The sequence below is a fragment of the Nocardioides campestrisoli genome (assembly GCF_013624435.2).
GTDB lineage: Bacteria > Actinomycetota > Actinomycetes > Propionibacteriales > Nocardioidaceae > Nocardioides > Nocardioides campestrisoli.
In genome coordinates this window covers 2344828-2458912 of the sequence record NZ_CP061768.1, presented here as the reverse complement: position 1 = coordinate 2458912, position 114085 = coordinate 2344828, and the positions used below count along the sequence as shown (strand labels likewise).

Sequence of the window (114085 nt, the reverse complement as noted above, 5' to 3'; positions counted from 1 at the left end):
GTCCGCGGGTCAAGGTGGTCGTGAAGGCCAACAACGAGGGCAAGGTCGCCGGGCGGGTCAAGGTGGTCATCCAGGGCAAGGGCGTCAAGCGCAAGGCCTTCGGCGAGCTCACCAAGGTCAAGGGCAAGCCGCGCAGCAAGGTCAACGTGCGCCTGCCCCGACTGCCCAAGCCGGGCGCCTACACGGTGCGGGTGAAGTACCTGGGCAACAACAAGTACAACCCGCAGAAGAAGAACTACAACCTCCGCGTCACCAGGCGCTGACCCCGGGGGAGCTCCGTACGCGGAGCCTCCAGGGACGAGGGGCTCGGGCACTGCGCCCGGGCCCCTCGTGGCGTCCGGACGCGTCTGCTGCCGTCCGGCGCCAGAGGCGTGTGCCAGGCCTCGTGCCAGGCCTCGTGCCAGGCCCCGTGCCAGGATGGGGAGATGGACAGCGATCCCCGCGCCGCCCGCCTCCTGAGCCGCCTGACCCGGCGCGGAGAGACCCTGGCGGTCGCCGAGTCCGTCACCGGCGGGCGGGTGGCCGCGAAGCTCACCGCCGTGCCCGGCGCCTCGGTGGTCCTGCTGGGGGCGGTGGTCTCCTACGCCACGGAGGTGAAGGTCTCGGTGCTGGGCGTCCCCCAGGAGGTCGTGGCCAGTCACGGGGTGGTCTCCGCGGAGTGCGCCGAGGCGATGGCGCGCGGGGTCCGGCGGCTCATGGGCAGCACCTGGGGAGTGGCCACCACCGGCGTGGCCGGCCCCGGGCGGCAGGACGACCAGCCCCCGGGCACGGTCTACGTGAGCGTCGCCGGTCCGGGGGACGAGGTGCGCGTGCACCGGCTCGACCTGTCCGGGACCCGGCACGAGATCCAGGCGGGCACCGCGCGTCAGGCGATCCAGCTGCTGCTCGACACGGCCGGGCCCCTGGGGTGAGCACGCGAGTTGCGGGCTTCCGGTAGCGTGGGCTCACGGTTCACTCTCAGGAAGGACTTCCCGCATGGTGCTGTTTCGTCGGTCCCTGGGCGACGTCCTCCGTCGCAAGCGGATGGAGCTGGGCATGACCCTGCGGGAGGTCTCCGCGGAGGCCCGGGTCAGCCTCGGCTACATCTCCGAGATCGAGCGTGGCCAGAAGGAGGCTTCCTCCGAGCTGCTGGCCTCGTTGTGCGCCGCGCTGGACGTGCCGCTCTCGCTGGTGCTGCGTGAGGCCAGCACCGCCGTGGCCCGGGAAGAGGCGCTCGCCGCCAGGACCGTGCTCGAGGTCGCGCGTCCCGCTCCGACCGGCGACGTGGTGGCCTCCGCAGCCTGAGGCCCCTCGCGCGGCTTCCCCAGCCCGTCCGCCCAGCGCCCTCGGTCGAGTGTGGCGGCCGAGCGCATCTGCTCAGCCTGGCTGGCAGCTGGGGCACCAGTAGGTGGCCCGCTCGCGCCCCTCAGGGCCCGACTGCTCGACCAGGACCGCCGTCCCGCAGCGCAGGCACTCCGGCTGCCGGTAGACCCAGGTACGCCGACCGCGGCGTAGGTCGCCGGTGGTCGACTGCTCCGCACGCTGCTTGTTGTGGCTGAGCATCAGCCGGGCCCGCCGCACCAATCGCGGCAGGTCGCCCACCTGGCCGATCGGGGTGGTGGGCCGGACACCGCTGGTGAAGCAGAGCTCGGCGGCGTACATGTTGCCGATCCCCGCGAGCCGGGTCTGGTCGAGCAGCGCGTGCACCAGCGGGCGCTGCGGGTCCTCGGTCAGCCGACGCAGCGCCTCCTCCTCGTCCCAGTCCGACCCGAGCAGGTCGGGGCCAAGGTGGCCGACGGCCAGGTGCTCGTCCTCGCGCCTGAGCAGCTCGACGATGCCGAGCGAGAAGCCGACCGCCACCCGCTGGGGGGTCGTCAGCACCACCCGGGCGGTGTGCACCGGGCGGCGCCACCGCTGACCGTGCGTGTAGGCCTGCCAGGCCCCCTCCATCTTCAGGTGGGTGTGCAGCGTCCACGGCGCCTGGGCGTCGATCCGGGTGAGCAGGTGCTTGCCCCGGCTGACCGTGCCGCGCACCAGCGCCCCGGTGAAGTCGTGGGTGGCGAGGCCGGGGACCCGGAAGTCGCTGGCGGTCAGCCGTTGCCCGGCCAGGGCCCGGTCCAGCAACCGGGCGGCCCGCCAGACGGTGTCTCCCTCAGGCACGGATCCTCAGTCCCTTCGGTGTGGCGACGAAGCCGGCCTCGCGCAACGCGACCCGCAGGGGGGTCTCGCCCGAGCCGAGCAGCTGGGAGCCGTCCACCCGTTCGACGGTGAGCCGTCCGAGTGCGCCGCGGCGTACGGCGTCGGCGAGCGCCCGGGCCGCCGGCCCCAGCTGCTCGGGCTCCTCGGACCAGGTGAGCAGGGTGCGCCCGCCCCGTTCGACGTAGAGCACGAGGTGCCCCTCGACCAGGACCACGAGCGCGCCTGCCTTGCGGCCAGGACGGTGCCCGGTGGCCTCGGGCCAGGCCAGGGCCGCACCGTAGGGGTTGGCCGGGTCGGTGGCGGCCAGCGCGACCGCCTCCGGGGGCTCCGGGCCGGTCGGCGGCTCGCTGAAGGTGCGCAGCCGGTCGATCGCGCCCGCGGTGCCGAACTGGGCGGCGCCGAGTCCCTCGACGAAGTAGCCGCGTCGGCAGCGTCCGGAGTCCTCGAAGGCGGCGAGCACCTTGTAGACGGCCGCGAAGCCGCCGGGTACACGTTCGGACACGACCGCACCCCGGGTGACCACCCCGTGCCGCTCGAGCAGGTGCTCGGCGGTCGCGTGGGCGCGGCGGGTCGGGTCCCGGTCACGGTCCGGCAGGAGGGACCACCGCCCGGCGGTCTCCGGCGGGCCGGTGCGCACCGGCATCCGGCCGGCGCGCGGCGGGGGGCGACGGGTGCGGTGGCTCGCTGTACCGCTGCGGACCAGGCTGCGCAGCGGGACCAGGGTGTCGTTGCTGACGTAGCCGGACCAGACGAGGTCCCACAGGGCGACCGAGAGGGTCGGGTCCGAGACCGAGCCGACCTGGTCGGCGAGCTGGCGGAAGAAGAACGCCCCGCCGGGGCGCAGGGCCTCCAGCACGCGGAGCTGGAGCTCGTCGAGCTCCTTGTCCACCGGCTCCGGGAGGGTGAGGTGCGCCTGGTCCGCCAGGTGCAGGCTCACCCAGCCGTCGCTGCCGGGCAGGCTCCCGTGGCCGGCCCAGAGCACCTCGCCCGAGGCGGTGAGCTCGTCGAGGAATGCGGGCTGGTAGTCGCGCACCCGGGCCGCGAGCACCAGTGGCTCGAGCGCGCTGGCCGGTACCGCGCAGCCGGCGAGCTGGTCCAGGGCGGAGACCACCCCGTCGACACCGCGCAGGGCGCCCCGGGTGGTGGTCACCTTCTGCCAGGCGGGGAGGAAGCGGGCCAGCGTCTCGGGGGTGACCGGTTCGACCTCCTGGCGCAGCCGGGCCAGGGAGCGCCGACGCAGCCGCCGCAGCACCTGGGCGTCGCACCACTCGGTCCCGGTGCCGGAGGGACGGAACTCGCCGTCCAGGACCCGCCCGCGCGAGGCGAGCCGCTCCAGCGTGTGCCGTACGACCGCCTCGCCGAGCCCGAACCGGGCGGCGACCGACTCGGCGGTGAACGGACCGTGGGTACGCGCCCAGCGGGCCACGAGGTCGCCCACCGGGTCCTCCTGGGGCTCGGTGAAGGCCACCGGGGTGCCCGGAGGCACCGGCACGCCGAGGCCGTCCCGCAGCCGCGCGACCTCCTCCACCGTGCACCAGACCGCCTGCCCGGCCATCCGCACCTCGACCACCCGGCGGGCCGCGCGCAGCCCCTCCAGCCACTCGGCGACGGGGGAGCCGGGCCGGCTCCGGGCCTCGACCTCGGCCTCGGAGAGGGGTCCGAGCAGTCGCAGCATGTCGGCGACGCCCTCGGCGTCGCGGGCCCGGCGGTCCTCGCTGAGCCACTGCAGGTCGGCCTCCACCTCGGCGAGCACGTCGGGGTCGAGCAGCTCGCGCAGCTCGGCCCGGCCCAGCAGCTCGGCGAGCAGCGACTGGTCCAGGGAGAGCGCCGCGGCCCGGCGCTCCGCGATGGGGGAGTCGCCCTCGTAGAGGAACTGCGCGACGTACCCGAAGAGCAGCGTGCGGGCGAACGGCGAGGGCTGGGTCGTGGCCACCTCGACCACGCTCACCTCCCGTCGCTGCACCGCGCCGAGCAGCCTGACCAGGGCGGGCAGGTCGTAGACGTCCTGGAGGACCTCGCGCACGGCCTCCAGCACGATCGGGAAGGTCGGGTACTGCACGGCGACCTCGAGCAGCTGGGCGCTGCGCTGCCGCTGCTGCCACAGCGGGCTGCGGCGGCCCGGGTCGCGCCGGGGCAGCAGCAGCGCGCGGGCGGCGCACTCGCGGAACCGGCTGGCGAACAGCGCCGAGCCGCCCACCTCGTCGGTGACCAGCTGCTCGATCTCCTCGGGCTCGAAGACCACCACGTCGGCGCCGGGCGGCTCCTGGTCGCTGTCGGGGATGCGGATGACGATGCCGTCGTCGGAGGCCATCGCCTGGCCGTCGACGCCGTACCGCTCGCGCAGGCGCGAGTTGACCGCCAGCGCCCAGGGGGCGTGCACCGCCATCCCGTACGGCGAGTGGAGCACCATCCGCCAGTCGCCCAGCTCGTCGCGGAACCGCTCGACCACGAGCTGCCGGTCGTGGGGGACCAGGTTGGTGGCCTCGCGCTGCTCGTCCAGGTAGCGCACCAGGTTGGTCGCGGCGTAGGTGTCCAGGCCGTGCTGCTGCACCTGCGCGACCGCCTCGGCGACCGGGAGGGCGGACAGCTCGCGGGTCAGCTCCCCGATGGCCGCGCCGAGCTCGGCCGGGCGGCCCAGGCCGTCGCCCTTCCAGAACGGCAGCCGCCCGGGGATGCCGGGGGCGGGGGTGACCAGCACGCGGTCGTGGGTGATGTCCTCGATCCGCCAGCTCGTGGCGCCCAGGGCGAAGACGTCGCCCACGCGGGACTCGTAGACCATCTCCTCGTCGAGCTCACCGACCCGGCGGCCGGTGCCCTGGCCGACCAGGTAGACCCCGAACAGACCGCGGTCCGGGATGGTGCCCCCGCTGGTCACCGCCAGCCGCTGGGCGCCGGGTCGTCCCTGGAGCCGGCCGTTGACCCGGTCCCAGACGACCCGTGGCCGCAGCTCGGCGAACTCCTCGCTCGGGTAGCGGCCGCTGAGCAGGTCCAGCGTGGCCTCGTACGCGGCCCGGGGGAGCGTGCTGAACGGAGCCGCCCGCCGGACCCACGTGTAGAGCTCCTCCACGTCCCACTCGTCCACCGCGGTGGCGGCCACGATCTGCTGTGCCAGCACGTCCAGCGGGTTGGCGGGGATGGAGAGGCTCTCGATCTGGCCGGTGCGCATCCGCGCGACGGCCACGGCGGTCTGTGCGAGGTCGCCGCGGTGCTTGGGGAAGAGCACGCCGCGACTGGTCTCGCCCACCTGGTGCCCCGCGCGGCCCACGCGTTGGAGCGCGCTCGCCACGCTGGGTGGCGACTCGATCTGGATGACCAGGTCGACGGCCCCCATGTCGATGCCCAGCTCCAGGCTGCTGGTGGCCACCACGCAGGGCAGCCGGCCCTGCTTGAGGTCGTCCTCGATCAGGGCCCGCTGCTCCTTGGAGACCGAGCCGTGGTGGGCGCGGGCCAGCACCGGTGCGGCGCCCTGGCTCGCCCCGGCCTGGCCCATCGCCTCGGCCGGCGGACCCCACGCGCTGCCGTCCTTCGGCTCCTGCCCGTCCTGCTCCTGAGGCTGCGTCGCCTCCGCTCGCTCCGCCGCGATCTCGTTGAGCCGGGCGGTCAGTCGCTCCGCGAGCCGACGGGAGTTGGCGAAGACGATCGTGGACCGGTGCGCCTGGACCAGGTCGGCGACCCGCTCCTCGACGTGCGGCCACATCGACTGGCTCCGCTTCGGGTCGCCCTCCTCCTCGTCGTACTCCTCGGGGGCGGTCATGTCCTCGACCGGGACCACGACCTCCAGGTCCCACTTCTTCTCGCTGGGCGGGGCGACGATGTCGACGGGGCGACCGCCGCCCAGGAACCGGGCCACCTCCTCGAGCGGGCGCACCGTGGCGCTCAGCCCGACCCGTTGCGCGGGCTTGGGGAGCAGCTCGTCGAGCCGCTCCAGCGAGAGCGCCAGGTGGGCGCCGCGCTTGCTGCCCGCGACCGCGTGCACCTCGTCCAGGATGACCGTCTCCACCCCGCGCAGCGACTCGCGGGCCTGGCTGGTCAGCATGAGGAAGAGGGACTCCGGCGTGGTGATCAGGATGTCCGGCGGGGAGGTGCTGAGCCGGCGCCGCTCGTTGGCCGGGGTGTCCCCGGACCGGATCCCGACCCGGAGCTCGGGGAGCTCGGCCCCGAGCCGGGTCGCGGTGTGCCTGATCCCGGTCAGCGGTGCGCGCAGGTTGCGCTCGACGTCGACGGCGAGGGCCTTGAGCGGGGAGACGTAGAGCACCCGGAGACGGCGGGCCGGCTCGGGCGGCTCCTCGGTGAGCAGCCGGTCGATCCCGGCCAGGAACGCGCTCAGCGTCTTGCCGGAGCCGGTGGGCGCGACCACCAGTGCGTGCCGGCCCTGGGCGATCGCCTCCCAGGCGCCCTCCTGCGCCGGCGTGGGCGCGGCGAACGCGGCGCGGAACCACTCGCGGGTGGGTTCGCTGAACGCGTCGAGGGCGGGCACCCCGTCATCTTGACACTCGGCTCCCACAGCAGGCCCCGGCTCAGCCGGGGGCTCGGTCTCACCGGCGGTGAGCGACGTGGTGGGTGACGTGGTGGGTGACATGGTGTCGGCGGGAGTTTGTACTCTCAGCCGGTGACCGAGTCCATGATCTCCGCCCGCGGGCTGCGCAAGTCGTTCGGCGACTTCGAGGCCGTCCGCGGCATCGACGTCGAGGTACGCCGAGGCGAGGCCTTCGGCTTCCTCGGCCCCAACGGGGCCGGCAAGTCCAGCACCATGCGGATGATCGCCGCGGTCAGCCCGGTGAGCGGGGGAGACCTGCGGATCCTCGGCATGGACCCCGCGGTCGACGGGCCCGCGATCCGCGCCCGCCTGGGGGTCTGCCCGCAGGAGGACACCCTCGACAACGAGCTGAACGTCTTCGACAACCTCTACATCTACGGCCGGTACTTCGGCATCCCGCGCGCGCAGGTCCGGGAGCGGGCCGAGGAGCTGCTGGAGTTCGTCCAGCTCACCGAGAAGCGCAAGGCGCGGGTGGAGGACCTCTCCGGTGGCATGAAGCGACGGCTGACCATCGCGCGCAGCCTGATCAGCTCGCCCGAGCTGCTCCTGCTCGACGAGCCGACCACGGGCCTGGACCCGCAGGCGCGGCACGTCCTGTGGGACCAGCTGTACCGGCTCAAGCACGCCGGGGTCACCCTGGTGCTGACCACCCACTACATGGACGAGGCCGAGCAGCTCTGCGACCGGCTGGTCGTGATGGACAAGGGGGTCGTGGCGGCCGAGGGGAGCCCTCGCGCGCTGATCGAGACGCACGCCACCCGCGAGGTGGCCGAGCTGCGGTTCGGCATCGGGGAGAACGAGCGGGCCGCGGAGAAGGTCGCCGACCTCGGCACCCGGATCGAGGCGCTGCCGGACCGGCTCCTGGTCTACGCCGACGACGGGGAGGAGGTCGTGGCCAAGGTGGTCGAGCGCGGCCTGTCCCCGCTGGCGGTGCTGGTGCGCCGGACCACCCTCGAGGACGTCTTCCTGGCCCTCACCGGCCGATCGCTGGTCGACTGATGACGACCCGGCAGCTCAGTGCCCGCGAGGGTCTGCTCCGCCAGCTGGACTACTGGTGGACGGTCTTCAGACGGACCTGGCGCGGTGGGTTCATCGCCAGCTTCGTCGCACCCCTCTTCTACGTGGTGGCGATGGGCGTCCTGCTGGGTGGCTTCATCCAGGCCGACCCGGACCGGTTGGAGGGGGCGACCTCCTACCTGGCGTTCGTGGTCCCCGGCCTGGTCGCCGCGCACGCCATGCAGGTGGCGGTCGACGAGACCACCTACCCGGTGATGGGCGGAATCAAGTGGGGGAAGACCTACTGGGCCCAGCTGGCCACACCCCTGCAGGTGCGCGACATCGTCAACGCGCACCTGGCGTTCGCGATCACCAGGGTGGCCCTGGCCTGTGCCGTCTTCATGCTGGTGCTCGCGCCGTTCGGGGTCTTCGCCTCGTGGTGGGGACCGTTCGCCGCGTGGGGCGGGCAGGTGCTGGTCGGCGCTGCCTTCGCCTGCGCGGTGATGGCGTTCAGCGTCCGGCTCCGCTCCGACCAGGGCTTCGGCGTGCTCTACCGGATCGGGGTCGTGCCGCTCACCCTCTTCTCCGGGGCGTTCTTCCCGATCGCCAACCTGGGCGTGGTCCTGGAGTGGGTCGCCCGGGCCACCCCGCTGTGGCACGGCGTCAGTCTCTCCCGGATGTTCAGCCTCGACCACGTCGACTGGCTGCTGGTGGTGGTGCACCTGCTCTACCTCGGCACGGTGTGCGTGGTCGGCTGGCGGCTGGCGGTCCGCGGGCTCGAGCAGCGGCTGGAGGTCTGAGGTGGCGACGTACGACGCGTCCACGGACGGCACGAGCGGGGGCACCGGGCGCACCGGGGGCACGGGCCGGGCGGCTCCCCGCCCGTCCGGCGGGGCGGCGCAGGCCGCGGGGATCATCGTGCTGCGCAACTACCTCACCTACCGCTCCGCCTGGAAGCTCTTCCTCACCGGCTTCCTCGAGCCCGTCTTCTACCTCTTCTCCATCGGGATCGGCGTCGGCGCGCTGGTCGAGGGCTTCGAGCTCAACGGCGAGCCGATCTCCTACGCCGCGTTCGTGGCACCCGGCATGCTCGCCGCCTCGGCGTTCAACGGCGCGCTGATGGACTCGACGTACAACGTGTTCTTCAAGCTCAAGTACGACCGGCTCTACGACCAGATGCTCGCGACCCCGCTGACACCGGCGGACGTGGCACGCGGCGAGATCGCCTGGGGGCTGATCCGGGGCTCGACGTACTCGGCCGCGTTCCTGCTGGTGATGACGGCGATGGGGCTGGTGGAGTCCTGGTGGGCGGTGCTGGCACTGCCGGCGGCGATCCTCATCGCCTTCGCCTTCTCGGCGGTCTGCATGGCGCTGACCACCTGGATGAAGTCCTTCCAGGACTTCGACAAGATCACCCTCGCCCAGCTGCCGCTCTTCCTGTTCTCGGCGACGTTCTTCCCGGTCAGCTCCTACGGCGACGGGGTGCTGCGCTGGGTCGTGGAGGCGACGCCGCTCTACCGGGGCGTGGTGCTGTGCCGGGAGCTGACCACCGGCCAGCTCTCCTGGGCCTCGGGGGTGAGCGTGCTCTACCTGGTCGCGATGGGTCTGGTCGGACTGGTGGTCGTCCGCCGCCGGCTGGCGACCCTGCTGCTCACCTGAGCGGCCGGGCGCCGGTCAGTCGAGCGTCACCAGCATCTTCTGGTACCAGGCGACGTCGATCCACTGGTCGAACTTGAAGCCGATCTCCTTCATCATCCCCACGCGCTCGAACCCCGCGGCGAGGTGCAGCGCCTCGCTCGCGGGGTTGGGCAGCGCGACGAGGGCGACGGCGGAGTGCACGCCGGAGATCGCCATCGTCTCCAGCAGCGCCGGGTAGAGCATGCGGCCCACGCCCAGCCCCCGCACCTTGCTGTCGAGGTAGATGGACGTCTCCCGGGTGGTCTCGTAGGCCGGCCGGGGCCGGAACGACCAGGAGTAGGCGTAGCCCACCGCGCGGTCGTCCTCGTCGACGGCGACCAGGAGGTGGTCGCCCGGGTGCTGGCCGTCCAGGCGCGCGCGCCAGTAGTCCAGGTCCGGCGGCTCGAGGTCGAAGGTGGACCTGGAGTGCTCCACCGCGTGGGTGTAGATGTCGGAGATGACGGCGAGATCGCTCTCGGTGGCGGACCGGGTGGAGAACGTGGGCATGGGGCGGATTCTCTCAGGTGCTGCTGGTTCAATGAGCGAGTGCCCGAGCCCACCGAGATCGCGCCCGACACCAAGGACTGGACCTGGGTGCTCGACCGGCCCTGCACCGAGTGCGGGCTGTCGGCCGCCGACCTGGCGCTCGGCGACCTGCCCGACCTCCTCCGCACCACCGCCCTGGCGTACGGGGATGCGCTGCGCGACCGGGCGGCCGTGCGACGCCGTCCCGACCCGGGCACCTGGTCGCCGTTGGAGTACGCGTGCCACGTGCGCGACGTGCACCGGGTCTTCGCCGAGCGGCTGACCCGGATGCTCGACGAGGACGAGCCGACCTTTCCGAACTGGGACCAGGACGCAGCGGCCGTCGAGGGGCGCTACGCCGAGCAGGACCCCGAAGCGGTCGACCTCGAGCTGGTCGAGGCTGCCGGCACGGTCGCGGGGCTGTACGCGCGCGTGACCCCGGAGCAGTCCGGGCGGACCGGCCTGCGCAGCAACGGCAGCAGGTTCACCGTGCTCACCCTGGGCCGCTACCACCTGCACGACGTGGTGCACCATCTGCACGACCTCGGGCGCCGCGTGTGAGGTACACCGAGTTCTGGGCGCGCATGGACGAGGTCCTGGGGGCGAAGGCGAGGTCCTGGGCGGCGATGGTGGTGATGCCCGAGCTGGGCTCGCGGACCGTCGTCGAGGCGCTGGACGCGGGGCTCAGCCCCAAGGAGGTCTGGTCGGCGGTGTGGCAGACCCTCCAGCTCCCCGAGAAGTACCGCTGATGGCCTCCCTCAGCGTCCAGGACGTCGAGCGTGTGCAGCGCCGCACCGTCGCCTCGCTCGTCCTGGTCCAGGCGGTGGGTGCGCTGGGTATCACCATCGGCATCGCCACGGCGTCCCTGCTGGCCCGTGACCTGTCGGGCTCCGAGCAGCTCGCCGGGCTGGCCCAGACCTTCCAGGTGCTCGGCACCGCCGGAGCGGCGTGGCTGCTCGCCCGGCTGATGACCCGCGCGGGCCGTCGGGCCGGCCTGGTGGCCGGCTACCTGGCGGCCGCCACGGGTGCGGTGCTCGCAGTGCTGGCGGGCCGGTGGGGCAGCATGCTGGTCCTGCTCGGCGGCATGATGCTGCTGGGAGCGGCGACGGCCGCCAACAACGCCGCCCGGTACGCCGCGACAGACCTGGCACCGGCGACCACCCGGGCCCGCGCGCTCTCGGTCGTGGTCTGGGCGACCACGCTCGGCGCGGTGCTCGGACCGAACCTGACCGGTCCCGCGTCCTCGGTGGCGAAGGCGCTGGCAGTGCCCGAGGCGGCGGGCCCGTTCGTGCTGGGGGCCGTCGGGCTGGCGGCGGCTGGCTGCCTCGCCGCCCTGGTGCTGCGCCCGGACCCGCTGCTGCTGGCGCGTGAGCTGGAGGAGGCCGAGTCGCCCGCGTCCCCGGTCACCTCGCCGCCGGTCACAGTGCCGACGGGCGGCGCCTGGCACCGCGTGGTGGGCGTGGTCCGTCAGCAGCCGGCGCTGCTGGCGGCCGTGGCGGGACTCGCCGCCGCCCACGCCACCATGGTCTCCGTGATGGTGATGACCCCGCTGCACATGGAGCACGGCGAGGCCGGGCTGGAGCTGATCGGCTTCGTGATCTCGGTGCACGTGCTGGGGATGTTCGCGTTCTCGCCGCTGGTCGGGGCCGCCGCCGACCGGTGGGGTCGTCCCGCGGTGATGGGGGCCGGGGGAGTGGTGCTGCTGCTCGCGCTCGTCCTGTGCGCGCTCGCGCCCGCGGGCAGCTCGTGGCAGATCTTCGGCGGCCTGTTCCTGCTGGGCCTCGGGTGGTCGCTGGTGACCATCGCCGCGTCGACGCTGGTCGCGGACCTGACCCCGCTGGCGGAGCGGGCCGACGTGCAGGGGGCGGCGGACATGACCATGAGCCTGGGGGCGGCCGGGGCCAGCGCGCTGGCCGGGGTGGTCGTCGGGACCTGGGGATATCCGGCGCTGGCCGGCTGCGCCGCGGTGCTGGCCTGCGGGGTGCTGCTGGCCGCGGCCTGCGCGGCTCGACCGGCGCCGGCCCGGCCACGCCGACACGCCGGGGACCGCTGACCCCATCGAACACCTGTTCGGGCTACTGTGGTTCCACAGGTACGACGCGGGGCGAGGTTGTCCACAGCGACGACACGACTGATCAGGTCTTGTCGGTGGCTCGCTCTAGCGTCGACGACGTACCTGGCACCCCGACGAGACGAATGGGACACAACATGGCTGGTGGAGACCGCGAGAAGGCACTGGACGCCGCTCTCGCCAACATCGAGAAGTCGTTCGGCAAGGGCTCGGTCATGCGACTGGGCGACGAGACCCGTGCTCCGCTGGAGGTCATCCCCACGGGGGCGATCGCCCTCGACGTGGCCCTCGGGCTCGGCGGGCTGCCGCGAGGCAGGGTCGTGGAGATCTACGGTCCGGAGTCCTCCGGAAAGACGACCGTGGCGCTGCACGCGGTCGCCAACGCCCAGGCCGCGGGTGGCATCGTCGCCTTCATCGACGCCGAGCACGCGCTCGACCCGGAGTACGCGAAGGCGCTCGGCGTCGACACCGACGCGCTCCTGGTCTCCCAGCCCGACTCGGGTGAGCAGGCGCTGGAGATCGCCGACATGTTGGTCCGCTCCGGTGCCCTCGACCTGATCGTCATCGACTCCGTGGCGGCCCTGGTGCCCCGGGCAGAGATCGAGGGCGAGATGGGCGACAGCCACGTGGGTCTCCAGGCGCGCCTGATGAGCCAGGCGCTGCGCAAGATGACCGGTGCGCTCAACAACTCGGGCACCACCGCGATCTTCATCAACCAGCTGCGCGAGAAGATCGGCGTGATGTTCGGCTCGCCCGAGACCACGACCGGTGGTCGGGCGCTGAAGTTCTACTCCTCGGTCCGCCTCGACGTGCGCCGCATCGAGACCCTCAAGGACGGCCAGGAGATGGTCGGCAACCGGACCCGGGTCAAGGTCGTCAAGAACAAGGTCGCGCCGCCGTTCAAGCAGGCCGAGTTCGACATCATGTACGGCAAGGGGATCAGCCGCGAGGGTGGCCTCATCGACGTCGGCGTGGAGGCGGGCCTGGTGCGCAAGGCCGGTGCTTGGTACACCTACGAGGGCGACCAGCTCGGTCAGGGCAAGGAGAACGCGCGCTCCTTCCTGCGGGACAACCCGGACCTGGCCAACGAGCTGGAGAAGCGGATCCTGGAGAAGCTCGGGGTCGGGCCGCAGGCCGACGCCCCGGCTGACGACCTCTCGGACGAGCCCATCGGGGTCCGTGACTTCTGAGGCGTCGGCCGGTGAGTCGGACCGGCCCGCGTGGAGCGGGGACGTCCACCACGGTGTGGCGGCCTGGACCGGAGACCTCCCCGAGGACCCGGTCCAGGCCGGCCCCGAGGCCGATCACGAGGCCGTCGCCCGGAAGATCCTGCTCGACCAGCTGACCGGGCAGGCCCGCACGCGCAAGGAGCTGGCCGACAAGCTCTCCGCCAAGAACGTGCCCGACGCGGTGGCGACCATGCTCCTCGACCGGTTCGAAGAGGTCGGGCTCATCGACGACGAGGCGTTCGCCCGGGCCTGGATCGCGAGCCGGCAGCCGGGCAAGGGCCTGGCCGGCCGAGCGCTGGCCCAGGAGCTGCGGCGCAAGGGCGTCGACGACGAGACCGTCCGTGAGGCGGTCGCGGAGATCGATCCCGACGACGAGGAGGAGGCCGCCCGCCGGCTCGTGCGCAAGAAGCTGCGCACCGTGGGTGGCCTGGAGCGGGACAAGGCGACCCGGCGGCTGGTGGGGATGCTCGCCCGCAAGGGCTACTCCAGCGGCCTGGCCTTCGCGGTGGTCCGTCAGGAGCTCGACGCCGACGAGGATGAGACGGACTAGGCTGCCTGCATGTCCAAGACTTCCGGCGGTCCGCCACCCGCGCAGGACGCCCTGGTGCTGGACACCACCCGGCTCCCGTCCGGACCGACCGAACTGACGGATTCGCTCGCAGGCTCCACCCCCGGCTTCGCCGGAGGCAAGTCGGACGGGCAGGCCGCCCTGGCCGCCATGGGGGGCGAGCTCGCAGATCTCCAGGAGCGCCTCTGGGCTGCCCGCACGGCGGGGTCCGAGCGCCGGGTGCTGCTGGTCCTCCAGGGGATGGACACCAGCGGCAAGGGCGGGGTGATCCGCAAGACGCTCGGCCTGGTAGACCCCCAAGGGCTGCAGATCACCAGCTTCAAGGCGCCGACCCCGAAGGAGAAGGAGCACGACTTCCTCTGGCGGATCCGGCGGGCCGTCCCCACGCCCGGGCACATCGGCGTCTTCGACCGGAGCCACTACGAGGACGTGCTGGTGGTCAAGGTGCGCCGCTGGGCAGCCGAGGAGGAGATCGAGCGGCGGTACGGCGCGATCAACGACTTCGAGCGCGAGCTGGCCGACCAGGGGGTGACGGTGCTCAAGTGCCTGCTGCACGTCTCCCGGGCCGAGCAGGGGGCGCGGCTGCTGGAGCGCCTGGAGAACCCCGAGAAGTACTGGAAGTACGCGCCCAGCGACCTCGACGACCGTGAGCTGTGGCCCGCCTTCCGTACGCAGTACGAGACGGTGCTCGAGCGCACCAGCACCGACGTCGCGCCCTGGCACGTCATCCCCTCGGACAAGAAGTGGTACCGCAACCTGGCCGTGGGCCAGCTCCTGCTCGAGACGCTGCGCGGCATGCAGCTGACCTGGCCCGAGGCCGACTTCGACGTCGAGGCCGAGAAGTCACGGCTCCGGGCGCAGGAGGCCGAGTGATCGAGCGCGTGCGGGTCAGCCGGTACGTCACCCCGCTGCGAGAGGGCGGCAGCCTGCCCGGACTCGTCGAGGCCGACGACCTGGGCTTCTACGTCTGCAAGTTCTCCGGGGCCGGCCAGGGGGTGCGGGTACTGGTCGCCGAGGTGCTCGTCGGCGAGCTCGCCCGGCGCTTGGGGATCCGCACCCCGCGGCTCGTCGGGCTCGACCTCTGTGCGGAGATCGCGCGCTACGAGGCCGACGAGGAGGTCCAGGACCTGCTCACCGCCAGCGTCGGGCTGAACCTGGGCGTGGACTTCCTGCCCGGCGCCTTCGGCGTCGACGGCGAGCTCGCGACGCCGGGTGAGGTGGCCGGCCGGATCCTCTGGCTGGACGCGTTCACCGCGAACGTGGACCGCAGCTGGCGCAACCCCAACCTGCTCGTCTGGCACGGCGACCTGTGGGCGATCGACCACGGGGCTTCGCTCTACTTCCACCACGGCTGGACGCGGGCGATCACCGACCCGGAGCGCTTCGCCGCGCAGCCGTGGGACGTCTCGGACCACGTCCTGCGCGGCTTCCTCGCCGAGGTGCCGGCGGCTGACGAGCACGCGCGGTCGGTGCTGTCCGGCGAGGTGTTCGCCGAGGTCGCCTCCCTGGTCCCCGACGAGTGGCTGCACTTCGTGCCCGACCTGGAACCCGACCAGGTCCGCGCCGCCTACGTCGAGTTCCTCACCGCGCGGCTCGGTGCCCGCGGCTGGCTGCCGGGGGAGTCGTCGTGAGCCTGCTCTCCTACCAGTACGTCGTCCTGCGCTGCGTCCCGCGCCCGGAGCGCGAGGAGTTCCTCAACGTGGGCGTCGTGCTCTACTGCCAGGCGGCCGAGCTGCTCGCCGTCGCCTGGGACGTCGACGCCGACCGGCTGCGGGCGCTTGACCCGGGTCTCGACGTCGACCGGGTCTGCGCCTCGCTGGCGTTCGTCGAGGGGGTCTGCGCCGGGGACGAGCGCGGAGGCGAGGCTGCCACCAAGCCGATCGGCACCCGGTTCGGCTTCCTCAAGGCGCCGCGCTCCACGGTCCTCCAGCCGGGCCCGGTGCACGGAGGAGTCACCGCCGACCCGGCGGGACAGCTCGAGCACCTGCTCGCCCAGCTCGTCGGCTGACCGCGCCGACCCGAGTCCTGGGACCGGGTCGGCGCGCTCAGCGAGGGATCAGACCGGGACCAGCTCGACGGCGCCGACGGCGTACCGGGCCAGGATCGTCCGCGCCACCTCGGGGTGGGCCCCCAGGGGTGCGGAGACCGCGACCGCACCGGCCTCGAGCGCCAGCTCGGCCGCCCGGTCCGGGAGGAACCCCGGGGCCAGGAAGAGCGAGGCGACGGCGATGTGCCGCTTGCCCTGCGCGCGGAAGGCGCGCACGGCCTCACCGGTGGCCGGCGGGGCCGCCGAGGCGAACGCCGCGGTCACCGGCAGCTTGTGCCGGGCGCCCCAGACCCGGGCCAGCCGGGCGACGGACTGGTTGGCCAGCGCGTCGGAGGAGCCGGCGGCGGCCAGCACGAGCGCGTCGAGCTCACGGATCCGCGCGTCGGCCAGCGCCTCGCGCATCCGCAGGTCCAGGACCTCCAGGAACGCGGGTTCGAGGCCGAGGACCGAGGTGGCCCGGACCTTGAGCCCCTCGTGCCGCTCCATCGCCTCCGCGACGGCCTGCGGGACGTCCACCTTGGCGTGGTAGGCCTCGGTGAGCAGCAGGGGGACGACCACGATCTCCTCGTGGCCGGACTTGACGAGCCGGTCCACCGTTGTCTGGAACGACGGCTTGGAGAGCTCGAGGAACGACGCCTCGATCCGCAGGTCCGGACGCATCTTCCGGACCTCCGCGACGAGGGCCTTGATCGTCGCCGCGGACCGCGCGTCACGGCTTCCGTGGGCCAGTGCAACCAATGCAGGAGCAGCCATCAGGACCGCCTCCCATCTCGCGTGAGGTGTGCATCGACGACGTTGTCGATCTGGTGGTGGTGTGTCGTGGTCATGAGTGGATCCCGCACTCGGTCTTGCTCGTGCCGGCCCACCGGCCGCTGCGGGGATCGTCACCCGGCGCCACGCGCCGGGTGCAGGGCCAGCAGCCGATGCTCGGGTACCCGTCGTAGACCAGCGGGTTGACCAGCACGCCGTTCTCGGCGACGTACCGGTCCACCTGCTCGTCCGACCAGCGGGCGAGAGGGGAGACCTTGACCTTCCCCTTGCGGGCGTCCCAGCCCACGACGGGCGCGATCACCCGGTTGTGGGTCTCGGCCCGGCGCAGGCCGGTCGCCCAGGCGTCGTAGCCGGAGAGCGCGTCGGCCAGCGGCTTGACCTTGCGCAGCGCGCAGCAGCGGTCGGGGTCGGTGCGGAAGAGGTCGGGGCCGTGCTCGGCGTCCTGCTCGGCCACGCTCTGGACCGGAGTGATGGTGAGCAGGTTGACGGGCAGGGTGGCCTCGACGGCGTCGCGGGTCCCGATCGTCTCGGCGAAGTGGTAGCCGGTGTCGAGGAAGACCACGTCGATCCCGGGTGCCACCGTCGAGGCGAGGTGAGCCAGGACCGCGTCGCCCATCGAGCTGGTGAGGCAGAAGCGCTCCCCGAAGGTGGCGACCGCCCACTCGATGATGTGCTCGGCGGGCGCCAGCTCGAGCTCGGCGCCCACGTGCGAGACCAGCTCGCGAAGCTCCTCGGAGGAGCGGCCGGCCGTGTGCGTGCCGCGGAACTCCCGGGCCGCCTGGGTGGAGAGACTCATCGCGCACCGCCTCCGGGCCGGATCATGCCGAGCATCTTGACGGTGAAGGCGCGCAGGCAGGCGCGGCACTCCCAGGCTCCGTGCGCCTCCTGCGGGAAGAGGTCCTCCTCGCCGCAGTACGGGCAGTGGTAGGGCACCGCGCGCTCGCTCATCTCAGACCCCCTCCAAGGCACGCTCGCCGCGCAGGTGAGCCTCGTCGGCCCGCGCCGCCCAGGCGGCGAAGGTCTCGTCCTCGTGCCGGTCGGCCAGGAACGCCGACACGACGGCGGTGATGTAGTCGTCCAGCTCGGCGCTGGTCACCTTGTGCGCGCGCAGCTTGCGACCGAAGTTGGCGCCCAGCCCGAGCGCGCCGCCCAGGTGCACCTGGAACCCCTCCACCTGCTCGCCGGAGGCGTCGACCACGAGCTGGCCCTTCAGCCCGATGTCGGCGACCTGGGTCCGGGCGCAGGCGTTCGGGCAGCCGTTGACGTTCACCGTGATCGGCACGTCCAGCTCGGGGAAGCGCCGTTCGAGCTCGGCCACCAGGGCGCGGGCGCGGTTCTTGGTGTCGACGATCGCCAGCTTGCAGAACTCGATGCCGGTGCAGGCCATCGTGTTGCGGCGCCAGTTCGACGGGGTCGCGTCCAGGCCGATCCGGCGCAGGTCCGCCACGAACGCCTCGGTGTCGGCACCGTCCACGCCCAGCACCACCAGCTTCTGGTACGCCGTGAGCCGGGCGCCGCGGGCGCCGTACCGCTCGACCAGGTCGGCCAGGTCGAGCAGCACCTGCCCGTTGATCCGCCCGACCACGGGGGCGGCACCGACGTAGAACTTGCCGTCCTTCTGCTCGTGCACCCCGATGTGGTCGCCGGGGACCAGCGGGGACGGGGGAGAGGGCAGGTCGATCAGGGTGCGGCCCAGGTACTCGGTCTCGAGGATCTCGCGGAACTTCTCCAGGCCCCAGTCGGCGACCAGGAACTTCAGCCGGGCCTTGGAGCGCAGCCGGCGGTAGCCGTAGTCGCGGAAGATGCCGCAGACGGCCTCCCAGATGTCCGGCACCTCGGCCAGCGGGACCCAGACGCCGAGCTTCTGGGCAAGCTTGGGGTTGGTCGACAGGCCGCCGCCGACCCACACGTCGAAGCCCGGGCCGTGCTCGGGGTGGACGGAGCCGACGAAGGAGACGTCGTTGACCTCGGGGGCCACGTCGTGGCTCGGGTGGCCGGTGAGGGCGGTCTTGAACTTGCGGGGGAGGTTGGAGTACTCCGGGTTGCCGAGTGCCCGGCGCTTGATCTCCTCCAGGGCCCAGGTGCCGTCGATCAGCTCGTCCTGGGCGATGCCGGCGACCGGGGATCCCAGGAACGGCCGGGGGGAGTCGCCGCAGGCCTCGAGGGTGGTGAGCCCGGCGCCCTCGAGCCGCTCCCAGATCTCCGGGACGCTCTCGACCTCGATCCAGTGGTACTGGATGTTGTTGCGGTCGGTGATGTCGGCGGTGCCCCGGGCGAACTCCTGGGAGACGCTGCCCAGCGCCCGCAGCGCGTCGCCGGAGAGCACGGCGCCGTCGGTGCGGACCCGCATCATGAAGTAGCGGTCGTCCAGCTCCTCCTCCTCCAGCTGGGCGGTCTTCCCGCCGTCGAAGCCGGGGGCACGCTGGGTGTAGAGGCCCATCCACCGGAACCGGCCGCGCAGGTCGGCGGGGTCGATGGAGTCGAAGCCGCGCTTGGAGTAGATGTTCAGGATGCGGTCCCGGACGTGGAGCGGGTCGTCGTCCTTCTTGGACTGCTCGTTCTTGTTCAGGGGCTCGGAGTAGCCCAGCGCCCACTGGCCCTCACCGCGCTTGGCGCGGGGGCGGGTGGTGCGTGCCGGAGCAGGGGTGGCAGTCATGGGGATGGTCCTGTTCGCTGAGGGGCCGCGCGCGTCGTCGAGCGCGGTGGGGGCATGGATCAGCGGGGCCAACAGATCATGCTGCGCGTACGCCCGTAGTCCACGTGGCGACGGACCACGAGGTAGGTGTGAGTAGCGCGACTGATCATGTCAAGGAGTCTCAGTGGTCGGACACGCTTGCCACAAGGTCGGTGTCCGGCATGTGGACAAGCATCTCAGGAAATGGACGGATCTGAGACTTCGTCCGCCTGGGGGGTGGGGCAGTGAGTGCTAGGTCACACCGCCGGAGCGGGGTTCGAGTCGTGGTGGCCGGTGGTTGCGGGAAGTGCGCCGCGTCCCCTGATTACGCTAGGCGGCATGACCGACTCCCTCGCCAAGACCGCCAGCACCGCCTATGACGCCGCCCTCGAGGTGATCGCCGCGGTGGAGCCGCGGATCGCCGCGGCGACCCGCCAGGAGCTGACGGACCAGCGAGGTTCGCTCAAGCTCATCGCCTCGGAGAACTACGCCTCGCCGGCGGTGCTGCTGACCATGGGCACCTGGCTCAGCGACAAGTACGCCGAGGGCACGGTCGGCCACCGGTTCTACGCCGGGTGCCAGAACGTCGACACGGTCGAGTCGCTGGCGGCCGAGCACGCGCGCGAGCTCTTCGGTGCCCCCTACGCCTACGTGCAGCCGCACTCGGGGATCGACGCCAACCTGGTCGCGTTCTGGTCGATCCTGGCCAACCGCGTCGAGAGCCCGGCGCTGCAGCGGCTGGGTGCGAAGAACGTCAGCGAGCTGACCGAGGCCGACTGGGAGTCGCTGCGGCACGAGCTGGGCAACCAGCGGCTGCTCGGGATGAGCCTGGACGCCGGCGGTCACCTGACCCACGGCTTCCGCCCCAACATCAGCGGCAAGATGTTCCACCAGCAGCAGTACGGCACCGACCCCGAGACCGGCCTCCTGGACTACGACGTGGTGGCGGCCAAGGCCCGTGAGTTCAAGCCGCTGATCCTGGTCGCGGGCTACAGCGCCTACCCGCGCCGGGTGAACTTCGCCAAGATGCGCGAGATCGCCGACGAGGTCGGCGCCGTGCTCATGGTCGACATGGCGCACTTCGCCGGGCTGGTGGCCGGGAAGGTCTTCACCGGCGAGGAGAACCCGGTGCCCTACGCCCACGTCACCACCACGACCACCCACAAGTCGCTGCGCGGTCCCCGCGGCGGCATGGTGCTCGCGCAGGAGGAGTTCGCCGCCGACGTCGACCGCGGCTGCCCGATGGTGCTGGGCGGGCCGCTCTCGCACGTGATGGCGGCCAAGGCCGTGGCCCTGGCCGAGGCGCGGACCGAGGAGTTCCGCGGCTACGCGCAGCGGGTCGCCGACAACGCCCACTCGCTGGCCGACGGGTTCCTGAGCCGCGGCGCCCGGCTGGTCACCGGCGGCACCGACAACCACCTCGTGCTGCTGGACGTCACCTCGTTCGGCCTGACCGGTCGGCAGGCCGAGTCGGCGCTGCTCGACGCGGGCGTGGTGACCAACCGCAACTCGATCCCGGCCGACCCGAACGGCGCCTGGTACACCTCCGGCGTCCGGCTCGGCACGCCGGCGCTGACCACCCGCGGCTTCGGCCACGACGAGTTCGACCGGGTCGCGGAGCTGATCGTGGAGGTGCTGAGCAACACCGAGGCCGGCGTGACCAAGGCCGGTGGCCCGTCCAAGGCGTCGTACACGCTGGGCGACGGCGTCGCGGACCGGGTCAAGGCGGCCAGCGCCGAGCTGCTCGACAAGCACCCGCTCTACCCGGGCCTCGAGTTGTCCTGACCCGGCGTTCCTCACCGGCCGGGCCCAAGGCTCGGTCGGTGGGGACGTGCGCTCAGCCGGCGGGGACGCCGGACCCGGCGGAGACCGCCTTGCGGGCGGTGGGGGCGTAGCCCTCGCGGGCCGCCTCCCGGGTCGGCTGCTCGTGCTCGGCGCTGGTGGTCGACGGGCGGGGCTCGGGCGCCTCGTCGTCGGGTCGCACGTAGAGGACCGCGGTGATCGCGGTGGTCCGCACCAGGTACTGGCCGTCCACCTCGTGGTCGATGATCACGCCGTGGCCGTCGGACGCCACCGGGATGCCCTCGATCCAGACCCCCTCGACCAGGACCCGCACCGGGATGCCCTGGTCCTGGGCCCGGTTGAGCAACGTGCCGACGGTGAAGATGGTGCTGCCCTGGCTGGCCATGAGGTTCTGGAGGTTCCTGACTCGGAGTAGGTGGCGGTCCCGAGCAGGGTAAGTCGGGGCACCGGGCCCCCGACGTGGATCGGACGAACACGAAGCCGGCGGCGAGGCCGAGCGGATCCACCCGGGTGAGTCGCTACCGTGGCGTCATGCCCGTCCGCCAGCCCGCCGTCAGGGTCGGGACGGCGGGTGCGGCGCTCCCGAGGCTGCGGGCCGCGCTCTGGCGCCTGGTGGTGACCACCGTGGGGGCGTGCATGCGCCACCGGGTGACCGGGCTGGCCGCCGAGGCCGCCTTCTTCGCGGTGCTGTCGGTGCCTCCGCTGGTCTTCGCGCTGACCGGCGCGATCGGCTTCGTCTCCAGCCAGTACCCCGCGGCGCAGGTGGACGACGTGCGGGCGGCACTGCTGGCACTGGCCTCCCAGGGGCTCACCGACCGGGCGGTCGACGGGGTCATCGCCCCCACCATCGACCAGGTGCTCGAGGGCGGCCGCGCCGACGTGGTCTCGTTCGGCTTCGTGCTCGCCCTGTGGTCGGGCTCCCGCGCGCTCAACGTCTTCGTGGACACCATCACGATCATGCACGGGCTCGGCGGGGAGCGGGGGATCGTGCGGACCCGGGCCCTCTCGTTCGCCCTCTACCTCCTGGCCCTGCTCACCGGGGCGGTGACCCTGCCGCTGATCGTCCTGGGACCGGGGCTGCTCGGCGACTGGCTCCCGGCCGACCTCGGCTTCCTGATGGCCTTCTACTGGCCCACGGTGATCGTGGTCTGCATCTGCTTCCTGGCCACGCTGTACCACGTCTCTGTCCCGGTGCGGACGAGCTGGAGCTTCAACCTGCCCGGTGCCACCTTCTCGCTGGTCAGCTGGCTCCTGGGCTCGTGGGTCCTGCGGTGGGTCCTCACCGTGACGGCGGCGGAGTCCAAGTCGATCTTCGGCCCGCTGGCGGCGCCCATCGCGGTCCTGCTGTGGCTCTACCTGCTGGCGATCGCGGTCCTGATCGGTGCCGCGGTGAACGCCGCGTTCGACACCGTCTTCCCGCAGACCGCGACGACGCTGGCGCGCCACGAGGTCGTTCAGCGGCTCCGGCAGCGCATCGGCGTGAAAGACTGAGCCGGTGAGCGAGACGAGGGTCCCACAGGGGCCTGCGACGAGCCGGGTCGAGCTGCCGGACCCGGAGCGGTCGCCGTGGTGGGAGCTGGGGCGCCGGCTGCTGGCCGCGATGGCCATCCTGGTCGGCACGGTGATCCTGGTCTACGTCGACCGGGACGGCTACCGCGACGCCTCCGACGGGCACGTCGGGCTGATCGACTCGATCTACTACACGACCGTCACGCTGAGCACGACCGGGTACGGCGACATCGCGCCCGTCACCGACCAGGCCCGGCTGATCAACGCGTTCGTCGTGACGCCGGCACGCATCGCCTTCCTGGTGCTGCTGATCGGCACCACCCTCGAGGTGCTCGCCTCGCAGGGACGAGAGATGTTCCGGGTCGCCCGGTGGAGGAAGAACATGGGAGACCACGTCGTCGTCATCGGCTACGGCACCAAGGGCCGCAGCGCCGTGCAGACGCTGCTCAGCAACGGCCTGGAGAAGGGGTCGGTGGTCGTGGTGGACCCGAGCCCGATGGCGCTGGCCGACGCGCACGCCGACGGCCTCGCGGTGGTCACCGGCGACGCGACCCGGCGGCAGGTGCTGCGCCAGGCCGACGTGCACGAGGCGCGCCAGGTCATCATCACCACCGACCAGGACGCCTCCAACGTGCTGGCCACCCTGACCGTGCGCCAGCTCAACCCGGACGCCTTCATCGTGGTGGCGGTCCGGGAGCAGGAGAACATGCCGCTGATGCGCCAGTCCGGCGCCGACTCGGTGATCACCTCCTCCGAGGCGGTCGGCCGGCTGCTCGGCCTCTCCACCCTCTCGCCGCTGCTGGGCTCGGTGATGGAGGACCTGCTGACCTACGGCGAGGGGCTGGAGGTGGCCGAGCGCGACCTGCTGGTCAACGAGGTCGGCCAGCAGCCGCAGAAGCTGCCCGACCAGGTGATCGCGGTGGTGCGCGACGAGAAGGTCTACCGCTACTTCGACCCGGTCGTGACCCAGCTCGCCCGGGGCGACCGCCTGGTGGTCGTGCGCCCCGCCAAGGAGCTCCCGTGGGCTCCCCGGCCCGGCACGCACGGCGAGGACAAGGCCGACTCGGCGGCCGAGCGCGCATGAGCGACCCGGCCGCCTCGGCGGCGGCCGGTCCTCCCGGGGCTCCCCGCGGTGCGGGGGACTCGATGGTCCTGGTCACCGGCGGGGTGCGCTCCGGCAAGTCGGGCCACGCCGAGCGGCTGCTCGCCGGCTGCGACCGGGTCGTCTACGTCGCCCCTGGTCCGACCCCGGAGGCCGAGCAGGACCCGGACTGGCACGCCCGGGTGGAGGCGCACCGCGTACGCCGCCCTCCGACCTGGCGCACGGTGGAGACCGCCGACCTCGGCGCCGCCCTGCACGGCGCGGGGGACGACCCGGTGCTGGTGGACTGCCTGGGCACCTGGCTGACCGCGGTGATCGACGAGGCCCAGGCCTGGGAGGCCCCGGAGGAGACCGTGGGCGCCCTGGTCGCCGAGCGGCTCGACGGCCTGCTGGCCGCGCTCTCCCGTCGGCAGGCCCGGACGGTGCTGGTCACCAACGAGGTGGGCTGGGGGGTCGTGCCGGCGCACCGCTCGGGGCGGCTGTTCCGGGACCTCCTCGGCAGGTCGAACCAGCGCGTCGCCGAGGTCTGCGACGAGGTGCACCTGGTCGTGGCCGGTCGGGTCCTCGTGCTCTGACGATGGCTGCCGAGGAGTTCACGCTACGCGCCATCGCCGGGTCCGACTGGCGGATCGAGGCAGAGCTCTCCTCCGACCCCGACGTGCTGCGCTGGACCTTCCACCCGGCGCACATGGACGAGGATGCCGCGCGCGAGCGGATCCGCCACTACGAGCGTCGGTCCGCCGAGGGTGCCACCCAGCGGTTCGTCATCCTCGACGGCTCGGACCGGGTCCTGGGCACCTGCGGGTTGGGTCGCCTCCAGGAGGAGGCGCCCGAGGTCTTCTACGCCCTGACGCCCTGGGGCCGAGGCCGCGGGGCGGCCACCTGGGCTGTGCTGGCGCTGGTCGGGTGGGCCGTCGACCACGGCCGGCGGTGGGTGCGGTTGCGCATCATCGACGGGAACGTCGCGAGCGAGAAGGTGGCGGCACGTGCGGGCTTCTCACCGCGGGAGCGGGTCGAGGAGGAGCATCGTGGCCGCACCGTCACGCTGACGGAGTGGAGCCTGGACACGCGGGTGGTCGAAGGCGGCCGGTGATCCGGGCAGGGGACACCCCCACGCCAGACCACGAGGCGCTCAGACGACGAGGCGCTCAGACCACGACGGCGACGAGCAACGTGGCGAGGGCGAGCTCGATCGCCGTGCCGTACACGTCACCGGTGACCCCGCCGAACCGGCGCACCGTGCGCTGCACGAGCAGCGCCAGCACGACCAGCGTCGCCAGGCAGGCCAGTACGCCGTGCCACCACGGCAGCCCCGCCCAGGCGAAGGCCACACTGACGAGGACCAGGCACAGCGACCAGAGCGTCGCCGTGGCGATCGGGCTCGACACCTCGGCCAGCGGCTGGCCGAGGCCGTCGCGCCGGGCCGGGGGCACCCCGCGGGCGCAGGTCACGGCCAGCGCTCCCCGGGAGACGCAGACCAGCGCGCCCGCCAGGAACGCGCCCCGGATGCTGTGCAGCATCGAGGAGAGCGCGGCGACCTGGAGCCCGGCCACGAGCACCGTGGCCAGCACGCCGGCCGGGCCGGAGGTGCCGGACTTCATCACCTCCAACGACCTGTGCGCGTCGTAGGAGGCGCTCAGGCCGTCGACGGTGTCGGAGAGACCGTCCCAGTGCATGGCCCGGGTACCGAGCGCCAGCAGTCCCACGACCAGCACGGCCAGCACCAGCGGCGGCGTCTCTGCGGCGACTCCGAGAGCTCCGACCAGGACGACGCCCAGAGCCAGCGGGAGCACGGCGAGCGGCGCGACCAGGACCGCGACCCGGGCCGTCGAGCGGTCGACCCGTCGCGGTGGCGGAACGGGCAGTGCGGTCAGGGTGCCGACCGCGAGCAGCCAGCCGTCGCGCATCAGGGCGCGATGTCGTCGAGCAGCGCCACGTCTCGCAGGAGGGCCACGGCGCTGCGCAGCACCGGGACCGCGGCGACGGCGCCGCTGCCCTCGCCGAGGCGCATGCCCAGGTCGAGGATCGGCTCCAGGCCCATCTTGGCCAGCGCCAGCTCTTGGGCGGGCTCGGTGGAGCGGTGGCCCGCCTGGAACCAGGCCGCCGCGCCGGGCGACATCACGTCCGCCACCAGGGCGCAGGCCACGGACATCAGGCCGTCCAGCAGCACCGGCACCCCCACCTCGGCCGCGGTGAGCAGGTAGCCGGTGGTGGCGGCCAGGTCGGCGCTGCCCAGGGCGGTCAGCACCTGCACCGGGTCCTGGGTCCGTTCGCCGGCGCGGGTGAGCGCCTGCTGGACGAGCCGCTCCTTGCGGGACAGCGTGAGGTCGTCGACGCCGGTGCCGCGGCCCACCACCTCGGAGGCGGGCAGGCCCAGCACGGCCGCGACCATCGCGGCGGCGGGGGTGGTGTTGCCGATGCCCATGTCGCCGCTCATCAGCAGCGGGGCGCCGGCGCCGATCTCCTCCATGGCCACCGCCCGACCGGCGGACAGGGCACGCTGGGTCTCGTAGTCGCTGAGCGCGTCCTCGAGGTGGATCGCCCCGCTGCTGCGGCGGACCTTCCGGGCCTGCACGGGCGCGGGCACGCCGTCGAGGTCGTCGTCCACGGAGATGTCCAGCACCCGCACCCGGACGTCGTGGGCGCGAGCCAGGGCGTTGACGCCGGCGGTGCCGGCGACGAAGCCGCGGACCATCGCGGCGGTGATCTCCGGCGGGAAGGCGGAGACCCCGTGCCGGGCGATGCCGTGGTCGCCGGCGAAGATCACCAGGTGGGCCTGGGTCAGCGCGGGCGGCGGGACCTGGCCCTGGGTCGCGGCGAACCAGGTGGCCAGCTCGCCGAGTCGGCCGAGGGCTCCGGGCGGGGTGGCCAGCGCGGAGAGCCGCGACGCGGCCTGCTGGAGGACTGCGGGGTCCGGCGGGGGGAGGGAAGACACCGGTCAAGGGTAGGTCCCTTCCCTCCCTCCACGCTCAGGCGGTCGGAGCCGCGGAATCCACTCCGTGCTGCAGAGCCTCCAGCAGCGCGCTGATGAAGGCCGGGATGTCGTCGGGGTTGCGGCTGGTGATCAGGTTGCCGTCCACGACGTTCTTCTCGTCCACCCACTCGCCGCCGGCGTTGCGGATGTCGGTCTGCAGGCTGGGCCACGAGGTGAGGGTGCGGCCGCGGAGGACGTCGGCCTCCACCAGCGTCCACGGGGCGTGGCAGATCGCCGCCACCGGCTTGCCCGAGGCCACGAACGCCTTGACGAAGGCGACCGCCTGCTCGTCCATCCGCAGGGCGTCGGGGTTCGCCACGCCACCGGGCAGGACCAGCGCGTCGTAGGAGTCCACGTCGGCGTCGGCGACGACCTCGTCCACCGGACGGGTCTCGGCCTTGTCCAGGTGGTCGAAGGTCTGCACCTCGCCGGTCTCGGTGGAGATCAGCACCGGCGTGTGGCCGGCGTCGCGCACCGCGTCCCAGGGGTCGACCAGCTCGACCCGCTCGATGCCCTCGGTGGCCATCAGGAAGGCGACGCGCTTGGGGTTCTTGCCGTGCTCGTCCAGAAGTTCGGACACGAGTGTTCCTTTCCTCGGGGAAGTGCTTCCGCCCGGACCGGAGCCGGGCGCTCGGGTTCCGTACCCGGGCGCCTGCGAGCCATGCCAGGACAGGCTCTCCTGCGTGAGGCAACAGACACCTGACACAGGCGCGGAACTGCAGACGCGGGGGGCCGGAAGGAGGAATGTGAGTCCTGCAAGCAAGTGCTCCGGTGGAGGGCACAGGGTCCTCCGACACGCCGGCCGCACCTCGTCCGGAGGCACGTCATGAGCGCCAGCAACGTCACCCGAGAGGCCCACACCCACCACGCTTTCAGCGAGATCGTCGCCCACATGATCGGGCACGAGAGCGCCGCAGAAGCCCAGCCCCGCCGCCACCCCGTCGGCGTGGCCGTCACCGCAGGCCTGCTCCGGCTCTCCCTGGGCTGGGTCTTCCTCTGGGCCTTCCTGGACAAGCTGCTCGGTCTCGGGTTCGCGACCCCCGCCGAGCGCGCCTGGGTCGAGGGCGGCAGCCCCACGACCGGCTTCCTCGCCGGTGCGGAGGGCACCTTCTCCGGCCTCTTCAACTCGATGTCCGGCCACGCCTGGGCGGACTGGCTCTTCATGACCGGTCTCCTCGGCATCGGCCTCTCGCTGATGCTCGGAGTCTTCACCCGGCTGGCCGCGGCCTCCGGCGCCGTCCTGATGGTGCTGATGTGGGCGGCCGCGCTGCCCCTGGACAACAACCCGTTCATGGACGACCACCTGGTCTACGCCGGGGTGCTGGTGCTCCTGGCCCTGCTCGGCGCCGGACGCTACCTCGGCCTCGGCGCCTCCTGGGAGCGCCTGTCGCTGGTGAAGAGGTACGCGTTCCTCAAGTGACCTCTCGCAGCGAGGTGGCGGCCGGCTCCTCGGAGCCGGCCGCTGCTGCGTCCAGGGTGACGACGCGGTCGGCGACCCGGTCCAGCAGCGGCTGGTCGTGGGAGATCGCCAGCACCCCGAGCCCGCGCTCGCGCACCTGGGTCAGCAGGTGCTGCCAGAGCAGCGCCTGGGTCAGCGAGTCCAGGCTGGCGGAGATCTCGTCCGCCAGCACGTACGCCGGCTCCGTCAGCAGTGCCCGGGCCAGGTTGACCCGCTGGAGCTCTCCGCCGCTGATCTCGTGCGGGTGCCGGTCCAGCCAGTGCGGCTCCACCAGGCTGCCGGCCGGTCCGTCCGGGACGCAGGCCAGGACGTCGCCATCGGGCCGGGCCTCCCGGAGCACGTCGCGGACCCGCCACCGGGGGTTCATCGCCCGCTCGGGGTGCTGGAGCACCAGCTGGACCGGCCGCGGCCTGCCGCGGGGCGGCTTCGTGGCCCCGTCGACGCGGACCACGCCACGCTCCGGCCTGCGGTGCTGGGCCAGCAGCGCGGCGAGCGTGGACTTCCCGGTGCCCGAGGCGCCCCACAGGCCGGCCACCTCGCCGGGAGCCACGTGCAGGTCCACTCCCGCCAGCACCCACGGGTCCTGGCGGCGGTGACGGAACCACAGGCCCTCGGCGCTCAGCACGACGTCACCTGGGGGTCCACCGTCTCGGCGTCCACCTCGGGGTGCACGGTCTCGGCGTCCACCTCGGGGTGCACGGTCTCGGCGTCCACCGTGGGGTCCACCGCGAAGTCGTTCTGCGGCAGCGCCCGCCACAGCGCCCGGCTGTAGGGGTGGGTGAGGAGCGCACCGTCTCCCGCGAACGCGGAGGCCGGGGCGTGCTCCACCGTGCGGCCGCGGCGGGCCACCACCACCCGGTCCGCGACCCGGAGGGCGGGGCCGAGCTCGTGGGTGATCAGCAGGACGCCGCTGCCGGCCTGCGCGATCCGGTGCAGGCGGTCCAGCACCGCGGCCACCTGGTCGGGGCCCAGCCCGGGCGTGGGCTCGTCGGCGACCACCAGCGCCGGGTCGCCCATCAGGGCCAGGGCGGTGAGCACCCGGCGTCCCATGCCGCCGGAGAGCTGGTGGGGGTAGAGGCTGAGGACGTCGTCGGCCAGCCCTTGCTCGCGCACCGCCTCCCGCGCCCGGACCCGCGCCTCGCGCCGGCTCGCGCCCAGCAGCCGGGCGCTGCGCTGGGCCTGCGCGCCCACGGTCGCGGAGGGGTCCAGGTGGGTCAGCGACTGGGGGAGCAGTGCGGTCTGCCGACCTGCCAGCGCGCGCCGGGCGGGCAGGTCGACCTCGTCGCCCCGCCACCGAATGCGCCCCTGCTCGTGCGCGTTGGGCGGAAGCAGGCCGAGAACGGCGTGGCCCAGCAGGCTCTTGCCCGCGCCGCTGGCGCCCACCAGGGCCACCACCTCGCCGGCGTGCACGTCCAAGGACATCCCGGCCACGGCGGTGACGACGCGTCGGCGCAGCCCGCGGTCGTACTGCTGGAAGGCGATCACCAGGTCCTCGACCTGGAGGAGCGGCGTCCGGGGGCGGGCAGGGGGCTGTCCCGGAGGGCAGGCCGGCGTCTCCACCGGCGGGGGCAGGGAGAGGGTCACAGGTGAGCGCTCCTCGGGTCGAGCAGCAGGCGCAGGTCCTCGCCGATCCGGTCGATCAGCTTGACCACGAGCAGCAGCCCCACGCCCGGCAGGACGGCCAGCCACCAGTGGCCCGCCGAGAGCGAGCGCATCGACTCGGCGAGCAGGATCCCGACCGCGGGGAGCCCCGGGTCCACGCCCAGGCCCAGGAAGGAGAGGGCCGCCTCGTGCAGGATGGCGTGCGGGAACATCAGCACCACGCCGACGCTCAGGTGCGGCACCAGGTGCGGGGCGACGTGCCGCCGGGCGACGTGCCACGGCCCGTGGCCCAGAGCCCGGGACGTGGCCACGAAGTCGCCGGTCGCGGTCTCCCGGCCCACCGACATCAGCACCCGGGTCAGCCGCGGCCAGTGGGTGAGCCCCACCGCGAGCACGACCGCCTCGGTGCCGCCGCCGAGCGCGAAGGCCAGCAGGATCAGCAGCACCAGGTGCGGCAGCGCCAGAAAGAGGTCGACCAGCCAGGTGACCGCGGCCGCGGCGTACCGGCCTCCGGCGGTGGCGACCAGGGTGAGCGCCAGGGCGATCACCCCCGACAGGGCGGCAGCCAGCGTCCCGACCAGCAGGCTCAGCCTCAGCCCGACCAGGGTCCGTAGCAGCAGGTCGCGCCCGTGCCGGTCGGTGCCGAAGAGGTGGTCGAGCGAGGGGCCCTGGTTGCGCTCGGAGAGGTCGGTGAGCTGGGCCGGTCCCGCGGCCAGGGTGCCGGCCACGACCACCGCCACGACGACGACCAGCGCGACCGCCAGCCCGACCAGGGTGCGGGTACGCCGGTCCGCCCAGCGGGCGGGAAGTCCGGCGAGGAGGCCCGGGGCCCGGTCCTCGTCCCAGGCTGTGCGGGTGTGTGCGGTCATGCCACGGCCTCCCGGGTGCGCGGGGCCGCGGCGCGGTGGGCGAGGTCGCCCAGCGCGTTGCCGACGAAGACCAGCACGGCGGTGAACAGCGCGATGCCCAGGAGCAGGGGCACGTCCTGGCGCAGGGCCGCCGTGGTCGTCGCCTCGCCCAGCCCGGGGTAGGTGAAGACCTGCTCGGCCAGCACGGAGCCGCCGAAGAGCTCCCCGACCGAGGCGAACTGCAGCATCAGTGCCGGTCCGGCGGCGTTGCGTGCGACCCGGTGCAGGACCAGGCCCGGCAGGCGCTCGCCCTGGGCCCGGGCGAAGGCAACGTGGTCGCTGGCCAGCACCTCGATCGTGGCCTGCCGGGTGTGCAGCAGGACCGGCGAGATGCCGACGACGCTGAGCGTGAGGGCGGGCAGCAGCAGGTGGTGCAGCTGGTCGAGCAGGGAGGCCTCGCCCGGCAGGGTGCCGATGGGCGCGGCGCAGCAGACCGGCGTCCACTGCAGCGAGACCGAGAAGACGTAGAGCAGCAGCAGGCCGACCCAGAACGTCGGGGCCGAGGCGAGGGTGTACGCCCACCAGGTGAGCACCCGGTCGGCGACCCTGCCGCGCAGCGCCCCGGCGAGCAGCCCGAGGGTGAAGCCCAGGACACCTGAGATCAGCCAGGCGAGCGCCATCAGCGAGACGCTGGCGGCGAAGCGCTCCCCGATCACGGTGGTGACCGGCTGGCCGAAGACCTGGGAGGTGCCGAGGTCGCCGGTGAGCACGTTGCCCGCCCACGCGGTGAAGCGCTCCACCGGCGGGTCGTCCAGCCCCCATCGCTCGGCGATCTGGGCCCGCTGCTCGGGGCCGACCGCCGCGCTGTCGGCGCCGACGTACGCCTCGACCGGGTCCACCGGGGAGCCGGCCATCAGGGCGAAGCAGCCGACCGCCACGGCGGCGACCAGGCTGGCCAGTCGCAGGGCGCGTCCGGCGAGGCCTCGGGCTCGTCTCGCCGGGGCGTTCAGCACTCCCACCGCCATCGGCTGATGCCGGCGGTCAGCGGCCACCCGTGCCCGTGCGGCTCGATCCGCTCCGGGCCCAGGTCCAGGCAGTCGTCGACGAAGTAGGTGTGCTCGAGGTTGACCAGCCAGGCCCAGGCGGCGTCCGCGCCGGCGGTGAAGCCGGTGCCGTCGTCGTCCAGCTGGGCCGCGCGCCAGTGCCGGTCGGCCTCGTCCGGGTCGGTGGCGGCCATCGCCGCGTCGAGGTGCCGGTCGACCGCCGGGTTCGCGTAGTAGCCGGGGTTGAACGACTCGGTGCCGGCCATCGAGGAGTGGTAGAGGTTGTACATCTCGGTCGGGTCGTGGCTGCCCCAGCCGAAGAGGACGGCGTCGGTGTGCATCCGCTGGTAGATCTCGTCCCAGCCCAGGCCCTCGGGCCGGATCTCGATGCCTGCGCGGGCCACCATGTCCACCACGTTGAGCGCCAGTCCCTGGCGCAGCGAGTCGTCGGCCGGGTAGAGCAGCGAGAAGGAGGCGGTCGTGCCGTCCTTCTCCCGCACCCCGTCGCCGTCGCTGTCGGTCCAGCCGGCGCGCTCGAGCTCGGCGGTCGCCGCGTCGACGTCGTCGTCGTCGATGCTCGAGCCCGGCTCGTGCCACGGGGCCCCGTCCACGGGACCGGTGGCGGGGGAGCCGAAGCCTTCCAGGACTCCCTCGACCAGAGCCTCGCGGTCCACGGCGAGGTTGACGGCGCGCCGCACCGCGAGGTCGGCGGTCACGTCGTTGCCCACCGGGTGGCCGGCCGGGCTGCGGCGTCCTTCCTCGGGGACCGTGGGGAAGGCGATGCCGCGGTTGTCCAGCGAGGTGACCGCCTGCACGCGCATCCCGGCGATCTCCTGGGTGGCCAGGGTCGAGGGCGCCGCCGCGACGTCCACCTGGCCGGCGCGCGCGGCGGCGAGGCTGGCGTCCTCGTCGGTGAAGACGAAGACCAGCCGCTCGAACGCCGGCTTCTCGCCGTAGTAGTCCTCGTTGCGCTCGACGACCAGCTGTTGCCCCTGCTGCCAGTCGACGAGCGCGAAGGGGCCGGACCCGACGGGGTCCTGGGCGTAGCCGGAGTCGTGGGCGTGCTCGGGGACGATGCCGAGGCTGATCAGCCGGTTCACGAAGGTGCTGCGGGGCTCGGTAAGCCGCAGCTCGACGGTGTCGTCGTCGACCACCACGGCCCGCTCGAGCGCGGTGACGTCGGTCAGCCCGCCCTGCTCGGCGGCGGTGTTGAAGGTGTAGGCCACGTCGCGGGCGGTGACCGGCTCGCCGTCGGTGAAGGAGGCGTCCCGGCGCAGGTCGACGGTCCAGGTCAGCCCGTCGTCGCTGACCTCGTAGGCCGTGGCCAGGTCCAGGCCCACGCCGAGGTCGGGCTCGCGGGTCAGCAGCGTGGACTGGAAGAGCGGAGCGCCGTAGCGGCCCCAGCCCAGCGTGGGGTCGAAGCCCTCCTCGGACTCCCCGCCGATGGCGAGCCGGAGCTCGGACGGCGGTCCGTCGCCGGCGGACGTGGTGCCGCCGGCGCCACAGCCGGCCAGCGCGCAGGCGCTCACGACCGTCAGAAGGGTCGCGAGGCGGGCGCGAGTGGTGGTGCGGCGCATGGAGCCCCCTTGTTGCGAACAATTTGCAACAACAGAGCCTACGGCACGCGACCCGTCTGTACGCCGGGCGGTGCGTCGGAGGTCTCCACGACCGACTGCACGACGAAGAGGGGCAGGCTGCGCACCGCCGCCAGGCTGAGCAGGAACCCGAGCCCGTACAGGCAGACGCCCAGCAGGTTGCCCCCGTGGCAGCGACCAGCCCCGCGAGCACCCGCCCACGGTAACCCCGAGGACCCTGGTCGCCCCCGGGTCGTTCATGCATCCTGACCAGATGCGGGGCAGCGACGCGGAGGTCGGTCACGACGTCCGAAGACAGTCCGCGTCCGTGCTCGACCACTGGTTCTTCGCCTTCTCCGCGGTCGCCGGGTCGTGGTTCTCCTACGTGCTGCTGCGCGACGGTCTGCGCCCCGGGTGGCCGACGCTCCAGCTCGTCGTCTTCTGGGCGTTCTCCGCGTACCTGGTGCTGCCCCGGCTGCACCGGGTCCTCAGCTCGATCTACCTGCCCGGCTACTTCGTGGGACGGACCCGCACCAGCGACGGCCTGCTGGGGGATCCGGTCAACCTCGGGCTCCTGGGACGTGAGGGCCAGGTGCACGCCGCCCTGGGCGCCGCGGGATGGACCAGGGCCGACCCCTTGGACCTGCGCTCCTCGCTCGGGATCGTCCTCGGTGTGCTCCGGAGGCGCAGCTATGCCAGCGCCCCGGTCAGCCCGCTGCGGCTCTTCGACCGGCAGCAGGACTTCGCCTACGAGCAGGAGGTCGAGGACAGCCCGACGAAGCGCCACCACGTGCGGTTCTGGCGCTGTCCCGACGACTGGTTGCTGCCCGGGGGGTACCGGGCCGACTGGCTCGCCGCGGCCACGTTCGACCGCCGGGTCGGCCTCTCGCTCTTCACCGGGCAGCTCACGCATCGCATCGACGCGGACACCGACGTGGAGCGCGACTTCGTGCTCGGGACGGTCCGCCGGGCGGTCCCCTCAGCGAGGCTCTCGGTGATCGAGAACTTCTCCACCGGCTACCACCACCGCAACGGGGGAGGCGACCGGATCCGGACCGACGGGAACCTGCCGATCCTGGACCTGAGCCCCACCGCGGCCGGCCCCGACCCGGTGCCCCAGGCGCCGCAGCGACGGTGCCCCTCGGTGGTGGCGCTCGGCGCCGGGGTCGCCGTGGCCCGGGCCGTGGCCTACGTCGGTGGGGTGGTGTCGGCGGAGTCCGGCGATCCCGACCTCCGGATGGTCTCCCTGTTCCTGGTCGCCGCGGTGGTCGACCTGGTGCTGGCCGTGGGTGTGGTGCACGGCCGGAACTGGGCCCGACTGCTGCTGATGGCCGCCTGCTCGGTGACCGCCGCGAGCGCCATGGCCACCTCGGTCGTCCAGGGACGGTGGCCCGACGACCTGGCCTCCCTGCTCTCCTCGGGCGGCAGCATCCTGGTGGTCCTCGCCCTCTCGGACCGGGCGGCCCGGGACTACGCCCTCGGGGGCTCCTCCCGAGGCGACGGGCAAGCCGGCGGGAGCGTCGGATGAGGCGCCCGGGACGACGGCGCCTGCTCAGGCTCGCCGGCGTGCTGGCCGGGGTCCTGTACTCGGGCTTCGCGCTGGACTGGGTGCTGCGCGGGTTCGAGGGCATGACACACGTGGTGAGCGAGCTCGCCGCCGTGGGCGAGCCGCACGCCGTGCTCCTGCGCTCGGCCGACGGTGCCTGTGCGGTGCTGGTGCTCCTCGTGCTGCCGGAGGCGGGGGCTGCCCTGCCGGAGGGCCGGTGGCGCCGGGGGGTGGTCTGGGGGACGGCGACGTTCGCGCTGGGCGCGGCGGCGGCGGCCGTGGTGACCGCCCCCTGCGGACCGGGCGTGGTCTGCGACGCCCCGGGGCAGCGGCGCCAGGCTGCCGTGCACGACGCGATCACGGTGGCCTCCGACCTGGGGCTCTTCGTGGGGGTGGCAGCCACCTGGGCCGTCACCCGGCGCGAGGGCCCGGCCTGGCTGCACGGGACCGCCGGGTGGGTGCTTGCGGTCCCCGGGGTCGCGGCGAGCGTGGTCTTCGGCGCGGTGACCGCGGCGCACGGGCCTGGCTGGGCGAGCGGGGGCGCCCAGCGCGTGCACATCGTGGGCATCAGCGTCTGGCTCGTCTGCCTGGGACTTTTGGCCGGACGAGAGACCGGTGACCAGGACGTAACGTGGCGCTCACCACACCGTGAGGGGAGGCCGGGATGAGCCCGCACCCTGACGCGCGCAGGCCGCACCCGCTGCGCCCTCCGGCCGACGACCACTGGCCGGACCGGTTCGCGGGCGTGATGTTCGGCTTCGCCACCCTCGCCGCCGTCGTCGCGCTGGTGCCGCCGTGGCACAGCTACTTCGCCCGGTCCGAGGACCCTGTCTCGCTGCTGACCATCCCGGTGGTGCCGAGCCTGGTCTACGCCGCGCTGCTCTTCGTCACCGCCGTCGGGCTGCGCCGGCGGCTCCGGGCCGCCTGGTGGGTCGTGCTCGTCTGGTGGCTCGGCCTGCCGGAGGTCGGCCGGGTCGCGCTGATCGCCCAGGGCGACCACGTGGCGCTCGCCCTCCTCGGGCTGGTGCTGGTCGGGGCGGCGATCGTCCTGGCGCTGCGGGTGCGCTCCCAGTTCGTGGCCCGTCGGGTGCCCGGCAGCCTGGCAGGCGCTGGCGCGATCCTCGTGCTCGGTGGTCTGGCCATGGTGCTGGGCGGCGCCGCGCTGGTCCGCGGGCTGGGCCGCTCGGACAGCTACGCCGACGCGGCGACGTACGTCCTGGACACGATGCTGCTCGACCTTGGCCGCACCGGCCTGGAGACCTCGGCCTGGGCGCCGTGGTGGGTCCGGCTCGGCATCGGCCTGGTGGGGGCCGTGGTCGTGCTCGGCGCGATGACCGTGCTGTTCCGCGCCCCCCGCGACACCCGGACGCTCGGGGTCGCCGACGAGGCGAGGGTCCGGGCGATGCTGCGCGACTTCGGCGAGCACGACTCCCTCGGCTACTTCGCGACCCGGCGCGACAAGGCGGTCGTCTGGGACACCGGGGACCCCGCGACCGCGCGCGCCGGGGTCTCCTACCGCACCGTGGGCTCGGTCAGCCTGGCCAGTGGCAACCCCGTGGGGGACCCGACGTACTGGCCCGAGGCGATCGCGCGGTGGCGTGCGGAGGCCCGGGCGAGCGGCTGGTCGGTGGCGGTGATGGGCGCGGGGCACGAGGGGGCGCTGGCCCACGCGGAGGCCGGACTGACGATGCTGGACCTGGGCGACGAGGCGGTGATCGACCTCGGCTCGTTCTCCCTCAACCACCCCGGCATGAAGGCGGTGCGACAGCCCGTCTCCCGGCTGCACCGACGTGGCTACACCACCCGGGTGGTCCGGCACGCCACGCTGAGCGAGGCGGACTTCACCGAGCTCGGCGCCGCGGCCGCCTCCTGGCGTGGCGACGGTGGCGACGAGCGCGGGTTCTCGATGGCCCTGGGCCGGCTCGGCGACCCCCTCGACGGCGCCTGCGTGCTGGTCCAGGCCCGCGACGCCGAGGGCGCCCTGCGCGGCTTCCTCAGCTTCGTCCCGTGGGGACGGACCGGACTCTCGCTGGATCTGATGCGGCGCGATCCCACGGCCGACAACGGGCTGGTCGAGCTGATGGTGGCCAGCCTGGCCGCGGAGTCGACGACCTTCGGGGTGGGGCCCGTCTCGCTCAACTTCGCCATGTTCCGCGAGGCGTTCGAGCGCGGCGCGGAGATCGGCGCCGGTCCGGTGGCCCGCCTGTGGCGCCAGGCCCTGATGCTGGCGAGCAGGAACTGGCAGCTGGAGTCGCTCTACCGCTCCAACGCGAAGTACCTGCCCGAGTGGCAGCCGCGCTACCTCGGCTACGAGTACGCCTCCGACCTGCCGCGGGTCGGCACCGCGGCCGGCAGCGCCGAGGGCTTCCTCACCGCTCCCTCGATCGCCCGGACGCGTCGGCGCACCGACCACCCCGACGGCCTGGGGACCGGCGGGGCCGAGCACGCGGCCGCCGTCCTCGCGCTGATCCCGCCGGCCCCCGACGTGGTGGCGGAGGCGGTCTCGCCCGACCACCTGCCGGAGCAGATGCGGGTGCGCCGGGAGAAGCTGGACCGGATCCGGGAGATCGGGATCGACCCCTACCCGGTGACGGCGCCGCGGACCCACACCCTGGCTGAGGTCCGCGGCCTGGTGGACGAGGATCTCGCGGCGGGGACCGAGACCGGGATCGAGGTCTCGGTGGCGGGGCGGGTGATGCTCAAGCGCGACCTGGGCCACCTCGGCTTCGCCACCCTGCGCGACGGGAGCGGCGACCTCCAGGTGATGGTCGACGCCCAGCGGCTGCCTGCCCCGGACCTGGCGTTCTGGGAGCACACCATCGACCTGGGCGACCACGTGAGCGTCACCGGCGAGGTGGTGACCACCCGGCGTGGCGAGCTCACCGTGCGCGCCCGGTCGGTGCTGCTGACCAGCAAGGCGCTGCGTCCCCTGCCCGACAAGCACCGGGGGCTCACCGATCCCGACGCCCGGGTTCGCCGGCGCTACGTGGACCTGATCGTGCGCCCCGAGTCGCGCACCACCGCCTACCAGCGGGCCACCGTGGTCCGCAGCATCCGCGACTCGCTCCAGGCGCGGGGGTTCACCGAGGTCGAGACGCCGGTCCTGCAGACCGTCCACGGAGGTGCGAACGCGCGGCCGTTCGAGACCCACATCAACGCCTACGACCTGGACCTCTACCTGCGCATCGCCACCGAGCTGCACCTCAAGCGGCTGGTCGTCGGCGGCATGGAGAAGGTCTTCGAGGTGGGACGCCAGTTCCGCAACGAGGGCGCCGACTTCAAGCACAACCCCGAGTTCACCTCCCTGGAGGTCTACGAGACGTACGGCGACTACGACTCGATGCGGCGCCTCACCCAGGCGCTGATCCAGGAGGCCGCGACCGCGGTCTACGGCTCGCCGGTGGCGCGGCGCACCGACGCCGACGGCCACGTGCGGGAGTACGACCTGTCGGGGGAGTGGCCGGTGCGGACCGTCTGCGAGGCGGTCTCCGCGGCCGTGGGCGAGGAGATCACCCCCGACACCCCGCTGATGACCCTGATCAGGCACGCCGAGCGGATCGGGCTCGAGCTCGACCTGGACGCCTCTTGGGGGTTCGTCCTGGAGGAGATCTACTCCGAGCTCTGCGAGGGCCGGACCACGACGCCGGTCTTCTACACCGACTTCCCCAAGGAGAACGCCCCGCTGACCCGGACGCACCGGCGCGACCCGCGGCTCAGCGAGAAGTGGGACCTGGTGCTCTTCGGGGCGGAGCAGGGCACGGCGTACTCCGAGCTGATCGACCCGGTCGACCAGCGCCGACGCCTGGTGGCGCAGTCCCTGCTGGCGGCCGCCGGCGACGCCGAGGCGATGCAGGTCGACGAGGACTTCCTCCAGGCCCTGGAGTACGGCATGCCGCCCACCGGCGGCATGGGTCTGGGCGTCGACCGGCTGGTGATGAACCTGACCGGCCTCAGCATCCGGGACACGATCCTGTTCCCCCTGGTCAAGCCGCAGCAGTGACGCGATGACCATCCCGCCCTCGCAGACCGCAGCGCCCGCCCCGGATGCCCAGAAGGTCTCCGTCCTCACCCTCGCCGGGATGGTCGTCGGCTCGGTGGTCGGTGGCGGGGTGTTCACCCTGCCCGCCAACCTCGCCGGTGCTGCCGGCGTCTGGGGGACCGTGCTCGCCTGGACGATCGCCGGCGCGGGCATGCTCACACTGGCCCTGGTCTTCCAGTCCCTGGCCATCCGCCGACCCGACCTCGACGACGGCATCTACGTCTACGCCCAGGACGGCCTGGGCCGGTACGCCGGCTTCAACGCCGCGTGGGGCTACTGGGCGAGCAACGTCGTGACCAACGTCTTCTTCCTCACCTTCGCCATGACCACTCTGGGCACCTTCTTCCCGGGACTGGGGCAGGGCAACACGGTGCTCGCGGTGCTGATCAGCTCGGTGGTGGTGTGGGTGCTGCACGCGCTGATCGCCCGCGGGATCCGTCAGGCGGTGGTGGTCAACCGGATCGTGACCACGGCCAAGCTGGTGCCGATCCTGGTCTTCGTCGCGATCACGGCGGTGGCCTTCGATCCGGGGGTCTTCGCCGACAACCTCTGGGACGAGGACGAGGGGCACAGCCTGTGGGCGCTCATGGACCAGGCGAAGGACTCGATGCTGGTCGTCGTCTTCGTGTTCATCGGGATCGAGGGAGCCAGCGTCTACTCGCGGATGGCGCGGCGCCGCGAGGACGTCGGGCGGGCGACGTTGCTGGGCTTCTTCAGCACGCTGGCCCTGTTCGTCTCGGTCACCATGGTCTCCTACGGCGTGCTGCCCCAGCACGAGCTGGCCGAGGCGCGGCAGCCCTCGATGGGAGCGGTCCTCGAGTCGGTGGTGGGGGAGTGGGGCGCCAACCTGATCGCCGTCGGGGTGGTGGTCTCGGTCTTCGGCGCGTACCTGGCCTGGACGCTGGTGAGCGCGGAGATGCTCTTCAGCCCGGCCCGCACCGAGGTGATGCCCCGCGCCCTGGCCCGGGAGAACCGGCACGGGACGCCGGGCAACGCCCTGCTGACCACCAACGTCTCCGTCCAGCTCTTCCTGGTCGTGGTGCTCTTCGTCGACGACGCGCTGGACCTCACCCTCAAGCTGGCGACCAGCCTGATCCTGGTGCCGTACTTCCTGGTCGCCGCCTACGCGTTGAAGCTGGCCGTCACCGGCGAGACCTACGGGCCGCGCGACGCGGGGCTGCGCCGCCGGGAGCTGGTCGTCTCCGTGCTGGCCGTCGGGTTCGCGATCTTCATGCTGTACGCCGCCGGCCCGGCGTACCTGGTCCTCAACTGCCTGATCTACGCCCCCGGGACGCTGCTGTACCGCCGGGCGCGCAGGGAGCGGGGAGAGCCCGTCTTCACCCGGCCCGAGCTGGTGGGCTGCCTGGCGCTGTGGGGCAGCGCAGCCATCGGCGTGGTCGCCCTGGCGGCCGGCTGGGTGGGGTGACGGGCCTCCCCGGGCGCGTCAGGCGCCGGGGAGCAGCCCGGGCAGCCGGACCGGGGGCAGGCTCAGGACGCCGGCGTACGGCGTCCCCCACAGCGCGCCGAGCTCGGGCAGGAGGCGCCGCCACAGCGCCGGTCCCTCGCCCACCGAGAGGCCGGGGAGCGGGGTGCGCGTGATGCCCGAGCCGCCCCAGACGGTCGCCTCGACCGCCTCCGAGCTCTCCCGGGGGAACAGCCCCTGCAGCGGACGGTGCCGCGGGATGCCGCGCACCTCGACCTTGCGCCGCTCGACCCGGGCCAGCCGGCAGGCCTCCTCGACCGCCTGGTCCAGGCCGCCGAGGGTGTCGACCAGGCCGTGCCGGTGCGCGTCGGCGCCCGACCAGACGCGGCCCTTGGCCAGGGTGCGCAGCTCCTCGACGTCCATCCCGCGGTCGGCGGCGGCCTTGGCCGTGAAGTCGGCGTAGACGTCGTCGAGCCAGGCGTCGAGCACGGCCCACTCGTCCTCGTCGAACGGGAGGTTGGAGGAGAACATCGCGGCCCGCGGGGCGCCGGCGAGGGTCTCCCGGACGATGCCGAGCCGGGAGAGACCGTCGCGGAGCACGTTCTTGCCGGCCAGCACGCCGATCGAGCCGGTGATCGTGCCGGGGCTCGCCAGGACCGTGTCGCACGGCATGGCGATGAAGTAGCCGCCCGAGGCCGCCACCGAAGCCATCGAGGCGACCACCGGGGTGCCGGACTCCCGGAGCACCTGGATCTCGCGCCGGATCACGTCCGAGGCGATGTAGGAGCCACCGGGGGAGTCGATCCGCAGCACCACGGCCCGGACGTGCTCGTCCCGGCCGGCGGCGCGCAGCGCGGCGGTGAGGGTGTCGGAGCCGACCGAGCTGCCGGAGAGCGGCGAGCCGCCGTCGCCGCGTCCCAGGGTGATCGGGCCCGTGGCCTGGATCAGCCCGATCACCGGCTTGTGCCCCGGCAGCCGACTCATCGGCCCGAGGAGCGCGTCGAACCGGCCGGTGCCGTGCCGCTCGACGTAGCGCAGGGTGGGCTCGGTCGACCCGGCCCGGTTGCGCATCACGCCGTACGCCTGGTCCCGGTAGCCGAGGACGTCGACCAGGCCGCGCTCGTGCGCGTCCGCGGCACGCAGCGGAGCGTCGGCGAGCACGGCCCGGACCTCCTCCTCCGTCAGGCCGCGGTCGGCGGCCACGTCGGCGACCAGGGTCTCGGTGGTCGACTCGATCAGCCGAGTGAGCATCTCCCGGTGCGGCTCGGACATCTCCTCCCGCATGAACAGGTCGGCCGCGGTCTTGTACTCGTACCGCTGGGAGAGCTGGGGCTGGATCCCGAGCTTGTCCAGCGCGCCGCGCAGGAAGGTCGCCTCGCCGGCGAAGCCGACCAGGCCGACGGCGCCGCTGGGCTGCAGCCAGACCTCCTCGAAGGCGGCGGCGAGGTGGTAGCCGGTGTTGCCGGGGCCGAGCTCGCCGAACGACGGGCTCCAGGCGAGCGTCGCCTTCCCGGCGCCGCGGAAGGCGGCTACCGCCGAGCGCAGCTCGGCCGACTGGGCCATCGTGAGCGGCGTCTCGCCGACGGTGGCGATCAGCCCGACCACGTCCGGGTCCGCCGCGGCCTTGCCCAGCTGCTCGACGAGCGAACGCAGCAGGGGGGTGTGCAGGGATCGCAACGCCTCCAGCGGGCTGCCCGGCGGGCTCTCCGCCACGCCGCGGCCCAGGTCGAGCTCGAGCAGGACCTTCTCGCGGGCGCCGCCGCCCAGCGGGGTGCGGCGCAGGACGGGGAGCAGGGCGGCGGGGGTGGGAAGCCTCATGACGCGAGCGTAGGACGTCGAGGAAGAGGCGTGGCCCGAGCGGCGGGCGGCTGGCACACTGCGGGCCATGATCTCCCCGGGGCACCTCGACGCGACCGAGCCTGTGCGCACCTCCCTCCCCGGTGCTCTGCGCTTCCTCCGCCCCGAGGTGCGGGAGTGGCTCGATCCCGCCGGGCGGGTGCCCTACGGCCGTGCCCGTGCGCTGGAGGCGCTGGTCACGGCGTACACGAAGGAGGCCAGGGTGCTGACCGGGCTGACGCTCTGGCTGGGTGCTGCCTGCGGCGTGCTGCTCGTCTGCTTCGGGGCCGGGGCGCTCGCGGAGGGGATCGCGACGGGCGACCTCGGCTTCGGGTTGCTGGCCGGGGTGATGATGCTCCTCGGTCTCCCCCTGGCGGGACTCTCCTGCGCGTACGGCGTGGTGCTGCTGCGTACCGGCCGCGCTCTGACGCGTGCGGCGGTCGGCTGGCTCGGGGACGACGAGTCAGCCGGTGGGCTGCACCACCACGTCGCGGTGCGTCGTGCGCTGTACCGGCCTCCGGTCTTCTTCCGCCTCGTGTGGGTGTCCCTGGCGGGCCTCGCGGCCGTGTGCTCCGGCTCGGCGGTGGGCTACTGCCTGTGGCAGCTGGGTGGGGCAACCGCGCAGGACGCACGCGTGCTCGGCACGCTCACGGCCATGCTGACCCTGCTCACCGTGCTCTGTGCGGTGCCCGCGGTGGCGCTGGCCCGTGGGGCCCACCGGCTTCAGCGCGTCCTGGTGTGGCAGGCGCTGCGCGACGCCTGAGCGCTGCTCTGCTCGGTGCGGAGACTCCGTGAGCGGCTGTCCCGGGGGAGGAGCGCACGACAAAACCCGCCTCCTGGAGGGAGACGGGGTCTGACGTGCGGTGATTCGTGGTGGGCGATACTGGGTTTGAACCAGTGACCTCTTCCGTGTCAAGGAAGCGCGCTACCGCTGCGCCAATCGCCCAGGTCTTGAATTATCTGTGGAGGTGGGTACGGGATTTGAACCCGTGTACACGGATTTGCAGTCCGTTGCCTCGCCTCTCGGCCAACCCACCCTGCAGGATCCTCCCAGGGAAGGACCGGTGGAAAGACCTCTCCGAGCGGACAACGAGACTCGAACTCGCGACCTCAACCTTGGCAAGGTTGCGCTCTACCAACTGAGCTATGTCCGCCTGCATTTCCCGGCCGGTTTCCCGGCCGTTCCTGCGAGCAGAACAGTAGCCGATGGTGGGGGGCGTGCCAAAACGGGGTCCCGTCCGGAGTGTTGCGCGGGTCGCGCCGAGGCGCCCGGTCCCTAGAGTTCACGGCATGCGCACCTGGATCGATGGCCGTCTGCTCGAGGACCCCCGAGGCCCTGCCCTTCCCGTCACCGACCACGGGTTCACCGTGGGTGACGGCGTCTTCGAGGCGGTGAAGATCGTCGACGGCGTGCCGTTCGCGCTCAGCCGCCACCTGCGACGCCTGGCCACCTCGGCCCGGGGACTGGGTCTGCCGCCCGTCGACGAGGAGCAGGTACGCCGTGGCGTGGCCGAGGTGCTGGCCGGCGAGCCGCTGCCGCTCGGTCGACTGCGCATCACCTACACCGCAGGTGCCGCGCCCCTGGGCAGCGGACGCGGGAACGGCGGCCCCACCCTGGTCGTGGTCGCGGCGCCGATGGACGCGAACCCGCCGACCACCCAGGCGGTGACCGTGCCGTGGCCGCGCAACGAGCGAGGCGCCCTCGCCGGGCTCAAGACCACGTCGTACGCCGAGAACGTGATCGCGCTGGCGCACGCCCGGGAGCGCGGCGCCACCGAGGCGGTCTTCGCCAACCTCGCGGGTCACCTGTGCGAGGGCACCGGGTCCAACGTCTTCTACGTCGTGGACGGCGAGCTGCGGACGCCGACGCTGGCGTCCGGCTGCCTGGCCGGGGTGACGCGTGCGCTGGTGCTGGAGTGGTTCGGCGCGCGGGAGGTCGACGAGCCGATCGAGGTGGTGGAGGAGGCCACCGAGGTCTTCCTGGTCTCGACCACCCGCGACGTGCAGGGGGTGAGCCGGTGGAACGAGCGCGAGCTCGTGGCGCCGGGGCCGGTCACCCAGGAGGTGGCGCGGGTCTGGCGTGAGCGCGAGGCCCAGGACGTCGATCCCTGACCTGCCCTGTCCCTGAGCCGGCCCAGGGAGAGGGAGGGGAGACGCGGCTCAGGCGAGCAGCTGGCCGATGATCGTGTCGAGGCGCAGGTGCTGCGCCTCCTCGCCGGCGGGCACCAGCGAGAGGGAGCGGCGGAGGAACCGGCGCACGTCGCGCGCGCACGCCCGGGTCGCGAGGTGGCCGTCGGGGGAGCTGAGCTCGACGAGCACGACCGCCTGTCCGCGGTCGTCGGCCTCGGGGCGGACGAGCACGTCGCCCAGGCCGGCCGGTTCGGTGAGCCCGGTGACCAGCAGCTCCCGGCTGAAGGTCCAGGGGAGGTCGCCCTCGTGGGTGCGGAAGGTGATGGTGACCGCGAACGGGTCGTCCTCGCGGTAGGCGAAGACCGTCTCCATGGCATGGGCCCGACCGAGGGAGTCGAGGCACTGCATCGTGATCTCCTGCTCGACTGCGCCGACCAGTCGACGGTCGTACCTTCCGGCCATGGTTGTCCTCCGCTGCGTTCTGTGTGGAGGTCAGTAATTCACCTGGACAGCACCCATGAGACGGAAACGTCAAGATTCATATAGGGGAAACCAGCAACGATCTAGACCAGTGCTGCTCATGGTCGCGCCCGGTACCCTCAGGGGGTGCGTGACGAGGCGACCCAGGACCGACCCGATCCTCTCTCCGAGCAGGGCGCGCCCGGACCTGGCTCAACCGATCGCCTGGAGCGCCCCGATCACTCCGAGCACCCGCACCTCGCAGAGGCGGTGAAGGCCCCGGAGCTCGACTACGGCCCGGGGTGGGCCCGTCGTTGGCACGCCCGCGCGCACGCCAATCCGGTCACCGGTCTGATCACCAAGGTCGTGGTCACGTTCGTCGGCTGCCTGGTGATCGTCGCCGGCCTGGTGATGATGGTGGCGCCGGGTCCCGGCATCGTCGCGATCCTGGTCGGCTTCGGCATCCTCTCCACCGAGTGGGCGTGGGCGGACCGCTGGGTCGACCGGATGCGTGCCTACGCCCACGAGACGGCGGAGAAGGCGCGACAGATGGATCCCGCGGTCCGTCGCCGGCGGATCGCCATGGCCGCCGGTGCGGCGCTCCTGGCGGCTCTGCTCGTCTGGGCCTACCTCGCCTTCTTCGGCTGGCCGTCCCTGGCGGTCGACGGGTGGGACTGGGTGCAGGACATCTCGCCGTTCGTCCCGGACCTCCCGGGCATGTAAACCGACGTGCGGGGGAGGCGGATGTGAGTTCCCCCGAGGCATGCGCTAGTGTTTCCGCCGCACCACACGGGCGATTGGCGCAGTGGTAGCGCGCTTCGTTCACACCGAAGAGGTCACTGGTTCGAACCCAGTATCGCCCACCGCAACCCAAACCGCCTCTGACCTGCGAAAACAGGCTTCAGAGGCGGTTCGCATTTCGGCGTTCGTGTCCACTACGTGTCCATAGATCCCGTTACGACCCGACCGTGGGGATGCGCCGGATGGTGGTTTCGAGCTCGTCGAGACGCACTCGGATCTGCTTCCGACCGCACCGGTAGCCGGGCAGGCTGCCCTCGCTATCCGCCGTCTGATGGTCTTCACGGAGACCGCGAGCATGTCCGCCGCCTCCTCCAGTGTGAGGTAGGTGGGGAGGTTCGTCTTGCGGGTCATCGCCTGCTCCTCGGGTTCGTAGCTGTCTGTCGGATGTCGTGTCGTCGGGTGGGTGCCGGCGTCCTGTGCTGGTCAGGTGCGCGGCAGTGGACACCCGGCACCGCACCCGCAGTGGTCAGATCTGCGGGGCGCCCGGACGGGGTCTGGGGATGGGACGATGGAGCACTGCGGAGTGGAGCTCAACGCGGGTGGCCCCCGGAGTAGCCATGAGCACCGGCTCTCGGGGGCGGAGACGGTCGCGGACGGTGCGAATGACCTCCAGGTCGGTCGCGTTGGAGACGGGCACGAAGCGGTCCCGGACCGGGTGGATGAGCTGACCACTGCCGGCCACAAGCCGGGGGAGCGTGACGCGTTGGGCGAGCGCGCCGCACTCGACCCCGTCCTCGATGACGTCGGCGATGCGATGGTCGAGCCGGGTGAAGAGCAGTTGGAAGCCGGCCAGGACACGCGGCTCGACGATCGAGTCCGGCGGGATGTCCCGCAGGCGGGCAACGGCAATGGCGCCTTCGGCAGCGGCCTGGCCGCCCCTCCCCAGCACCCCGGCGACGTCGCGGAGCTGCCGCTGGATGAGGGCATAGGTGTCGGCACGCTCGCTCCAGCGTGCCGCCAGCCGCTCGTCGATCCGCGCAGCGAACGGGACCAGATGCGCGGAGAGACGACGCTGGGAGTCGACGACGAGCCGGAGGTTCGTGGCGTTGGGGACCGTCTTCATCCGGATCACGAGGTTGTGCTGCGCCTGCAAGACGCCGAGGATCCCGGGACGGGCGGGGCCGGTCATGAGCTTCGTCTTGGGTTTCCAGCCGATGCGGTCGACGGCGTAGTCGTGCTGTCCCAGGCTGACGTCGAGGGCGGCCGCGAGCGCGGCCCATCCGAGCCGGGCGCTCCCGGCCAAGGGCTCCCAACCGGGGGTGTTCTTATAGCGGCGGTCGAGGACGACGAGGGCCTGGGCCAGCGCGGCGACATCGCCGACGAGGGCCCGCGCCTGGGGTGCGGTCATCTGTGCCGCGAACGGTTCGGCGGTGTCGTGCTCGGCCAGGGCCGCGGCGCGGGCGGCGAGCCGCCATTGCTCGACCAGAGGATGGGACTGAGGTGAGGACAGGGCGTCGGAGGAGGCCTGCCGCGCCGCGGACTGGGTCGTGGCCGTGGTGAGGGCACTGGCGAGTTCATCAGCCGCGGTGGGTTGCGCATCGGCCACCCCGACCGCTTGGAACGGATTCGGTTGGGGCGTCGGCATGTTGGTGAACGCCAGGGGAGAGGCGGCCCGCATCGCCTGCGCCAACCAGAGAAGGACGGTCTGTCGGTACTGGCGAACGAGGACCCCGTGCTCCTGGCGCGCCTCCACTGTCAGGCCCAGCTTCTGCTGCACGCGGTGCCGACGCAGGAGCGTGGCGAATGCTCGGCGCATCTCGGCTCCGGTCTCGCCGTACATCATGTGCCGTCCAGGGCGCGTGCGTCCTCGAACATGACGAGGAGCAGTTCGAGGCGCAGGGACTCCACCCCGTACTGATCCAGCTCCTCAAGAGCGGACGTCAGGCGGGCGGGGAACGTTGCCAGACCCTCCGCGTGCCGGTCAGTGCTCACGGCGGGGCAGGCATCGCTGTGGATGCGGTCAAGCTCGATCAGCACGCGCTCGTAGGCCGACGCGACGTCGACTGTCGTGGCCTGGTCGGCGAGCGCTGCCAACCGCAGACGGGCGTCGGCGAGGACGAGTGCGTGGGGGAGGAGCATCGCCGGCCTTTCGTGTGTGGGCGGTTCAACGGTCTTCCCGCTTGAGCCGCCCGGCGCGAACGAGCAGCGGGGCTGTGGACGGCGCCGTGGGGGATCGCTCCTGTGGCGGGGCGTCGGTTCAGCCCGCGCGGGATCGCTCGGCGAGCACTTCGAGCCGACGGCGGCGCAGCACGTCGTCGCGCACGAACACCTCGAAGTGGCTGTCCCGGTCCGCGATTTCAACGTCGCCTGCCTGAGCGACGGGCGCCTCGCCCGGCCAGGACGTGACGCGGGTCGGACGGTCGCGGTCCAGACGTGTGCCCGAGACGGCGACCCAGTCGCGCAGTCGGTGCTTAGCGTCCTCGAAGTCCCGTCGCCAGGCGATTGGGGCCGAGGGGGAGGCGGTCTGGTGGTAGCAGCTCAGCCAGTGCGTGTGGAGTGCCGAGAGCTCCCAGACGAGCTCGTCGTGGAGGTAGTAGAACGGCGGGACGATCGAGGGTGGGAGGCCGTGGCTGGTCTTGAGCCACTTCACCCACCGGTCGAGGTCATGCCATTCGTACTGCGCCTCGTCCGCGGTGAGCAGGTTCCAGTTGACCGGACCGGGCAGGTCGTCGCGCAGAAAGTCATAATCGCCCGGCTGGTCCGGCTCATCGTATCCGGTGTAGAGATCCATAGCGGCCGCACCTGCTACAGACCGATGACCGGACTGGATCGCTCGGGAGTCACCTGCTCTGCGGGCGTCGCGGGGGTCAGACGCCGGCGCTGAACCTCATATGCCGTCCTGTTGACGTTGTGGCCGATCTTGCGCGCGACGAACTCCTGCTTCACCACGCTGCGCTGGCGACCGTCGACTTCATACTCGTGGACGTAGCCGCTGGCCACGAACGAGTCCCCTTTGCGGAACCGGGCGTACATCTCGCGTGCTGTCGCCTCAAACGCGACCATGTCGTGAAAAGTCGGCTCCAGCTTGGTGAACTTGCCGTCGATCTCCTTGCGCCACTGCTCGACTCCCACGCGGACGCGGAGGTACTCAGCGCCCCCCGCGGTGAAGTGCAGGTCTGGTTCGCTGGCGATGAAGCCAGCCAGGCTCATCTGGGTGGGGATGGACATTGTGCCTCCAGAGACCGTGCGCCTTCCGGCAGGAACGCGCCTTATAGGACAGGTGCGCGTCCACGACCAGGCTCGGCAACCGGTTGCGCCGGTTTAGGCAGCCCGTACTTCCCCGCCATCCACGTCACCACGTCAAACACGCGAAGAGGCGAGATCTCCGTCGGGAGGTGCGCATCGTGGCGCAGGCGTGCGAGGCGCTTCGCGTAGTTCGGGATTGTGCGTCAGATGTGCCCGAAGCGGCTCCAGAGCCGGGCTGAGCCGATCACCTCGGCGACCACGGTGTCGTAGATAGGTCTGAGACGGTCGCTTACGAGCGAGCAGCTTTGTCGCTGTAATGGCCCCTCGCCAGGAAGCTGCATGAGAGCTCCTGTCACAGCGCCCCCCGGGTGAACATCCCTCCAGCGCCTGACACACATCGACGCAGATCAGGTGTCACCTATCCGTGCAGCGGACCCGGCCGCTGGGAGGTAGCACGGCGCCGTGCGAGTCCGAAGGCCAAAACACTGCGATGTTCGTCCCGGGGGGGCCTGGCACCAGACCCCGGAACCACTGCCGCCCCTGGCATGCCTCACGGTTGACACGACCGATCGCTCGACCTTTCAGTGGTTCTTATGCAGAGAATCTGCGTAGAATGGCTCGAGTCGCGACTCTTTGCCCCCTACGCTAGGGAACCCCATGCTGCTGAATTTCCGTGTCTCCAACTACCGCTCCTTCCGCGAAGAGGTCTCCATCTCGTTCGTCGCCACGCGCCTCGACAAGGGCTTCGGTGTGCCTACCGCCGTAGCCGCCGACGGAAGCGCGGTGGATGTGTTGCCCGTCGTCGCAATCCTTGGTGCGAACGCCTCAGGCAAGTCGAACCTGCTCCGAGCCATGGAGTACATGAGGACCATGGTGCTGACCTCCGCGTCGCGACCCCGCTTTGCGGAACTCGAAGCGGACCCCTTTGTCCTCGATGGGACCTCTCGAAACGCACCCACCCTCATGGAGTTGGACTTCGTGCTGGACGGTTCGCGCTACGTCTACGGCTTCGAACAGAAGCAGGGACGCTTCACGGACGAGTGGCTCCATACCTACCCCCATAAGAGGAGCCAGAACCTCTTCGATCGCGAGAACACTGACGAGTTTCAGTTTGGCAAGAACTTGGGGGGGCAGAACAGAGTCATCGCGGAGATAACTCGATCTCAAGTGCTCTTCCTGTCCGCGGCCGCACAAGCGGGTCATCCACTGCTTTCCAAGATCTATGACTTCTTCGTCCGGAATCTGGTAATGCTCGATGTGCCGGGCCGGAGTCGCACCTCACCCTCAATGATCCGCCGACTGACGGAGCGGCGCGGTCAAGCGGTCCAACTTCTCGCACTGGCCGACCTTGGCATCCTTGACGCTCGTATCGACGACTCCAACATCTCCGACGAGCGGCGCGCTCAAGTGCGGCAGATGATCGAAAAGTCAATTGACGAAGAAGAACTCCCTGAGGACGAAAAGAGCAAGAGAGTCGACGAGATCTTGGCCCGCTTTTTTGAGAGCCAAGAGCCGAACGTAGAACTCGTCCATAAGGCCGTCAAGGGCGGAACGTCGCTACCCTTTGAGGAGGAGAGCCTTGGGACAAAGTCTTGGTTGTCGTTTGTGTCTTATGCCTTGGACGCCCTCGAACATGGCGGGGTCCTGCTCGTGGATGAACTTGACGCAAGCCTCCACCCCCTGCTGATCGCTGAGGCATTACAACTCTTTCAGTCTCCACGCACTAACCGGCATGGGGCACAACTTGTGTTTACGACGCACGATGTGACACTGCTGAGCAACTCGCTGGAACGACTCAGCCTGTCTCGCGGTCAAGTTTGGCTCGTGGAGAAGTCGGAGCACGGGGCGTCCACGCTAACTCCGCTCTCTGACTACCGCCCCCGCAAGGGCGAGGACTTGGCTAGGGGCTACCTGCAGGGTCGTTACGGCGGCACCCCTCGCATCCTTCCCGCGGACGCGGGTGACGTCGTTGTGGGGAACGAGCGCCGCGTTGCGGCGAACTCACGCCGCGCTCTGGAAAACGAGCGCCGCCGTGGCTAAGCGCGGTGGTGCCTCGCTCACACGATCGGTGGGGAGCCGCCAGCCGAAGAAGCGCGTCGTCGTCGTCTGCGAAGGCGCGAAGACTGAGCCCTCCTACCTCCGACTCATCAACAGACGCGCCACCGACGCCCTCATCGAACTAGAAGTAGTAGACGAAGATGCGACCTCCCCGAAACAGCTGGTAGAGCGCGCCTGCCACATCATGACTGCTGCTCTGCGCGAGGCACGCCGCACCCGGGATCCCAACGCGAAGGTAGATGAAATCTGGTGCGTCTTCGACGTTGACGAGCATCCGATGCTGAGAGAGGCGAAACAGCAAGCGGAAGCGAACGGGGTGGATGTCGTCATCTCGAACCCATCCTTCGAGGTGTGGCTCCTGTTGCACTTTACTGAGCAGACTGCTCACCTGCATCGAGATCACGCCCTCGGCAATCTGAAGAAGTTCATTCCCGACTACGACAAGTGCCTGCGAACTCTCGACGAACTCGAGGGCCGGTTCGAGGAGGCCAAGCAACGTTCTATTCGCCTCGATAGAAAACATCAAGGGGATGAGACTCCCTTTCCGGAGAACAACCCCTCCACCGGCATGTGGCGACTCGTCGACTCACTGCAAGCCGCCTACTAGGCCAGCACCGCATTCGTCCGCCTACTCTCGGCCTCGGCAGCCTGCATCGATCTGGGTGGTGTGCCGCCCTGACCGATGCGAATGCCACGGACGCAGGTTCACGACGATCGGTGGAGCACTTCGTAGGAGCACGAGGCCGGTCCCGAATGGAAGCGTGCGCATCCGTTCTGGGGGCATCACGTGTCGCCGCTGGGTGGACCATTGCGTTGAGCGGGCGCCGTACTCGCTAATTGTGACGCTGTCGACGAGCTCGTCTCGCTCCCCTATGAGGACGGAGAGCTCCTGAAGATCTTTGGAGGCCGATGCGCCCCCCAGAATGACCTTCACGATCGATGCGTCCCAGATGGTGCTGGCGGCGTGGTCGCCCCACTTGGCGCGAGCCTGCGAGAGCGACTGAAGGACGGGCATCGTCGTGATACCGGTGCCCCCACCCTCGGCCATCAACACGGGCAGGGAGGGCAATGGAGCAAGATTCCCGATCTCATCGAGTGCGAGCAGTAGAGGCGGGTCGAGCCGTGTCCCGGGCGATGAGGCAGCCAGGTGCCGGGCCGTCTCTGTCAGGTCCTCCATGAAAGCGGCGACGAGTGGCCAGGCGGCGCCCGCGCCGGCGCCGGTGGCGAGCAGGTAGAGCGTCCCGTTGCGGGTGAGGAAGTCCGTGGGATCGAACTCTTCGCCGGGTGCGGGGTTGACGGCGTTGAGGACCCGAGGGTCGGCAAGGGATGCCATGGCCTGGGAGACAGCCATCCAAATGGAGTCGCGGGTGCGCGGATCCGAGGTGATCATGCCTTGGAGCGAGTCGGTCCAGCCGGGCGCGGCACCGCCATGGCTGGAGAGGATGCCAACGGCGTCCATTGCGGCGTTCGCCGAGAGCGACCACTCGAACAGCACCCGGGTCGTCAGCCGCTCGAGCGCGGCTGCGTGGAGCAACGCCTGGAGGACGGCGCGGGCGCGACCTTCCCAGAACCCGCCCGACTCGGTCCCTCCGGCTGAGAGTCCGGTCGACGAAGCGAGACCGGTCGCTCGGATCATCGCGGTCAGGGGGTCCTCGCAGCCGCGGATGGGGGACCAGCGGACGCCGGCGTCGTGCACCGCGCTGAGGCCGGCGGTGAGGCGCTGCGGGTCGAACACGGCCACGGGTCCCTTGGCTCGTCGTGCGTGGAGGGTGGCGACGAGGTTGTCGGGTCGGGTAGAGGTTGTCACCACGGCGCCGGGAGCGTCGAGGATGGCGTTAATGACCAGATGGAGCCCCTTACCGGAGCGTGGCGGGCCGATGACGAGGATCGAGTCTTCGACGGACGCCCAGATCTCGCGGCCATGACTCCTGCCGAGAAGGTAGCCCACGTCGCTGGCCGCGGGGCGTCGGAGGGAGGGGCGCAGCGTGCTGGCTCGGCGGAGCAGTGCCTTCTCGGAAGCGGTGGCGTCGATGTCCCTTCGGGTCGCGGTGCCTTCGATGCGCTGTGGGTCGTGGGCGGACCGGTGTCGGGCACGGGCGATCAACCTCCACACGCCCCAGCCGAGACCGATGAGCAGCGAGACCAGGATCACGAGGCTGACCCAGAACGCCATTGCTGACAGGCCATCGGTGCCGAGCGCCGTACCCGGGGAGGTGGGTCGAGCGAGTACGAGCAGACTGGCTGCTACGCCGTTGGCGGGTTGCTCCGTGCTGGTCAGGAACGCCGCGACGGAGCCCGCGGCGCGCAACAGGAGCGCGAGTAGGAAGGCGCCGCAGATCGCGAAGAGCGCGGCGTTGGTCAGCTCGCTGTCGACGGACTGGCCGCGAGGGCTCATGGCTGTTGCTCGATCTCAGCCATCGCTGCCGACGTCATCCCGATCAAAACCAGTCTGCTTCCGCGCTTGGACAGAAGCGCGGGCGGGAGGTTCACGGCTGCTAGCCCGTCCGCGTCAGCTGTCTCGGTGAAGAGGACGTAGGCGAGTGCGACTGGTTCGCCGGGACTGAAGCCATGGCCGGTGATGCCCGACGGAGGCGTTGAGAGGGTTTGGTCGTCCGCCGATGTGGTGTCCGGCCCGGACGGGGGAGTGGCGATGTCGGCGTAGGTCGTTCCGTCTGCCTCGCGGATCTCGACGCGTACGGCGGTCCCAACTGCAGTGGTGATCCGGTCCAGTACAGCGCCGAGGTCGGCACGGGCGAGCGTCCAGCCCACGTCGTACGGCTTGCCGTCCACGTCGATCGCCAGCTGCCCGTCCTCGCTGACCCCAACATGGACGGTGCTGAGTACGACAGGAATCTTCATCGCCCCAGCACCGGCCCGTCGGTTCGTGCACCGGTCGCGATAGGTGCTGTCCCGACGCGATGGCTCAACGCCTCTCGGTACAGACCCGGAGGGGTGCCGTCGCCGATCTTTTGCATGTCGAGCTTGTCGAGGATCCCCAGTGCCGCGCCCCTGACGCGTTCCGCTGTCGACTGCACGACCTCGACGGGCGTCTTCCCGGGGACGCTCGCGGCCCACGTCGAGACATAGGGGATGGTGTACGCCGAGGTGTCGAGTCCATGAGTCGCGCCGACCATCAGCGCGATCGACTCAGCCTCGACCTCAGCGATGCCACGATGCATGGTCGCGTCCGCGGCCAGGTCGGTCGACACGGTGTTCTCCCGGGGGGCATGGAGCAGGACGTGACCCAGCTCGTGAGCCAGCGTCTTCACCTGGGCCGCGTCGTCCATGTCCGTTCGGACCGAGATCTCACGGGCGAGGAAGTCGGTCAAGCCATTGGCTCCACCGATCGCCGCCGCGGAGGAGACCAACCGGAGGTCGAATCCGCGGGCGGTGATCTGGTCCGCGAGGCCATCCCAGAGACCGGAGGGAGCCTCACCCCGCAGCAGGTTGGGGCGGGGGAGCTCGGGAACGGGCTCGCCGGCAGTCTGGGACACGTCCCACACATGGGTGGGCTTGAGACCGATGAGCTTCGACTTCACGGTCTCGCCGAACCCAGGCCGCTCGCCACGTGCGAGCCGGTGCCATGACCCGGGGTCTGTGGGGTTCGGCGAGGCGATCCGGGCAGTGACCGGCGCGAGGATCGCGTACCCGTGCTGGCCCTTCATCACGTGGCGTCCGAGGGAGAGCCACTGGTGGAATCCGGCGACGTACGTGGGAGTCGGCTGAGGGACGCGCCCTTCCTGGTATGCCGAGTAGTGCTGGGCGTAGATCAGCATGGTGTTGTTGAAGCTGCGGGAGCGGAACCGGGCGGCGAAGGTCAGCGCTCGCTTCCAGTCCTCGCCGGTGACCAGCGCGGCGACCGACTCCGACAGCGTGTGCTGGAGCGCTGAGAGCTTGGCCTCGCGAGAGGCCCGTGTGCGGACCTGGGTGCTCATGACGTCGTGCCTCCTGTCATGCGGCCGGAGGTATCGAAGAGTCCGAGTTCGGCGGGGTGCAGCTGGTGCTGCACGACGAAGGAGCGGTGCTTGATCCGCCACAGCCCTTGGCCGGTGCCGAGGGTGGGGATGAGCGCCTGCTCGGTGCCGGTGAGACCGAGCGCGGCAGAGGTGGGGCCGAGTTGGTCGGACTCCTGCCGGTAGACGACGCGGGTCTCCGCATTGGCCAGCAGCGAGGAGGCGAGGGCGCGCATGGCCGACCCGGAGTCGCCGACGTTGTCGAGGTCGGAGAGCTTGTGGAAGATCAGCATGTTCGCGATCCCGTAGTGCCGTGCGAGCCGCCAGTGCGCATCCATCCGCCGAAGCAGCGCGGGGTGTGACATCAAGCGCCAGGCCTCGTCGTACACGACCCAGCGTTGCCCGCCGGCCGGGTCCATGAGCGCTGACTCCATCCACGCCGAGGCACAGGTCATGAGGACGGAGATGAGAGTGGCGTTCTCGGTCACGCGGGAGAGATCGAGGGAGATCATCGGTAGCGACGGGTCGAACGACACCGTCGAGGGACCGTCGAAGAGCCCGGCGAGGTCGCCCGCCACCAGCCGGCGCAGCGCGTGGCCGGGCAGCCTGCCGTCCTCGGCAAGGCGTCCGTCGGGATCGTCGAGCCTGTCGGGCGCGAGCAGTCGGTCGACCACCATCGGAAGCACCGGTACGTCGGTGCCGTGCACCGTGCGTTCCAGTGCCACGTCAACGGCGGTGTGCTCGAGGGGTGTGAGGCGTCGATCGAGAACGGTCTCGGCAAGCGCGCCGATCAGGTCGCGTCGGCGGCTCGTGACCTGGCTCGCCCATTGAACGTCGTCGAGTCCCCCCGGACGGATCCCCTCATCGAGCGGGTTGAGCCGGTTCGGCATCCCATGACCCAGAGCGATGGCCTTGCCGCCCACCGCCTCGGCGACGGGCGTGTGCTCGCCCTTGGGGTCGCCAGGCACGTAGACGCGGCACCCGAACGGGATCGACCGGGTGTATAGGCTCTTGGCGAGACTCGACTTGCCGGCGCCCACGATCCCGGCCAGGACCAGGTTCGGCGCGGTGATCAGGCCGCGGGCATAGAGGACCCAGGGGTCGTAGACGAATGACGATCCTGAATAGAGGTCCTGGCCGATGAACACGCCTTCGCTGCCGAGTCCACCTTCAGCGAGGAACGGGTAAGCGCCGGCGAGTGTGGCGGAGGTGTCCTGATGGCGGGGGAGTCGGAAACGGCCCGGGGTCCGTAGCGCGGCGGGTCCGGGTTCGCCTGCGCGGGGGAGCAGTTCAGTCAGCCGCTTCTCAGCCGCAAGATCGGTTGCCTTCTGCTGCGCGGTCGACCGTCGCGCATCGCGGTCCTCGACGACGAGAGCGCGTGCTGAGGCCCTGCGGAGCCTTCGGTCCGCCCGCTTCTCGCGCCTAGGAGACACGAGAACGGTCGAGTGGAGACGGTGCTCGTCGAGACGCTTCGTCACAGCGACAGCCCGGGGTCGCTCACTCGCCGCGGGATGGCAGCGAGAGCGGAGGAGTCGTCGACGTCATAGGCGATGGTCGCCTCGACCTCGTGGGCCCTGGCGACACCGTTCGCGACCTGCTGAACCATCTCGGCTGCGCGATGCAGTTCCCAAGCGACTTGGTACGACGCGGCGCGTCCGGTCCGCGCGTCGCCGGCAACGCAGGCTCGCGTGCCGAGTGCTCTGTCATGGGACTGTGCGATCTGGTGAAGCGACTGGGCCAAGGACGCGAGGCCATTGGTGAGCTCTCCGAGCACGGGGTAGATCTCGGTCGGGTCCTCGACGTGTCGGGTGGCGTGAGCGAGTTGCCGGAGAGCCTTGCGCGCCTCGTCGGCGTGAGCGCTTGGACGGTCGAACAGGGCCATCGCTTCCTCCTCGATGAGTGCTTCTCATCAGGGAGGTGCGTCGGTAGTGGAACTCGCGCCTGAACTACGAAGGAGGTGGTCAGACCCGCTGGTGCGCCAACAGAGTCCCACCATCGCGGCGGTGTGACGCACCTATCTCAGAGGGATCTGCCCCACCAGGTCGCCGTTCGCGTGCAAGGATGCCGAGCATGGTGAAAAGGACTATCGCAGTGGAGTTTGAAGGCGACGTGACGACCGCGCGGTCGCTCGCCAGAGCCATCTACTGGATGGTTTCGGCGGCGGACGTTCAAGACAGCTCCGCGACCGTGGACGGGTTCAGTATGAACCGAAGCGATGGTTGGACTGGCGACTACAAGGTCACGATCCAGGAGCGCTAGCACGGCACAGTGCTTAGGGCGATTGCGGCGAAGTGATGCGTCAAGGGGCCCGCTCGGCGCTGGTTCATGGCGTGGACGTCAGCTGGGGTCGGAGTCCCAGACCGTCTCGTACTCATCGGCGACCAGAGGCCATATCCGTTCGAGGGCACCCGCGACGTCGTTGATGTGGTCGGACAGGGGCGGAAGAACGACGAACTCGTGCGGGATGGGTCGGCCAGCTGAGTCGTTGCGTCCGGAGGGATCAGGAAAACGCACCGCAACCGTCGTTCCCACCCGGCGGAATGCGCTCGGGCTCGCATCGATGTCCGCGAATGCCGCGTCATAGGGCGGCAGCGGATCGCCAAAACCCCCGCTCCGGAGGAAACGGAAGCCCCAGGTGCGGCCTCGGGTAGCCCAGATGAAGCTCACCCGGCACTCCTGACGAGTATCGCCTTCTCCTCGGCCTCGTCCAGGTCCTTGCGAAAACCGTCAAGTGTCGCAGCGAGATTCTGCTGCTTCGTGACCGCCGCCGCATCCGCCGCCTCGAGCTTTGCGCCAGCTGACTTGATGGCATCCTCAAGCTTGGGCGTGAGTTGGCTCAGTGCGAGTCCAACTGCGCCTGCGAGCTTGTTCCTCTTGCCCATTAACACTGCGACGATGTTGCTGGCGGCACCCAGCGCGGCAGCGACCACCTCGGCGTTGCCGATCAGCTTTACGGCAACCTTCTTCGTCAACTTGTCGGCCTGCGCCCACCGCAAGTGCCTCTCGAAAGGGAGCACGGACGCCATCGGCAGGATCAGGTCGATCCCGATGCGCTGCGTTACCTCGATCGCATCCGTACTGAACTTCGCCGAAGAGACGAGGACGAAATCCTCACCGACGGACAATGCGGCTTCGGACTCGGCCAGTCCGCCGAGCACGGTCCGGAGCTCGACAATTTCGCTGCCAGCCTTCTCGATGACCAGTTCCTTGAACCCGTGAACGTCAAGGTCTGGCAGCAAGTCTGCCTTCGAGAGCGCGATCACCCAGATACGCGGGAAAGTCACCAGCGGCTTGCCGTCCTCGAGAAGGTCGTCCCGTAGCAGCACGAGGCTGTTGCGGAAGTTACTCAACAGTGACTTCAGGTAGCGCTCTTCCTCGCCGACGTTTTCGAGGAACTTCTGCCCGTCCACGAGAAGCAGCGCGACGTGAGACCCGAGGAGCGCTCGGAACGCATCGATCCGGCGTCGCTCCTCCTCAGGCCCGCTGACGTCCTGTTCGAACCACTCACCCGGGTAGTCGTGCCAGACCAGACGGAGGGCGTCGAACGGCTTGGCTTTGAGACGCTTCGCCTCGGTCTCGCCCTTGAACTTCAGAATGAAGCGGTACGTCGTCGAGGCGAACCTGGTCGCTTCGGGGACTGTGCCTGAATTCTTCATGCCTAGGTAGTTCTGATGCAGGTGCGTGCCTTGGCTGGCGTTCTCCGCCACCACGTTGAACGCGCCCTTCTTGATGTTCAGCGGCTCCTGCTCGGACCCGTAGAACGAGGAGAGCATGACGGTCTTGCCGCTCCCGCTCTCCCCGAAAACGGCGATGTGCTGCTCGAGCACCTTGTTGCTTGACATGTTCGAACCCTAGGCGAGCGGGTCCGATCTCGACGGGCTTCTGGCACGGACGACGGTGAACCCGGATGATTCGGCCCCGGCGAAGCTGGCCGGGCGGCTTCGCTCGAAGTGCTGTCCGTCCCGGTCCCGACGTTGTGAGGCGACCCCGGACGGTACGCGGCGGGATGACGCATGGCGCCAGTACACGCTTGCTGTTGGCGGACGAAGCAATCACCCCTTCGAGCCGCTCGACTTATCGCGCGCCTACTCGTCGCCAGGCCACGCCTCGCCAGGTGGCCAAGGGTCCGGGAGCCCGAAGAACTGGTCCGCCCCCGTCGGCGCTGAGATCTCAACCAGCGTGCTGCCGGCAAGGCTCAGCGTGTCGCCCGGCAACCCGACCGCTTCGGGAAGCTGGTGGACCGGGTTCGGGTGTCGCCACAGGATCGTCTCCGCTCGGTGAACGTGGTACGGCATGAGCTGATTCACGAGGAGAACGCCAGAGACGTTGCGGTTGGTCCACTCCGGTGGCGTGCCGAAGTAGCCGTCTGGCTGCCGGATTTCCCGGGTCACCATCGAACCGTCGGGCGCCTCGCCAATCTGCACGGCCACCTGCCCATACATGGCGTTGCCGCTGTGCCAGCGGTCCCTGTCGTGGATGTACGTGCCGACCGCGATGATGAATGGCGCCCCGAGGTTCCCGTACTCGTGGTGCTTCGTCGCTAGTGCCTTCTTAATCGCCGGTGCGTCATCGATGAAGTCGACGCCCGTGTGCCCGTAGATACCAATCGCCCGGTCGTTGCGCGCCGTGTCTCTGGCTTCGGGCTTCTTCGGAACCGCCCGGAACGTAACCGCCCAGCCATCGTGCTCCCACCGACGCATCGGAGCGGTGTCCGCATCCCACGGGACATCGGGGTTGAGCCCCGCGAGCCAGCGTCGGAGGTCCCTCCGAAGGCGTGCTGAGGAGGGCGGCGAGCCACCCTCTTCGAGCTCGTCCAGCCACAGCATGTAGTTGGGGTCGCCCAACTGATTGACCGTGTCGAAGAGTGTGGCTCGGCGTTGCGCCGCCGCCTTCTCGGCTGGAGTCGAGCCGGGCGCGATGGCCTCGACGAAGAACCTGAGGTCATCGCGCTCTGCCAGGAAATCCGGGCGGCGCCTGGTGCCATGAACCTCGGGATGGATCGTGACGGTGTACCCAGCCCTTAAGAGGCTTTCGTGCAGGTAGAGCTCAAGGAACGCGCTGCGGAACTGCTCGTCGTCGCGGGACCGGAACCGCTGCCGCAGGTCGTTGTGCTCCGGCTCGCTGGGGATTCGGTCGAGCCACTTCTGCATGAGGGCACGAGGGTGCTCCCAGTAGGCACCCGCAATGCGGTTGAGGAACTCGAAGGTGGACTCCTGGTGGGTCGACGGCGTGGCGTCGGTACGCCCGAAATCATCGAACAGCGGTTGGCGTTGTTCCCCCATGCGGGCCAGCGTGCCAGTACCCGCCGACACCGACGCGGCAACGCGCGTTGTTGTGTGCAGGGGTCTTGAGCGGAGCAGCACACGGATCCTCCGAAGATCCGCGTGTCCGACAGGCGGGGGAGTGACGCACTGATTGGGTCAAGTCCCGGGTAGTGGTGTAGCGCTGCGTTCCTTCTCTTGGGTCTAGGCGGTCAGGGCGGGCAGTTGATCAGCTCCGATCTCGGTGTCGATGTCGGGGACGAGGTTGACGCGGCAGCGGGCCAGGAGGTCGAGTCCGAGGTAGCGGCGGCCTTCGGCCCATTCGTCGGTCTGCTCGGCCAGGACGGCTCCGACCAGGCGGACGATGGCTGCGCGGGTGGGGAAGATGCCTACGGCGTCGGTGCGGCGCCGGATCTCGCGGTTGAGCCGCTCGGCGGGGTTGTTGGACCAGATCTGGGTCCATACGTCCTTGGGGAACTCGGTGAAGGCGAGGATGTCGCCGCGGGCGGCGTCGAGGTGGTCGTGGACCTCGGGCAGCTTGCCGTGGACGTAGTCCAGGAGCCGGTCGAACTGGGCGTGCACCGCGGGACGGTCGGGCTGGTCGTAGACCGAGTGCAGCATCGCCTTGACCGCCGGCCACATCGCTTTCGGGGTCACGCTCATGAGGTTCGCGGCGTAGTGGGTGCGGCAGCGTTGCCAGGCGGCTCCGGGCAGGTTCGCTGCGACCGCTTCGACCAGGCCCTGGTGGGCGTCACTGGTGACCAGACGGACACCGGTCAGGCCGCGGGCGACGAGGTCGGCGAAGAACTCGTTCCACGCCGCCCCGGTCTCACTCGTGGCCACGCGCATGCCGAGGACCTCGCGGTGTCCGTCGCCGTTGACGCCGGTGGCCAGCAGGACCACCGCGTTGATCACTCGGCCGCCCTCTCGGACCTTCATGGTGAGCGCGTCAGCAGCGACGAAGGTGAACGGGCCCGCAGCATCGAGGGGGCGGTGGCGGAACTGCTCGACGTGCTCATCCAGCTCGGCGGCCATCCGGGAGACCTGCGACTTCGACAGGGAGTCGATTCCCAGGGTCTTGACCAGCTTGTCCATCCGCCGGGTGCTGACGCCGGCGAGATAGCAGTCGGCCACCACCGTGATCAGCGCGGACTCCGAGCGCTTGCGGCGCTCCAGGAGCCACTCGGGGAAGTAGGTGCCCTTCCGCAGCTTCGGGATCGCCACGTCGATGGTGCCGACCCGGGTGTCCAACGGGCGGCGGCGGTAGCCGTTGCGCTGCGCCGTGCGGCCCGGCGTGGGCTGCCCGTACTCGGCGCCCACGACGGCGTCGGCATCCGCGGACAGCAGGGCGTTGATGATCGTCTGCAGCAGCGAACGCATCAGATCCGGACTCGCCTCGGCCAGGGCTTCACCCAGCAGGCCGGCAGGGTCGAGAATGTGTGGTGCGGTCATCGTGATGACTCCGTTCGAGGGTTCTGTGAGAGGTTCACTCGAAGGATCACGCGGTGGCCGCATCTACGTCTTCCGTACACGCCGGTGACGATCTCGGCGGCCGCGCTACACCACTATCGAGGACTCAACTACTGATTGCGCCAAGAGCGGACGATCGTGCGAGAGCCACGCAGTCAAAGGTGAGCAAGTTGTCACCTACGCGGTCCGACTTACCTAGACTCAAGGGTCAGTTCCGGTTCATGCCGTGGTGGCGGGTGTCGAGGGCCTTCTTCCAGAAGGACTCACGCTGCAGAATGGTCCCGTCCCTCGTCTTAGGGTCGAAGATCTCGAGGATCGAGTACTGGAAGTTATCGATGATGTGGGCATCCCCGAGGTCTTCCTTGAGTCGCTCAAGTTCTTTGTTATGCCCGGTTAAGTCCCGCAGATGGGCGTAGGAGGCCCACCTCTGCCAAAGCCCGTTGGCCTCACTGGATGCCGATCCGAGGTAGAGCTGGCCGTTGCTCAGGTCCGTGATGACGTAGACGCCCTTTACGCTCGAAAGCGCTTCCTTCCAGCTCGGCTCGTCGTTGGCGATGATCCGCTGAAGCTCTCGGTGAGTGAGGCGCACGTTCTGGTATCCGGAGAAGGTGCCAAGCTTGGTGTCTGGCGCGAGTTCATAGATCTCGGGGTTCAGGGTGCTTGCTTGGAGACCGTCGTACAGGCGCAGGTAGATGTTTCGCCCGATGGGTTGCGCCAGCTTGATGATCAACCGCTTGACGTATGACGAGTGCTGAGGCAACAGGATCAGCTCGTAGCCCGGGCCACCGAAGACCGGCGGGACCTGAGCGGCCACCTTGAAGAATCCACCAAAGATGAAGTACTGCGGTCCGTACGGGTAGTACTGGGCGAAGCTCAGCAAATACTCGGCTTGGCCCATGTTGTTGCTCTGATTACGTCGCTCTCGGTGCCGATTCATGTCCAGCCATTCCTCGGGATCGTCTGCGAGGAGCAGGTCCCAGGCATCGGCGCCACCGGCGCCGGCGCGCATGTTGAATTTTACTTTCGTTCGGGACGGATCCGGCACAGGGAGGAAGTCGGTGAACCTGATCATGTCGTGATCCCTTATTCGCCTCGTTGGACTGGAGAGGCTACCTGTATTTCTCGCCCCTCCGCTCGACTCGTTGGGGACATCGATGCTCGTGTGAACGACTTCACGGAGAAGGAGTCGCGCGCAGTCATGGGCAAGTTTGGTGGCCGACCGAGCATGTGTTCGTCGCCGCAATGGTGACGGCCGAAGGCGCATTCTTGATCTGAGACCCGTCGTCACCGAGCCCAGTCGGAATGACGCGCGCGTACGCCGGCGGATCAGAGGCACGCGCGAGGTCGCACTCGCGGTTACGTCCCATCTGGTACCGCTCATGGAATGGAGGCGACGATCGCCTTGGAGATGCCGCTACGTCTCCGATCTCGCCGTTGCTCAACGAGGCCGGCGATGAGCCCGGCAACGGGTCGATTCAGACGTTAGCCACCCGGAGCGTCAGGGCGCGCCAGAAGCCGATCCGTCAGTTCTACCGTGGCGAGGTAGTACCAGAACACCCAGTCAAGGAACATCGGGTCGTAGGCGCCGAGTTGTTTTGCGTCCTGATGCCGTATGGCAAAGCCGTTCGCGACTTGGAAGAGCGCACCCTCATCCTTGCGGTGAAGGTGTGCCTTCGCCAGATCGCGACGCTCTTCGAGGATGCCGGCCAAGGCGATGCACGCCGAACGCTTGTCGTGCTCAGTGGCGCCGCGCCGGCGGAACAGAGCCACCGCATGGCGGACTCGATCACCCGTCGGCTGGTCAGTTCGAGCGGCCATACGTCGGGTCAACTCCGTGCGCGCTTCATCTGTGCTAGCTACGAGGCGACCTCTGTCCTCGCCCTCCTCGGCCAACTGCAACCCGATGTCAGATGCAGCGAGTATGCGGTTAACGCTCCAACGGTAGATCTGGCGTCCTGCGGAGATCGAAAAGTCCGAGTAGTGCCATGTGCATCCAGACCATCCATGGAATGACCGTCGCCGCGGTTGCGCGACCAGGTCGTGCAGGACCTCCACCAGGTCGAGGAAGTCGTCAGGCTCGTCGGAGGTGGAGGATAGGGCGTCAACGTTGATCGGCCATAGCCCCGGCCGGCCTGACTGCATTTCGACAACGTGCACGGGGTCGATCGGGTCTGGGTCGTCAGAGCAGTCGATGCCGAGTCGCATCGCGAGGTACCCGCGGCTATCGAGATCACGAATCAATTGGCCGAACTCCACAACCGTCGCACGAAGCCCAAGGGCACGAGGGTGAGATCCGGTACGGCGTTCGGAGTAGTACGGACGCCGTAGGCGAGGAAGTTGAAACGAGTGAGCGCGCTTCAAGAGGTCTGCCAAGAAGCGAGCGTTGTCGGCCAAGACAGGCTTGCTCGTATCCCCTGGGGCTGCTTGGGCGGGCGTTGCCCAAGGATCTTTGACTGGGGCGGGCAGGAGTTTGCTCTTCTCCTGAAATCGTTCACGAGCGACGTCGCTGACGAACGTGTCCTCGAGAAACCACTCAACTCGATCTGACCAGTCCGACTCACTCCGCTCGTTCAGCAGAGTCGCCGCCCGCTGCTTGAACAACTCGCGTGGCCAGCGAAGCACAAAGTCGTCGACCTCATCTTGCACTTTAATGTCCCCCTGGATGACGCGCTGGTCAGTTCAACATTGTGTCGCATATCCAGCGCGTGGTGGGGACGATGGAGCGGATGGGGGGTTTGCTGGCGGGCGGTTTGTGATGCGGCAGGCTGCGTCATTCTGGGTGATGTGACGCTTGGTCCGGGGGCGTCAGACGATTCGACCAAGGGGCAAAGCGGCGACTGCGAAGCTTTGGGCCTGTTGGCCCCAGAGGCGCCGGGTCTCGCACGAGGCCTGGATCGCGGCCTGCTCGATCGCGGCCACTCCACGCTCGAGCTCGTCAAGGTCGCTGGCGGTGATGGCGACGAGTCCGGTGCAACGCAGCACGCCGTGGCCGGCCGTGAGATCGGCTTCTTGCTGCAGCACGTCCTGATATTCCGCCGACTGCTGGACGTCTTCTATTTGGCCGATGCGCTGCCGCTGGGCGGCGTCAGAGAGGTACTCGGTCTTCTTCTTGCGGATGTCCCTGGCGGCGCGATCTGTCCGCAGTGGCGTGTAGAGCAGGGTGAAGGTACGGCGGATCCCAGACGACAGCAGGACTGGAGCCAGGAAGCCTGGGAACACGAGGGATCGCGGCCACTCGCTGATCCAGAGGACGCAGTGGTGTGCGGAGTCGCTGCGCAGGCTTCCCCAGGATTCGGTCACGGCGACGGGTCCCGCGGTGGCGAGGTCGCGACCCAGGTCGCCGTGGCGGTCGAGCGCCCCGGCGACGGCTGGGTCGTAGGCCGCGCGCAGGATCATCGCGAGGTCACCCGGGGAGAGCCAGTCGTTGGGGGAGAGGTCGGCGGACCTGAGTGCGGCGAACAGAGTCGCCATCTCCTGGCGGAGCACCGCGGCTGCGCCCTTCATGCCCCCGCCAGCGGCGCGAGAGGCCCGGCTCGCGGCCTTCATGTCCAGCGAGATCGAGATGGTGCTCGAGTGCCGCTCACCCGTGGGACCGGCTCGGTCAATCAACTCGGCGTACGTCGTCGACGCCCACGTCGAGTCGTGACTGCCGTGGCTGTCCCACCACTGAGCGAGCCCCTTGCCGGAATCGGGCAGCGTGCCCTCCATGACCTGGACGCACGCGATGCGCCCGGAGCGACAGGCTGTCGCCAGGACTCGCCCCCAGGAGACGATGCGACGTTCCTGCTCCGCGGGATCCAGGAGCACGAAGGCGGGGTGCGCCACGCCGATGATCGCGGTCAAGGTCGCCGCGTGGGGGTCGTGGACCATGACGGCTCCGGTCTCCGGGTCGACCCATTGACGGAGTCGGGCGGCGTCACCAGGCAGCGCAAGTGTTCCGGCGGGGCGTGGGCGGATGATCCGGCGGCGGTAGATCAGCTGTCCGCCGGCGGTGCGCCATACCCAGCGTGCTCCGATGGGGGTCCACTCGACGAGCTTGCGACCGCCAACGCCGACGAACGCCAAGGCGATGGCCACCGCGATCAGGGGGAAGGCCAGGACGACGGCGCCGGCGTACAAACCGAGGATCAAACTGGCGGCGCCGAGACCGACCATCACCAACTGGGGACCGGAGAGGCCGAGGAGCACGCCTCGTCGACTCAGTCGGGAGAACTTCACCGGCGTGAGCCGCGACTCGGCCAGGGGACTGGTGCTCATGAACTCACCTCGTCCGCGCGGAGCTCGAGAGCTGCGGATCCGCGACACCTGGTGGTGTGGATTCGGGCGGCGCCGCGTGGTCGCGATCGGTCTGCGTCTTCGCCTGGGCGGCGACGAAGTTGCCCAGGCGGGGTCCCGCAGCAACAGATTGCTTGAGCACGACTGCTCCCGCGGCTGCTCCTGCTGCCGCGGACCCGACCGGTGCGCCAGCGCCCCCGGCGCCCCAGGATCCAGCAGCTCCGCCGCTCGGGCCAACACCACCCGGCGTCGCAGGCATCTGCGTGCCAACGCCGGCCCCACCACCACCACCTCCGCCGAGGACCTTGGCCGGTTCGGCGGCCCCGCCTCGCCGGGACAGGGGGACCGGCATGGGCCGGTTGAGTGAGCTCTTGGCCTCCTGCTCGGCCGACATCGCGTTGTACATGTCGAAGCCCATGAAGGCGATTGCCTTGTACGTGAGGTACGGCGCGAATCCGGCCATGAGCATCAGTACGACGCCAGCGATGGGCTGGCTGACCGACTCCAGGTCCGCGTCGATCGGGGCGGAGATCTGGGCAGTGGCGAGCAGAAAGATCACGACCAGGACGACCTTCGACAGGATCATCGCGATCACGAAGGTCGCCCAGCGGCTGGCCCAGGAGCGGGTGTGGTCCCAGCTGGAGCCGGCGAGCGCGATGGGCGCCAGGACGATGGCGATCAGCAGCAGCGCCTTGCGGATGAGCAGGCTGATCCACACCGTCATAGCTCCGACGATGGCGAGGCTGGCGAGGAAGATCGTGAGGATGGCGCCGGCGCCCGGAGCGGCGAGGTTGATGGTGCCGAGGCCGGCGGCCAAGGCGCCCACCTTGCCGCCCATCTCGTCCATGTCGGTGCCAGCGGCGTTGACGATGCCAACGCAGAGTTGGTCGGTCGTCTCGAGGGCCGTAGCCAACAAGGCGAGTGCCGCGAACGAGCCGAGTATCGACTTCGCCAGCCCGAGCGCGGCCCTGGAGAGCGCCGCGGGTTCGCGCCGGATCATCCCGCCCATGACCTGGAGCATGAAGAAGGCCAACATGACGAAGACCCCGATGCCGAACATGATGTTGTAGACCTTCGTGTACTCACCGCTCGTCACGTCGACGATGGTCGTCGTGGCCATGACCCTCCAGACCGACTCGAACATCCACTGCGCCGCCCCGCCCATTCCCTGAGCCAGCCAGTTGAACGGCGCCGTGACGATCTCTCCGGCTGCCTCGCCCGCGGCGTTGCAGACCGAGTGGATCACCGGCACGTCGCACACACCCATGACGTGACCCTCAGACCTGCTGGCCGACGTTCCAGAAGAAGTTCACCAACGTCACCGAAGCTCCGCACACGATCGCCGCACCGAGCGCGACGAGGACGCCGAGCTTGCCTCTGCCGGCGAGGTGGGGGTTGGACGAGTTGGCCCCGAGCGCCCACACGACGGCCGCGATGATCAGAGCGAGCACCGCGAGGATCAGGCCGATCGTCATCGACGCACCCACGATGCTGCGGAGCTGCTGGATGCCCGGCAGGCCGTTCGAGTTCGGGCTGATGTTGATACTGACCGGCAGCACGGCGGCTGCGGAGGGGAGGTTCATCGGGGCTCCTGACGTCGACGACGGACGTCTTAGAGGTGTGCGCCGATGCCCAGCAGCCAGTTGGCCCAGGTGAGGGCAGCTCCCGTCAAGACTGCGCCCCCGAGGGCCACGAAGCACCCCGCCTTGGCCTTCTGGGCGGTGTGCCAGCTGCCAGAGCTCGAGGCAACTGCCCACGTGGTTGCCGAGATGACGAGCATGAGGACGGCGACGATCAGGCCATATGTCAGCAGGGCCCCGACGACTGCACGGAGCTCACTGGCGCCGCCGACCGCGCCGAAGTTGGGACCGACTGCGTCCACGAAGACGCGAGGTTTCACCATGCCCTGAGGTGCGAGGTCGCAACCGACGTGCCACATCGTGGTTAGTCCGATCATCGTCCGGGCGTAGCGTGACCGCAGCCATCCCGGCAGGTAAAAGGGACAGACGGGTCCCACCGCAGGGTGGAAGAAGTGCTGGGAAGTAGACCCCGCCTCCCCGCCAACCACAATCGCGCGCAATGGCCACGCGAATGCGGCATGAGCGGATGGCCATCGCCGTACCTCGTTCGAGTCGCGGCGAGCCCGTCGCTCCTCGGCAGCTGACGTGTTGTGGGACCCTCTCCCTGTGATGACGCCCGCAAGTCGGCCCGCTGCGTTCGTCGTCGCTGCCCTCGTGGTCGTCCTAATGGGCGGATGCTCGTCTCATCCTGAAGGCTTCCAGAACGCCTGCGACCGCGTCTCGACCGCACTTGATGCCTACCGCCACGGTGATACCGGCGGTGCCAACGACGCACTCAACAGCGCCGTCAATTGGATGGATGCTGCGTACGAAGACACCGAAGGCAGCGAGCGCGATGCCGTGGAGGTGTTCAGTGAGGCAGTCGGCACGGCGCGCTCCAACCTGGACACTGAGGAAGGCCGATCAGCGCTCGCTGCCGCAGGCGACGCCTGCTCCTAGACCCACCCTCCGCGCCCCCCGCGCTGAGGGTCGGTTCGCGCGAGTAACGCTCACGGCTGATCGGTGCGTCACCTCAAGGACCTGTGCCCCAGTCTTACTGCCTGCTGCAGCCCAAGGCCACGCGGGCACGGCGAAGTGCACCTACTCAGCCTCACTGTCGTCCTGGAACGAACCGATCATGGTCCGCAGTCCGTGAAGGCTGCCGGTTGTTCGGTCTCGGTCGTGTCCTTAGACCCGGCAGGCGCTATCCACGGGTCGCACGGAGTCGTGAAGTGGATCAGCGGTGTCGACAAGCGGCAGATCGGGGCGTTCAGTGACGCCCACATCGCTAATCTGCGGTCATGACTGCGAGGGACGAGAAGCGATCACTGGGCGCCACCATCCTTTCGAGCGTGGCCGCTGGCGCCGTCGCGACCTTGGTCGCTGGCCTCTTGATCTGGCTGATTGACGAAGAGGTCACAGTCTTCTTCCTCGCCGTGTACGGAGCCCTCATGACTCTCTTCTTCTTTGTGATGAGGCTCCGGAAACAGCGCGATTGACGGTTCGGTCTGCCCGTCGGACCGCTCGCTGTGCCTCGAGGTCGCCACGAAGCGCGTGCCACTAGCCATGGCACATGCACCGGGGAGGGCGAGGTTCCGCGGCCCGCAACTCGGCATGAGCACACACTCGACTCGCGGCAGATAGGTGCGTTGTTCATGTCAAGATGCGTGCGTGTCTGACTCCATGAGCCTGGTCCTGACCGTTGTCTGGGGTCTGCTCGCCCTTGCTTCGTACCTTCTTGCCGAGCAGAGGCATCGTCGGGAGGTTCGGGCTGGCCGGACCGGCTACAGCACGACGGTGCGCGTGGTGTTAGCAACCCCATTCGTGCTGGCGCTGCTGGTCCTGGCGCTGGACTTGACGGCCTGAGGCTTTTCGCGGGTTGTCGTGCCAGACAACGCCGCGTCCCCGCTCATCGGCAGATCCGTGCATGCTCATCATGCGAGTCTCCGAACGGTCATGACCTCGCCGGCGAACTCGGAGATCGTCCCGTAACGGACGACGTCCCCAGTGCGCGGCGCGTGAAGGATCCGCTCTCCGCTGATGTAGATCGCGACGTGATGCGGGCCCCCGGCGCCGGGGTAGCCGAAGAAGATCAGGTCCCCAGGCTGCTTCTCGCTCCACGCGATTCCTTGCCCCAGCGTGATTTGGAAGCCGGTGTAGTGGGGGAGTCGGATGCGTCCGCCGGAGGCTTGGTAGGCGGCGTACAGGACGAGGCCTGAGCAGTCGAAGCCTCCGCCGGTGGGTCCGTTGAAGTCGCCGCCGCCCCAGACGTAGGGTTTGCCCATCTGCGAGACCGCTGCGGCGATGAGGGCCCCGGGGAAGCCGGACGGCAGGTCCGTGGGTGTCGATGGGGCGTTCGACGGTTGGGCGCACTCGAGATCGCTGGCGAGCGAGACGCCGGCGAGGGTGCCCAGCATCTGCTCGGCGATCGGCTGGTTCACGGCGTACCGGTCCGGGTAGGCGGAGACCTGGACCGCTTGCGCGGCCGCACCAGGTTCCATCGTCTCCCAGCCGTCGAGGTCGAGCAGGCCGCGAGGTGAGCCGTTGTTGGGTCCGTTCGGGCCGCCGTAGAAGGCGCGGGAGGACCAGACCGGGTCCATCAGGTTCTCGACGGTTCCCCACCCGGCGGCCGGGCGCTGCTGGAACAGCCCCACGGAGTCGTGGTCGCTTCCGTCCCCGTCGTTGGGGAGATTGCCGGACGCGGGGTAGGCCGTCGTGTTCGAGAGGACCCTGAGGGAGGACTCGGTGATCGCGGTCATGAGCGCGATCAGTTGACCCCTGGCCGGGACGCTGTCGGTGTGTCCGACCGCGACGATTGACGCCGCCCGGGTGAGCTGCTGCTGGTTGAGGGTGACCGTCTCGCCGTTCGCGTTGGTCGCGCTGAGGCTGGCCGGCACCGAGCCTGCGACTGAAAGGCTGCCGATTCTCTGGTCGTCCCAAAGGCAAGTGCCAGATCCTGCTCCGGCCGGGCTGATCAGCGTTGCCACGCCGAGAATCGCTGCGCCGGGCGCCAGCAGCACGACGACGGCAGCGACGGCGACGACGCCTTTCAGCCCCATGGGGTGCTCACCTCAGGGGGTTGCCGAGCTGCGACAGGCGCAGGATGTGGCACCGGTCGAACGACGGTCGGCACGCGACGAAGACTGTGAACGCAACCGCGTGGGATGACTCGGCTGCCTGGCCGTTCCAGACCCCGGTGCGGTGACGGGTGCCGGTGATTGTCACGGCTGTCGTCCCCGGGCGCAGGTGACCGTTCGCCTGCTCAACGGCCGCCGCCCAGGAGCTCGGCACGCTCGCGTCCTCGATCTCGATCCGCTGCACGACCTCCATCGCTCCGAGGTCGAGCCACTGCTCGGCGCTCGGCAAGTACACCGCGACGTCCGAGAGCAGCCCCGGAGTCTCCTCGCCGGACGGGTCGGCATCGGCCAGGACCGCGGAGGTGTAGTCGGTCGGGAGGAACCCGGCGCTGGTGTCCCAGTCGAACAACGACACGGCGACCGCCCGTGCGTAGGCCACGGGATCGTTGGTGTGGGGGAGGGCTCGGTCCCGCAAGGAAGCCAAGGTGTCGTCGGAGCGACCCGGGTCCGAGGTCTCCTCGACCCGCACCGTCGCGCTCTCGGGGGACTCGGTGCCGTCGTCGCTGGGGCCGCGCACGAGCCCGTAGATCCCGAAAGCGGCGGTCATCACGGCGACGGCGCACCCGAGCAGCAGCATGATCTGGCGGCCGGTCAGGTTGGACATGGTGACTCCCGAGCTCGGTTCCAGGGACGTCGGGTAGGTGCGTCCGCTACGCCGAGGTCGAGGCGTTGCGGCGGGCTGCCGCGAGCTGGTCGCGGAAGGCGATGGTGGCGGTGACGACGCGGTCGAACCTCTCCCAGTCGCTGCGAGTGAGCTCGTCGGCGAGGGCGTCGACGTCGTACAACTCAGTCCATCCGTCCAGCTCGGTCCAGGTCAGGTTGAAGGAGCGGACGCTGCGGAAGTGGCTGCCCGGACCTTGGCTGCGCTGAAGGCTCGGGACGCCGCTGGCCTTCTCCCGGGCCTTCACGCGCGCGAAGGCCTCGCGAGCCTGGCGGGCGAGGTCCGCCTCAACCTCGGGAGGCGCCGTCTGCAGCCGCTCGAAGGCGTCCTTGACCTCCAGGTAGAGCGGCTTGACCGGCTCCCCCTCCTCGATCCGGCGCAGCGCATCGTTGGCCATCGCCCGGATCTCCGGGGGTGTGACCTTGCGGGCGGCCCAGTCCATCAGGGCGCAGACCCGCTCATGGGTGCTGTACGACGCCTCGCCGGTGATCGCTCGGGCCGCCTGGCGACGCGCGTCGCCGTGCTCTCCCGGTCCCGCGCCGGGCGCGGGACCGGAGTCTCCTCCGCGGTCGCCGGCACCGAACTGAGTCGACTGCTTCCGCCGCGCTGCCTCTTCCGTGCGCAGGGCCTTGAGCTCCCGGTAGAGCGAAGCCTTCTCAAGCTCGTTGAGCGGCTTGTGGAGCTGGTTGTCGTCCTGCTGGGCGAGGAGCGCCTCGAGCTTGTCGGAGATGCCCGAGCGGACCCAGACCTTCATCGAGTGCCAGCCGAGCCGGCGTACCGCCTCGAGCCGTCGCCAACCGCAGACCAGCACTCCGTCAGGGGTGATCGTGACCGGTTGCAGCAGACCGAGCCGGTCGATCGACTCCATGAGCTGGGCCAGGTCGCCCGGGTCCTTGCGGTGGCGTGCGCCGACGATGATCGAGTCGAGTGCCCGGTCGAGCTCGATGTGGCCGCGGGTCTCAGGCATGGCTCCGCCTCCCCGCGCGCGGTGCGGTCTCGCTGATCTCGAACACCAGCAGGTCGTCGTCCAACAGTTCGGTGACCGGGTGGCCGATGAGCAGGCGCAGGAGGATCCCGTGCCCGTCGGAGGTGAAGGCCTCGTCACGGTTCGGGTTGCCCAGGACGAGGCGGAGGACCGTCGACCAGGAGTCCTGCTCGATGTCGAGCAGGGCGCGTGCGGTGTGGTCCCGCCGCAGGGCGGCGTGGGTCCTGCGCCGGGAGCCGGACTCGACCAGGCGAGCGGCGATGTAGTCGAGTGCACAGGTCGCCGTATCCCGGGGCCAGCCGAGAGCGGTGAAGAGATCGATGGTCGCGTCGACCGCCTGATAGGCCCCAGTCGGCGGGGTCTCAGGTTGGTTGAACGGCTCCACGGCGAGGCCGGGAAGGAGGTTGGGGAGGTCGGCTTCTGTGTCGCTGAAACGTCGTACGTCGTGGTGCTGGGAGAACTCCGGGCGTCTGGCCTGGTCGACCGAGCACAGCAGTCCCTCGGCACGCTCCTCGGCGATGAGCGTGACCTTGACCGCCATGGTGACGACCGCCCACGGGTCGTCCGCGGTGCGCACGGCGTAGGTGCGCATCGCTTCGAACGCCGCGGCCGCCCCGGCGCTCGGGTCGCAGCGGTGCTTGACGGCCAGGGCTTGGTACTTGGCTGCGGCGTACAGCATGAGTTCGTGGGCCTCGGCGTCGAACTCCCAGGCATGCGGGCCCGAGACCCGCAGCCGCATGAGAACCCGGCGCAGGCCCTGCGCGCTTTCGAATGGGTGGTTCACAGCGACAGTCCTTCCGTGCGGTTCACCGGCGGCGTAGGGGAGGGGGAGTGGGTGAGGCGTTGCCGGACGACGCGCGAGGCGGTCACCGGCGTACGGCGCGCCCGCCGGATCAGTTCGGCCTGGAGGTCGACGCCGCGTCCGACCATGGGAGCGGTCACCGTGGCGAGCTCGGTCGGCCGAACCCAGGCGACGCCTCGCGCGGTCCGTGTGGGCGGCTGCGAGGGCGTGACGACTGAAGGGTCGCGACGGTGGGCGAGTGCGCTGGTGGGTACGGCGTCGTCCTGGAGCGCGTCGGCGCGCTCGGGCGGTCGGTAGTTCTGACGGCGGTAGTCGATGGGCGTGTTCATGGCTGGATCGCCTCCCTGCGCTGGGTGGGGCCCGGGCCGCTCCCGAGGACGGGACGGCAGGCAGCCCGGTACGCGGAGTCGATCGTCGACTCGATTTCCCGATCCGCAAGGCCGGCGTACTGGGCGGCGGGCAGCAGGTAGCGGATGGCATCCGCGCGGCTCTGGCCGTTCTCCGCCATCCGGCACGACGCCCAGAAGAGCGCGCGGTTGCGGCCGCCCTCGCCGGTCAGTGCGACCGTTCTGGCCAGTGCGTCGGGGTGACATCCGGAGGCCGACACCGGTGGCGGTGGTCCTGAGGGTCTCGGTCGCGGAGGCTCGAGGAACTGGCGCAGCTTGATCGCGTCGACCGCGGCGGGGTGTCCGGTCGTCACCGCAATGACGTCGTAGGCCTTGGGCACGCCGTCAACTACGAGGCGAGACGGGGGAGCGACGACATAGCCGCCGTCGCCCCGGAAGTCGACGTGCGCTCCCGGCACCTGCCACGAGCGCTGCTCCTGGCCGGGCGCCGCCGGGTAGTAGGCGTGGATCCCACCCGAAGGAGTCCGGACCAGCCAGCCCCAGGCGTCGGCGAGACCGTGCGAGCGAGCTCGTTCGAACGCCGCGAACCCACTGCCTCCGGGGTGGACGTCGATGTCCACGACCAGGACGCCGCTCCGCGTGCCCGAGGGGAGACCGATGTTGGCCTCGGGCGTGCGCTCCCACCAACGCTGAACCGTACGGGCTTCCGACGTGGCGTCATGGAACCCGTTCGGCGTCAGGGGCTGCTTGCCGCCCGGGACGCACGGGAAGACCGGGATGCCGAGGTCGGCGAAGCGGAGCGCAGCGCCGGCCAACGTCGGCTCGGTCGCCACGTGCTGCATGGTCGCGACCGTCCAGCTAGGGGCGGGAGAGGGGTGGCTGTTCATGCACTCGACTGTGGCCCGACAGTGTTACCGGATTCCGGTAACACGGAGGGGGAACACGAGGGGGAACGTAGGGGGAACGTTGCGTTTGCGCAGGTCAGAGGCGTTCCCCAATATCCTGAGATTGGATGTTGACGAGGTTCTGCCGGGGGCACGTTGATGGCCGTCCGGTCTTGACCCCGCTCCGGAGGTTCGGTTCACCCGGGCGGAGCGTGGTGCAGATCACAGCAACTAGGGTCGCCGTCGCGCGGCTATGACGACCGGCGCATACCGAGAATCGGGTACGCGAAGCGCATGGGCGCGCCCGACGATTCCCCCCCCTCTGTCGTCACTGGGCGCGGCACTTCGGCGGGGTCCCGCACACCCTCCAAATTGCGCGGGACCCCATCACCCCGTTCTCGAGTGGACCGCCGTCTTACGAGGTCCCAGCGGCCCTATCGCTGGACTACCCCGCGTTTCGGATTAGGACGTCACGGAGCCTTCGGGCCTCGACCACCTGCTGGCTGCGGCCTTTGCGGGTCGCCATGTCGTCGAGACCGGCGACGATTCCCGTGCATCGGTGGTCTTCGGCGATGTCAACCGCAGCGGAGAGCAGTGGCGCGAGGCCAGCGACCGTCCCTTCGTGGGTTAGGACGGCTGACAGGAGTCCGGCGACCGCTGCCCACACGTGTGCCGCGGCTCCTGCTGCCGCGGCCTGTGTGAAGGGCTCGGCCAGGCGGCGGGTGACCAAGTCGCCTGCAATGACCATGGCTCCCATCAGCTCGCCGAGGCGGGCGCCGTCGAGTTGGTCGCGGGTGGCGAGGATCAGCAGAGCGTCGACGGTGGCGGACCGTGTCTGCTGTTGCTTGGCGCCCATGGCGGAGCAGAGGGCGAGAAGCAATCCGTCGCCGACCGCACCGTCGGCGCGGGCCAGAGGAACCAGAGCGTCCCCCGCGCGGCTGGGGTCGGTGAAGGAACGGGCGAGCGGGCGCAGCAGGTGAGCTGCCACCACGTCGCGGTGGTGCGGGGCGGTCCACGCCCAGAGTCCAAAAGCGGAACTCCAGCCTGTTGCTACTGACACACCCTGGGGGTGAGGAGACCACGAGTGGAGGAGGCTCCACAGCGCGCCGGGGGCCCCGAGCCTTGGTGCGCTGCCCGGAACGACCTCCGCAACCCACAGGTGAGGCGTCGGCGACGGCTTGTCGTTCCAGCCGTAGGACTGTCGGGGCCGCTCCCACTGGAGGGCACGCACCGCACGGACGCTGGGCTCGTCGGGTCCCCCTTCCGTGATCCACGTAGCAGCTTGCCGTCCCGCGGGCGTCGCAAGCGCTTCGAACGGCTCTGGTGCGAGCCCGGTCAGGTCGAGGCGGAGGAGTGCCTGCTCGAGGTCGAGTGCGGATGGCTCCCAGCCTTCCCGCCTGGCTTCGGTGAGCCTGGCAAGGAGTACGTCGCCGCAGAGCACTCCGTTGTCCCAGGATGGGAGTGCCACCGACCTAACTCCTGGACGGTCCCGCACCGCGGCCGTCAGGTCGGCGATCCGGAACTGGATCACGCGGTCGAGGACGGGCGAGTAACCCGCGTGCCGTTTGTCGACTTGCACGTCCTTCGCCCGACCCACGCAGGCGGCCGCGAGCAGTTCCAGCATGGTGTGCAGGCCCCACACCGTGCGGTACTCGTACCAGGGACGGTCGACCAGGGAGGCGACCGCCCTGTAGAGGGCGTCTTGATCGCGGGCGCCGAACCGGGGAAGGGCCTCGACCACGCGCTCGACGTCGAGCGGTGCCATGTCGTTCTCCTCGCAGCGCATCAGCGCGAGTAGTACGGCAACCGCCTGGTCGAGGTCCTCGATCGGCACGACAGACACCGGTTTCGGCGGTGTAAGAACGGCGACCGGCGCCGGATCGCGTCGAGCGGCGCGGCCCAGCCCGGCCCGGGACCGGAGCCGGTCCTCCAGGTCACGCGGCAGCATCGCTGCGGCTGCTAGAGCGGCGTCGAGCGTCCCCGATGACACCTGGTCGGCGTGACCGGCCACGAGGTCCACCCCAGCTCGTTGGATGTCGGGGGCAGCGTTGGCGAACGCTGATGATGCGGCGGTCACGATGTCGTCCACGTCGTCTGGCGTCGCGAATGCATGCGCCTTGAGGAGAGCCAAGTGGTCACGCATGAGCTTCTTATCGGTGCGCAGCAGCACCGAGCGTGACTGTTCCACCAGCTCGGAGGTGGTGAGGAGTCCACCCTCGTAGAGCCTCCGCAGCTCCCGTTGCGCGATCGCCGCACACGATGACGCAGACCCTGGAGGCAGGAGCGCGAGATAATCGCGCCGGCACTCTGCCACCTCGTCGAGGGTGGGGGACAGGACGTCGTGGAGTGCCACCACAGCCTGGGTGTCTGTCGCTCGGCCGCCGCGCTGCAGGCGGGCGAGGATTGCGCCAAGGAGTCCCGCGCGGTCGACGAGGTCTCTAGCGAGGGCTGTCTCGAAGTGAGTGCTCCATGGTCTTTGTGTCAGCAAGTACGCGGTGCCCTCCTCCTCGAGGACGAGGGGGAAGAGCTCCCGGAACTCTCGCTCGTGACCCGGAGGCCCGCTCGCGCCGGCCGCCACCCAGTCCGGCCAGTCACGCAGGACCCAATCCGCGACGTAGGCGGGGCTGGCCGGGGGAGCCAGGTTGCCGTGCTCGCGCAGTGCTTCGGCGATCTCGTAGAGCGGCGCCCCGCCGCCTGGTCCTTCGGGCCTCAGACGCTCAACGAGCAGCCTCAAGAGCGTCGGCAACCAGCTAGGGTCGCGCTCGGTCAGCACCTCGATGACAGCTCGAGTGGTCGTCTCGGCATCGTCGGCCCTGGGCCCACGTTGCCAGGACCCCATCGGTGGGAAACGACGCAGCCACGCCGCCACGGCGCGCGAATCGGGAAGGATCGCGACGCCCGCGACCGCCAACGGGTTGATGAGTTCGAATGGTGTCCCGAACTCTCCCGACCGGGCGAGATCCCGAAGCGGACGGACGCATGCCTTGCGGTCAGCGTCCTCGAGGGCGATCAGCGTGGGGACCAGTGCGGCGAGGTCGCCGGCACGCACTAGTGCCTCGATAACGGGCCAGCGCGACACACTCATCCGCGGCCTCTGGCCCGTGTCATCTGGACCGCCAGCTCGTGGCTGCACGGCCCGCGGCCTCCCCGGTGCGTCACCCACCAGTCGCACGTGCACGACGTGCGCCCGTCGGGTTCAGTGTGGACGGTGTGAGTGGTCTCCGAGCCACGAACGCGGGCGGACGACTCGTCGACGAGCCTCACCGCCTGATCGGAAACGAGGGCCTCGGCCCGACGGAGGCGGGGGTTGAGACGGGCGACGGCAGCAGCGTCGTACGGGAGCTCGCGGTGGAACCAGGCCGCCTCCGTGACGTCGTAGCCGACACGCCCTGTGGTCCCGAGGCATGCCAGTGCCGTCCGCACTCGCTCCCGCGACAACCCGCTCGCGTCCGCGAGCAGGTCGGGGTCGAGGACCGGTTGGAAGCCCAGGTGTGCGGCAACTGCCTCGGCGTCGTCGGTAGTCCTGGCCGCGGCCAGGGCGGCAAGCCCCGCACCCTCGCCAGAGAAGCCGCGACCAGGCTCCGGCGAGAGCGTGAGCAGGTAACGAGCTCCCGGGAGCACCACCTCCCAAGCCGACGCAGCAGAGGAGACGTCCTGGTCGCCGGTGGGGCCATACGCTCTCAGGGTCGAGGCATGAGGGAGGAGCGGAAGCAACGACTCCAGGCGCTGGGAGCCGCTCACAAACACGGCCCCCGGGGCCGGCCGTGAGGACAGTCGAAGCCCCCGGCCCGCGGGCAAGAGCCAGCCCGACGCGCTGCGGCCAAGCCCCGTGAGGAACCGGAGCCCCTCCGCTCCGGACACCTGGAGACGTGGTTCGAAGCTTGCGCCGATGTGCGCCGCCTCGGCGAATCCCCGCAACCATCGTGCCGGCAGTGGGACCTTGGTTTCGATAACAGCACCCGTCTCTGTCGTAGCAACCAGACCCTCTGTGCCGACGGACAGGTGCAGCATCCCCGCGGGCGAAAGCCGCGACAGCATGCGGCGCAGCGGTTCGTTGACGTCCACGTTGGTGGTCCCCCGGTCCAGCACGTCACCGTCCAACCCCTCAGGCAACACGTCCAGCCGGGCCAGCACGCCCCCGCACAACGAGAACGACTCGAAACGCAACCGCACACCGTCGGACGTCACGACCGGGTCGAGACCGCCCGCGTTCCGGTCGCGGCGGACATAGGAGGCCGCCGCCACCTGGGCGACCTGCCGCAGAGCGCTCCCTGCGACCTGCGGGTGCACCAGCATCCCGTCGAAGAAGCGCGGGTGGCGGCTGCGGGCACGCAGCGCCACGCCCCCACTGGTCTCCAACAGCAGACGACCAGCACCCACGTCCAGGGACGAGGGACGGTCGTACGAATTCACATGGGTCTGCACGCTCACCTCCGGGTGCATCGTGGCACCCATCACCGGCAATGTCCGTCGAAAAGACCATCACGATGTACCTGGCGGTATGCCTGGCTAGGGCGCGGCGTCGCGGACCTTCATCGCGGCAACGAAGCCTGCAACGGACCCACCTGCGAGTAGCGCAGCCGCGATCCACGAGATGACCACGGTGCTAGTCCTGTCGCTGGCGATGGCTATGACGACCATAATTGCAGCGAGGAGGGCATTCGCGGCGGCCCACCGCACGAAGTATCGAGACGAATGACCCGACGGGTTGTAGACCATGGCTCTCCTTGTTTCACCGCGAGTCCGACACAGCCAAGCTCAATTTCGCTTGCGCTCCATACCCGCAGGTGTCCTGCTCAGAAACCTTGACCGTCGAGTGGTCAATGCAGGGCGCTGGCCGACGAGTCGTCTGCCGGTGAAGTGGCGCGAGGGCTCCCAAGTGACAACCCGAGGGCAATGAGCCCGACGATCCCCAACGTCGACATGAGCGCGGTCCGGTCGCGCCGGATCTCCTGGCATCGTTCCTCAGTGTCGGCCGGGGCATCATCCGGAAACGAATGACCCGGGTCGAAGGGGCCGAAGACGGAGTCGCAGTAGCCGGTCGATGCGCCCTCGACTAGCGGTCCCTGGACCAGTCCGAGGAACAGCGCCAGGAAGGTGCAAACGACCCCCAGGCCGTACCAGCGCCCGCGTCCGGGCTTCACCACGAAACCAAGGGCAACTAGCGAGAGTAAGCCGATCCCGACCAGCGCTGGCTCCGCGCGGTCCAGCGAGAAGAGCCACACGGCTACTGCGCCGATCGCGACCATCACCATGGATCGAGAAGCTGTAGACGGAACACTCACGCTCGCGCTTTGGACAGCGCCCGAATCACGAAGAACAGGCAGCAGAAGGAAAAGAAGTTGAGCAGCGAGGCCCAACTCATCTGGCTCCAGCCTTCCTCGTCGAGAACGTCGGTGACCAACAGCGCCGCCGAAGCGAGCGCAAGCACGACGCACCCGCCTTGAAGAGCTCTGCTGTGCCTCGACACCCAGCCGGCTAGACCCGTCTGACGGCTTGGGTACTCGCTCATTGAATCCCCCTCTGCGAGTCGCGAACTCCTGAGATCATGCCAGCGAAGGGCGAAAGGCACTCGGATCCTCCATGGCTTTCCACCACAGCGTGATCTGGTGGGTTCTGCCCCCGGTCCGTAAGGCAGGCCCGGTTACCGAAGTATGGTCAGGGCACGATCGTGGAACAGTTCGTGCATGGCGCCTCTCGACAAGCAGTACTCGAACGGTCTGGTCGGACCCTTTGCTCTGCGCACGGAGAAGGTAGCGCTGGGCGTCTTTGCCGCTCTGTTCGCGGTTGCACTGTTCGTGCTGTTCGTCCTCGAACCCGATGACCCGACGTCTCTGTACATCTTCCTCCCCCTCCCTGTCGCCATGATCGGCATAAGCACAGTGCGGCTGCGCAGGATGCTGAGGGAGGACGAGCAGGACGAGTCGGACGCGCAGGACTAGCCCGGTATGGCGACGCGATCTATCCAGTTCGTCGCGGCCGTGGCCCGTGACCGCCCCAGTTCTTGTCGCGGACCACCTGAGCGGTGCGCTCAGGCAGCTCGATCGGCGGGAGTTCGTCGTCGCGACGGTTGAAGACGTTCTCGTTCAGGTCCCGATCGGCCTTCTCATCGTCGCCCTTGACCTTCTCCGCCTGGACCAGGTCGAGCTGCGCGACCTCGTCGTACGGGGCTGCGGAGTAGGCGACTTGAGCGGACCACAACGCGAGGTCGCAGTCGCCGCCGGCGAGCGCATGGACGGAGACGATATGGGCGACATCAACGATGGCGCTCGTCATGATGTGGTCCCACCTGTCGCCCTCCAGCAGCCAGCTCCAGCCGTCCGTCCGCAGCTCGCTAAACGGCTCGCCGCTGACCAGTCGAAGCGCCGCGATCAGGTCGTCCATGCCTTCGGCGCCACGGCTCTGTCCGCGCACGCGAAGACGGCGAAACAGGTCGAGATCGCAGAGGACCCCGTCGAGCTTGTAGAGCTTGGGGGAGGCGCCTCCTTCCCCTTCCGCCGCGGGTAGGTAGGGCCTACGAGTGCGCGGATCGTCGCCGAGCCACACTCGCAGTTTGCTCATGTCCACCCGAACCCGTTCGGGTCGGATCGCGAAGTCGCGTGCGACTTCTCTCTTGGAGACCCCTGCCGGGTGAAGTGCGAGGTACGTCAGGAGCTCGACGTAGAACGGGCGACGATTCACGGTGGGTTTCGCGTCACCGGCGGTTCGCACATTGATCGGCCCCAGCAGTGTCAACCTGGCGGCCGGGGCGGGCGACCCCCAGAGAGCAAGGTCCTCGTCCAGGCAGGGGTCAGCCGACCGGACGGCAGAACGAGCCTGGGGAGAAGCGATGGGCGCAAGCGCTTCGACGTCCTCGACCGTCGTCGCGGCCGCGTTCGTGTAAGCCTGCGTGTCCAACGGCAAGAGCGACTCGTTCCCGGCAGCACCCGCTGGCCTGGGTTCAGTCAGCGGTTCGACGAGTGCACCACCCAGGTCGGCCACGGGCGCGTCGTTCGTCGGTCGCGGGACTGGTGCCACCGTCTCTTCAAGCGTCAGATCGAGAAGGAGGGCGCAGGCTCGAGCCTCGTCTTCGGAGAGTCCCGCGGCGATGACATCGACGTCCAAGTTGGGCGCTTGGAGCCGACCGTCATCCGTCAGGTGCAGGTGAGTGTCCGAGGGCCGTGGTTCGGCCGCGAGGTCGATCACGGCTGCCGAGGAGCGACCCGGGACGTTTCCGATCACGTCGGCGAGTTCATCGAGGCCAGGTACGGGGCGGCTCGTGGTCGCGATGACCGCGGCGTGGAAGTCGTCGGGGTCGGATGGCTCGGTGATCGAGGACAGGTGGCGGGCGAGGGTGGCGATGAAGTCCGTGTCGTCCGCGGGGTGTGTGTGAACGCGGCCCAGGTTGAACTCCGCGAGGTCGGGGCCGACGCCGAGGAGGTCGACGCGAGTGACGATGGACCACGGGTTGACGGCCAGTTCGGCTGCGAGGTGGCGCGCGAAGGCGGCCTTGCGCTCGGTGTCGCCGGTGACGGTGACGGTGCGGAGTTCCTCGAGGTTGAGAAAGAGGAACGCGTTGTCGGCCCTCTGACCGACGCTGACGAGCAGCGGGTAGGGCGGAAAGGAGTCCTCCGGACGCTCCGGTACGTCGGCGAGGGCGATTCGCCAGGCGGTTGCGGACCCGGTCCAGGGCGTCGGCAGGTCGGCGGGTTCGGCCAAGGTCAGGGCGATGTCGCTGCCTGTGAGCGCCACGGTGACGAGCCGCGGGAGCGGGGACAGGGAGCGTAGGGCGCTGTCGAGGGCGTCGATCCGGGGTGCGATGACGGAGGCGGTGGCCCGAGCCGTCTTCTCGGCGGGCAGCAGTTCGGCGGGTGGTGGAGGGATGATCGTGCCGGGGCGCCGGTACCGCAGTTGGGTGCGCCGTTGAGCACGAAGGACCAGCCACAGAGCTCCGCCGAAGATCGATCCCGCCCCAGCGAGGCCGGGGAGGAGCCACGACGGGGTGACGTCGTCGTCGGTGTCGTGGTGCGTGTTCTGGCTCTCCGTGGTCGGGCGTTCCGCCGGCTCGGTGGGCTCCATGTGGGTGGCTGGGCCCTGGGATTCAGGGGCAGCCCGGGGCGACGTGCGTGGCTCGGCCTGCATGGCCGGTGACTCGACGGTCGGCTGTTGCCCGGGGACGGGGACGGTGAGCCTCCAGCCCGGAAGGATCAGGTCGGGGTCGGTCAATCGGGCGCCGTCGGCCTGCGCGGTGTCGCGTGAGGCCTGGAAGATCGACGGATAGGCATCGGCGTCGCCGAGCTCGTCCTCGGCGATCTCGGAGAGTGTGTCGCCGGGCCGTACGACGTACGCATCGTCGGTAGGCCCGCGACTAACCGGCACCTTGAGCACGGTGCCGGGGAGGAGGAAGTCGGGTCGCCCACCCAGGACGGCCTGGTTGAGGTCGACCAACTCGACGTAGCGGGTGCCGTCTCCCCACCGTTCCTCGGCGATGCGCCAGAGACTGTCGCCGCGCTTGACGGTGTATCGCTCGACCTCCGGTTCCGGTATCGGCTTCTCCTGAATCTGCGGTGCCGGGGCCGGGGAGTCGACCGACTCCGCGACATGTCCGGTGGCGGGCAGGGGAGTGGTCGCCGCAGCGGCCTCGGCTGCCGGTTCAGGGACCAGCGCGGTCGCCGAAGGCATCGCGAAGAACAACAGGGCCGCCGCGGCGACGAGACGATCGGCCGCTCCCTGCGGCACCCCAAGGCCGGGCAGCCGGGGCGTGTTCAGGCCTCGGAGTTGCGACACGATGGAGGCGGCGAGTTGGCAGGTGAAGATCGCCCAGGCGAGCCAGCAGACCGCGGCAAGGACCTCGACCACCAGGGTCCCGTCGTCCGGTGCGCTCAGTCGTGACCAGGCGAAGGCCGAGAGATCTGGGATCGCGTCGATCGCCAGCAGCACGGTGGGAACGCCTGCGACGAAGGCGATCAGTGCGAGGGTGGCGGCGAGGCCTCGGAGCCGGGGATTGAGGGTGTTCATCGCTGGTTGCCTCCCACAGTGCGGAGCAGGCGGGCGGTCGCCGTGCCTGTGACGTCGAGCCGGTGGATGCCGAGCAGGCCCAGGAAGCGGGCGTCGTAGGTGTCGTGGACGGTGACGGTGATGGTGTTGCCGCCGGTGATCTCGGCGGTCCCGGTGACGCCGGCGGCGTCGAGGTAGCGCAGGGCGGTGGCCCGGGCTGCCACGGGACTGATCGTCACCTGGTGCCCTTGGACGGCTCCTGCACCGTCGACCTCCTCGCCGCCGGCTCGTGCTGCCTGGGCGGCGAGGTCGTGCGCCCGCTCGTGGGCGTGCACTTGCCCGCCGAGGTCGACGGCGAGGCCGACGAGGAAGATCATCACGAAGCTGGATAGCGCCAGCCAGACCGTGATGGATCCGCGCTCGTCACGGCTGCTCATCGTTCGCGCCAAGTGTCTAGTGGGCTGGTCATGGTCTCGCTCAGGACCCGTGCGCCTGGGACGCCCGGGACGGCCAGATCGGCCAAATTCAGGCGGCACGAGACGGTGACGGCGATCGATCCCGGCACGCCCGGTGGCTTGGTGAAGTCGGTGGTGTTGACGGTGACCTCGACACCGGAGCAGTCGATCTTCTGGTTGGCGATGCTCGCCACGGCGGCGTCCCGGGCGGCGGCTCGGGCGGCTTCTGCATCGCGCGTGAGCGACGCCGACCGAGCGCCGTCCGCAGCGGCGGATTGGAGTGCTTGGTGGGTGATCGCCGTGCGGCCGCCGAAGATGATCAGTCCGACGAAGAGCGCGAAGGCGGGCACCCCGATGGCTGCCTCGATGGCCGCGGACCCGCGCTCGTCCCGCCGCCTCATGACCCTGCTGCCGTCGGTGAGGTGAGGCGTTCGACGGGGACGGTCGCGCTCTGGGTGATGCGGACCTTCCAGCCGGGGATGACACTCAGACTGAACCCGGTGACGGTCACCGTCGCTCTTGCCGCAGTCCGGTTTGCGCTGGCGGACGCGTGGGTGAGTACGTCGTCACCACCGGCCTCGGCGATGAACGCGGTGGCCGCACCAACGCCGTCCGACTCTCGTCCCTGCATCGCGCCGGCCTCGCGCGCGCCCTGCTGGGCGGCGGCGATGGCGACCGTGCGTGCGTGGTGGAAGAGGGCAGCCTGCATGCCGAGGAACAGGACGGCGAAGAGCGCGGGCAGGACGATGAGCAGCTCGATCGAGACCGAGCCTTGCTGGTTGCGCCGCCGGAGACGGCTACTTGATCTTGCCGGCCTGGGTCTGGACATAGGTCGTGACCGCTGCGACGACGATTCCGACGATGGCGATCACCGCAACCGCCCAGAGCACGTGCTCGGTGGTCACTGAACCACGCTCGTTGCGCCGCGCGGCTGTCAGATCGTCGTACTTGGCGCGGCCTGCCAGCTGCAGCAGGACCAGGACTTTCAACATGGGTTCCTCCTGGGGTTGTCCTTCCACGTCACGGGCTTGTGAGCATGCGAAGCAAAGAGGGAGCGACGAGCAGCGCCATGAAGATGACGCCGAGGAGCGAGCCGGGGATCGTCATGCGCTCACCGACGGCGTTCGCCTCGGCGATCTCGTCGTTGAGCCGTGCGGTGCGCATGGCGGCGGATCGGGCGCGAAGGGTGGCGTACACGCTTGCTCCCTCCTCGCCGGAGAGGCGCATGATGTCGGCGAAGTCGTCGAGCTCGGGAAGTCCAAGTTCTTCAGCCAAGGTGTGCAGCGCTTCCCAGGGCGGCAGACCCGACCACCGGGAGCGGGTGAGCTCTTCGGAGAGCCGGGTGAAGACCCATGAGTCGCCGACCTCCGCGGCGGCCTCCATGGCCTGGCGGACCCCGATCCCGTTGTGGCGTTCGAGGGCCACCAGGTCGATGTAGGCGCCGAGCGCGCGGGCGAATTCCACGCGGGCCTTCCGGGCGTCGTCCAGGGCGTTGTAGTTGGGAATGAAGAACATGAGCGAGGCGAGTCCGAGCGAGGCGAGCGCCGGGATCTGCAGGGGGATGCCCAGGCCGAGGGTGTTGAACAGCACCGTGAGACCCGGCGGGATGAACAGGCCCAGTCCGGCGAACGTGAGCTTCTCGCCGTAGAACTGGCCGACGGAGATCCGGAGCAGCGCGAGCTCCCGGGTCGGTGTCCGGACCCACAGCCCCGGTGGCAGCGTCCGGAGGCCCCAGAGGCCGAGGCGTTCCTGGCGCGTCCTGGCGGTGGCGGCCCGCGCGGCGGCGCCCCGACGCGGGGACGAGACCCGATCGAGGGCGTCGGCCAGGTCCGGTTCGGCGGGCAGCAGGCGTGCCACCACCAGCACCAGGCCGAGGCCGAGGAGACCACCCGAGAGGACGGCGAGCTGGAGTCCCGTCATCATCGCGGGACCGTCGCTTCGGCGCGGGTGTCGAGGAAGCGGGGCAAGGGCTTGCCCGTGGCCATGCGACGCATCCAGATCAGGGTGGCGACGTACGCCGAGAGCAGCACGACCAGGATCACCTGGCCGACGGGACTGGCGTACGGCTCGACGTAGCTGCCCGACAGGGCCAGGACGACCAGGACGCTGGCGCTGATCAGGGTCACCCAGCGGGCGGTCGCGCGAGGCTTGGCCCGATCGGCCTCCACCTGACGGCGGGCCCGCACGTCGGCTGCCACGGACTCTGCGAGCCCGTCGAGGACGCTGGCGAGTCCGGCGCCGCGACGCCGAGTACCGAGGATCAGGTTGGCCGCGATCAGGTCGCCGGTCGCGTCGTCGAGCTCGTCGGCGAAGACCCGTAGCGCAGTCTCGGTGTCCCACCGGGCGCGGAGGCGGGCGACCAGTCGGCTGACCTCCGCTTCGATCGGGGCAGGCGTGGACCTCAGGGTCGCCACGAGTGCCTGCTCGATCCCGATCCCGACGGTCAGCACCCCCGAGAGCGAGCGCGTCCATTCCTCCATCGCTTCGAGCCGCCCGATCTGGGTCGCGGCCGGCGGAGCGGACAACAAGGCCGGCAGGCCCAAGACGGCGACAGGAGCGAGGACCAGGGCGAGGACCCATCCGGTCACCAACCACCCGAGGACGCCCAGCGCGACGCCGACCAGCAGCATCGTCCGGGTGCGCGCGGTGAGAGCCAGGCGCCGTCCGCCGGCAGTGGGCCTGTCGCGCGGCGGTGCGGCAGTGGGTCGCAGGCCGACGACGAGGCCGAAGAGGCCGGCGGCGATGAGTCCGCCCGCGAGGCTGGGGACCAGGAGGCTCACGGCTGCCCCTCGAAGGGGCGCGTGGCGAGGTAGGCGCCGAGGTCGAACCCATGGCGGGCCAGCGTCCGGTACTCGTCTGGGAGTACGTCGGGGACCGCGACTCCCGTGGCGTCCGCCCGGAACACGTGGGTGGTCGCGTACCCGACCTCCCTCTCCCCGGGAGCCAGGGCGACAATCTCGGCGACCCGCCTGATCCGCGTCGCGCCCCCGGATCCCGTCGTGGTCTCCATGTCGAGCTGGACGATGAGGTCGACGGTGGCGGCGAGCTTGCTCGTCGCCAAGCCCTGGGTGACGTGTGGCCCGGCCTCCATGGCGCAGGTGACGAGCTTGCGGACGGCGGCGACGGCGTCGGCGGCGTGGGTCGTGGAGATGGAGCCGGTGCCGGACTCCATCGCCTTGATCATCGCCCAGATCTCCTTGCCCCGGACCTCGCCGACGATCTGACGGGAGAGGTTGAACCGGAAGGAGTCGACAAGCGCCTCGTCGAGGGTGAACTCGCCGGCCTGGCGGCCGTCGGTGCCGCGTTCCCCGGAACCGGGGCGTGCCTCCCAGGCGTGGACGATTTTGTGCCGGCCCAGCTCGTGGAGGTGCAGCTCGTACTCGGTCTCGAAGGTGCCGACGGCCTCCAGGGCGTCGATCTCGGCGCAGAGCGCGCGGACGAGCGTGGTCTTGCCGGCACCTTGTGCACCGGCGACGACGATCGAGCGGCGGGCCCGAACGGCGGCCCGCAGGAACGAGGCCACGGTGGGCGTCATCATCTCCCTCGCCACCAGGTCATCGAGAGTGACGCGCATCAGCCGATGCCGCCGGATGACCACCGAGGGACGCGGCGTGACCCACGCGGCGGCGGCGAGGCGCGAGCCGCCGTCCAAACGCATGTGAAGTCGAGGTTGGGCCTCGGAGAAGGAGCGGGCGTTGACCTCGCTGCGCGAGGCCAGGAACACCAGGAAGTCGATGAGCTCCTGGTCGGAGTCGGCGACGGGCGGTCCGTCGACCAAGGTGCCGTCGATCAGCTCGAGGTGGACGTTGTCGTGGCCCACGATGACGATGTTCTCGATGTCGTCGTTGTCGACCAGCGGCTGCAGTCGACCGAGCCGGAAGAGGGAGTCGAAGACCGCCTGCGCAGTGGCCTGCTGCCGCGCCGAGCTCCAGGCCCGGTGACCGGCGTTGACGTCTTCGGCCATCGCCGACTCGATCAGGTCCAGGACGATGGACCGGCCGAGCTCCTGTTGCGCGGCCCTGTCGAGGCGGTTCCGATCGGACGCGACCGCCTGGCTGAGCTGCTCAGAGGCCCGCGCGCGCAGCCCGGAGACGATGGACCAGTCGACCTCGACGTCTGCTGTCGGCGCCGCCGCGACGGCTGTCCCGAGGGTGGTCACCGGTGCCGGCGTGCCGTTGGTCGGCTGGTTGAACAGCGGCAGGTCCGACAGGTCGCCGTACCCGTTGACGGAGCGGTACGCCTCACTCATCGGGTGGCCTCCCCGAGGACGGTGAACCGGGAACGCGACACGTGCGCCTGCACCGACTGTCCTGTCGCCTTGAGCGCCCGGATGTAGGGACCGGTCTCGAAGTGCCGCGGTGGGGCGCTCCCGCGGTGATAGACCGCTGCCGCCGCTGGCTCGTCGGGGAGGTCGGCGACGACGGGGAGCCCGAGCGCCTTGGAGACCTCAGTGGCTCGGTAGGGCTGTCCTTCGCCGACCAGAAGCAGGCCCGGGTGCTGCCAGCCGGATGCTGGCTCACGTGCCGTCTCTGCCCACGATCGTGCCGCCGAGATGGACGGCAAGTTGGTGCGGGTGACCAGCAAGGTCGTGTCCGCGGCCTCGAGGAGCGGCTTCGCAGAGCCCGTGAGCCCGAGTCGGCCGGCATCGACGATGACGTCCTGCCCGCTGGCCTCCAGTTCGCCGAGCGCGGTGCCGAGGGGTTCCCACACGTCGCGCAGCGCTGCCGCCTGGGCATGCGTCCGGGTGCCCGCCAGCAGCGAGACGCTCGGGCTCAACGGCCGGACCACGTCGCGCAGCGCGTCCGCCACGCTCAGCGGTGAGAGCGCCAACTCGAGGAGGCCACCGTCGTACGGCGTCGTGCCCTTGAGAAAGCCCGCCAGCACCCCGGACCCGCCGGTCGGATCGGCCTCCACGAGGAGCACCGGGCGGGGCCAGCAGAACGCCAGGCCGACGGCCGTCGTGGTCACCCCCGGAGATCCGGAGGCCGAGGTGAGACAGACGACGGTCATCACTTGGCTCCCGAGTCGAGCACTAGTGCCACGTTCCCGGTGGCCGCGCGCGCGGCGAGGAGGGCGGCATCCGCGTAGGGGACCAGGACGTTGACCACCGTGTTGCCGGTGGCCTCGTCGAGGTTGGTGTCGACGACCTTGGCGGTGGTGGACGGCGGGGAGTTGACGCGCTCCGCGGTGTCGCTGGGGGTGACGATGACCCGGACCTGGTCACCGCCGTACAGCGGCATCGCCGGCACCTGGGCAGCGGTGAGCGAGATCCCGACGATCGACTGTCCCTGGCCGAGCAGCGGGTCGTCGGCCGTCGACTCCGCTGTGAGCAGGCCGCCCGCCGCGATGTCCAGTGTCGCCCGCTGGCCGATGAGGTCGTCGTACGCCGAGGCCGGCAGGGGAGTGAGTGCTGGGTCGCCGCTGATCCGGATGCGCTGGATGTCCTGCGCCTCGATCACTTCGCCCCGGTGAATGGTGGCGCGAGCCGCGAGGACCTCCTGGGTATCGGTCGTCGCGCTCCAGGCCCACGCGCCGAGCAACGAGCCGAGAGCCGTCACGGCGACCGCGGCCACCACGAGCGCGGGACGTCTCCGCAGCTTCGGAGGGGGAGTGAGGCTGGACTCGGCCCCCGGCGTGACGGTGCGGGGGCCGGGACTCCGGTCCTCTTGAGCAGTGGTGGACATGGCTCGTACCTCCCGCGCAGGTCGTCAGTTCACGAGGACCTGTGCCTCGCCGACGGTGATGGCGACAGAACGGGATAATCCGTTGAGACGGATGGTCCCGGTCTGACCTGCTCCGGACCAGTCGATGACCCAGTCGGAGGTGGCCGTGACGGTGTACTTCTGCCCCGGCTGGTCGGCACTGGTTCGCTCGTACACGTGGCCGCACGTCGGTGACGGCTGGCGGCCGAAGCGCTCCTCGTACGGCGTACCAGCGGACCGGCACACCACGGTGGTCCCATCGCCCATGTTCCAAGTGATCCGGTGGGTGCGCGCCGTCGCCGTGATGGTGATGCCGCCCAGACTCGCGGACGCAGTGGTCGGTCCGTAGGTCTTCTCGTCAGGTGTCTCCGCCCACATCCAGACGGGCATCCCGACGAGGCCGACGCGATCCGGACCCGGCTCGGGAACGATGCCGATCCGGATGGCCTCGAGCTGCATCGAGTCGATGGCGATCTCCGCGACCTCGCGCGGCGTCGGGCCGGTCCCCGAGCTCGGCGGCGGGTTCGCGAACCAAACCCAGATGCCGATGTCGGTCTGCGGCTGGTAGCAGGTGTAGACCGCACCGTCGCCCGGCTCGTGGCCCTGCCAGGACGAATCCCCTGGAGGCGGCTGGGGGTCGAGTCGCGTGATGTAGCAGGCGAGCTCGTTGGACCAGTAGCCGTTCTCCGTCTCGCACGGGATCGGTCCCGCCTTCCCCACGCCTCCGTGGCCCACCGGGTCCCAGTAGCAGGACTCGCCCGAGCCGGTGTCCTTCGGACCGTCGTCGGGTGGGGTGCCGGGGGTGCCAGGCTTGCCAGGGATTTCCACCCAGACGGTGCAGCCACCACTCCAAGGGTCCGTCTGGGTACAAACCGGTTCTGCCTCGGCAGGGGACGGCCAAGCCACGACCGCGGCGATCAGCACCAGGAGGAGGCCGAGTCGGGTCAGGATTCGCATGACGCCTGCTTGAGGTCTTCACCGCCGGCGACTCGCCATCCTTCGCGTGGCTCGTCTTGCCACTCGTAGTTGGCGATCGTGTATCGAGTCCATCCACGGTCCGGTCGCCCCGGGGCGACCACGGACTTGCCCTTGGTGTCCACGATGTCGACGGCGCTGACATCCCAGCAGACATCGATCTGGACGGTAGGAACCTGCCCAGCCTTTGGTGCGGAATTGTCGAGGTTCACTGACTGGACCAGCAGCTCGACGATTCTCGCGTCACCGGTCTGACGCTGACCGGCGCTCCGCCGGCTGCGGAGGAGCTTCTCCTGCGCGGAGAGCTGCGTGCTGATGGCGACGGCCCGCAGGACGCCCAGCGGCTCCTGCGACTCCTGACCGAGACGGTCGACGGTCTTGAAGTAGCGATATACGACGTCCGTGGCGTCCTGGGCCGCGATACCTGTCTCGCTCGTGGGAGACGGGGCGCTTGAGGCCTGGGAAGTCGGGGACGTGTTCGGCATCACCGAAGGCCGCGTCTCGGGTTCTTCCCCGTCCGAGGCGCAGCCAGTGACGACGGCCGACAGGAGCGCTGCAGCGGTCGCCAAGGAGATCGTTCGATGGTTCGTCATGCCCGAGACCCGTTCCGTCCTGAGCCGCCCGGCTCAAGCGATGGACCAGAACGCCGCCTCGTGACGAACCAAGACGTCGTCCGCCTCCCATTACGGCACCCCGTCCCTCTACTTCGCAAGACCCTCACCTGTCCCATCGCTGTTCTCCACCCGTTGATCCCGAACATCAGGTACGCCGTCCTGTCCACCCGTTCCTGGCACCCGTTCCTCCCCTCGGTCCTACCTCGTTCTCGTCTTCACACGGTGTGCAGATCGAGGGGTCTGTGGAGAAGGACGCGCACCTGAGCGCTGTGGGACGGAAACGGCCGTGACGGTCTCGATGCGCCGGATGTCCGCGGGCAGCGGCTACCAGTACCTGCTGCGCAGCGTCGCGGCCGGTGATGGCCAGCGCCCGATGTCGACGCCCCTGACCCGCTACTACTCCGAAGTCGGCACGCCGCCCGGCCGCTGGCTGGGATCCGGCGTCGGAGCCTTCGGTGCCGGCCAGATCCGGGCGGGCATGCAGGTGACTGAGGAGCAGCTCGCCCTGCTCGTCGGCATGGGCCGCGACCCCGTCACGGGAGAACAACTCGGCCGGGCGTATCCGTCCTACACGCGGCTCGCTGACCGGATCGAGGAGCGCGTCGCCGCGCTCGACCCGGACATGACCCAGGAGGACTGCGCGGCCGAAACCACCCGGATCGAGGCCGAGGAGACCGCGGCCGGGATGCGCCGAGCGGTCGCCGGATTCGACCTCACCTTCAGCGTCCCGAAGTCGGTCTCCGTGCTCTGGGGTGTGGCCGACGCCGTCACCCAGGAGCGGATCGTCGCCGCCCACCACGCGGCGGTCGCCGAGGTGATCGACCTGTTCGAGCGAGAGGTCGCTGCTACCCGGGCAGGCATCTCCGACAGAGACGGCGCCGTGGCCCAGGTCGACGTGGCAGGCGTTGCGGCCGTTGCCTACGACCACTTCGATTCGCGTGCCGGCGATCCGCAGCTCCACACGCACGTCGTCATCGCCAATAAGGTGCTCACCGTCATGGACGGCCGCTGGCGCAGCCTCGACGGGCGCCCAGTATTTGCCTCCCGAACCGGCCTGTCGGTGCACTACGACGCGCTGCTCGCCGATCGCCTGTCGCGCGACCTAGGCATCGAGTGGGAGTTGCGGCAGCGGGGACCCGACCGGAACGCTCGATGGGAGATCGCTGGCGTCAGCGACGACTTGATCTCCGAGTTCTCCAGTCGCACCCGCCAGATCGAACTCAAGAAGAACGAGCTCATCGCCGAGTACGCCGCCCGCCACGGACGCACGCCGACAGCGAAGACCATCGTCGAACTCCGAGCCCAGGCGACGCTGGCCACACGTCCGCCGAAGGAGGTCCGATCGCTCGCCGACCTGACAGCCGACTGGCGACAGCGCGCCGCCGAGCGGTTGGGGACCGAACCGTCGACATGGTCTCGCGACGTGATCGGCCACGGCGGGAACCCGCTGACTGCCGACGACGTGCCGCTGGCTGCGATCGAGGCGATCAGCGCCGACGTGGTCGCGGCGGTCTCTGTGAAGCGGGCGGTGTGGACGCACTGGAACCTGATGGCCGAAGCGTCGAAGCAGACCATGGATCTGAGGTTCGCGACGAGCGGGGACCGTGAGGCTGTCGTCGGGCTGGTCGTCGACGCGGCGCAGTTGCGGTCCGTGGTCCTGACCCCGCCGGAGCTCGCGACCAGCCCGATCCGATTCCAGAGGGAGGATGGCACGAGCCGGTTCCGTCCGCGCCACGGCGAGAAGTACTCCTCGACCGCGGTGCTCGATGCCGAGGCGCGGCTATTGGGTCGTGCCGAGAAGGTGACTGCGCCGACGGTGGCCGCGAACGTTGCGAGGCGGGCGGCGGCGACTGGAAAGGTCCAGTTGAGCGCTCAACAGCGCCGTGCGGTGGAAAGCATCTGCCAGTCGGGCCGCCAGGTCGACGTACTCGTCGGGCCGGCCGGGGCAGGCAAGACCACCACGATGCGAGCGCTCCGGACGGCGTGGATCGCAGAGCACGGGCGGGGGAGTGTCGTCGGTCTCGCGCCGTCTGCCGCGGCAGCGCAGGCGCTGGCCGACGACCTCGGCGTCGCGTGCGAGAACACGGCGAAGTGGCTCCATGAGTACGACCACGGCCGCACTGAACTCCGACGCGGTCAGTTGGTGATCGTCGACGAGGCGACCCTTGCCGACACGGTGACACTCGATCGGCTCAGCGGGATCGCCGCGGCCGCAGGCGCCAAGGTGCTTCTGGTAGGCGATCCCCACCAACTCCAGTCCATCGACGCCGGTGGGGCATTCGCGCTCCTCGTCGACCGACGTACGGACGCACCGGAACTGATCGAGATCCACCGCTTCACCAACGAGTGGGAGAAGGACGCGTCCCTCGCGCTGAGCCGCGGCGACGTCCAGGCCATCTCCGCCTATGGCCGTCACCAGCGCATCCGCGAAGGCGTCACGGACCAGATGGTGGACGCCGCATACGTCGCCTGGCGAGCCGACTGCGCCGCCGGCCGTGCCAGCATCCTCGTGACCGAGTCGGCCCGCGACGTCCGCGCGCTCAATGAACGCGCCCGGGCCGAGCGGCTGCTTCTGGATGGCGCTGTCGATCAACGCGAGGCTGAACTGGTAGACGGCTGCAGAGCCTCGGTCGGCGACATCGTCATCACGCGCCAGAACGACCGGCGACTCCGCACGATGCGCGGCGGGTGGGTCAAGAACGGCGACCGCTGGAAGGTCACCGACATCCGCCGCGAGGGAGCCGTCGTGGTCAAGCTCCTCGGAACGGGCGGAGGGCGGACAGTCCTCCCGGCGGAGTACGTCGCCGAACACCTCGACCTCGGTTACGCCGTGACCGCGCACCGCGCTCAGGGCGTCACCGTCGACACGGCGCACGTCGTCGTGACGCCGTCGACGACGCGGGAGAACCTCTACGTCTCCATGACCCGCGGCCGCGACTCCAACATCGCGTACGTCGCCCTTGACCAGCTCGACGACAGCCACTCCACGCCTGAGGCGGATGACGTCACTGCGAGAACCGTGCTGTACGGCGTCCTCCAGCACAGCGGCGCAGACCTCTCGGCCGCTCAGACGATCTCGGCCGAGTACGAGCTTCACGGGGGGATCGACCGGCTCGCCGCGGAGCTCGAGACAATCGCAGCCGAGGCTCAGCATGACCGCTTCGTCGACCTGCTGGGGCGCTCTGGTCTGACGGCCGACCAGCACGCCGCGGCCGTCGAGTCCTCCGCCTTCGGACCACTCTCGGTCGCGCTTCGGAGGGCTGAGGCGCATCACCACGATCTGGAAACCCTGGTGCCATGGATCGTTGGTCAGCACCGCCTCGACGATGCCGACGACATCGCCGCCGTCCTTCGGTATCGGATCCACCGGGTTGCCTCGTCGTCTCCACGGGGGTGCCACCTGCGCCCGAGGCTGATCGCCGGGCTCATACCCGAGCCATTGGGAGCCATGAGCCAGGCGGATCGCCAGGCGATAGATGAGCGGAAGGCGTTGATCGAGTCCCGTGCACGAATGCTTGCCGAGGAGGCCATTGCCAATGGGGAAGCGTGGGCCCGGCGGCTGGGGGACCAGCCGCCGGACTCGCAGAGCCGTGAACGGTGGGTGCTCGCTGCGTCGACCGTCGCGGCGTACCGCGACCGCTACAACCTCAACGGGGATCTGCCGGTGGGAGGGCGAGCCGTGACCGATGCCCAGCTTGCGGACCGTCAGCGCGCCCTCCGAGCAGTGGAAACAGCTACGGCCGCCACCGAGCGGGGGCGAACCCGTGCCGCGCTGACGGCCGAAGCTCAGACCATTTTCTCGCCATAGGCGCCTGCACAGCCGACTCGTCCACAGGTAGCGCGGGCGCGGTGTCCGTCGGCGTGACTCACACGTAGGGAGGTGGGACCAACTATCGAGGAGCCGCTGATGCTGTTCCTGCTCGTCATCCCGGTCATTGTCGTCGTAGCCCTGGCTCACCAATACCTCCAGATCTACGCGCCCTCGAATCTCCTGGTCGCAAGAGTGCGCGAGTCCGTGCCGCGATGGTGGACAGCACTTGGGTTGCTCGCACTTGGGGGTTCCATCCTGTTCGTGATGCACCTCCTTGCCGTAGCCGTCGCGGCAGGCGCTCCCGGCTTGGTCAACGTGCTGGTGCTCGTGCTGGCGTGGGATGCCCTCAAGATCCTGGCTCTTGCCGGCTGGGTAGCCGCGCGTCGCTTCATCGCGTCTGTTCGACGACGCGGCGCGCTCGGTGCTGAGTGCCCTCCGGGCGACCGGTCAGCCATCGCCGGCCCCGGATGAGCGCCGCTTCTTGCGGCCGTACTGCCTGCGCAAGGCACTCAGCCGTTGTCGACGCGGGTCTCGTGGCACCTTGTCCAGGTTCAGCGGCGGATTGAGCTCAGCCAGGACGTCCGTCTCGACGGCACCCAGCGTGTCCGCATCGGCCACAGGAACCGCGATCAAGCGAAGATGGGCATGCATCCAGGCGGTCAAGGCGACCTCGTCGATTTCGGCCGCGCCGCTTGAGGCCGCGAGCACCGATCCCAGGCTCAGGCGGAAGGTCGAGAACTCGTGCCGGCCGCCCAGGTGCATCGATTGGATCCGACCCCACAGGGTGTTCTTCGACCTGCGGCCTCCGGACCTCGTTGCGCCGGCAAGCCCCGCGTAAATCATTCCCTCGTCGACATTGAGACCGAGCCCCTTGGCGAGATCGACTGCACCGCTCGGGTCCACCCACCAGCTGTAGAGGCCCGGAGACTTGAACCGGGAAGCACCAGTCGCTAGGAACTCCTCGGGGGAGATCGCGGAGGCATCGGCGGTCAGCCGGTTGATTAGCTCGCGCACTTCCAGCAGGGGAGCCGAGGCGATCGAAGGGGCTGAGTGGTTGCCGTACCAGGCGAGCCGGGCACCCATAGGCAGTCCGGCCAGCGGTTCGACCACGGTGGCACCGGCCCGAATCAGGAGGTCGCGGATGAAATCGGTGTACGCCGAGCCGGCATGAACCTCGACCGTCTTCCCCCTGACGGGCCCGACGACCTCTCCGAGTCGCTGGACCACTCTGGCACCCCAGGCCCGTCGATAGTCGCGGGACGTCTTCGAGAGACGTAGGTCGTACGGCGCCAGTACCTCGTCGGGAGCGACCAGCCCGTGCTCGGCTGACAGCACGAACCAGGGGACCCCCGCCTGCTCGGCGTAGGCGCGCTCCTTGCGAAAGAGCGGCGACGTGTAGAGCTCCCGGGCGGGGGCGGGGACATCGAGCTTCTTCTTGACGCAGCCTACGAGGACCAGGTCTGGCGCAGGAGCTGCCGATCGAGTCATCGGAGTGGGAGCCGCCTGGCGCTCGGCGACGGGCATTGCGCGGAGCCGCACGAAGGTCACGGACTCGCCGACCTTCACCTCCGTCGTCCTGAATCCGGGCCATCCCGAGCGATCGCCCTTCCAGAACGCGTTGTGCACGTATGCCGACCTCGGCAGCCCGCCAACCAAGCCGTCGAGCTCGCCCCACGCCAGAGTCACCGACGTATCAACGTCGGCTAGCAGCGCGCGCAGGGGAGTCCACTCAGCCACGCTGAGAGTGTCGCGTATCGGTCCTACAGGCGACCGCGGACGGGGCCCTCCTCACGCGGATTGTGCTGTACCGCCCATTTCGTCGGACCCCGTCGATAGGGTCGGACGTGTGACTGGGATCGGGACCGCCACGGTGGCGGAAAAGCGCGCGGACGGGCAGCCAACGGGCAGAAAGCTGCCGACGCTGCCCGAGCCCGGCCAGGTGGTCGAGGTTCGCGGTTCTACGTGGGCCGTCGCCAACGTGCAGGCTCAGGGCCTGCCACGCAGCCCGGCCGACGAGTCCTCGGCACAGCTCTCGCACGTCGTCGACCTCCAGTCGCTCGACGAGGACCGACTCGGCGAGCAGCTCTCCGTGGTCTGGGAGCTGGAGGTAGGTCATACGGTCTCTCCGCCTCAGGGGCTCCCGGATGCCATCTATGCCGAGGCATTCGATGATCCGACCACCCTTGCGGGGTTCGTGGACGCGATGCGCTGGGGAGCCGTCACCTCCGCCGACCCGAACCGCTATCAGGCGCCGTTCTGGTCAGGCGTGAATGTCGAGGCATACCAACTCGAGCCACTTCGTCGCGCCCTCGGTGCCCCGCGCACCAACCTCCTGCTCGCCGACGACGTGGGCCTCGGCAAGACCATCGAGGCTGGACTGGTGATCCAGGAGCTGTTCCTGAGGCATCGGGCCCGCACTGCCGTGATCGTCTGCCCCCCGAGCCTGGCACTGAAGTGGCAGGACGAGATGCGCGAAAAGTTCGGTCTGGACTTCACGATCGTCAACAGCGACCTGATGGCTCAGGTGCGCCGTACCCACGGTCTGCACGCCAACCCGTTCCAGCTCTTCCCCAGGGTGATCGTCAGCATGGCGTGGTTGCCGCAGGTCCGAGCCCAGCGACTGCTGCGGGACGTGTACGCGCAGGCCACGAACCCCAAGACCGGCAAGCGGTTCGCCTTCGACATCCTCGTGGTCGACGAGGCGCACCATGTTGCTCCGTCCAGTCCTTCAGCTGCCGGCGGACGTGGGTACGCCGTGGACACTCAGCGGACCGTCGCCGTGAGGCAGCTGGCCGACAAGTGCGAGCACCGCCTGTTCCTGACCGCGACCCCGCACAATGGCCACCCCGAGTCGTTCACGGCGCTGATGGAGATGATCGATCCTCGCCGGTTCTCCCGTGGAGCGCTCCTCGATTCCAAGGCGCTTAAGGACGTGACCGTGCGCCGCCTCAAAACCGACCTGTCTGGCAAGGGCTTCAAGAAGCGCACCGTCAGCGCACTCGACTTCACCCCATCGGACGGGGAGCAGGAGTCTTTCTCGCTGCTGGATGACATCGTCACCAAGAGTGCGAAGCAGAATGGCACAAAGCCGACCGGCGACATCGTGACGATGCTGTTGAAGAAGCGGTTCTTGTCCAGCCCGTTCGCGTTCGGGATGACCCTGAGCCACTACCTGTCTTCGAAGGCTGGGCGTGGCTTGTCGGAGGACGACTATGACGACGTCTTCGGCGAAGGCCAGGCCGACGAGGAAGAGGGACTGTGGGAGCAGGACGAGGCGGAGCGACTGCGCGAGTCCAAGGGCACCGACCCGTTGGTCGCCGCCGAGACCGGCCAGCTTGAATCACTCATGGAGTGGGGGCTGAGCTACGAGAGCCGCGCCGACTCCCGACTCGACCGTCTTATCGGCTTCCTCGACGCCGTGTGTCGTCCGGACGGCGAGACCTGGTCCAACGAGCGCGTCGTGATCTTCACTGAGTACGCCCACACCGTCGACTGGCTGACCCGCGTACTACGCCAACGAGGGTACGTCGAGGAGCGCCTGGCCGTGATCCAGGGCTCGACCAAGCCCGAGGACCGCGAGTACATCCGCTCGCAGTTCACCGCCGACCCTGCCAGGGAGCCCGTTCGCGTCCTGCTCGCCACCGACGCCGCAGGCGAGGGCATCGACCTCCAGACCCACTGCCACCGGCTGGTGAACTTCGACATCCCGTTCAACCCGTCCCGGCTGGAGCAACGGATCGGCCGCATCGACCGCTACGGTCAGACCGAAGAACCTCAGGTATTTCACTTCGTCCCGGTGGCTGGCGCATCGACCTACGCCGCTGACGTGGACTTCATGTCGCGCATCGCGCGCAAGATCGCCCAGGTCCAGTACGACCTCGGCTCCGCCAACCAAGTTGTCGGCGAGGAGATCCAGACACACTTCGCCAGGCGCACCCCTACGAAGGTGAAGTCAAAGGGCGTCGACACCAACGAGGTCATCAACGCCGCCCTGGCCGGCGGAATGGAACTGAACAGCCGGCTGACTCAGCTGGAGCAGGGGTACAACGCGTCACGCACCGAGATGCACCTCGATCCGGCCAATCTGCGCCGCGTGGTCGACACCGCCCTGCGGATCAACCATCAGTCCCTGCTGGTGCCGAACCACGAGTTCGCACAGGACACAGCCGCCGAGGTTTTTGATCTGCCGACCCTGACCTCGGGTTGGCACGACACGTTGCGAGGACTCGACACTCGTCTCAACCCTGGTGTGCAGCGACCGATCACGTTCGACGCCGACGCAGCCGAGGGTCGTGACGACCTCGTCTACGTCCACCTTGGTCACCCGATCGTGCAGAAGGCACAGCGGCTGCTGCGCCGCTCCCTGTGGAGCGTCGACTCGCCGCTGAACCGCGTGACCGCCGTTGTCGTCGACGACTTGGAGGAGTCCTTCGTAGCGGCCGTCACCCGCATGGTCCTCGTTGGCCGAGGGGGCATTCGTCTTCATGAAGAAGTGTTCCTCGCCGGTGTCCGCGTGAAGGGCCGCCGCGCCATGGCCGAGGAGAAGGCTGAGGCAGCCCTCGACAAGGCGCTCGACCGGGAGGGACTCGCCCTCGCCCAGCCCAAGGTACGCGACCAGCTCTGCGACCTCTGGAACGTGCCCAACGCGCCACTTCGCGTGCGCCTGGAAGAGTCGATGCGTGCCCGTGCTGATCGCCGCCACGACCTCGTTCTGGAGCAGCTCGCCAAGCGACAAGACGCGGATACGCAACGTGCCCACGAGATCTTCGCGGCCTTCCGCACCAACCTCCGTGACTCCCTCGCCGTACTCAAGGCCGCCGAGGACGAAGCCCAGGGCCAGCTGTTCGCTGACCCCGACCAGCAGCGCCAGTGGAGGCGCGACGTCGAGGCGATGACCCGCCGCCTCGAAGAGCTCGACGACGAGGAAGCACGCGAGATCGCCGCCATCACCGACCGCTACGCCGACGTCAAGCCACACACCACCGCCGCAGCGGTCGTTTTCGCGCTGACCCGCGACGACGCCGAAGGGTGGGATGAGTGATGGGCCGCCCAAACAGCCGAGGGCAGGTGGGACTCAACACTCCGAGCGTGACTGAGTTGCACCGAGCCTGGCTCGAACTCGTCGACACCGAAGGCCCGTTCCTGGCGATCCCGCCCCTGAAGCGGGTCTGGCCGCAAGGCATGCCAGCCCTCAGCGACGACCGCAAGGCCGCACTCGTCGATGCACGCAAGGACTTCGAGGCCGCATGGGAGAGGTTCGACCGCACCCCTGACAACGACGCCGTTCTCGACTCCTACCGAGTCGCCCGCGACAAATGGATCGAGTCCGTCCTGCGCGATGTCGCCGGATGGGCCGAGTCACTGTCATGGGGCGAGGCGCCCGGCGTCCAAGCCCAGTCGCCAAACCGCGCTGTCACTGTCACCGCCCATGCGGCCCTGAACGGTGTCGACGGGATCGGTGCGCTCGTGCACGTCGTCGACCCGACCGATTCTCTGCGCCAGACCCCGAACGATCTGTGGGCAGCAACTCCCGTCGACCGCACCGAGGCGCTCCTGCGCGAGAACAAGGTACAGCTCGGCATCGTCACCGACGGCCGCTGGTGGGGACTGGTCTGCGCCCGTGAAGGCGCGATGGCAGCATCCGGCATCGTCGATGCTCTGACCTGGATCGAGGAACCCCGGACCCGGGACGCCTTCCTCGCCCTGATCGGACGTCAGCACATCATCGGCGGTGACCCGACAGAGCGGCTCCCCGTCCTCTTCGAAGAATCCGTCGCCGCGGCCGAGGAGATCACTGAAGCACTCGGGGCGCAGGTCCGCAGCGCAGTCGAGCTGCTCATCCAGTCGTTCTCTGAGTTTGCCGCCGACGCGGATCGACGCGGGTTGCCGGACCCGCTGCCGGCCCGCACCCACGACACCTATGAAGCCGCTGTCACCGTGATGATGCGCGTGGTGTTTCTCCTCTTCGCCGAGGAACGTGGGCTGCTTCCTTCTGGTGATCTGTTCGAGCAGGGCTATGGAATCGCTCGAGAGCTCGACCGCCTCATCGCGCGCGAGACTGAGGAGACCGAAGAGGCCCTCGACTCCACGTCCCTGACCTGGCATCGGCTGCTGGCCACCAGCCAGGCGTTGTTCAGCGGTGCCTCGTTCGAGAGCCTCCGCATGCCTGCCTACGGCGGGTCACTGTTCGACCCGGAGCGGTTCCCCTTCCTAACCTCCACCAACGAGCAAGGGACCCTCGCGGTCGCGGTCTCCGACCGCGTGATGCTGCACGTCCTGCGATCGGTACAGATCGCTGACATCAAGGGCGAAGCCCGGCGCATCTCATTCCGCGACATCGACGTCGAGCAGATCGGCTATATCTACGAGGGTTTGCTCGGCTACACCGCCAACAGGGTCGACCAGACCTACGTCGGACTCAAGGGCACCGCCGGCGTAGAACCCGAAATCCCGCTCGCAAAGCTCGAGGAGCTAGCCGAAGTCAGCCCCGACACCAAGAAGTTGGCCGCTGCGATCCGTGCTTGGCTCGAGCAGGATCAGCCATCTGCGAAGGCAGTGTCCGCCGCTGCCCTCGCCAAGGCGATCACCGCCGACGTTGACCCGAGCGCCGTCAGCGCGCTCACTCAAGCGGTTGGCGACGATCCGGAGTTGAGGGATCGGGTCCGCCCGTGGCTCGGTCTGATCCGTCTCGACCTTCGCAGGCGTCCCTTTGTCGTCCTCCCCGGCGGCCTGATGGTCAAGGAGACGCCGTCCCGCAAGAACGCCGGCGCTCACTACACGCCAAAGTCACTGGCGGAGGAGGTCGTCCTGCACGCGCTTCAGCCGCTCTGCTACTCGCCGGGGCCGCACCAGACCGCAGACGAGGCTGCTTGGGAGCTCAAGTCCTCGGACGAGCTGCTCGACCTGAAGGTCGCCGACATCGCCTGCGGGTCGGGCGCCTTTCTTGTGGCCTCGGCTCGGTATCTCGCCGACCGGCTGGTCGAAGTTTGGATGGCGGAGGACCCGGCAAACGCCTTCCGCAGGGATCTTCACACTCGAGCCATCCGCCAGGTCGTCGCCAACTGTCTCTATGGCGCGGACATCAACGACATGGCGGTCGAGATGTGCAAGCTCTCGCTCTGGCTCGTCTCCCTCGACCGCGATCTGCCGTTCTCATTCGTCGATGACAAGGTCTTCCTCGGCAACTCGCTACTGGGCATCACGAGTCTGGATCAGCTGCGCAAGCTGCATATTGACCCGACTCGCTCGACCGAGGTTGAGCACTACTACCAGTACGACGTCGACATCGACGGCATCATCCGCAAGGCCGTCGACCTTCGGCGCGACCTCGCGTCGCCAGTCGACGACTCGGACCCTGCTCGGTCGAGTGCTGCTAAACGTCGCCAACTTGCCCTGCTCCGGAGTACTACAGCCGCACTGCGTCGGATCGCCGACGGAGTGATTGCGGTTGGGCTGCCGTTAGGTGGCCAGCCGGGCAGGTCACTAGATGAGGCGTATGAAAACCTCCGGGTGGCAGTGAAGTCCGCATTCCCAGACAGCGGGGCGCCCGACTTGTCGTTCCTAGATTCGCTCACAACGAAGGGGCTAACTCCCACCGTCGCAACCGATTACGAACGGTGGCGGCCACTCCACTGGATCCTGGAAGCACCGGATGTGATGGTCGATAAAGGTGGATTCGACGTCATTGTTGGAAACCCGCCGTTCCTCGGCGGGCAGAAGTTGACGGGCGCCATGGGCAGAGACGTCCGCGACTGGTTTGTCAATGTCTTAGCGGATGGCGCGCGTGGCAGCGCCGACCTCGTAGCGTACTTCTTCTTACGCGCGTCTGATCTGCTTCAGGATTCCGGGACGTTGGGACTCATCGCCACGAACACAATTGCGCAGGGCGACACTCGGCAGGTCGGTCTCGACAGACTCGTCGAGGGAGGAGTCACCATTGTTCGGGCCATTCAGAGCCGCTCGTGGCCGGCCGCCAGCGCCAACTTAGAGTACGCCGCTGTTTGGGCGGCGAGCGGACATGTATCTGACGAGGTGCCTCGCGTTAGTGACGACATCCCTGTCAAACGAATCACAACGCTGTTAGAGCCTGGAGGGCGCGCAGAGGGCCTCCCCAAACGACTATCCGAGAACGCGAACTTGAGCTACATCGGGTGCTACATCCTTGGGCTTGGTTTCACGCTTGATCAAACTGAGGCGGCAGGCTGGATTCAGGAAGACAAACGAAACGCGGACGTGCTCTACCCGTATGTAAATGGTGAGGATCTCAACTCCCGCCCGGACTCGTCCGCGTCGCGCTGGGTGATCGACTTCAACGACATGGGAGAGGACCAGGCCAGCCGGTATCGTCAACCGTTCCAGCGTGTTGAGGAGCTGGTCAAGCCAGAACGGCTCAAGAACAATCGCGACGTCTATCGGAACAACTGGTGGCAGTATGCAGAGAAGCGTCCCGCGATGCGGAGGGCGATCAGGGATTTAGATGAGGTCCTAGTCATTGCCAGGGTGAGCAAGAGTGTCATGCCTGTGCGTATTTCCACCGGGCAGATTCCAAGCGAGGCAATCGTGGTGTTCGCCTCGGACTCGTTTGCGGACCAGGCGGTGCTCTCGTCGTCGGTGCACCAACTGTGGGCCATTACCTATGGGTCGACTCTGGAGACCCGAGTTAGGTACGCGCCGTCGGACGTATTCGAGACGTTGCCACGCCCCGAACGAACTGCGTCCCTAGAACTCATCGGACAGTCGCTGAACCAGGAGCGCCGGGAGATCATGCTCCGCCGCGACCTCGGACTGACGAAGTTGTACAACCTCGTGAACGACCCGGAGGTCGCCGACGCTGCAGACCCGGACGTCGCGAGGATGCGTGAGATTCAGGTCGAGTTGGACGCAGCCGTAATGGATGCGTACGGCTGGTCCGACGTCAGCCTTGACCACGGATTTCACACCTACCGCCAGATGAACCGCTGGACCGTAAGCCCCACCGCTCGGGCCGAGATCCTCGATCGACTTCTAACGGAGAACCACAGGCGAGCCGGAATCCAGGGCTCGGCAGGTGGCAGCAGAGCGAAGCGACCCACCGCGCCGTCGGACGACAACCAAAGGAGCCTTTTCGTTGATGGGTAGCAGCTGGGCCGGTGCAGGCAGCTCTGTCGGACGGCTGCGGCAGACTGGTGAATTGTGACCGAGGCAACCATAGAGGCGGCAGGATCGCCGGCATCGTACGAGTTGAACTTCGACTTGGACGGCTCCTCCTTCGCCGTGCGCGAGAACCTCGCCGACATTCTGGAACGTGAGCTGCTGGGCCCGATTCACGGGCCGGAGGAGTTGTTGCCATTCAGCCCGCGTTCACAGTATTTGGTTGGACACATTGCGCCCGTGAAGTTGACGGGTCGCAGATCGTCGGCGTTCGGTGACGACGACACGGCGCGGGATCTCGTCGAGGTCCGGGCGGACGACGACGGCATCTCCGAAGGGCGCGGGGTCCCGGCGTACGCGGCTGATGAGACCGAGGCAGATTCCGACGATGATGACGCCGAGGATCGGGCACCGAAGCAGGGCTTGATGATCCCAGCCTCGATGGGGCTGCGGTTCCAGATGCCAGCGGATCAGGAGTCGTTCGATGTGACGGCGTCGTGGGGCATCTACGAGTCGGTGGAGACGGAGAAGGTGTCCAAGGCCGGTCGGCCGATCCGCCACTACCAGCGAGTTCCGGTCGAGGAACGTCGTACGGTCCTCCTGGCCGACCTCGAGCCGGGCAAGACACTGGCGATCGCGCTGCGGGACGACGCGTGTCTGCGGGTCGACCGGTACGACGACCCGCAGTTTGGGCGGGTACTCGTCGAGATCGCGTTGTGCAACGACCGCGAGACGCCGATGCCCATCCCGTTGAGCATGTGGATGTTCCAGACCAAGCTGCTGGTCGACGCGGGCGGTGCCGAGGTCTTCCTGCCTGTGCGGGATGTGTTGGAGCAGGACTGGCCCGAGTACGACGAAGAGGTCAAGCGTCTCAACCTCCAGTACCGCAACCGCCTCGAGTTCGCCATCGGTCGCACATGCTCGGCGGACTGGACGGTCAAGGAAGGCTCGCGTCGCGCCACCTCAGTGGAGACGACCTGGCTCCCCATTGGCGAGACGCCGCAAACGCGCGCTCGCTCCGTGAAAGACGCGTTGCTGTCCATGGACGAGCTGTCCAAGGTCACACCCGACGGGCTGCGTGCGGGACTCGAACCGCTCGTGACCGGCTACGGAGCGTGGCTCGATGAGCAGGAGACTGAGGCGGCAAAGCTCCCGGCCCATTGGCAAGAAACGTGCGAGCTGGTGCTGTGGGAGGCCAGGCAGGCACACGCGCGGCTCATCTCCGGTCTGGAGCACGTCGCTACTGATCCGGAAGCGCTGCGGTGCTTCCAGTTCATGAACCGGGTTATGCGCGACCAGCGCATCGCATCGCAGGTTGCTGCGGAGCGCGCATCCGATGCCTCAGTGACCCTTGACCAGGCACAGGACAAGGTCACCGAGCGAGGTCCAGGGGCCGCCTCGTGGCGTCCGTTCCAGCTGGCCTTCATCCTGATGCAGCTCGGAGCGTTGACCGATCCCACAGCACCACTGCGCAGCGCCGAGCACCAATCCCGGGTCGAGTTGCTCTTCTTTCCAACCGGTGGTGGCAAGACCGAGGCGTACCTGGGGCTCGCTGCGTACACATTCGCGATCAGGCGCCGCCAAGGTGTCGTGGAGTCGGCCGAGGGCTCCCTCGACGGGAACGACGGCATTGCGGTGTTGATGCGCTACACCCTCCGGCTTCTGACCGCTCAGCAGTTCCAGCGGGCGACCACCTTGATGTGCGCTGCCGAGCTTGCTCGGCGCGAGGACGTGGCGACCTGGGGAGTGGAGCCTTTCCGGATCGGGCTCTGGGTCGGAACCGATGTGAGCCCCAAGCGCTTCGAGGAGGCAGACGAGCAGCTCAAGAAGGCGAACGAATACGGCTCGCACCGGCTGACCGTGCTCCAGATCCAGCGCTGCCCGTGGTGCGGCACCCCGATCACTGCAGCGCAGGTGAGGGCCGACGCCACGATGCGTCGTGTGTTCGTCCACTGTGGCGACGAGCTGGCGCGGTGCCCGTTCTCCAAGGGCGGTGTGGTCTCCGAAGGGTTGCCGGTTCTCACCGTCGATGAGGAGATCTACCGCCTCACTCCTGCGTTTGTGATCGCCACCGTCGACAAGTTCGCACGCCTCGCACGGGAGGGCGAGGCCGCCGCGCTGTTCGGCTACGTGAGCAGGCGTTGCGGTCGCCACGGGTATGTCCACGCTGACTACACGCCGTGTCAGGTGGGTTCACACCCTGCGAACAGCGGTCAACCGGCCGCAACAGTTCGGCCGGTGGGTCGGCTCCGACCACCGGATCTGATCATTCAGGACGAGCTGCACCTCATCACTGGCGCCTTGGGCACCGCCGTCGGACTATTCGAGGTTGCCGTCGAGACCCTGTCGTCGTGGGAGACCCCGGACGGGAAGTCAGTGAAGCCATTGATCGTCGCGTCGACGGCAACCGTTCGAAACGCCCAGGAGCAGGTACGCGGCCTATATGGACGCCAAGTAGAGATCTTCCCGCCACAGGTGCTGGACGTCGCTGACACATTCTTTTCTCAAGAGGTGCCGATCGACAGGGATAACCCCGGGCGGCGCTACATCGGAGTCAGCGCCCAAGGCGTCCGGCTGTCGAGCGCCGAGATCCGTGTTTCGGAGGTGTTGTTGTCCGCGGGGCAACTGCTGTTCGACCGCGCGGGCGCGGCAGCTGATCCGTACATGACGCTTGTTGGCTATTTCAACGCCACCCGCGAGCTGGCGGGCATGGCGCGCTACATGGCCGACGACGTCGCGAACCGCGTGGGCAACCCGGCCAAGGACTCGGGCTTCCCTCGCCGCTACGGCGCCGCCTTCGGCAACCTCCACACCGCCGAACTGACCTCGCGCATCGCGTCCGCCGAGATCGGGCGAACCTTGGACCGCTTGGGGCTGGAGTTCGACTCGGCCTTCGACTCGACTGAGGCGTTCCAAGCGCGGCTCGCGGCACGGAAAGCGGACCAGAAGGTTACCTATCGGACCGACTCACCCTTCGACGTCGTGCTTGCCACCTCGATGCTCCAGGTGGGTGTCGACGTCCAGCGACTTGGTCTGATGTTGGTGGTGGGGCAGCCGAAGAACACGGCTGAATACATTCAGGCGTCCTCGCGTGTGGGTCGGGACGCGTCCGACCGCCCGGGACTGGTCGTGGCGCTGGGGAACTGGGCGCGGCCTCGCGACCTGGCGCATTTCGAGCAGTTCCGGCACTACCACGAGACGTTCTATGCCCAGGTGGAGGCGTTGTCGGTGACACCGTTCTCGCCGACCTCGCTGGCCCGCGGCATCGACGGCCTGCTGGTCAGTGTCGCGCGCGTGATCGAGGCCGCAACCGCGGATGGACTCTCGCCCGAGCGCGATGCCTGGCGCATTAAGGACCAGCGGTCGATCGTGGAGTCGATCGCCGAGCGCCTCAAGAAGCGGATCTCCGCGGCCGCGCAGAGCGAGGACGCCACCAAGCGCGCGAACGACCTGCTTGTGAATCGGATCGATAGGTGGACCGATCGTGCCAAGCGTGCTGCGGAGATGAGCAAGACGCTCGTCTACGAACGCACGGGTGAGGGCGACAAGTACCTGCCGCTGATCATCAGCCCCGAGAACGCGAAGGCATCGGCGGGCGGGTCGATGGAAGCTCCGTTCGTCATCGCCAACTCGATGCGCGAGGTGCAGCCGGAGATCAACCTGCTTGTCAGCCCGGTGCCCGAGCGACTTTTCGCCCGCACGCCCGAGGGCGTGCCCGCCTGGACGCTGCCTACGGGGGAGGAGGACTGATGACTGACCTGCTGCCCGAGTCGGGTTCCGAAGAGATGCTGCACGACCAGAACGAGGCCCTCGACCCACTTGCCGACGCGGAGGACGGAGTCGTCAAGAACCGCGCCAAGGTCGGCTCCGCTCGTCCCTCATCGCTGCTCTATACCTATGGCCCCGGCGCCATCATGGACCTGCCCGGATTCTCGGTGATGCCGGCTGGGCTCGACGACTGGGAACCGATCTGGAAGCGGCGTCCCTTCATCCCCAGCATCATCGAGCCCCGACTGCTCAACGTCGTACGCCTGCACCTAGGACCCCAGGTTGATGGGCTGCGTCCCTTCCCCTGGCAGGCCAAGAAGGGCGCCATGTCGAAGGAAGGCGACGACCTCGGCATTCCGTCACGGGTGTTTCCTCAACTGTTTCGGTGCACCGGCTGCGACTTCCTTGGCCCACTCCCTCGGTTCAGCTACACCAACACCCACCCCTTCCGCCCCGACCTCGCCCAGTTCACACACAAGAACTGCCCCGGCCGAGGAAGACAGCGAGCGGGATCGACCGGCCGCAAGCGCGAAAGCCCCGCCGTCCCGGCACAGCACCTTCTGACCTGCGCCAACGGGCACCTCGACGAGTTCCCGTACACGCTGTGGGTTCACCGCGGCGGCAAGTGCCCGAAGGCCGAACTGCCCGACCTCAAGATGCGTGATGCGAACGTCGGCAAGTCGGTCGGCTCGACGATCTTGTGTGCCTCCTGTGGTGCGAGCCGGGGGATGGCCGAAGCCCAGGGTGGTGTTGGTCGCGACAAGCTGCCGAAGAAGTGCCGAGGCCGGCACCCGCATCTCAATGCTTTCGACCCTGAATGCGACGCCCGCCCGGCGCTGATCATGATGGGCGCCTCGAACCTGTGGTTCGCCTCCACCCAGTCGATCATCGTCATGCCACGCACCGATGCCGAGGAGAAGGAAGCGCTCGCAGACCGGCTCCGCGTCGAACTAGGGGTGGAGAAGGTCCAGAAGTACGCGGACGACCTGGGCATCCTGCGCGATGTCGCGGAGGGCAAGCTCGACCTGACCGATGTCACGGATCAGGACCTCGCCGCGGCTGTAGCCGACGTACTCGCGCCCGCGGACTCCGAAGCTGAACGTCAGGAGAAGCTCGCCGCCTGGGATCCCGTCGACCTGCTCGTCCCGGAGTGGCGTTACCTCCAGAAGCCGTCCCTGTTCCCGCAGCAACAGAACTCCAGTGGACTCATGGTTACTGAGATGCAGCGCGGGCCTGAGCTGCACCAGCGAATCGGCCGTGTCGTCGCGGTCAACCAGATGAAGAAGATCAACGCAGTCCTCGGGTTCACCCGCCTCGACGAGATGGACCGCGTCAACGACCTCGTCAGCCGCCTCGTCAAGCTCACTCGCAACGGCAAGCCGACGTGGGTGCCGGCCACCGAAGACCGCGGCGAAGGGATCTTCCTCCAGCTCGACACCGCCGCTGTCGACGGTTGGGAACAAGGCATCCTCGCAAGTCCCCTCTGGGATGCCCACAGAGAGGCGCATCGGCGCAACTTCTCTCGTCGGTTCTCCGAGACCGCCAAACTGGTGGATCCCGACACCCGCCTGCCCGCGCCCAGATACTGGCTGCTGCACTCGCTGTCCCACGCGCTGATCCGCGAGATGGCGATGTCTAGCGGCTACGGAGCTGCGAGCCTGACCGAGCGCATCTATGGATGGTCGGCCTCTCCGCAGCGCGAGGCCGCGGCAGGGCTTTTAATCTGCACTACGGCATCGGACAGCGAAGGCACGCTTGGTGGGCTGGTTGCCCTCTCTGAGCCAGCCCGGCTTCAGGGGCTGGTCGTCTCCGCGCTGCGACGCGCATCGAGATGCTCATCGGACCCAGTCTGTGCGATGCGAACGCCAAGCGACCCGGAGGATTTCCTTCACGGGGCAGCCTGCCACTGCTGCTCCTTCGCATCCGAGACCTCGTGCGAGAAGGCCAACCGCTTCCTCGATCGGCGCTTCCTGCTCAACCTCCCGACGGCCACCGGCGACACCGTGCCCGGGTTCTTCGGGAGCGTCGATGCCCTCTGATCCCTACATCGCACTCGGCCGGTACCTCACCGCCAGCGAAGCCGAAGCCCTCGCCGTCCAGTTCGACAATGGCCAGCACGTCATCAAGGCGCTGGGCGCGATCAACTCCGGCCGCCGCGCAGACGCCAAGGAGTTGTTAACAGCTGCGGGACTCGACCACGCCGACAGCGAACGCGCGACGGCGGTCCTGCGAGGGATCGCCGGCGCAAAGTCGGTCCACCGTGACCTGACTCCTGTGTGGACGATGCCTGGCAACGAAGCCAAGCTCGGACACCTCACCGGCGAGTTCCACCGACTCGTCCAGGCCGCTCGAATCTCAGTCACCTGCGCCACCTACAACTTTGAGACGACCTCGAAGATGTGGACAGTGCTCAAACAGGCTGCCGAACAGCCCGGAGTCGTCGTGACCGTCTACGTCGACGGCGACAAGGCTGACGCCAACAAGGTCAAGGCCCAACTCCCGCGAGCCACCATCTACCGATCCGCAGAGCTGCCGTCTGGCAAGCGTGTCGTCAGCCACGCCAAGTTCATCGTCATCGACCACGAAGTCCTGCTGCTCACCAGCGCCAACTTCTCCTTCAGCGCAGAGAACCGCAACGTTGAGTTCGGCGTCCTCATCCGCGATGTCGCGTTCGCTGAGTCCGTCGAGTCGACCATGACAAGCAAGCACGGCAGTCTCTATGAGCTCGTTCCCACCTCTGGGTGATCTGCGTGACGAAAGTGAAGTGGTGGTGGTGACTCAGCAGCCGGACACCATCGGGCCGAAGCCCAAGCGGCCCGAGCGGCCGTCAGCGGGTCGCCGCTCAATCGAGGCCATGGCGTTACACGCGCTGGAAACCGGCGCCGCCTCGAGCGTGGATGATCTGCTCGACCAGGTGGCGGCGATCTCCGGTCGGAAGTTGTTCAATGCGCTTCTGGCGATCTTGCAGATGCCTCATGCCACCATGCTTTGCGCGGCGTCGGAGTGGGAGCAGAAGTGGAGGCGGCGAGTGAAGCCGGACGAACGGCCGCTGGTCCTGCTGTTCCCATGGGGACCGGTCGAATTCGTCTACGACGTTTCGCAGACGGAAGCCACCGACCGATCTCGACCTTTGCCGATCAACGCAACCCCCTTCGCCATGGATGGGCTCCACGATGCGGGTGAACTCGTCGCGAGACTTCGCTCGGCCATTCAAGAACTCGGGGTCCGCGTCGTCACTGCGAGGCAGGGGGTGGCGCTAGCGGGAAGAATTCGACGAACCGGCGACGGTGGGACGTTGCGGCTTCCGCCGAGAAGTGTGCCCGGTGCGGTTCGCGAAGTAGCCGTGCGGTGGGTCCTGTCGCTGAATGAGGCTCACTCTCCGACAGAGCAGCTGGCCACGCTCGCACACGAGATTGGACACCTTTTCTGCGGCCACGTGGGTGCGGACCAAGGTGACTTCTGGCCGTACCGTGACCTGTCGGACGAGGTCGCGACTGAGTTTGAGGCCGAGTCGGTCGCCCGGCTCGTCTTCCGTCGGATTGCGCCAGGAGTGGACCTGCCGCCGTACCTGGACCGCATCCTGGATCCGGATGCTCCACTGCCCGATCATGGCTGGACGTATGTCGCCCAAGCGGCCGACAGAATCCTGGACATGCTCAACTTGGGTGATCGAGCGCAGTCGACGGAAGTCTCCGTGGCCGGCCTGTTTGATTCGCGTCGACTTCCCAGCTGGGCCCACGATCTCGTCGTACGTCCGGGTGGTCGCGAGTCGACGGAAGTGATCCTCGTCCGAGCGACCAGCGATGACCGCGGCCTCCCTGAGCGTGTTGGCACAGCTTGGGCCGACGCCGTGCCGGGCGTAAACACACCCTGGGTCGCAGTCGCGCGAAGCGAAGAGTCATTCCAAGGCGTGTTGTCCTATTTCAAGCATGCTCAGGGCGAGGACCCCGAACACGACGAACTGATGGGGCAGTTGCTCGAGTTTCTGCCGCTGGATGACCACTGGACAACGGTCGTATCGGCCGGCCTGGCGGACCAGGCGGCCCTCATAGAGATGAGCGCGGATCCGCCTAATCATGGAGGCGACGCAGTTGCCGCGTGTATGAGCCAAGTTGAGCGTTGCGGGCTCAGCTGTGTGGAGCCTGAGCTGGATACGAGCTGGATGTACAACGAAGTCGAGTACGCGACGGGTGATCTGGGGCACGAGCAGGTGCTGGGTTGGGATGACATGTACACCGACGAGGCGTGGCGCTTCCTCAGTAGCTCTAATCGATTGTTCGTCACCATCCGACCGGACGCCGGTCTTGTCGAACCGAAGGTTGTGGAACTGGTGGCTAGTGCCATCGCGGCTGGCAGGCGGGACCTGGACGACTATTACGCCGGCAACCACGCAGACGTACTCGAAGAAGGTGAGTCCCTGGGGGCTCATCAAAGTTGAGGGTGTAGGCGGCATGTGACGCAGTCACGGCGTGGGGGAGGCGGGGACTGGGTGGTGGCGGAGAATGCCGCCATGGGCAAGAAGTCCGCGGACCGAAGCGAACGTTCGCAGGAGCGGCTGACCCGCCGCCACCTGAAGCGCCTTGGTGAGCTCGCCGACGACCAGCACGCTCGGTACACCCGCCCAGCGGCGCAGGGCGGCAAGCATGCCGCGTGGGCCAACCGAAGGGTCGCAGTTGTGCTCGCGCAGGGCGCAGCCCAGCACTTCCTCCACCCGAATGGAGGGCACGGTGTTAAGGACCTCGACGTGTGGACGTTCTACGCCCGCCGGCCGTCTGCGTCGCTCTACCCGGGCCGCTACGAGACCCACGCCGACTTCGGCCCGTCTGTGCTGGGCCGCAACCTGTACCCACCGCCGTTGATCGGCCGCCAGAAGACTTGGGACGCCTACGACGGGCGTCGGGTCGACTTCCTGGTCCGCGAGCTGTCGGTGGCCCCGACCGCCGACCCCGAGACCGTGGTGGCCGCCCTGCGCGACTGGCTCGCCCGAGGTGCCGAGCAACGGTGTCGTTGCGGTGAGGACAAGCGTCGGAACTCCTCGTCGCACCACCTGGCGCACAAGGCGGTGGTGTGGATCGGGACCCCGCTGAACCGCGACCGCGCGGGGCTGAAGGTATGGGATTCCCGAGAGGACTGGCCTGCATCCTGAGAGGCAGAATTCTTTTGCGGCGGTGGGGTGTTCGGCACGATCGAGGACAACTGGGCGTTGGTGCTTCCGGAGGATTTCCAGCCTGACCTAGGTGTTACCCGGCGCCGGGTAATCGCCGGCGACCACGCAAGCGCACACGACGTCGTCCCTGTGCTCGGCACCGAACTATTCGGGACCGCAGTCAAGGTGCTGGTCACGTTCGAAGCGGGCGGTAGCGCGCAGGACTGAGCTTCCTACTCCGCGGAGCTGTCGGTGCTCGCGTCTACGGTGATGCTGGAACAGCGACGACCGAGGGGACGGTGACCGGCATGGGCGCACCACGCACCGGCACCGTCGCCGACTATCCACGCATGCTGGAGCTGTGGGACCGCGACGCCAACGGCGACGTCGATCCCGGCCGGGTTGGTCAGCGATCCAGTCACAAGAAGTGGTGGCGGTGTCCAGTAGGCCCTGACCACGCATGGCAGGCGCCGCCGAGTTCGATCTCCCGGGCGGTAGCTATCGGGTTCACCGGCTGCCCCTGCTGCGCTGGTCGTCGACTGTCGGTGACCAACAGCTTTGCCGCCTTGTTTCCGGCCGGGGTGCCCCTCTGGGACACCGACAGCAACGATGGCTTGACCCCTGACAAGGTGCTGGCCGGGTCCCCGGCACCGGTCTGGTGGATGTGCCCGGACGGTCCTGACCACCGGTGGCAGGTATCCCCGCTGGTGATGGGACGGCACAGCATCGCGCACGGCCGCCGCGGCTGCCCGTTCTGTGCCGGCAAGCGCCCCTCGGTTACCAACAGCGTCGCGGCCCATCCGCAACTGAGCGTGGAGTGGCATCCCACCTCCAACGGCGACCTGCGGCCCGACGGTGTCGTCGCCAGCACGGGCCGGAAGCTGTGGTGGCGCTGCCTGGAGAATCCCGGCCACGAGTGGCAGGCCACCGGCGCAAACCGCACCCGCGGTCGCGGCTGCCCGTACTGCAAGAAGTCACTGCGCTCGATGCTCGAGGTCGGTCTCGCGTTCGAGCTTCAGATCTTCTTCCCCGAGCTCGACCTGGCCGCTGACAAGGTCGTCGTCGACGGCGTGATCCGGCACGTTGACCTGCTGCTTCCCGAGCAACGGCTCGTGATCGAGGTCGACGGGCGCTACCGCCATGCCGGGGAGGTCGAGCATGCTCGGGACATCGCCAAGACGCAGCTGCTGGCTGCTGCCGGTTACCGGGTGCTGCGGCTGCGGGAGGCGCCGCTGTCGGCGATCACGCCCGCCGACGCGCTCGTTCCGCAAGACGTCACCATCAAGCAGGCAGCCGACGCGGTCCTGACCCGGCTGCGCGAACTCGGCTGGGTTCCGCTTCCCAGGCTTGACGCATATCTGGCCGACACGGAACCGCGCCGCGTGGACCTGGCGGTGGCGCACGTCCAGGCCACGCGGCCCGGACGGAAGGTCCGGCTCCCCGGCCCGCCCCAGTTCACCCGCAGCCAGCGGTGGGGGGACGGCCTGACCGTGCTGAACCGGTTCGTCGC

General features: G+C 69.4%; 105 protein-coding genes and 4 tRNA genes (2 of these 109 running past the window's edge). 45 read left to right on the top strand and 64 right to left on the bottom strand.

The window, feature by feature from the left end; translation table 11 throughout:
- The 3 genes from H8838_RS11580 to H8838_RS11570 form a co-directional block, all read left to right on the top strand.
- Positions 1–263, top strand: the 3' portion of a protein-coding gene (locus tag H8838_RS11580) for a bifunctional metallophosphatase/5'-nucleotidase (RefSeq protein WP_185996290.1). 1912 nt of this gene lie to the left of the window's left edge; the window shows 263 of its 2175 coding nt (coding positions 1913–2175); its start codon lies beyond the left edge, outside the window; its stop codon occupies positions 261–263.
- A 162-nt stretch (positions 264–425) separates the two neighbouring features.
- The gene (locus H8838_RS11575; RefSeq protein ID WP_181311223.1) at positions 426–911 is read left to right on the top strand and encodes a CinA family protein; all 486 of its coding nucleotides are present in this window, start codon (positions 426–428) and stop codon (positions 909–911) included.
- A 64-nt stretch (positions 912–975) separates the two neighbouring features.
- The gene (locus H8838_RS11570; RefSeq protein WP_181311222.1) at positions 976–1284 is read left to right on the top strand and encodes a helix-turn-helix domain-containing protein; all 309 of its coding nucleotides are present in this window, start codon (positions 976–978) and stop codon (positions 1282–1284) included.
- A gap of 72 nt (positions 1285–1356) precedes the next feature.
- On the opposite strand, the gene H8838_RS11565 is transcribed toward H8838_RS11570, so the two are convergent.
- Complete coding sequence (locus H8838_RS11565) at positions 1357–2139, bottom strand: DNA-formamidopyrimidine glycosylase family protein (RefSeq protein WP_181311221.1); 783 nt, start codon at positions 2137–2139, stop codon at positions 1357–1359.
- Positions 2132–6655: an ATP-dependent helicase gene (locus H8838_RS11560; RefSeq protein WP_224766091.1), complete on the bottom strand. Its 4524-nt coding sequence runs from the start codon at positions 6653–6655 to the stop codon at positions 2132–2134. The genes H8838_RS11565 and H8838_RS11560 overlap by 8 nt, the downstream gene beginning before the upstream one ends.
- 132 nt (positions 6656–6787) lie before the next feature.
- Here H8838_RS11560 and H8838_RS11555 point away from each other — a divergent pair, with 132 nt between their 5' ends.
- Genes H8838_RS11555 through H8838_RS11545 form a run of 3 tightly spaced genes read left to right on the top strand, consistent with a single transcriptional unit; the run spans position 6788 to position 9370 of the window.
- Positions 6788–7714 carry an ABC transporter ATP-binding protein gene (locus H8838_RS11555; protein ID WP_449866954.1) on the top strand — a complete coding sequence of 309 codons (927 nt, stop codon included), beginning with the start codon at positions 6788–6790 and terminating at the stop codon, positions 7712–7714.
- Positions 7714–8511, top strand: a complete 798-nt coding sequence (locus H8838_RS11550) for an ABC transporter permease (protein WP_185996288.1) — start codon at positions 7714–7716, stop codon at positions 8509–8511. Before H8838_RS11555 ends, H8838_RS11550 begins: the two co-directional genes overlap by 1 nt.
- A 1-nt stretch (position 8512) precedes the next feature.
- Positions 8513–9370 (top strand): ABC transporter permease, encoded by an 858-nt coding sequence (locus H8838_RS11545; protein ID WP_224766090.1) that lies wholly within the window; start codon positions 8513–8515, stop codon positions 9368–9370.
- Positions 9371–9385: 15 nt separating this feature from the next.
- On the opposite strand, the gene H8838_RS11540 is transcribed toward H8838_RS11545, so the two are convergent.
- A complete protein-coding gene (locus H8838_RS11540) occupies positions 9386–9895 on the bottom strand; it encodes a GNAT family N-acetyltransferase (RefSeq protein WP_185996287.1) in 510 nt (169 codons plus the stop codon).
- 39 nt (positions 9896–9934) lie between these two features.
- On the opposite strand from H8838_RS11540, the gene H8838_RS11535 reads away from it, so the two are divergent.
- From H8838_RS11535 to H8838_RS11500, 8 genes are all read left to right on the top strand, one after another.
- Positions 9935–10474 (top strand): DinB family protein, encoded by a 540-nt coding sequence (locus H8838_RS11535; RefSeq protein ID WP_185996286.1) that lies wholly within the window; start codon positions 9935–9937, stop codon positions 10472–10474.
- Entirely contained in the window at positions 10471–10662 is a 192-nt protein-coding gene (locus H8838_RS11530; protein ID WP_181311216.1) for a DUF3046 domain-containing protein, read from the top strand. The genes H8838_RS11535 and H8838_RS11530 overlap by 4 nt, the downstream gene beginning before the upstream one ends.
- Positions 10662–11966, top strand: coding sequence for an MFS transporter (locus H8838_RS11525; RefSeq protein WP_224766089.1), 1305 nt, complete (start codon positions 10662–10664; stop codon positions 11964–11966). Before H8838_RS11530 ends, H8838_RS11525 begins: the two co-directional genes overlap by 1 nt.
- A gap of 155 nt (positions 11967–12121) precedes the next feature.
- On the top strand, positions 12122–13174 hold the full coding sequence (gene recA / locus H8838_RS11520; protein WP_181311215.1) for a recombinase RecA: 1053 nt from the start codon (positions 12122–12124) through the stop codon (positions 13172–13174).
- Entirely contained in the window at positions 13164–13763 is a 600-nt protein-coding gene (locus tag H8838_RS11515; RefSeq protein ID WP_185996285.1) for a regulatory protein RecX, read from the top strand. The genes recA and H8838_RS11515 overlap by 11 nt, the downstream gene beginning before the upstream one ends.
- A gap of 9 nt (positions 13764–13772) precedes the next feature.
- Entirely contained in the window at positions 13773–14654 is an 882-nt protein-coding gene (locus H8838_RS11510; RefSeq protein WP_185996284.1) for a PPK2 family polyphosphate kinase, read from the top strand.
- Complete coding sequence (locus tag H8838_RS11505) at positions 14651–15412, top strand: HipA family kinase (RefSeq protein WP_185996283.1); 762 nt, start codon at positions 14651–14653, stop codon at positions 15410–15412. The genes H8838_RS11510 and H8838_RS11505 overlap by 4 nt, the downstream gene beginning before the upstream one ends.
- A complete protein-coding gene (locus H8838_RS11500) occupies positions 15409–15789 on the top strand; it encodes a DUF3037 domain-containing protein (protein ID WP_224766088.1) in 381 nt (126 codons plus the stop codon). The genes H8838_RS11505 and H8838_RS11500 overlap by 4 nt, the downstream gene beginning before the upstream one ends.
- 48 nt (positions 15790–15837) lie before the next feature.
- Here the strand turns inward: H8838_RS11500 and H8838_RS11495 are convergent, their stop codons facing one another.
- The 4 genes from H8838_RS11495 to H8838_RS11480 form a co-directional block, all read right to left on the bottom strand.
- Positions 15838–16581 (bottom strand): sirohydrochlorin chelatase, encoded by a 744-nt coding sequence (locus H8838_RS11495; protein WP_181311211.1) that lies wholly within the window; start codon positions 16579–16581, stop codon positions 15838–15840.
- A gap of 70 nt (positions 16582–16651) precedes the next feature.
- Positions 16652–17395, bottom strand: a complete 744-nt coding sequence (locus tag H8838_RS11490) for a phosphoadenylyl-sulfate reductase (protein ID WP_185996282.1) — start codon at positions 17393–17395, stop codon at positions 16652–16654.
- A complete protein-coding gene (locus H8838_RS11485; RefSeq protein ID WP_181311209.1) occupies positions 17392–17547 on the bottom strand; it encodes an Insertion element protein in 156 nt (51 codons plus the stop codon). The genes H8838_RS11490 and H8838_RS11485 overlap by 4 nt, the downstream gene beginning before the upstream one ends.
- 1 nt (position 17548) lies before the next feature.
- Entirely contained in the window at positions 17549–19255 is a 1707-nt protein-coding gene (locus H8838_RS11480) for a nitrite/sulfite reductase (protein ID WP_185996281.1), read from the bottom strand.
- 357 nt (positions 19256–19612) lie between these two features.
- Here H8838_RS11480 and H8838_RS11475 point away from each other — a divergent pair, with 357 nt between their 5' ends.
- Positions 19613–21058: a glycine hydroxymethyltransferase gene (locus H8838_RS11475; protein ID WP_185996280.1), complete on the top strand. Its 1446-nt coding sequence runs from the start codon at positions 19613–19615 to the stop codon at positions 21056–21058.
- A 52-nt stretch (positions 21059–21110) separates the two neighbouring features.
- On the opposite strand, the gene H8838_RS11470 is transcribed toward H8838_RS11475, so the two are convergent.
- A complete protein-coding gene (locus H8838_RS11470; protein ID WP_185996279.1) occupies positions 21111–21461 on the bottom strand; it encodes a hypothetical protein in 351 nt (116 codons plus the stop codon).
- A gap of 146 nt (positions 21462–21607) precedes the next feature.
- On the opposite strand from H8838_RS11470, the gene H8838_RS11465 reads away from it, so the two are divergent.
- Genes H8838_RS11465 through H8838_RS11450 form a run of 4 tightly spaced genes read left to right on the top strand, consistent with a single transcriptional unit; the run spans position 21608 to position 24780 of the window.
- Positions 21608–22567, top strand: a complete 960-nt coding sequence (locus tag H8838_RS11465) for a YihY/virulence factor BrkB family protein (RefSeq protein ID WP_224766087.1) — start codon at positions 21608–21610, stop codon at positions 22565–22567.
- 4 nt (positions 22568–22571) lie between these two features.
- Positions 22572–23669 (top strand): potassium channel family protein, encoded by a 1098-nt coding sequence (locus tag H8838_RS11460; RefSeq protein ID WP_224766086.1) that lies wholly within the window; start codon positions 22572–22574, stop codon positions 23667–23669.
- The gene (gene cobU, locus H8838_RS11455) at positions 23666–24262 is read left to right on the top strand and encodes a bifunctional adenosylcobinamide kinase/adenosylcobinamide-phosphate guanylyltransferase (protein ID WP_317983760.1); all 597 of its coding nucleotides are present in this window, start codon (positions 23666–23668) and stop codon (positions 24260–24262) included. Before H8838_RS11460 ends, cobU begins: the two co-directional genes overlap by 4 nt.
- Before the next feature lie 2 nt (positions 24263–24264).
- Entirely contained in the window at positions 24265–24780 is a 516-nt protein-coding gene (locus H8838_RS11450) for a GNAT family N-acetyltransferase (protein ID WP_185996278.1), read from the top strand.
- Positions 24781–24835: 55 nt separating this feature from the next.
- Here the strand turns inward: H8838_RS11450 and H8838_RS11445 are convergent, their stop codons facing one another.
- The 3 genes from H8838_RS11445 to H8838_RS11435 are packed head-to-tail and all read right to left on the bottom strand — an operon-like array spanning position 24836 to position 27241.
- Positions 24836–25594, bottom strand: coding sequence for an adenosylcobinamide-GDP ribazoletransferase (locus tag H8838_RS11445; RefSeq protein ID WP_185996277.1), 759 nt, complete (start codon positions 25592–25594; stop codon positions 24836–24838).
- A complete protein-coding gene (cobT, locus tag H8838_RS11440; RefSeq protein ID WP_185996276.1) occupies positions 25594–26622 on the bottom strand; it encodes a nicotinate-nucleotide--dimethylbenzimidazole phosphoribosyltransferase in 1029 nt (342 codons plus the stop codon). Before cobT ends, H8838_RS11445 begins: the two co-directional genes overlap by 1 nt.
- A gap of 34 nt (positions 26623–26656) precedes the next feature.
- Positions 26657–27241 (bottom strand): type 1 glutamine amidotransferase domain-containing protein, encoded by a 585-nt coding sequence (locus H8838_RS11435; protein WP_224766085.1) that lies wholly within the window; start codon positions 27239–27241, stop codon positions 26657–26659.
- A 246-nt stretch (positions 27242–27487) separates the two neighbouring features.
- On the opposite strand from H8838_RS11435, the gene H8838_RS11430 reads away from it, so the two are divergent.
- Positions 27488–28081 carry a DoxX family membrane protein gene (locus H8838_RS11430; RefSeq protein ID WP_219924136.1) on the top strand — a complete coding sequence of 198 codons (594 nt, stop codon included), beginning with the start codon at positions 27488–27490 and terminating at the stop codon, positions 28079–28081.
- Here the strand turns inward: H8838_RS11430 and H8838_RS11425 are convergent.
- The 5 genes from H8838_RS11425 to H8838_RS11405 are packed head-to-tail and all read right to left on the bottom strand — an operon-like array spanning position 28074 to position 33190.
- Positions 28074–28745 carry an ABC transporter ATP-binding protein gene (locus tag H8838_RS11425; protein WP_185996275.1) on the bottom strand — a complete coding sequence of 224 codons (672 nt, stop codon included), beginning with the start codon at positions 28743–28745 and terminating at the stop codon, positions 28074–28076. The genes H8838_RS11430 and H8838_RS11425 overlap by 8 nt on opposite strands.
- Positions 28739–29704, bottom strand: coding sequence for an ATP-binding cassette domain-containing protein (locus H8838_RS11420; RefSeq protein WP_224766084.1), 966 nt, complete (start codon positions 29702–29704; stop codon positions 28739–28741). The genes H8838_RS11425 and H8838_RS11420 overlap by 7 nt, the downstream gene beginning before the upstream one ends.
- Positions 29701–30591, bottom strand: a complete 891-nt coding sequence (locus H8838_RS11415; protein WP_185996274.1) for an ABC transporter permease — start codon at positions 30589–30591, stop codon at positions 29701–29703. The genes H8838_RS11420 and H8838_RS11415 overlap by 4 nt, the downstream gene beginning before the upstream one ends.
- Entirely contained in the window at positions 30588–31589 is a 1002-nt protein-coding gene (locus tag H8838_RS11410; protein WP_224766083.1) for an ABC transporter permease, read from the bottom strand. Before H8838_RS11410 ends, H8838_RS11415 begins: the two co-directional genes overlap by 4 nt.
- A complete protein-coding gene (locus H8838_RS11405) occupies positions 31577–33190 on the bottom strand; it encodes an ABC transporter substrate-binding protein (protein WP_185996272.1) in 1614 nt (537 codons plus the stop codon). The genes H8838_RS11410 and H8838_RS11405 overlap by 13 nt, the downstream gene beginning before the upstream one ends.
- Before the next feature lie 271 nt (positions 33191–33461).
- On the opposite strand from H8838_RS11405, the gene H8838_RS11400 reads away from it, so the two are divergent.
- From H8838_RS11400 to H8838_RS11385, 4 genes are read left to right on the top strand one after another with little or no spacing between them, the layout of a single operon-like run.
- A complete protein-coding gene (locus H8838_RS11400) occupies positions 33462–34715 on the top strand; it encodes an LssY C-terminal domain-containing protein (RefSeq protein ID WP_185996271.1) in 1254 nt (417 codons plus the stop codon).
- Positions 34712–35401, top strand: coding sequence for a DUF998 domain-containing protein (locus tag H8838_RS11395; RefSeq protein WP_185996270.1), 690 nt, complete (start codon positions 34712–34714; stop codon positions 35399–35401). Before H8838_RS11400 ends, H8838_RS11395 begins: the two co-directional genes overlap by 4 nt.
- Positions 35398–38733: a bifunctional lysylphosphatidylglycerol synthetase/lysine--tRNA ligase LysX gene (gene lysX / locus H8838_RS11390; protein WP_185996269.1), complete on the top strand. Its 3336-nt coding sequence runs from the start codon at positions 35398–35400 to the stop codon at positions 38731–38733. The genes H8838_RS11395 and lysX overlap by 4 nt, the downstream gene beginning before the upstream one ends.
- Positions 38734–38737: 4 nt before the next feature.
- Positions 38738–40198: a basic amino acid/polyamine antiporter gene (locus H8838_RS11385; protein ID WP_185996268.1), complete on the top strand. Its 1461-nt coding sequence runs from the start codon at positions 38738–38740 to the stop codon at positions 40196–40198.
- 18 nt (positions 40199–40216) lie between these two features.
- On the opposite strand, the gene H8838_RS11380 is transcribed toward H8838_RS11385, so the two are convergent.
- Positions 40217–42013 (bottom strand): S49 family peptidase, encoded by a 1797-nt coding sequence (locus H8838_RS11380; protein WP_185996267.1) that lies wholly within the window; start codon positions 42011–42013, stop codon positions 40217–40219.
- Between the two features lie 67 nt (positions 42014–42080).
- On the opposite strand from H8838_RS11380, the gene H8838_RS11375 reads away from it, so the two are divergent.
- Positions 42081–42794 (top strand): hypothetical protein, encoded by a 714-nt coding sequence (locus H8838_RS11375; protein ID WP_185996266.1) that lies wholly within the window; start codon positions 42081–42083, stop codon positions 42792–42794.
- A 108-nt stretch (positions 42795–42902) separates the two neighbouring features.
- Here the strand turns inward: H8838_RS11375 and H8838_RS11370 are convergent.
- From H8838_RS11370 to H8838_RS11360, 3 genes are all read right to left on the bottom strand, one after another.
- A tRNA-Val gene (locus H8838_RS11370) sits at positions 42903–42977 on the bottom strand.
- A gap of 17 nt (positions 42978–42994) precedes the next feature.
- Positions 42995–43068: transfer RNA gene (locus H8838_RS11365), tRNA-Cys, on the bottom strand.
- 44 nt (positions 43069–43112) lie between these two features.
- A tRNA-Gly gene (locus H8838_RS11360) sits at positions 43113–43185 on the bottom strand.
- 136 nt (positions 43186–43321) lie between these two features.
- On the opposite strand from H8838_RS11360, the gene H8838_RS11355 reads away from it, so the two are divergent.
- Positions 43322–44143 carry an aminotransferase class IV gene (locus H8838_RS11355; protein WP_185996265.1) on the top strand — a complete coding sequence of 274 codons (822 nt, stop codon included), beginning with the start codon at positions 43322–43324 and terminating at the stop codon, positions 44141–44143.
- A 48-nt stretch (positions 44144–44191) separates the two neighbouring features.
- Here H8838_RS11355 and H8838_RS11350 read toward each other — a convergent pair whose 3' ends face one another.
- Positions 44192–44623 carry an SsgA family sporulation/cell division regulator gene (locus H8838_RS11350; RefSeq protein WP_185996264.1) on the bottom strand — a complete coding sequence of 144 codons (432 nt, stop codon included), beginning with the start codon at positions 44621–44623 and terminating at the stop codon, positions 44192–44194.
- A gap of 144 nt (positions 44624–44767) precedes the next feature.
- On the opposite strand from H8838_RS11350, the gene H8838_RS11345 reads away from it, so the two are divergent.
- A complete protein-coding gene (locus tag H8838_RS11345) occupies positions 44768–45343 on the top strand; it encodes a PGPGW domain-containing protein (protein ID WP_185996263.1) in 576 nt (191 codons plus the stop codon).
- Positions 45344–45411: 68 nt separating this feature from the next.
- Positions 45412–45483 (top strand) — tRNA-Val (locus H8838_RS11340).
- A gap of 404 nt (positions 45484–45887) precedes the next feature.
- Here the strand turns inward: H8838_RS11340 and H8838_RS11335 are convergent.
- The 5 genes from H8838_RS11335 to H8838_RS20335 form a co-directional block, all read right to left on the bottom strand.
- Complete coding sequence (locus H8838_RS11335) at positions 45888–47204, bottom strand: hypothetical protein (protein WP_185996262.1); 1317 nt, start codon at positions 47202–47204, stop codon at positions 45888–45890.
- The gene (locus H8838_RS11330; RefSeq protein WP_185996261.1) at positions 47201–47500 is read right to left on the bottom strand and encodes a hypothetical protein; all 300 of its coding nucleotides are present in this window, start codon (positions 47498–47500) and stop codon (positions 47201–47203) included. Before H8838_RS11330 ends, H8838_RS11335 begins: the two co-directional genes overlap by 4 nt.
- A 118-nt stretch (positions 47501–47618) precedes the next feature.
- Positions 47619–48152: a hypothetical protein gene (locus H8838_RS11325; protein ID WP_185996260.1), complete on the bottom strand. Its 534-nt coding sequence runs from the start codon at positions 48150–48152 to the stop codon at positions 47619–47621.
- A gap of 14 nt (positions 48153–48166) precedes the next feature.
- Positions 48167–48589 (bottom strand): single-stranded DNA-binding protein, encoded by a 423-nt coding sequence (locus tag H8838_RS11320; RefSeq protein WP_185996259.1) that lies wholly within the window; start codon positions 48587–48589, stop codon positions 48167–48169.
- 41 nt (positions 48590–48630) lie between these two features.
- On the bottom strand, positions 48631–48804 hold the full coding sequence (locus tag H8838_RS20335) for a DUF6308 family protein (protein WP_224766528.1): 174 nt from the start codon (positions 48802–48804) through the stop codon (positions 48631–48633).
- Between the two features lie 460 nt (positions 48805–49264).
- Between H8838_RS20335 and H8838_RS11315 the strand changes: the two genes are divergently transcribed.
- Entirely contained in the window at positions 49265–50647 is a 1383-nt protein-coding gene (locus H8838_RS11315; RefSeq protein ID WP_185996258.1) for an AAA family ATPase, read from the top strand.
- Positions 50640–51272, top strand: a complete 633-nt coding sequence (locus H8838_RS11310; protein WP_224766082.1) for an RloB family protein — start codon at positions 50640–50642, stop codon at positions 51270–51272. Before H8838_RS11315 ends, H8838_RS11310 begins: the two co-directional genes overlap by 8 nt.
- A gap of 21 nt (positions 51273–51293) precedes the next feature.
- On the opposite strand, the gene H8838_RS11305 is transcribed toward H8838_RS11310, so the two are convergent.
- From H8838_RS11305 to H8838_RS11235, 15 genes are all read right to left on the bottom strand, one after another.
- Positions 51294–53060, bottom strand: a complete 1767-nt coding sequence (locus H8838_RS11305) for a TraM recognition domain-containing protein (RefSeq protein ID WP_185996257.1) — start codon at positions 53058–53060, stop codon at positions 51294–51296.
- Positions 53057–53524, bottom strand: a complete 468-nt coding sequence (locus H8838_RS11300) for a hypothetical protein (protein WP_185996256.1) — start codon at positions 53522–53524, stop codon at positions 53057–53059. The genes H8838_RS11305 and H8838_RS11300 overlap by 4 nt, the downstream gene beginning before the upstream one ends.
- Complete coding sequence (locus H8838_RS11295; RefSeq protein WP_185996255.1) at positions 53521–54600, bottom strand: ArdC-like ssDNA-binding domain-containing protein; 1080 nt, start codon at positions 54598–54600, stop codon at positions 53521–53523. Before H8838_RS11295 ends, H8838_RS11300 begins: the two co-directional genes overlap by 4 nt.
- Positions 54597–56096, bottom strand: coding sequence for an ATP-binding protein (locus tag H8838_RS11290; RefSeq protein WP_185996254.1), 1500 nt, complete (start codon positions 56094–56096; stop codon positions 54597–54599). The genes H8838_RS11295 and H8838_RS11290 overlap by 4 nt, the downstream gene beginning before the upstream one ends.
- Positions 56093–56500 carry a hypothetical protein gene (locus tag H8838_RS11285; RefSeq protein WP_185996253.1) on the bottom strand — a complete coding sequence of 136 codons (408 nt, stop codon included), beginning with the start codon at positions 56498–56500 and terminating at the stop codon, positions 56093–56095. Before H8838_RS11285 ends, H8838_RS11290 begins: the two co-directional genes overlap by 4 nt.
- 455 nt (positions 56501–56955) lie before the next feature.
- The gene (locus H8838_RS11280) at positions 56956–57285 is read right to left on the bottom strand and encodes a hypothetical protein (protein ID WP_185996252.1); all 330 of its coding nucleotides are present in this window, start codon (positions 57283–57285) and stop codon (positions 56956–56958) included.
- The gene (locus tag H8838_RS11275) at positions 57282–58460 is read right to left on the bottom strand and encodes an ATP/GTP-binding protein (protein ID WP_185996251.1); all 1179 of its coding nucleotides are present in this window, start codon (positions 58458–58460) and stop codon (positions 57282–57284) included. The genes H8838_RS11280 and H8838_RS11275 overlap by 4 nt, the downstream gene beginning before the upstream one ends.
- Before the next feature lie 243 nt (positions 58461–58703).
- Positions 58704–59900, bottom strand: a complete 1197-nt coding sequence (locus H8838_RS11270; protein ID WP_191465628.1) for a hypothetical protein — start codon at positions 59898–59900, stop codon at positions 58704–58706.
- A gap of 183 nt (positions 59901–60083) precedes the next feature.
- The gene (locus H8838_RS11265) at positions 60084–61331 is read right to left on the bottom strand and encodes an IS256 family transposase (protein ID WP_191465627.1); all 1248 of its coding nucleotides are present in this window, start codon (positions 61329–61331) and stop codon (positions 60084–60086) included.
- Between the two features lie 226 nt (positions 61332–61557).
- Positions 61558–62421: a GIY-YIG nuclease family protein gene (locus H8838_RS11260; RefSeq protein WP_185996616.1), complete on the bottom strand. Its 864-nt coding sequence runs from the start codon at positions 62419–62421 to the stop codon at positions 61558–61560.
- A gap of 410 nt (positions 62422–62831) precedes the next feature.
- A complete protein-coding gene (locus tag H8838_RS11255) occupies positions 62832–63995 on the bottom strand; it encodes a hypothetical protein (RefSeq protein WP_224766081.1) in 1164 nt (387 codons plus the stop codon).
- A 159-nt stretch (positions 63996–64154) separates the two neighbouring features.
- Positions 64155–65606 (bottom strand): SCO6880 family protein, encoded by a 1452-nt coding sequence (locus H8838_RS11250; protein WP_185996617.1) that lies wholly within the window; start codon positions 65604–65606, stop codon positions 64155–64157.
- 4 nt (positions 65607–65610) lie between these two features.
- On the bottom strand, positions 65611–66891 hold the full coding sequence (locus H8838_RS11245) for a type IV secretion system protein (protein WP_185996618.1): 1281 nt from the start codon (positions 66889–66891) through the stop codon (positions 65611–65613).
- Positions 66892–66901: 10 nt separating this feature from the next.
- Positions 66902–67207, bottom strand: a complete 306-nt coding sequence (locus H8838_RS11240) for a DUF6112 family protein (protein WP_185996619.1) — start codon at positions 67205–67207, stop codon at positions 66902–66904.
- 29 nt (positions 67208–67236) lie between these two features.
- The gene (locus tag H8838_RS11235; protein ID WP_185996620.1) at positions 67237–67527 is read right to left on the bottom strand and encodes a DUF6112 family protein; all 291 of its coding nucleotides are present in this window, start codon (positions 67525–67527) and stop codon (positions 67237–67239) included.
- Positions 67528–67810: 283 nt separating this feature from the next.
- Here H8838_RS11235 and H8838_RS11230 point away from each other — a divergent pair, with 283 nt between their 5' ends.
- The 3 genes from H8838_RS11230 (at position 67811) to H8838_RS11220 (ending at position 69049) form a co-directional block, all read left to right on the top strand.
- A complete protein-coding gene (locus H8838_RS11230) occupies positions 67811–68143 on the top strand; it encodes a hypothetical protein (RefSeq protein ID WP_185996621.1) in 333 nt (110 codons plus the stop codon).
- Between the two features lie 341 nt (positions 68144–68484).
- The gene (locus H8838_RS11225; RefSeq protein WP_185996622.1) at positions 68485–68682 is read left to right on the top strand and encodes a hypothetical protein; all 198 of its coding nucleotides are present in this window, start codon (positions 68485–68487) and stop codon (positions 68680–68682) included.
- Positions 68683–68854: 172 nt separating this feature from the next.
- Entirely contained in the window at positions 68855–69049 is a 195-nt protein-coding gene (locus tag H8838_RS11220) for a hypothetical protein (RefSeq protein WP_185996658.1), read from the top strand.
- A 68-nt stretch (positions 69050–69117) separates the two neighbouring features.
- On the opposite strand, the gene H8838_RS11215 is transcribed toward H8838_RS11220, so the two are convergent.
- The 10 genes from H8838_RS11215 to H8838_RS11170 all read right to left on the bottom strand — a co-directional run bounded on the left by H8838_RS11215 (position 69118) and on the right by H8838_RS11170 (position 79430).
- A complete protein-coding gene (locus H8838_RS11215) occupies positions 69118–70242 on the bottom strand; it encodes a C40 family peptidase (RefSeq protein ID WP_185996623.1) in 1125 nt (374 codons plus the stop codon).
- A gap of 7 nt (positions 70243–70249) precedes the next feature.
- Entirely contained in the window at positions 70250–70924 is a 675-nt protein-coding gene (locus tag H8838_RS11210) for a hypothetical protein (RefSeq protein ID WP_185996624.1), read from the bottom strand.
- A 46-nt stretch (positions 70925–70970) separates the two neighbouring features.
- Entirely contained in the window at positions 70971–71948 is a 978-nt protein-coding gene (locus H8838_RS11205) for a ParB N-terminal domain-containing protein (protein WP_185996625.1), read from the bottom strand.
- The gene (locus H8838_RS11200) at positions 71941–72750 is read right to left on the bottom strand and encodes a serine/arginine repetitive matrix protein 2 (protein ID WP_185996626.1); all 810 of its coding nucleotides are present in this window, start codon (positions 72748–72750) and stop codon (positions 71941–71943) included. Before H8838_RS11200 ends, H8838_RS11205 begins: the two co-directional genes overlap by 8 nt.
- Complete coding sequence (locus tag H8838_RS11195; protein WP_185996627.1) at positions 72747–73097, bottom strand: hypothetical protein; 351 nt, start codon at positions 73095–73097, stop codon at positions 72747–72749. The genes H8838_RS11200 and H8838_RS11195 overlap by 4 nt, the downstream gene beginning before the upstream one ends.
- Entirely contained in the window at positions 73094–74002 is a 909-nt protein-coding gene (locus H8838_RS11190) for a bifunctional DNA primase/polymerase (protein ID WP_185996628.1), read from the bottom strand. The genes H8838_RS11195 and H8838_RS11190 overlap by 4 nt, the downstream gene beginning before the upstream one ends.
- A gap of 442 nt (positions 74003–74444) precedes the next feature.
- Complete coding sequence (locus H8838_RS11185) at positions 74445–77048, bottom strand: hypothetical protein (RefSeq protein WP_185996659.1); 2604 nt, start codon at positions 77046–77048, stop codon at positions 74445–74447.
- Between the two features lie 32 nt (positions 77049–77080).
- Positions 77081–78430 carry an SWIM zinc finger family protein gene (locus tag H8838_RS11180; RefSeq protein ID WP_224766080.1) on the bottom strand — a complete coding sequence of 450 codons (1350 nt, stop codon included), beginning with the start codon at positions 78428–78430 and terminating at the stop codon, positions 77081–77083.
- A gap of 389 nt (positions 78431–78819) precedes the next feature.
- Positions 78820–79254 carry a hypothetical protein gene (locus H8838_RS11175; RefSeq protein WP_185996629.1) on the bottom strand — a complete coding sequence of 145 codons (435 nt, stop codon included), beginning with the start codon at positions 79252–79254 and terminating at the stop codon, positions 78820–78822.
- 26 nt (positions 79255–79280) lie between these two features.
- The gene (locus tag H8838_RS11170; protein WP_185996630.1) at positions 79281–79430 is read right to left on the bottom strand and encodes a hypothetical protein; all 150 of its coding nucleotides are present in this window, start codon (positions 79428–79430) and stop codon (positions 79281–79283) included.
- Between the two features lie 256 nt (positions 79431–79686).
- Between H8838_RS11170 and H8838_RS11165 the strand changes: the two genes are divergently transcribed.
- Positions 79687–79941 (top strand): hypothetical protein, encoded by a 255-nt coding sequence (locus tag H8838_RS11165; RefSeq protein ID WP_185996631.1) that lies wholly within the window; start codon positions 79687–79689, stop codon positions 79939–79941.
- 19 nt (positions 79942–79960) lie between these two features.
- Here H8838_RS11165 and H8838_RS11160 read toward each other — a convergent pair whose 3' ends face one another.
- The 12 genes from H8838_RS11160 to H8838_RS11105 are packed head-to-tail and all read right to left on the bottom strand — an operon-like array spanning position 79961 to position 90700.
- On the bottom strand, positions 79961–82996 hold the full coding sequence (locus H8838_RS11160) for a LysM peptidoglycan-binding domain-containing protein (RefSeq protein ID WP_185996632.1): 3036 nt from the start codon (positions 82994–82996) through the stop codon (positions 79961–79963).
- Positions 82993–83412, bottom strand: a complete 420-nt coding sequence (locus tag H8838_RS11155) for a TadE/TadG family type IV pilus assembly protein (RefSeq protein ID WP_185996633.1) — start codon at positions 83410–83412, stop codon at positions 82993–82995. The genes H8838_RS11160 and H8838_RS11155 overlap by 4 nt, the downstream gene beginning before the upstream one ends.
- A complete protein-coding gene (locus H8838_RS11150) occupies positions 83409–83831 on the bottom strand; it encodes a TadE/TadG family type IV pilus assembly protein (protein ID WP_185996634.1) in 423 nt (140 codons plus the stop codon). Before H8838_RS11150 ends, H8838_RS11155 begins: the two co-directional genes overlap by 4 nt.
- Complete coding sequence (locus H8838_RS11145; RefSeq protein WP_185996635.1) at positions 83828–84259, bottom strand: TadE/TadG family type IV pilus assembly protein; 432 nt, start codon at positions 84257–84259, stop codon at positions 83828–83830. Before H8838_RS11145 ends, H8838_RS11150 begins: the two co-directional genes overlap by 4 nt.
- Entirely contained in the window at positions 84228–84422 is a 195-nt protein-coding gene (locus H8838_RS11140) for a hypothetical protein (RefSeq protein ID WP_185996636.1), read from the bottom strand. The genes H8838_RS11145 and H8838_RS11140 overlap by 32 nt, the downstream gene beginning before the upstream one ends.
- 28 nt (positions 84423–84450) lie before the next feature.
- Positions 84451–85353 carry a type II secretion system F family protein gene (locus H8838_RS11135; RefSeq protein WP_185996637.1) on the bottom strand — a complete coding sequence of 301 codons (903 nt, stop codon included), beginning with the start codon at positions 85351–85353 and terminating at the stop codon, positions 84451–84453.
- A complete protein-coding gene (locus tag H8838_RS11130; protein WP_185996638.1) occupies positions 85350–86210 on the bottom strand; it encodes a type II secretion system F family protein in 861 nt (286 codons plus the stop codon). Before H8838_RS11130 ends, H8838_RS11135 begins: the two co-directional genes overlap by 4 nt.
- A complete protein-coding gene (locus H8838_RS11125) occupies positions 86207–87679 on the bottom strand; it encodes a CpaF family protein (RefSeq protein ID WP_185996639.1) in 1473 nt (490 codons plus the stop codon). The genes H8838_RS11130 and H8838_RS11125 overlap by 4 nt, the downstream gene beginning before the upstream one ends.
- Positions 87676–88398 carry a P-loop NTPase family protein gene (locus tag H8838_RS11120; RefSeq protein ID WP_224766079.1) on the bottom strand — a complete coding sequence of 241 codons (723 nt, stop codon included), beginning with the start codon at positions 88396–88398 and terminating at the stop codon, positions 87676–87678. The genes H8838_RS11125 and H8838_RS11120 overlap by 4 nt, the downstream gene beginning before the upstream one ends.
- 41 nt (positions 88399–88439) lie before the next feature.
- Positions 88440–89114 carry an SAF domain-containing protein gene (locus H8838_RS11115; protein WP_185996641.1) on the bottom strand — a complete coding sequence of 225 codons (675 nt, stop codon included), beginning with the start codon at positions 89112–89114 and terminating at the stop codon, positions 88440–88442.
- A gap of 24 nt (positions 89115–89138) precedes the next feature.
- Positions 89139–90089: a hypothetical protein gene (locus H8838_RS11110; protein WP_185996642.1), complete on the bottom strand. Its 951-nt coding sequence runs from the start codon at positions 90087–90089 to the stop codon at positions 89139–89141.
- The gene (locus H8838_RS11105; RefSeq protein ID WP_185996643.1) at positions 90077–90700 is read right to left on the bottom strand and encodes a hypothetical protein; all 624 of its coding nucleotides are present in this window, start codon (positions 90698–90700) and stop codon (positions 90077–90079) included. Before H8838_RS11105 ends, H8838_RS11110 begins: the two co-directional genes overlap by 13 nt.
- A 307-nt stretch (positions 90701–91007) precedes the next feature.
- Here H8838_RS11105 and mobF point away from each other — a divergent pair, with 307 nt between their 5' ends.
- Entirely contained in the window at positions 91008–94529 is a 3522-nt protein-coding gene (gene mobF / locus H8838_RS11100; protein ID WP_224766078.1) for a MobF family relaxase, read from the top strand.
- A gap of 99 nt (positions 94530–94628) precedes the next feature.
- The gene (locus tag H8838_RS11095; protein ID WP_185996644.1) at positions 94629–95003 is read left to right on the top strand and encodes a hypothetical protein; all 375 of its coding nucleotides are present in this window, start codon (positions 94629–94631) and stop codon (positions 95001–95003) included.
- Here the strand turns inward: H8838_RS11095 and H8838_RS11090 are convergent.
- Positions 94980–96269 (bottom strand): DUF6884 domain-containing protein, encoded by a 1290-nt coding sequence (locus H8838_RS11090; protein ID WP_224766077.1) that lies wholly within the window; start codon positions 96267–96269, stop codon positions 94980–94982. The genes H8838_RS11095 and H8838_RS11090 overlap by 24 nt on opposite strands.
- A gap of 109 nt (positions 96270–96378) precedes the next feature.
- On the opposite strand from H8838_RS11090, the gene drmD reads away from it, so the two are divergent.
- From drmD to H8838_RS11045, 9 genes are all read left to right on the top strand, one after another.
- On the top strand, positions 96379–99573 hold the full coding sequence (gene drmD, locus H8838_RS11085; RefSeq protein ID WP_224766076.1) for a DISARM system SNF2-like helicase DrmD: 3195 nt from the start codon (positions 96379–96381) through the stop codon (positions 99571–99573).
- Positions 99574–99620: 47 nt separating this feature from the next.
- On the top strand, positions 99621–103649 hold the full coding sequence (locus H8838_RS11080; RefSeq protein WP_224766075.1) for an Eco57I restriction-modification methylase domain-containing protein: 4029 nt from the start codon (positions 99621–99623) through the stop codon (positions 103647–103649).
- Between the two features lie 54 nt (positions 103650–103703).
- On the top strand, positions 103704–107411 hold the full coding sequence (gene drmA / locus H8838_RS11075; protein WP_185996645.1) for a DISARM system helicase DrmA: 3708 nt from the start codon (positions 103704–103706) through the stop codon (positions 107409–107411).
- Positions 107411–109468 carry a DUF1998 domain-containing protein gene (drmB, locus tag H8838_RS11070; protein ID WP_224766074.1) on the top strand — a complete coding sequence of 686 codons (2058 nt, stop codon included), beginning with the start codon at positions 107411–107413 and terminating at the stop codon, positions 109466–109468. The genes drmA and drmB overlap by 1 nt, the downstream gene beginning before the upstream one ends.
- Positions 109458–110174, top strand: coding sequence for a DISARM system phospholipase D-like protein DrmC (gene drmC, locus H8838_RS11065; protein WP_185996646.1), 717 nt, complete (start codon positions 109458–109460; stop codon positions 110172–110174). The genes drmB and drmC overlap by 11 nt, the downstream gene beginning before the upstream one ends.
- Positions 110149–111867 carry an ImmA/IrrE family metallo-endopeptidase gene (locus H8838_RS11060; protein WP_185996647.1) on the top strand — a complete coding sequence of 573 codons (1719 nt, stop codon included), beginning with the start codon at positions 110149–110151 and terminating at the stop codon, positions 111865–111867. The genes drmC and H8838_RS11060 overlap by 26 nt, the downstream gene beginning before the upstream one ends.
- Positions 111868–111939: 72 nt before the next feature.
- Entirely contained in the window at positions 111940–112575 is a 636-nt protein-coding gene (locus tag H8838_RS11055) for a hypothetical protein (protein WP_185996648.1), read from the top strand.
- A gap of 27 nt (positions 112576–112602) precedes the next feature.
- Positions 112603–112803, top strand: a complete 201-nt coding sequence (locus tag H8838_RS11050; RefSeq protein WP_185996649.1) for a hypothetical protein — start codon at positions 112603–112605, stop codon at positions 112801–112803.
- 80 nt (positions 112804–112883) lie between these two features.
- Positions 112884–114085 carry the 5' portion of a Helicase associated domain protein gene (locus H8838_RS11045; RefSeq protein ID WP_191465626.1) on the top strand. 1414 nt of this gene lie beyond the right edge of the window, so only the first 1202 of its 2616 coding nucleotides appear in the window; it begins with the start codon at positions 112884–112886; the stop codon falls past the right edge of the window.

What these genes read in the sequence shown, in the direction of transcription:
- H8838_RS11575 (WP_181311223.1), top strand. Translation starts at nt 426, where the DNA reads ATGGACAGCGATCCCCGCGCCGCCCGCCTCCTGAGCCGCCTGACCCGG.
- H8838_RS11570 (WP_181311222.1), top strand. Translation starts at nt 976, where the DNA reads ATGGTGCTGTTTCGTCGGTCCCTGGGCGACGTCCTCCGTCGCAAGCGG.
- H8838_RS11550 (WP_185996288.1), top strand. Translation starts at nt 7,714, where the DNA reads ATGACGACCCGGCAGCTCAGTGCCCGCGAGGGTCTGCTCCGCCAGCTG.
- H8838_RS11540 (WP_185996287.1), bottom strand. Translation starts at nt 9,895, where the DNA reads ATGCCCACGTTCTCCACCCGGTCCGCCACCGAGAGCGATCTCGCCGTC.
- H8838_RS11525 (WP_224766089.1), top strand. Translation starts at nt 10,662, where the DNA reads ATGGCCTCCCTCAGCGTCCAGGACGTCGAGCGTGTGCAGCGCCGCACC.
- recA (WP_181311215.1), top strand. Translation starts at nt 12,122, where the DNA reads ATGGCTGGTGGAGACCGCGAGAAGGCACTGGACGCCGCTCTCGCCAAC.
- H8838_RS11510 (WP_185996284.1), top strand. Translation starts at nt 13,773, where the DNA reads ATGTCCAAGACTTCCGGCGGTCCGCCACCCGCGCAGGACGCCCTGGTG.
- H8838_RS11495 (WP_181311211.1), bottom strand. Translation starts at nt 16,581, where the DNA reads ATGGCTGCTCCTGCATTGGTTGCACTGGCCCACGGAAGCCGTGACGCG.
- H8838_RS11490 (WP_185996282.1), bottom strand. Translation starts at nt 17,395, where the DNA reads ATGAGTCTCTCCACCCAGGCGGCCCGGGAGTTCCGCGGCACGCACACG.
- H8838_RS11485 (WP_181311209.1), bottom strand. Translation starts at nt 17,547, where the DNA reads ATGAGCGAGCGCGCGGTGCCCTACCACTGCCCGTACTGCGGCGAGGAG.
- H8838_RS11480 (WP_185996281.1), bottom strand. Translation starts at nt 19,255, where the DNA reads ATGACTGCCACCCCTGCTCCGGCACGCACCACCCGCCCCCGCGCCAAG.
- H8838_RS11475 (WP_185996280.1), top strand. Translation starts at nt 19,613, where the DNA reads ATGACCGACTCCCTCGCCAAGACCGCCAGCACCGCCTATGACGCCGCC.
- H8838_RS11470 (WP_185996279.1), bottom strand. Translation starts at nt 21,461, where the DNA reads ATGGCCAGCCAGGGCAGCACCATCTTCACCGTCGGCACGTTGCTCAAC.
- H8838_RS11465 (WP_224766087.1), top strand. Translation starts at nt 21,608, where the DNA reads ATGCCCGTCCGCCAGCCCGCCGTCAGGGTCGGGACGGCGGGTGCGGCG.
- cobU (WP_317983760.1), top strand. Translation starts at nt 23,666, where the DNA reads ATGAGCGACCCGGCCGCCTCGGCGGCGGCCGGTCCTCCCGGGGCTCCC.
- H8838_RS11450 (WP_185996278.1), top strand. Translation starts at nt 24,265, where the DNA reads ATGGCTGCCGAGGAGTTCACGCTACGCGCCATCGCCGGGTCCGACTGG.
- H8838_RS11445 (WP_185996277.1), bottom strand. Translation starts at nt 25,594, where the DNA reads ATGCGCGACGGCTGGCTGCTCGCGGTCGGCACCCTGACCGCACTGCCC.
- H8838_RS11430 (WP_219924136.1), top strand. Translation starts at nt 27,488, where the DNA reads ATGAGCGCCAGCAACGTCACCCGAGAGGCCCACACCCACCACGCTTTC.
- H8838_RS11415 (WP_185996274.1), bottom strand. Translation starts at nt 30,591, where the DNA reads ATGACCGCACACACCCGCACAGCCTGGGACGAGGACCGGGCCCCGGGC.
- H8838_RS11405 (WP_185996272.1), bottom strand. Translation starts at nt 33,190, where the DNA reads ATGCGCCGCACCACCACTCGCGCCCGCCTCGCGACCCTTCTGACGGTC.
- H8838_RS11400 (WP_185996271.1), top strand. Translation starts at nt 33,462, where the DNA reads ATGCGGGGCAGCGACGCGGAGGTCGGTCACGACGTCCGAAGACAGTCC.
- H8838_RS11395 (WP_185996270.1), top strand. Translation starts at nt 34,712, where the DNA reads ATGAGGCGCCCGGGACGACGGCGCCTGCTCAGGCTCGCCGGCGTGCTG.
- lysX (WP_185996269.1), top strand. Translation starts at nt 35,398, where the DNA reads ATGAGCCCGCACCCTGACGCGCGCAGGCCGCACCCGCTGCGCCCTCCG.
- H8838_RS11385 (WP_185996268.1), top strand. Translation starts at nt 38,738, where the DNA reads ATGACCATCCCGCCCTCGCAGACCGCAGCGCCCGCCCCGGATGCCCAG.
- H8838_RS11380 (WP_185996267.1), bottom strand. Translation starts at nt 42,013, where the DNA reads ATGAGGCTTCCCACCCCCGCCGCCCTGCTCCCCGTCCTGCGCCGCACC.
- H8838_RS11375 (WP_185996266.1), top strand. Translation starts at nt 42,081, where the DNA reads ATGATCTCCCCGGGGCACCTCGACGCGACCGAGCCTGTGCGCACCTCC.
- H8838_RS11355 (WP_185996265.1), top strand. Translation starts at nt 43,322, where the DNA reads ATGCGCACCTGGATCGATGGCCGTCTGCTCGAGGACCCCCGAGGCCCT.
- H8838_RS11350 (WP_185996264.1), bottom strand. Translation starts at nt 44,623, where the DNA reads ATGGCCGGAAGGTACGACCGTCGACTGGTCGGCGCAGTCGAGCAGGAG.
- H8838_RS11335 (WP_185996262.1), bottom strand. Translation starts at nt 47,204, where the DNA reads ATGATGTACGGCGAGACCGGAGCCGAGATGCGCCGAGCATTCGCCACG.
- H8838_RS11330 (WP_185996261.1), bottom strand. Translation starts at nt 47,500, where the DNA reads ATGCTCCTCCCCCACGCACTCGTCCTCGCCGACGCCCGTCTGCGGTTG.
- H8838_RS11325 (WP_185996260.1), bottom strand. Translation starts at nt 48,152, where the DNA reads ATGGATCTCTACACCGGATACGATGAGCCGGACCAGCCGGGCGATTAT.
- H8838_RS11320 (WP_185996259.1), bottom strand. Translation starts at nt 48,589, where the DNA reads ATGTCCATCCCCACCCAGATGAGCCTGGCTGGCTTCATCGCCAGCGAA.
- H8838_RS11315 (WP_185996258.1), top strand. Translation starts at nt 49,265, where the DNA reads ATGCTGCTGAATTTCCGTGTCTCCAACTACCGCTCCTTCCGCGAAGAG.
- H8838_RS11305 (WP_185996257.1), bottom strand. Translation starts at nt 53,060, where the DNA reads ATGAGCCCTCGCGGCCAGTCCGTCGACAGCGAGCTGACCAACGCCGCG.
- H8838_RS11300 (WP_185996256.1), bottom strand. Translation starts at nt 53,524, where the DNA reads ATGAAGATTCCTGTCGTACTCAGCACCGTCCATGTTGGGGTCAGCGAG.
- H8838_RS11295 (WP_185996255.1), bottom strand. Translation starts at nt 54,600, where the DNA reads ATGAGCACCCAGGTCCGCACACGGGCCTCTCGCGAGGCCAAGCTCTCA.
- H8838_RS11285 (WP_185996253.1), bottom strand. Translation starts at nt 56,500, where the DNA reads ATGGCCCTGTTCGACCGTCCAAGCGCTCACGCCGACGAGGCGCGCAAG.
- H8838_RS11275 (WP_185996251.1), bottom strand. Translation starts at nt 58,460, where the DNA reads ATGTCAAGCAACAAGGTGCTCGAGCAGCACATCGCCGTTTTCGGGGAG.
- H8838_RS11270 (WP_191465628.1), bottom strand. Translation starts at nt 59,900, where the DNA reads ATGGGGGAACAACGCCAACCGCTGTTCGATGATTTCGGGCGTACCGAC.
- H8838_RS11265 (WP_191465627.1), bottom strand. Translation starts at nt 61,331, where the DNA reads ATGACCGCACCACACATTCTCGACCCTGCCGGCCTGCTGGGTGAAGCC.
- H8838_RS11260 (WP_185996616.1), bottom strand. Translation starts at nt 62,421, where the DNA reads ATGATCAGGTTCACCGACTTCCTCCCTGTGCCGGATCCGTCCCGAACG.
- H8838_RS11250 (WP_185996617.1), bottom strand. Translation starts at nt 65,606, where the DNA reads ATGAGCACCAGTCCCCTGGCCGAGTCGCGGCTCACGCCGGTGAAGTTC.
- H8838_RS11245 (WP_185996618.1), bottom strand. Translation starts at nt 66,891, where the DNA reads ATGGGTGTGTGCGACGTGCCGGTGATCCACTCGGTCTGCAACGCCGCG.
- H8838_RS11240 (WP_185996619.1), bottom strand. Translation starts at nt 67,207, where the DNA reads ATGAACCTCCCCTCCGCAGCCGCCGTGCTGCCGGTCAGTATCAACATC.
- H8838_RS11235 (WP_185996620.1), bottom strand. Translation starts at nt 67,527, where the DNA reads ATGGTGAAACCTCGCGTCTTCGTGGACGCAGTCGGTCCCAACTTCGGC.
- H8838_RS11225 (WP_185996622.1), top strand. Translation starts at nt 68,485, where the DNA reads ATGACTGCGAGGGACGAGAAGCGATCACTGGGCGCCACCATCCTTTCG.
- H8838_RS11215 (WP_185996623.1), bottom strand. Translation starts at nt 70,242, where the DNA reads ATGGGGCTGAAAGGCGTCGTCGCCGTCGCTGCCGTCGTCGTGCTGCTG.
- H8838_RS11210 (WP_185996624.1), bottom strand. Translation starts at nt 70,924, where the DNA reads ATGTCCAACCTGACCGGCCGCCAGATCATGCTGCTGCTCGGGTGCGCC.
- H8838_RS11205 (WP_185996625.1), bottom strand. Translation starts at nt 71,948, where the DNA reads ATGCCTGAGACCCGCGGCCACATCGAGCTCGACCGGGCACTCGACTCG.
- H8838_RS11195 (WP_185996627.1), bottom strand. Translation starts at nt 73,097, where the DNA reads ATGAACACGCCCATCGACTACCGCCGTCAGAACTACCGACCGCCCGAG.
- H8838_RS11190 (WP_185996628.1), bottom strand. Translation starts at nt 74,002, where the DNA reads ATGAACAGCCACCCCTCTCCCGCCCCTAGCTGGACGGTCGCGACCATG.
- H8838_RS11175 (WP_185996629.1), bottom strand. Translation starts at nt 79,254, where the DNA reads ATGGTGATGGTCGCGATCGGCGCAGTAGCCGTGTGGCTCTTCTCGCTG.
- H8838_RS11165 (WP_185996631.1), top strand. Translation starts at nt 79,687, where the DNA reads ATGGCGCCTCTCGACAAGCAGTACTCGAACGGTCTGGTCGGACCCTTT.
- H8838_RS11160 (WP_185996632.1), bottom strand. Translation starts at nt 82,996, where the DNA reads ATGAACACCCTCAATCCCCGGCTCCGAGGCCTCGCCGCCACCCTCGCA.
- H8838_RS11155 (WP_185996633.1), bottom strand. Translation starts at nt 83,412, where the DNA reads ATGAGCAGCCGTGACGAGCGCGGATCCATCACGGTCTGGCTGGCGCTA.
- H8838_RS11150 (WP_185996634.1), bottom strand. Translation starts at nt 83,831, where the DNA reads ATGAGGCGGCGGGACGAGCGCGGGTCCGCGGCCATCGAGGCAGCCATC.
- H8838_RS11145 (WP_185996635.1), bottom strand. Translation starts at nt 84,259, where the DNA reads ATGTCCAGACCCAGGCCGGCAAGATCAAGTAGCCGTCTCCGGCGGCGC.
- H8838_RS11140 (WP_185996636.1), bottom strand. Translation starts at nt 84,422, where the DNA reads ATGTTGAAAGTCCTGGTCCTGCTGCAGCTGGCAGGCCGCGCCAAGTAC.
- H8838_RS11135 (WP_185996637.1), bottom strand. Translation starts at nt 85,353, where the DNA reads ATGATGACGGGACTCCAGCTCGCCGTCCTCTCGGGTGGTCTCCTCGGC.
- H8838_RS11125 (WP_185996639.1), bottom strand. Translation starts at nt 87,679, where the DNA reads ATGAGTGAGGCGTACCGCTCCGTCAACGGGTACGGCGACCTGTCGGAC.
- H8838_RS11115 (WP_185996641.1), bottom strand. Translation starts at nt 89,114, where the DNA reads ATGTCCACCACTGCTCAAGAGGACCGGAGTCCCGGCCCCCGCACCGTC.
- H8838_RS11110 (WP_185996642.1), bottom strand. Translation starts at nt 90,089, where the DNA reads ATGCGAATCCTGACCCGACTCGGCCTCCTCCTGGTGCTGATCGCCGCG.
- H8838_RS11105 (WP_185996643.1), bottom strand. Translation starts at nt 90,700, where the DNA reads ATGACGAACCATCGAACGATCTCCTTGGCGACCGCTGCAGCGCTCCTG.
- H8838_RS11095 (WP_185996644.1), top strand. Translation starts at nt 94,629, where the DNA reads ATGCTGTTCCTGCTCGTCATCCCGGTCATTGTCGTCGTAGCCCTGGCT.
- drmB (WP_224766074.1), top strand. Translation starts at nt 107,411, where the DNA reads ATGACTGACCTGCTGCCCGAGTCGGGTTCCGAAGAGATGCTGCACGAC.
- drmC (WP_185996646.1), top strand. Translation starts at nt 109,458, where the DNA reads ATGCCCTCTGATCCCTACATCGCACTCGGCCGGTACCTCACCGCCAGC.
- H8838_RS11060 (WP_185996647.1), top strand. Translation starts at nt 110,149, where the DNA reads ATGAGCTCGTTCCCACCTCTGGGTGATCTGCGTGACGAAAGTGAAGTG.
- H8838_RS11055 (WP_185996648.1), top strand. Translation starts at nt 111,940, where the DNA reads ATGGGCAAGAAGTCCGCGGACCGAAGCGAACGTTCGCAGGAGCGGCTG.